Below are 114,945 nucleotides of genomic sequence, written 5' to 3'. Positions count from 1 at the left end.
GGGGACGTGCACCTCGGCGGTGCTGCCCGGCGGGACGGTCACCTTCAGCCGGATGCCTCCGTCGTCGTCCTTCGTCCACTCCGACCGGGCCTCGCCGTACGGGGTCCGGTAGCGGCCCTCGGCGTGGGTCAGGTCGCCGACGACGGACGGGGCGATGAGCAGCTTGCGGAAGCCGGTCGAGCCGGGCGCCTGCCGGATGCCGGCGAGGTTGCTCGTGAACCACGAGTCGATCGAGCCGAGCATGAAGTGGTCCTGCGACTGGCCGCTGCCGCCGTCCCAGCTCTCGCCGAGCGTCGTGTTGCCGTGTACGACCTGGTAGCCGAGGCTCGGGCTGGTCGTCTGCGTCGCGACCTTGTAGATCACGTCGTCGGGCAGCACGCGGAACACGCTGGGCAGCGAGATCTCACCGAGCTGCAGGTGGTACCCGGCCGCCGTGATGCTCCCGACCAGGTGGTCCAGCAGCCGCTGCCGCTGGTCGGACGGGACGGCGCCCATGTCGAGGGCGAGCGCCTCGGCGCCCTGGCCGCCGCCGGCGAACGTGCCGGTGTTCGCGTCGTAGTACTTGTCGGCCAGGGCCTTGGCACCGGCGTCCGCCTTGGACCGGTACGCCGCCGCGTCATCGGTCCTGCCGAGCGCACCGGCGATCTTGGACATGGTGTCCAGGACCCGCCAGTAGCCGTACGTCCCGGAGACGAACTTCGGGAACGTCTTGTCCGGGGTGTACCAGTCGCCGAGGCTGTAGTCGGTCAGCCCGTTGACCGCGCGGGCCTCCAGGTAGGAGGCGTACCTCTGCATCGCGGAGTAGTACGTGGCCATCGTGTCGGCGTCGCCGTAGGTCTGATACAGGTCCCACGGCACGACGACGAACGCGCCGCCCCAGTTCGGGTCGTCGCGGTAGGCGCCGGCGAGCACCGTGTAGTCCGGCACCGTGGACGGGATCAGTCCGGTGTCGGTCTGGGCCTCGGCCATGTCCCGTACGACCTTGCGGAGCTGCGCGGACAGGTCGTAGTTCGCGGCGAGGGAGCCGAAGACGAGGTGGTCCTGCTCCAGCCAGCCGAGCTTCTCCCGGCTCGGGCAGTCGGTGAGGATGCTCTGCATGTTGTTCTCGATCGCCCGCCGGATCAGCGTGTGGATCCCATTGATCACGTCGTTGGACGAGGAGAACGACCCCGCCGAGGCGTTGTCGGCGTGCAGCGCCAGGCCGCGGACGGAGACGGCCGCGCCGTCGGGCACGCCGCGCAGCTCGACGTAGCGGAGCGCGTGGTAGGAGAAGTGCGGGTGCCAGGTCTCCGTGCCGTCGGTCCGGGTCGTGTACTCGTCCCAGATCGGGGCGCCGACGTTGCTGGTCGACTGGTTCGCGCGGCCGTTGGTGAGACTCTCGGACGGGTACATCCGCACGGTCGTCCCGGCGGGCGCCTGGATGGTCAGCTCGGGCCAGCCGGCGATGTTCCGGCCGAGGTCGAAGACCTGGTAGCCGGCGCCGGACCCGACCTTGGTGCCCTGGAGGGTCTCCTGCACGCGCACCGGGTCCTGGAGACGGCCCGTCAACGCGCCGCCGGGGCTCGGCACGGCGATCGCCTGGTTCCAGTCCTGCCGCTCGGCGCCGGGGCGCTCCCAGCCGGTCGGCTCGCGGCGGGCGTCGAAGTCCTCCCCGCCGTACCAGTTGGAGAAGGTCGTGCCGCCGAGCGTGGTCTGCCAGTCGGTGCCGCTGACGACGCGGCGCACGCTGCCGTCGGCGAGGGTGACCTCGAGCTGGGCGATCAGCTCCGGGTCGCTCTGTGTGAGGGCGAACTTGCGGTACCGGTCGACGGTGGAGATGACGTTGGCGGTGCCGTTGCCGAGCTTCATGCTGATCGCGTTGTCGCCGCCGCGCAGCAGCTTCGTGACGTCGTACGTCGCGTACGGCACCTGGTCGGTGACGTCGGTGTTGCCCGGTTCGAGGACGGCGTCGCCGACCTGGCGGCCGTTCAGCGCGGCCTCGTAGACGCCCTCACCGGCGACGTACAGGCGGGCGGAGCGGATGCCGGACGGCAGCGTGAAGTCCTTGGCGAAGATCGGCATCGCCTCGGGAACCGGCGACCGCGGCGGCTCCTGGCCGGTGACGGTCTGCCGCGTCGTGAACGGCCCGCCGGCGTCGTCGCCGGTCGAGACCGAGTAGTCGACGGGCGCGAACGGGACCTTGTCGCCGGCCGCCGGGACGTCGGTGCGCGGGAACAACAGCACCTGATCGAACGTCCTGGCCGACTTCAGGTCGACGGTCAGCGTGATCGGCTTGGCGGAGACGTCGTCGGAGGTGTACGCCGAGCTGGACCAGCCCGCGAGCTCCTGGTTCGTCGTCTCGGTGCCGTCGGTCAGGTACTTCGGCAGGTACTTGTGGTTGACCTGGTTGCCGGTGTCGTTGCTGGTGACCGTCGTGCCGGCGGCCAGGTTGTTCCCGGCCGAGTCGCGGACCTCGAGCTCGGCGAGCTGCAGCCGCCAGGTCTTGTCCGGCAGGTTCTCCACCAGCGGCAGGCCCAGCTTGGTCACGTTGATCCGGACGTACCGGGCGGTCGTCTCGGGCAGCTTCACCGCGATCGGCGTGGGCTGCTTCTCCTTGAACCGCCAGTCCGGATGTGTGATCCACTGACCGGACCAGTCCTTGGCCGAGGTCAGGCCGGTCTCGAACCACGCCGGGTCGCTCCACGACGACGCGCCGCCGTGCGTGATCCACACGCGGACCCGCCAGTACACGCGGGTGCGGCTGCCCAGCGCCCTGCCGGCGTAGTCGACGCGCTGGTCCGCCGAGGCGACCCGGCCGGTGTCCCACAGGTCGGGGTGGTCGAACCCGTCCGGGCTGGTCGCGGCCTGGATCTGGTAGGCCTGCTGGGTGACGTCCCGGCCGGTGTCGTTCAGCTTCCAGGTCAGCGGCGGGGTGGTGTCCTCGATGCCGAGCTGTTCGGACAGGTCGCCGGCGCGCAGGCCGGTGACGGCGGGGCGGGCCGACGCGAGGGCGGGCACGGCCGTGGCCGTGCCGCACGCGGCCACGATCGCGGCGACCGCGGAGATCCGCCGCAGGGGGGTGCTGCTCACGAGGTCCTTCCTTGGGCGTGCAGCGCCGCGACGTCGGCGGCGCTGAGGGCGTGGTTGTAGACGCGGAAGTCGTCCACCTGGCCGTGCAGGTAGGGGTGGCCGGCGTTCTGCGAACGGCCGAGGTAGTTGAACTGGGTGGCGCCGAGCAGCAGCGGGCTCATCACGAGCGCGTCGTTGCGGCCGGTCTCCGCGCCGTCGAAGTACAGGACCGCGCTGCCGTCGGCGATGGTGACGGCGACATGGGTCCAGGTGCCGGCCGGGATCGGGCCGGCGGCGTCCACGTAGTCCTCGGCGGACATCCCGGCGATCTTCATGGCGAAGCGGGCCTTGCCCAGGCCGGTGCGCACGGTGAGGAACAGGTAGGTGTTCTTGTGGAAGCCCAGGTCGAAGACGCGGGCGGAGTTGGCGAGCTCCTCCGGGTTCACCCAGGCGGCGATGGTCAGGGCCTCCAGGCCGCTGATCAGGCCGGGCGGCAGGGCGACGTGGCCGCCCTTGCCGTCCAGGGCGACCGCGCCGTCGCCCGTCCACGTCGCGCCGCCGACGAGGGTGGCGTCCGGCCAGGTCTTCGTGGCGTCCTCGGCCGTCGTGCCGCTCCCCTCGCCGAAGGGGTACCGCGCGGTCAGGCGGGGCTTGGCCGGGCCTGGCGGCACCGCCCAGTACACGGTGTAGCGCTGGTGCTGGATCTCGGAGAACGGGATGAGGGTCACGTCGGAACCGCCCGCCGTCGCGGTGAACGTCAGGTCGTCGCCGCCGGCCCGTACGGACTTCGGGTCGATCGCCGGGATCGTCGACAGCCGCGTGCCGCCGTACCCGCCGGCGAGGACGACCGGGCCGTAGCTGACCGCCTGGACCTGCGGGTTGTCCGGGGCCTTGCGCCAGTCCAGGCCCATCGGCAGCGTGACCTCGACGGTGTCGCCGTCGCGCCAGCGCCGCTCGATGGTGAGGTACGTCCCGGCGTGGGCCGCGCCCGCGTCCCGGCGGTTGATCCGGACCCGGGCGTGGCGCGTCCAGCCCGGGACGCGGATCTTCATGGTGAACCGGCCCTCGCCGCTGACGGTCAGCCGGGTGGTGTCCTCGTCCGGGAAGCGGGTCTCCTGGCGGATGCGCACGCCGCGCTCGGCCCAGGCCAGCTCGGAGGGGATGAACAGGTTGACGTACAGCGTGCGGCCGGTGCGGAAGTAGATGGAGTCGGCGAACTTCGTGTGCGTCTCCATCCCGGTGCCGTGGTCGCAGGAGAAGTTGGTGTAGTCGCTGCTGTAGCTGCCGGGATCGGCGCCCAGCCCGCCCTTCACCTGCCGCTGCGTGCCGGGCCACAGGCCGGTGTAGTAGGTGCAGAACCCGTGCGCGGAGTCGGGGTCCTGCTCGCCGAGCATCTGGTTGTACAGGGTCCACTCGTAGTAGTCCATGTACTCCGGGCGCGGGTCGTGGAAGAACAGCAGCCGCGTCAGCTTGAGCATGTTGTAGCTGTTGCAGTTCTCGCAGGTGTTCTCGCCGAGCTGGGAGACGATCTGGTCCGGCGGGCAGAACAGCTCCGCGTTGCTGTTGCCGCCGATCGCGTAACTGTGGTGCCGGACGACCGTCCGCCAGAAGAAGGTCGCGATGTCGAGGTAGCGGGTGTCGCCCGTGGCCTCGTACTCGCGGACAGCGCCGACGATCTTGGGGATCTGGGTGTTGGCGTGCAGGCCGGCCAGCTGGTCCTGGCCGGCGGCGAGCGGGCCGAACACCGCGTCGTGGTCGAAGCGCTGCGCCGTGCGCAGGTGTGCCGGGTCGCGGGTCAGCAGGTAGAGCTCGGCCAGCACGTCGTTCATGCCGCCGAACTCCACGCGCAGCACGCTCTGCATCTGGTCGTGGGTCAGCTTCGAGGTGCGGGCGTCGGCCCAGGCGGCCATGCCCGTGAGCACGTCGAGGGCCTGCTGGTCGCCGCTGAGCCGGTACTGGTCGAGCAGTCCCGCCATGACCTTGTGCAGGGTGTAGTACGGCGCCCAGGGGCTCCCGCCCGCCTCAAGCTGGTCGAAAACCTTTTCCTCGAAGGCGGACAGATATCCGGTCGTGTAGCCCGCTCCCGGGGCCGCCGTTTGGCACTTGGCCAGCTCGCCGACGAGGTAGCGGGCCTTGGCGGCGTACGCGTCGTCGCCGGTGTTCGCGTGCGCCTGGGCGAGCGCGGACAGCAGGTGCCCGGTGGAGTGCCCACGCAGCTGGACGTTCGGCGCCTCCCAGCCGCCGCACGGCTCGGCCGTCGACGGCAGCCCGACGTTGACCCGGAACATGTGCAGCAGCCGGTCCGCGTCGACGAACTTCAGGTACGCGCAGGTCCGGTCCATGTTGTCGTGGAACCGGCTCGCCAGCAGCGCGACCCCGCTCAGCGGGAAGGGCGCGACGGACGGTGCCGCCGACGCCACGGCGGCGCCGTCGGCGGCCAGCGCCGTACGGGCCGGCGCGGTCAGGCCGACGGCCGCGACCGCGCCGCCCGCGACACCGAGGAATCCGCGCCGGGAGAACGGCGTGCGTATCCCCGTGGCCGCGCTCGCGGGCGCGCCCGTACCTTCGGACCTGCTCACTTGCCCCCCAGCGGCTTGGTCTTGATCGTGTAGTGGCCGGCGGTCAGGCCCTCGAGGTAGACGTAGTCGCCGTCGGCGTGCGCGCCGTACGCCGCGGCGCGGGTGCCGTTCCAGGCGAGGTGCCCGTTGACGAAGATCTGGGTCTTCTTGCCGAGGGCCGGGACGCCGACGCGGCCGGTCGTGCCCTTCGGCGCCGCGAGGTGCGCGCTGAACTCGCCCTTGTGGATGCGCCAGGAGGCGTCCACGGGCCCGTACTCCGTGGTGATCCGGCCCTGGGTGAAGGTCAGGCCGGCCACGTGCGGGACGAAGTGGAACGTACGCCCGCCGGGTGAGTCGGGGGCGACGCCGAGGACGTAGGCGCTGAGCGCCGGGGTCGGGCCGGTCGCCCAGCCGTGCGCGAGGCTGACGTAGTTGCTGCAGAACAGGCAGGACTCGCCCGCCCGGTAGGACTCCCAGAAGGTGCTCTGGGTGCCGTGCGGGTTGTTCAGCATGTAGCCCCACTGGCGGCGGATCAGGTCCACGCCGGCCTGGTCGGCGGCCTGGCCGCCCGCCGCGAAGTGCGCGTTGACCTCGAGCGAGCCGGAGAAGACGCCGGGGTTGCCCTTGTTCTCCGGTGCGGTCGAGCCGACGTCGTTCCAGTTGCCGGTGAGCTGCGCGCTGATCCGCCGGGCCTGGTCCGCGTCCGCGAGGCCGTACCAGACCGCGATGGAGTTGCCGTCCTGCGGGTGGATCGTCTGGTTCGGGTAGTACTTGTACGCCCCGACGCTGTCGTCCCAGAAGTTCTGGTTGATCGCGGTGCGCAGCGCCGCCGCCCTGCTCGCGTACGACGCGGCGAGCGCCGCGTCACCGCGCGCGGTGGCCAGCTCCGACCCGGTGTTCAGCACCCGCCACAGCAGGGCGTTGGCGGTGAAGTTCTCGCCCTTGGTGAGGATGCGCACCGAGTCGCCGGTACCGGTGATGGACAGCAGGCCGTTCGCGTCCAGCTTGGCGAGGCTGTAGTCGACGCCGAGCTTGTAGTTGTCCCAGACGCTCGTCAGCCACGCCGAGTCGCCGGTGTAGCGGTAGTAGTCGTAGCTCGCCGACAGCGTCCACAGGTGGTAGGTGTCGGAGCCGTACTTGTTCATCATCGGCCCGGAGTACGGCAGCTCACCGGTGCTCTTCTGGTGCTGGAAGATCGTGGTGAGCGCGTTGCGCGCCGAGACGGTGTCGTTGAAGGCGGCGTACGCCGTCGGGATCTCGACGCCGAGGTCGCCCGGCCAGACGGTGCGGTCGCGCTTGGCCCCGTCGACGAGGATGGTGTCGCCCACGCCGACGTCGCCGGTGTTGTCCCACAGCGCGGCCGGCGGCTCCCAGGTGCGGCCGGTCTTCGGGTCGATCGTGTTGAGCTGGACGGTGTAGGCGCCCGCGTACCAGATGCGGTTGAGCAGCGGGTCGCTGGAGTAGAAGTAGTTCGCGTACTGCGCGGGGTTCTTCATCGCCGGCGCGGCGGTGAAGTGCACGGACACGCCGTCGAGGTCGACGCTGCCCGCGGAGGACAGGAACAGCGTCAGGTAGCGGAAGCCGCCGCGCTGGTACTGGGCGGGCGTCGTGTAGGTGGTCGGGCCGTTCACGTCGGCGTACAGCACGCCGTCGGTCTTGCGCGGCCCGCCGGTGGAGGCGTCGGAGTCGGGGCCGACGTAGTCGGAGGACTCACTGAACGCCAGGCCGACCTGCTGCGCGCCGTCGGAGCCGGCGAAGTGCAGCGTGGCCAGGCCGCCGACGTCCTTGCCGAAGTCCAGCGTGACGTAGGAGCCGTTGCCGCTGATCCGGGTCGTCTCACCGCTCAGGACGGCGGACGGGTTCGTCACGGTGCCGTTGGTGGTGTAGATCGCCGCGGGCCGTACGGTCCGGGTCTTCGGCGAGAGGTTGTAGGCGTCCCACGGGTGGGCCGCGACCGCCTTGGCGGCGGTGGTCCCGGCGAGGGCCGGCGGGACGGTCAGGGCCGGCACGGCCAGGGCGGCCAGTCCGGCGGCGGTGAGGGCGAGACGGTGACGTCGCTTCCAGGGGCTCATGCGACCTCGAATTCGTGCTGGTGCGGAAAGGCGAATCGGAGACGTGGGAGCCGGGCCGGGCGCGGGGAGACGGAGGATCCCCGCGCCCGGCCCGGGGTCGGAGGTGGGACTAAGCGATCACGGCCTGCGCGTACGGGACCAGGCTGACCGGGCCGATGAGCCCGTACGCCTGGCGGGACGCGACGCCGTAGACGGACGGATCGGACACCCGCAGCCGGTTGTTCAGGGTCGTCGCGACCTCCACCGTGATGGTGTTGGCGCCGGCCCGCAGGTACGGGCCGACGTCGACGACCGGGTTGATCTGGTCGACGGGTGGCACCTCCCTGCCGTTGACCGTGACCCGGCAGGTGTCGAAGACCTGTCCCAGTCGCAGGCACGCGCCGTACGCGCTGGTCCAGGGCCGGGGCAGGTCGACGGTCGTGGTGTAGCGGCCGATGCCCGAGACGTCCGCCAGTTCGGGGATGCTCGGCCACGGTTGCAGCGAGTCGAGGGTCAGCCGGTGGACGACCGTCTCGGTCTCGGTCGCGGACGCGCCGGGCTGCAGGTCCTCGACCTCCAGCCGCCAGCTCGCCGGCGTGATCGGCGCGGGGACGTCCGGGATCTCCGTCCGTACCGTGCGGCCCGTGGACAGGGTGGTCGCGTAGGTGCCGGCCGCGGTCGCGCGGGCCATCAGCCTGCCGTCGGCGAACACGACCTCGGCGGCCTCGGTGCCGGTGGCGTGGGCCCGCCCGGAGGCGTCGCCGAGGCTGCCGGGGCCCGCCAGCGCGACGATCAGCACTTCGCCGGGCTGCAGGGTGACCCGCATGGTGATCGTGTCGCCGTCCTCGGTGTAGAGGGCGACCCGCCGTACCTCCCCGGACCAGGGGTCGAGGAGGTAGGGCACCGCGTTCTTGTGGGTGCGGGTGAAGGACACCTGGTGGTCGATCGCGGCGACCGGCGGCTTGACCGTCTCGGCGTGCTTGCCGTTGCAGAGGTAGTAGTAGTCGACGTCGTCCTTGTCGTCGTACCGGTGGAAGTTGAGCAGCGTCGAGCTCTGCGCATAGGTCACGTCGGGCGTGACGCCGAGGTCGGCGAGCGCCGTGGGGACGTCGGTCGTGGTGGCGACGACCTTGACCTTCGGCTGCTTGAGCAGGTCGGCCACGACCGCCCGCAGCCTGGCGTTCTCGGCGTCGGACCCCAGGCCCGGCACGACCGGCGCGGACCAGTCGCCGAGCAGCACGATCGGCAGGCCTGCCCTGGTGAACTTCAGCAGCTTCTCGGCGACGCCGAGCTGCAGCGTGGAGTCCATGTTGTAGAAGTGGTCGCCCTCGACGAACACGACCTTGTACCGCGGGCCGTCGGGGGCGAGTCGGCCGCCGTGGACGTCGGCGTTCGGCAGGTCCAGCAGCGGCGCGCTGATGAACTGGTGGTTCCAGCCCAGCGTGATGCCGGTCGCGGTGAACCAGGACACGCCGATGCCGGTCTTGGAGTAGCCGGTCTGCCGGAAGACCGCGACGTCGACGCGCGGCGTGCCGGTCTGCAGCACCTGGTGGACGCGGCTCAGATATCCGGAGATGTCCTTGATGTGCCGCCAGGTGGGCTGGCGCGGCCCCCACGACTCGGCGTAGCCGATGCTCCCGCTGTACGGGGTGAAGGCGGCGTAGCCGGGCCACTTCACTCCCGGCGCGGTGGCGTAGGAGAAGCCGTGGATGACGCTGCGGTTCAGCCCGGCCGCGTACGCGCCGCCGGCGGTGAGCAGGAACTTCTTCCACGTCGTGTTGTACGCGCCGCCGGTGTAGGCGCCCATCTCGCCGGACAGGACCTTCCGGCCGGCCATGTCGCGGCCGCCCGCCAGGCTCCGCCAGTCGTCGAGGTTGTGGAACCCGATCGACTCGCCCTCCGGCACGTCGAGGATGGCGGCCGAGGCGATCGCGTCGGTCTGCGCGCCGTACGGCTGGCAGCGGAACTCCAGGCCGACCGAGTGCGCCCAGTCCTGCAGCGCGGTGATGTGGTTCTCGTTGAACAGCTGGGAGACGACGTCCCAGTAGTCGTAGCGGATGCGCCGGGTCGCCGCGGCCTCGTAGGCGTAGAGCTGGTTGCCGTTGTCCTGCGTGATGGCGGGCAGGTAGGGCAGCACCGAGTAGCCCTTGCGCCTCTCGAACTCCCTGGGCAGGTCCGGGGTCCACATCAGCGCCTTGGTCTCGATCTCGATCGAGTCCTCGAACAGCGTGGCGCCCGCCTTCTTGATCAGCTTGCGCACCGACCGGGTGAGGATGTGCTCCTCCCAGTAGTCGGTCACGGCCTTGGTGCCGGCGGCGCTGAAGTGGTCGACGACGTAGGCCGCCGGAACGGTGTGCGGGCCGGACTCGGGCGTCTGCGCCGAGCCGCGCTCCCAGTGACTGATGATCACCCAGGAGCCGTCCGACGGCGCGGTCCAGGAGAGCCGCCCGTCCGTGACCTTCCCGGTGAGGTCCTGGACCGAGGCGAGGTCCAGGCCGGTCTCCTTGCGCGTGGAGTTGGCCGTGTTCACCCGGGCGGCCTGCACGAGGAAGAGCTTCTGGACCTTCGCCGTGGACGCGGCCGCGCGCGCGGGCGGCGGGACCGGTCCGTCGTAGGTCGCGCCGGCCGCGACGGTCGCCGAGCCGTACGCCAGCTCCTTGACCGCCGCGGTGTCGTCCGGCGTGATCGTCGGCACGGCGGCGGGCCAGGACGGGCCGATCGTGAGGTCGATCGTCACGCCGCGCCGCCGCGCCTGGTCGAGCGCCGCCTCGACGGCGGCCACCCACGCCGGGGTGCCCCAGCCGTGCCCGGCCGGGTCGAGCACGGACTTGTCGGAGATGCTGTGGTGGACGGCGGCGATCTCCGCGCCGCCGAAGCCGGCGTCGGCGATCTGGTCGACCTCGCGGCGGATCTCGTCGGGGTCGACGTTGCCGTCCGGCCACCACCAGCGGAACTTCGGCGCGACGGACGCGTCGGGCCGGGCGAACGAACCGGCCGTTCCGGAGCCCGCGGCGCGGGCGGCGGCCTCGCCGAGGGGCGAACCCCAGGCGAGGGCCGCGCCCGCGGCGACGGTGCCGGCCGTCAGGAGGAAGCCGCGGCGGCTGAACCCGTCGGCCGGCATCTCTTTCTTCATCGGTGAATCCTTTGGTGAAGCAGGGGTTGTGCTGAGCTGCCGGTCAGGAGGTGTAACCCTCGAGTTCGATCACCCGGCTGTAGTTGTGGTCATTGGAGTCGTGGACGACGACGCGCAGCGCCGACGCCTGGACGGGGTCGAAGGTCCGCTCGACGGTGCCCGCGGTGTTGCCGCTGACCGTCGCGACCGCGCGCCAGGTGTCTCCCGTGCGCACCTCGATGTCGAAGTCCCGGATCCCGGACTTGGCCGAGGGAGACTTGGCGCTGTTCAGGGTGAGGACGCGGACCCGGCCGAGGGTGATCGGGGCGTTCCACGTCGCGGTCAGCGTGTCGGGGAACCCGCCCGCGGTGTCGTCGTTCCAGCCGCCGACGCCGTTCAGCCAGACCTCCGAGTCGGTGCCTCCGTCGTTCGCCCAGGCGGGGTCGGAGCCGCTGTGGGTGCTGGAGGCCGACATGGTCGCGGCGCGGACGAGGTTCGAGGTGACCGCGACCGGCGCGGACGCGCCGTCGTCACCCGCCTTCAGCGTGACGGTCCCCGACGAGACGCCCGTGTCGGTCTGCTTCAGCGCGACCGGGACCTGGACGGAGCCGTGCGCCGGGACGCGCACCGGGCCGCCGGACACCGACGCCGTGAAGCCGGCCGAGACGGACACGCTCGGGCGGACGGTCACCGCGCGGTCCTCCAGGTTGGTGACCCGGAACCGCGTGGCCGTGGGCTGACCGGGCAGGACGGGGACGTTCACGCCGAACGGCGGCTCGACCGCGAGCTGCTGCCGGTCCTGGGCGACAGAGGAGGCGGTCACGGCGGTGAAGGACCACCGCCCGGAGCCGACCTCGTAGACGCCGTAGCCGTTCTGCGCGCCGACCCACTTCGCGCCGGCGGTGGCGGTCACGTGGTTCCCGCCGAGCAGCGGGACCTCGACGCGCGCCGGGGCGCCCGGCGGCACGGTCACGTCCAGGTGCAGCGTGGTGCCCTCACGGCGCCAGGAGCTGGCGACCTGGCCGCGCGGCGTCTCGTACGTCCCGCTCGCGCCGGTGAGGTCGCCGACCACGGCCGGGCGGATCACCAGGTCGGTGAAGCCGGCGCCGCCGTCGGCCTGCCGGATCCCGGCCAGGCCCGCGTTGAACCACTCGTCGATCGCGCCGAGCATGAAGTGGTCCTGGGAGCCGTAGCCGGTCGGGCCGTCCCAGTACTCCGTGAGCGTGGTCGCGCCGTGCACCACCTGGTAGCCGTAGCTCGGCGCGGTGACCTGCTGGGCGACCTTCAGCAGCACGTCGTCGCGGCCGGCCGCGGACAGCACCCGGAACACCGCGGGCAGGGAGATCTCCCCGACGGTCAGGTGGTAACCCTTGGTCTCGATGGACGTGACGAGGTGGTCGGTGACGGCCTGCCGCTGGTCGGCGGGCACGACGCCCATGTCCAGGGCGAACGCGTCACTGGCCTGGCTGCCCGAGCCGTACATTCCGTCCTTGAGGTACGTCGCGTTGAACGCCGCGGCGATCTTCCCGGCCGCGGTGTCGTAGCGGGAGGGGTCCTCGCCGAGGAGCCGGGCGATCCTGCCGAGGGCGACGGCGTCCCGGTAGTAGCCGTAGCTCGCGGCGATGCCGACCGGCGTGGAGGAGTCCGTGCCGGCCCAGTCGCCGTAGCCGTAGTCGAGCAGGTTTCCGCTGGTCTTCGACGTCAGGTAGTCGAAGTACCGGCCCATCGCCGGGAGGTAGGTCCGCAGCGTGCCGACGTCGCCGTAGGACTGGTAGTGCTGCCAGGCGGACATGATGATCGCGCTGCCCCAGTTCGGGTCGTCGCGGGCCGATCCGCTGAAGACGACGTACTCCGGGGCGATGTCGGGCACGTGCCCGTCGGGCAGCTGGGCCTCGGCGACGTTCCGCAGGAAGTCGCGGTAGTAGGCCTCGACGTCGAAGTCACGCGCGACGGACCCCTGCACCAGGTGGGTCTGCTCGAGCCAGCCGAGCTTCTCCCGGTCCGGGCAGTCGGTGAGGATGCTGAACATGTTGCCGGCGATCGACGCCTGCGTGATCTTGTGAATGTCGTTCAGCAGCAGGTCCGAGCTGTCGAACGTGCCGGCCGTCGCGTTGTCGGCGCGCAGCACGATCGCCTCGGCGTCGCCGGCGGCGGGTGCCGACGGCAGGCCGGTGACCTGGAGGTACCGGAACCCGTGGTAGACGAAGCGCGGGTGCCAGGTCTCCTCGCCGCCGCCCGCGAGGGTGTAGTGGTCCTCCACCGGCGGCTGCCGGTTCCCGCCGGCGATCATCGTCCCCTGGTCGACGAGGCCGTCGTCGCCGAGCCGCTCCCCCGGCTTGATCGTGAGGGTGGTCCCGCGCGGTCCGCTGACGTGCAGCACGGGCCAGCCCGAGACGTTGGCGCCCAGGTCGAAGACGTACGTCCCGGACTCGGGGTGGGTGATCCGGACGGTGTGCTCGCGCCCGACCGGGACGATCGGCGGGGACGTGCGCGCCGCGACGGCGATGCCCGGGTCGGCGGTCTCGGCGGCGGGCTTCCAGCCGGACAGGTCCGCGCCGGGCCGGTCCCAGCCGGCCTGCTCGCGCCGCGCGTCCTCGTCCTCGCCGCCGTACCACTGCGAGAACGTCGTCGGTCCCAGGTCGGTGCGCCAGGACGCGTCGCTGGCGATCCGCTCGGTGGTGCCGTCCTTCAGCGTCACCTCGAGCTGGGCGAGCAGCCGTGGCGCGCCCTGCGCGCCGACGTACTTGGTGTACCGGTCGGCGGTCGGCGCGACGTTGTAGGTGCCGTTGCCGAGGCGTACGCCGATCGCGTTGCCGCCCTTGCGCAGCAGCCCCGTCACGTCGTAGGTGGAGTAGACGACGCGCTTGCGGTAGTCGGTGTTCGGCGGCTCCAGCACCGCGTCGCTGACCGGCCGGCCGTTGATGGTGGCGTCATAGAGGCCGAGCGCGGTGATGTAGAGCCGGGCCGCGCGGACGTCCTTGCCCAGGTCGAACTGCCGGGCGAGGATCGGCAGCGGCGGGAAGTCGGTGTGGTACGCCGGCGGCGGCTCCTGGCCGGTGACCGTCGCGACGGTGCGCAGGTTCGCGTCGTTCCCGGTCTGCACGGTGAAGTCGACGGGGAAGTTCGGGGTCTTCGCGTCGGCGGTCATCGTGTCCGTGCGCGGGTACAGCACGACCTGGTCGAAGTGCCGGGTCTGCCCCAGGTCGAGCTGCAGCCAGATGTCGTGACCGGGGTCCTGGGACTTGTAGGCGTTGCTGGTGTAGCCGAACGGCGCCTGCTCGGTGCTGAGCGACCCGTCGGTCAGGAACTCCGGCTCCCACTTGCCGGGGTAGCTGCGCACGTCCGAGCCCGTGACGGCCGCGCCCTTGGCCAGGTCGACGTCCGGGTTCGCCGAGTCGGCGACGACGATCTCGGCGAGCTGCAGCCGGGACAGCAGCGAACCGCTCTCGACGATCGGCAGCCCCAGCTTCGTCACGTCCAGCCGGACGTACCGGGCGTCCTGCGCGGGCACCTTGACCGTGACCGGCGTGGGCTTGCGGTCGACCCACCGGTCGTCCCCGACCCACTTGGCCGACCAGTCCGTCTTGGCGAGCAGACCCATCTCCCACCAGGCCGGGCGGCTCCACGACGACGCGTGGCCCGCGCCGTCCCAGACGCGCACGCGCCACCAGACCCGCTGGCGCGCCTTCAGCGCCGCACCCTTGTAGACGGCGCTCACGGCCGCGGAGGCGACCTTTCCGGAGTCCCACAGGTCGGGGTGGTCCAGCCGGTCCGGCGCGGAGGCGGCCTGCACCTGGTACGCGGCCTGGGCCTCGTTCCGTCCGGTCGCCGTGGGCTTCCAGCTCAGCGTCGGCGTCGTGTCGTCGACGCCCAGCGCCGTGTCGAGCGCGTCGGTGCGCAGCCCGGCGACGCCGAGCGGCTCGGTGTCCGCGTGCGCGGGCAGGCCCGGTGTCAGGGCCGCCAGGGCCAGCGCGACCGCGGTCGCGCAAGCCGGGATGAACCTCATGTGCACTCCTCGTCTCCTGGCGATGTCAGCGCTCGACGGACGTCTGGAACTTCAGGTCACGCGCGGGCTCAGCGGTGAAACCCGCGCCGCCGTCGGTGCTGATGACGGAGGTACCGCCGGGATAGGGGTTCTGGTCGTTGAACGCGACGCCGTAGCAGCCGGTGGTCGTCGACGAGCCGAGGCGCACGGCGTACTCGGCACCGCGCCGTACCCGGACGCCCGGACGTACGGTCAGATTCCGGGCGGACCAGCCGATCGTGCTCGCCGGCACCGACGCCGACCACACCGTCCTGCCGGTGCCCCGGTCGACGATCTCCATGTCGAGGGGGTCCGACGGTGGGGTCCGCAGCACCCGCCCGGTCTCCGTGCCGTCCTTGAACACGGTCACGGCGAGCGAGGCCAGCCGGCCCGTGCGGCCGGCCGTGAAGCCCTGCTCGCGTCGCGTCGTACCGGCGATGTCGCAGGTGGTGCGGAATCCGGTCACGCCGCTGGTCTGGTCGAGGGCCCGGATGGGCCGCTGGTGGCCGGGGTGGCCCGGGTCGAGGTGGACCTGAGAGTTCGCACAGGTCAGCGGCTGGATGGCGCCGTCCGAGCCGAACGAGAGCGGCTGCCAGTAGTAGTTGGCCAGCGCCTCGTTGGTGTGGAAGTCCCACAGGTCGCTGAAGTAGAGGTACGTCGGCGTGCCGTGCCGGGAGGGCAGCGTCGCGACCTGGGCGGGCTGGCCGCCGCAGGAGTCATCGCTGATCTTGACGCCGCTGGTCGGGACCACCCACTTGGCGAAGTCCCCGGAGAAGTCGTCGGACAGGAGCGTCCGGCCGTCCGTGGAGGTGACCGCGACGTTGTCGAACCGGGCCGACTCCAGGTTGGCGCCGTTCCACTCGCGGAAGCCGACCTTGCCGGTGGCGTACGTCGCGTCGGTGTAGGCGTCCACCTGGACGCCGTCGATCGACGTGGTGAGCGTCGCGCCCGCCGCCGTGACCGCGACGTGGTGCCACTCCCCCGCGACGATCGGCTTGTCCAGCTTCACCACGTGGCTCGCCGTGGTGGCCCCGGCCCGGCGCAGCACGCTCAGCTGTCCGTTCTTCGCCGAGCCGTAACCGGTCAGCAGGAACAGGTAGCCGTGGTCGTCCTGGTTCATCCGCACCGAGAAGCCGGCCTGGGCCGATGTGCCCGAGGTCGTGGGCAGCGGCGCGACGTCGAAGGAGAAGGTGTAGTCGCGCCAGTCCTCGCCCTGCTGGGACAGCCCGTACAGCCCGCCGCTCGCGGTCAGCGCGCCGTCCTCGGCCGTCCACGCGTCCCGACCGTGCCACGGGCCGAGTGGGCTCTTCGCGGTCAGGTAGGAGGTGCCGGTGCCGGTGCAGTACCCGCAGTTCGGGTCCGACATCGTCAGGTAGTACGTGCCGTTCCGCTTGAAGATCGACGGTGCCTCCACGCGGGTGACTCCGGTGATGTCGTACGGCCCGGCCGCGCGCAGATAGTCGGCGGTGAGCTGGATGACCGCGATGTGCCAGCCGGCGTTGCTGCAGGTGAGATAGGCCGTCCCGTCATCGTCGACGAACACGGCGAGGTCGGCGGTGCAGTGCGTCTGGTCCGGCAGGTCGGGGACGGGCTGCTCGGTGAAGGGCCCGGTCGGCGTCCGGCTCGTGTAGACCCGGAACTTGTCGGCGGCGCCCTGGTCGTTGACCCACATGACGTACCTGCGGGTCGCCTTGTCGTAGACGACGTGCGGGCGGAAGCAGTACTGGCACGAGCGGGGAGGCGCGACGAGACCGCGGTCGGTCCAGTGCGCCAGGTCGGGCGACGAGTAGACCTTGAAACCGCAGAACGTGTCGTTGTTCTGCCACTGGTAGCCGCAGTCGTAGGCGGTGCCGTACAGGTAGTAGGTGCCGCCGAAGCGCTCGATCGCTCCGTCGTGCGCGTCCACCGCGTTGCCGTCGGTGTCGAACCGGATCACCTGGTTCCCGGCCGCGTCGAAGTTGACCAGGTTCGTGTCGACCGCGGCCCGGGCGGGCGCCGTGACGACGAGCAGCCCGCCCAGCGCCATGGTCAGCGCCAGTAGGAAGCGGATTCCGCGCATGCCGAAGAAACTCGCCATACCGTCTCCTGTGCGTGAGTCCCCCGACCCGAAAAGAACCGTCAGGCGCCTACGTGGATCAGTTCCACCTCCATGAGGTCCGCGAGGGCGCGCAGGTCGGCGAGCCGGTGGCCGGTGCCGAGGGCCCAGTGGTGGGAGATGCCGGTGGCGCTCCAGGCGTCGGTCCACTCCCCCGGGTCGCAGCCGAAGTCGACGCGCGAGGTGGTGTTGCCGATCTGCAGCAGTGGCCCGGCCACGACCTCGCCCTCGGAGACCACGAACGCGAACCGGCCGTCGCGGCCCTGGCGGAGGCCGAACGCCGTGACGGGGCCGTGCTTGACGTCGAACTCGACGGACACGCCCCAGCCGCGCTTGCCGTGGTAGACGCCGAGGCCGCGCAGCAGCGGCTTCGCGTCGCTGATGGCCAGGTGCGCCGGGCCGTCGTGGCCCATCTCGACGTGGCCGCGCTCGAAGTCCAGCGCCTGGAGCTCGGTGAATGAGCCGCCCGCGCCGAGCCGGTCCATGATGAGCATCGCGAGGGACGTGCGCAGCTCGTACTCGCCGGCGGCCGGGACGCCGCGCGCGGTCAGCAGCGACGCGCCGAGGATCATGCCCGCGCCGAGGCGTTCGTGGACCTCGCCGTCCAGGCCCCGGTGGTAGTAGGCGAGGCTGTCGAGCTCGAAGTCCGCGGCGAGCCGGTCGAGACCGACGGCGACGCGCGCGGCCCACGAGAAGTCCTCGTCGTTGACCGAGTCGGCCAGCTCGAAGATCTCCGCGGCCTCCTTCTTCTTGGCCTCCGCCTCGGCGTCGGTGACCTTCTCGACGCGGACCCGCAGGTCGTCGAACTCCAGGACCTCCATGTGGCCGCCGAAGTTCGCCGGCACAAGGGTCAGGTCGGTGGAGACGTCGAGCATGCCCGGGTACAGGTGGCCCATCAGGCCGTGCCGGCCCCGGCGCAGCGCCGCCCGTACGCCCGCCGCGCGCACCCAACGGCCGATCTTCGCCCAGGCCCGCTCGTCCTCGACGTACCCCGACACCGAGCGGAACGGGATGCCGCAGCGCAGGAACGCGTTGGCCATCTCCGGCAGCGGGCAGGCGCCGCAGTAGGCCAGCCACTGACCCGTGTCGAAGGTCGCATGGTCCATCGACTCGGTCGGCTGCAGGTTGATCAGCAGCACGGGGGCGCCGCTGCGCTGGGCGATCGGCACCAGCATGGTCGCGGTCATGTACGTCGTGAGGAACCCGACGATGAGGTCGCAGTCCGCCGCGCGCAGCTTCTCGGCCGCCGCCGCACCCTCCTGGGCGTCGGAGATGAAGCCCACGTCGACGACGTCGGCGCCGAGTTCGCCCATCCGTTCCGACACGCGCTCGGCGGATCGCCGCAGTTGCGGCAGCAGGTCGGGGAACTGCGGCCAGTAGGCCCCGAGCCCTCCGGCGACCAGCCCGACGCGCACGCGTCCGTTGTTCGCGGTCATCTCATCCCTTCCATCGTGTGTCGTCCGGCAGCGCCGGTGGTCGGCCGGTACCGCACGGCCCGCCGACGTGGCGGGCCGTGCGTCATCCCCGGCTCCGCGCCGGCCTCACGGCTGCACCGTGAGCCCGCTCATCTGCACGTTCGCGGTGACGGAGTCCCAGCTCTTGGTGATGTTGAGTCGCAGGTAGCGGGCGTTCGCCGAGGCGAAGGTCGTCGTTCCGCCCGCCTTCGGGGTGTCGGTGGCACTGGCCACCGTGCGCCAGTTCCGGCCGTCCGAGGACACCTGGACGTCGTAGTCGCGCGGCCCGTAGTTGGACCGGCCACCGACGGTGACGGAGCCGATGTCGATGGCCGCGCCGAAGTCGAGTCCGTACCGCACCGGGTGGTCCGTGGTGGGGCCCTGCCCGGCGGCCCGGCCCCACGACACCCAGAAGGTGCCGGCTGATCCGTCCACCGCGAGGGGGGCCGGATAGCGGTCCTGGCTCGCATCCGCGATCACGCGCGGGAACGGCGCGCCGCCCGGGTTGAGGGCCAGGTCGTCGGAATGCCGCAGGGTCACCGTCGTCGTGGCGGTCAGCCCGGCGTCACTCCGCGCCGTCACGGTCAGGGTGCTCGTTCCGGTCGCGACACCGGAGTCGCGCAGACCTACGGGCACCGTCGCCGAGCCGCCGGCCGGGATCGTGACCCGCTCCTTCTCCGGCTGCGCGGTGATTCCCGATGCGGCCGACGCGCTGAGCGTCACCCCGACCGATTTGCCGGAGCCGTTGCCGACCACCACGGTGGCGCGGTTGTACCCGCCCTTCGCCAGCGGCAGCGACGTCTCCAGCGCCGAGGCGGTCAGCAGGGGCCCGGTGCCGGCGTACGGCGTGAGGGTGAGCGGCCCGAACAGCCCGTAGTCCATCGGCGTCCGCGACGACGCGCCCGTGCTCGGCGCGACGCGGACCGCGTTGAGCAGTGTCGACGCGACCCGAACGGTGATCGTGTTCTGACCCGTGCGCAGGTACTCGCCGACCTCGACATGGCGCAGGTCGGCCTGGTCGAGCGGCGGCAGGTCGTGCCCGTTGACGTTCACGGTCACGGTGTCCACCGGTGTGCCGAGATCGAGACTCGCGCCGCTGACCCCCTTCCACTCGTCGCCCAAGGTCACGTGTGTCGTGTAGGTGCCCGTGCCGGACACGTCCTTCAGGTTCACGGCGTAGCCGTTGTCGGGCGTGATCGCCGACCAGGCCGGCAGCCTGCCGTCCGGTCCGGCCTTGAGCGTGACCGACCCGAGCTTCTTGTGGGCGGTGTCGCCCGGCAGGTCGGAGGCGCCGGGCTCCCAGCTCTCCACCGAGAGCGACCAGTCGCCCAGCGCCACCGGCTTCGGCGTACCGGCCGACGGGCTCGTCGTGTTCGCCCTGCCGGGCCGCCCCGGCGCGCCGTCGAAGGTGCCGTCGTGCCGTGGTGTGACCGCGATGATCTCGGCGTTGTCGCCGTTGAGCCGCACCGGGACGGTGATCTTGCCGTGGCCGGACGTGTAGTTCGTGATCGGGGTGATCTCACCGGTCCAGGTGTTCAGCCGGTACGGCACGCCGTCGCCGGTGAGGGTGAGCGTCTGCGCGGTCGCGGTGTGCGTCTGGTTGTAGAGGTAGTAGTAGTCGGTGGAGCCCGCGTGCCTGCGCACGTCGAGGAGCGCGCCGGAGTCGTCCTGCGGCGCGAGGGCGGGCGTCACCTTCAGGCCCTTCAACGCGGCCGGCACGTCCGCTTCGCTCGCCACCCGCGCGACGCCGCGCTGCTCGACCAGCTGGCCGACCAGGGACTGCAGCCGCGCGTCCTGGGCCGCCGCGTCGTTGGCTCCGGGAACGCTGCTCGGCAGGTCACCGACGATGACGATGGGCAGTCCTCGCTGCGCCAGCTGGAGCAGCTTCTGCGCGGTGTCGACCGGCATGGTCGTCTGGTCGTTCAGCAGCACCGCGTGGTACGCCGAACTGTCGCCGAACAGGGCGCCGTCGCGGTAGGAGGCGTCCTTGCGCCGGAGCTGGGCCGGGCTGAGGTACTCGTAGGTGTACCCGGCCGCCGCCAGCGCCGACGAGCTCGCGATCTGCTTGTTCGAGCCGCTTCCCGTGGTCCCCGTGCCGTTCATGCCGAAGTCCTGCCAGTACACGGCCAGGTCGAAGCGCGGCTTGCCCTGCCTGAGCACGAGCTGCATACGGGCCACGCTGTCGTTGATCGCACGGTAGTCGGCCCAGTTCGGGCCGCCCTTGGCGCCGAACGCCTCGGAGTAGGAGGTGTTGCCGCCGTAGGTCATGCCGGGCCACACCTCCTGTGCGCCGGCGCCCTGCGGGCCCTTGGTCAGATAGGGGAAGCCGTGCCAGACGACCTGGTTCACCCCGCCGGCGAAGCCGCGGTACACGGCCTGCAGGTTCGAGGTGTCCGAACCCGCCCCGGCGGTCGATCCCCAGACCGAGCCGGAGAACGCGCAGCACTCATCCGACACCACGGGCTGCCCGGAGAGGTGCGCTCCCGTGGCGACGACCCGGTAGTCCTGCACGTTGCTGTAGGCGCCGACCGACTGCCCGAACGCGAGGGACTCGCCTTCGGGGACGTCGATGTGCGAGGCGGCGTCGGAGATGTCCACCGGTATGCCGTACGGCTGGATGCGGGTGCCCATGTGGTGCTTGTGGGCCCACGCACGCAGGACGTCGAGCCGGTTCGCGATGTACAGGTCGCTGAGGGTCTGCCGGTAGTCGGTGCGTACGCGGGCGCCGAGGCCGTCACCGAAGTCGAAGAACGGTTTGCTGGTGATGCCCTGGTCGCCCGCGCCGGCCAGCGCGGGGAGAACGTCGACCGGGGAGTATCCGCGCAGCTTCTGCCACTGCGCGACCATGTCGGGCGTCCACTTCTGCGTGGTGCCGAGTTCGAGGGAGTCCTCGAACAGTTCGCTGGTGCCCATCTGGGCGAGCAGCTTCCGCACGTCCGAGGTGAGGATGTTCTTGTCGTAGAAGTCCGTGGTCGCCGTGGCACCGGCCGTGCCGAAGGTGTCCAGGGCGTAGTTGGTGCCGGTGGCGGTGTAGCCGGACAGGGACTGGCCGGTGGGCGCCTGGTAGAAGGCGATCAGCGCGTACGTGCTGTTCGCGTCGCCTGGGACGTCGACCGACAGCTCGCCCTGCGCGTCCACCTTCGAGGTCACGTCGATGACGCTGGACCGGTCGAGCAGCCGCGGGGCGCTGGTGGAACGGTCGCAGTTCGCGTCGGCGCACTTGGCGAGGAGCGCCGCGATGAGGGTCTTCTTGGCCCCCGCGGGCGGCGAGACGTCGAGGTTGGTCGGCAGCGGCCCCGACCTGCTGGTGCCGCCGTGGCGGAACTCGTAGGAGAAGACGATCTGCTGCTGCGCGGCGGCGTCGTTGACGTCGTTGACCGTGGGGACGGTCGCGGGCCAGCGGGGGCCGATCGTGAGGTCGAGGCTGAGCCCGTTCGCCTTGGCCGCCGCCAGCATCGTCCGGGTCTTCTGCGCCCACAGCGGGGTGCCCCAGCCGTACTTCTCCAGGAACGGGGTGGTGTTGTTGCCCGTGCCCTCGACGTTGAACGGGGCGACCTCGGCGCCGCCGCCGCCCACCTTCTTGATCTGACCGAGCTCGTCGGCCAGCTCGCCGTCCTCGGTGTAGGCCAGCGGCTGCCACCAGCGGTACTTGGGCCGGACCGAGGCCGGGGGGTCGGCGAAGGTGGCGCGGGTCAGGGCCGGGACAGCCGCCGCGGACACCGGCGCGCCCGCCGCGGTTCCCGTCGGGGTCACCGCGACGACGACCGCGGACAGGGCGAGGAGGATCGCCGTCGGCGCCCCCGCGAACCGACCGGACGCACGTCTCATGGCAGGAGATCCCTCATGTCGTGGACGCCGTGACGTCCGGTGTTTCCTCATCGATGTCCTTCCTGTCGGTGCGACGGGTTCGCCGATCCGGAAGACGTGGGCCGGTGGTGGTCCGAGTTGGGGCGGCGGGCCCGCGGTGGCCGGTTCCGCGGGCCCGCCGCCGGTCTGTCAGCCGTGGCTGTCGAAGTGCCGACGGTCGTCGATCTCGCTGAGGTCGGTCGCGCGGCGGTCGTCGCGGACGGCGCGTTGGAGGATGGGAAAGGCCTGCGATGAGAGCACGGCCGGGTGCGGCGGCGTGGAACGGAATCCGGGCGGAGGTGGGGAGGCTCAGGGAGTGGTGTGCGGGGCGGCTGGTGGCGGTGCCGCCCCGCACCGGATCCGTCAGCGGAGGAAGGCGGCGGCCACCCCCGCGTCCACGGGCACGTGCAGACCCGTCGTGTGGGTCAGGTCCCCGCCGGTGAGGGCGAAGACGGCGTTCGCGACGTGCTCCGGCAGCACTTCGCGCTTGAGCAGGGTCCGCTGGGCGTAGTACTCGCCGAGCTTCTCCTCCGGCACCCCGTAGACGGCCGCGCGCTTGGCGCCCCAGCCGCCGGCGAAGATGCCGGAGCCGCGCACCACGCCGTCGGGGTTGATCCCGTTGACGCGGACGCCGTGCTCGCCGAGCTCGGCGGCCAGCAGGCGCACCTGGTGCGCCTGGTCGGCCTTTGCCGCGCTGTAGGCGATGTTGTTCGGCCCGGCGAAGATGGAGTTCTTCGAGGCGACGTAGACGATGTCGCCGCCCATGGCCTGCTCGATCATCACGCGGGCGGCCTCGCGCGAGACGAGGAACGAGCCGCGCGCCATGACGTCGTGCTGCAGGTCCCAGTCCGCGACCGTCGTGTCGAGCAGCGGCTTGGACAGCGACAGCCCGGCGTTGTTGACGACCAGGTCGACGCCGCCGAAGGCCAGCACCGCCGCCCGCAGCGCGGCGGCGATCCCCTCCTCGTCGGTGACGTCCACGGCCACCGCGACCGCGACGTCCGAGGCCCGCAGCGCGGAGGCGCCGAGTTCGGCGGCGACCTTCTCAGCCGCGGCGGCGTCCCGGTCGGCGACGACGACGCACGCGCCCTCGGCGGCCAGCCGGTGCGCGGTGGCCGCGCCGATGCCGGAGCCGCCGCCGGTCACGAACGCGACGCGGGTGGCGAGGGGCTTCGGCTTCGGCATGCGCCGGAGCTTGGCCTCCTCCAGCTCCCAGTACTCGATGCGGAACTTCTCCGACTCGGCGATCGGGGCGTAGGTGGACAGCGCCTCGGCGCCGCGCATCACGTTGATCGCGTTGACGTAGAACTCGCCGGCGACCCGGGCGGTCTGCTTGTCCTTGCCGAAGCTGAACATGCCGACGCCGGGGACCAGCACGATCACCGGGTCCGCGCCGCGCATCGCCGGGGAGTCCTCGGTGGCGTACCGCTCGTAGTAGGCGCGGTACTCCTCCCGGTACGCCTCGTGCAGCTCGCGCAGCCGGGCCTTGACGTCCTCCAGCGGAGCGGTCGGCGGCAGGTCGAGGACGAGCGGCCGGACCTTGGTGCGCAGGAAGTGGTCGGGGCAGGAGGTGCCGAGGGCGGCGAGCCGCGGGTGCTCGGCCCGTGCCACGAAGTCCAGGACCTCCGGCGAGTCGGTGTAGTGCCCGACCTGCGGCCGGTCCGTCGAGGCGAGCCCGCGGATCAGCGGGAACAGCGCGGCGGCGCGCTCGTGCCGCTCGGCCTCCGGCAGCGTCCCGTGGATCACCGCGCCGAACGGGTCGGGCCGGCCGTGCTCGGCGATGTACGCCTCGGCGGTGCGGATGATGTCGAGCGAGTTGGCCTGGGCCTCCTCGCTGGTGGCGCCCCAGGCGGTGATGCCGTGGCCGCCGAGGACGCAGCCGATGGCCTGCGGGTTGTCCTTCTTGATCGCCGCGATGTCGAGGCCGAGCTGGAAGCCCGGCCGCCGCCACGGCACCCACACGACCCGGTCGCCGAAGATCCGGCGGGTCAGCTCCTCGCCGTCGGCGGCGGTCGCGATCGCGATCCCGGAGTCCGGGTGCAGGTGGTCGACGTGCGCGGCGTCGACCAGGCCGTGCATGGCCGTGTCGATCGACGGCGCGGCGCCGCCCTTGCCGTGCAGGCAGAAGTCGAACGCGGCGACCATCTCGTCCTCGCGCTCGACGCCCGGGTAGACGTTCACCAGGGCGCGCAGCCGGTCCAGGCGCAGCACCGCCAGGCCCGACTCCTTCAGCGTGCCCAGGTCGCCGCCCGAGCCCTTCACCCACATCAGCTCGACGTCACCGCCGGTCACCGGGTCCGGCTGCACGCCCTTCGCGGACGCGTTGCCGCCCGCGTAGTTCGTGTTGCGCGGGTCGCCGCCCAGCTCGTGGCAGCGTTTCAGCAGGTCGTCGACGATGCCCAACTCAAGCCCCCCAACCGGCCGCCTGGCCGTCCTTGCGTTCGTCGCGGATCTTCTCGAAGTAGCCGGACCGGGCGTAGGCCGCCATCGGGTCCGGGTCCAGGCCCATCTCCTCGCGCAGTTCGGCGAGCAGCGGCCGGACGTCGGTGTTGTAGGCGTCCATGAACACGGCGTTGGCGCCGAGCACGTCGCCGGCCTGCTGCGCCGCGCGCAGCGCCTCGACGTCGACCAGCAGGGCCTTGGCCGTGGCCTCCTGCACGTTCAGCACCGAGCGGATCTGGCCGGGGATCTTCGGCTCGATGTTGTGGCACTGGTCGAGCATGAACGCGATCTCGTCGGTGAATCCGCCGCCCTGGATCACCTCGTGCATGATCCGGAAGAGCTGGAACGGGTCGGCGGCGCCCACCATCAGGTCGTCGTCGGCGTAGAAGCGGGAGTTGAAGTCGAAGCCGCCGAGCTTCCCCTCGCGCAGCAGGAACGCCACGATGAACTCGATGTTCGTGCCGGGCGCGTGGTGCCCGGTGTCGACGACCACCTGGGCCTTCGGGCCGAGCTTGAGGCAGTGCGCGTACGACGTGCCCCAGTCCGGCAGGTCGGTGGTGTAGAAGGCCGGCTCGAACAGCTTGTACTCCAGCAGGAACCGCTGGTCGTCGCCGAGCCGCTCGTACACCGCGGCCAGGGCCTCGGCGAGGCGGTCCTGCCGGGCGCGGATGTCGTCCTGGCCGGGGTAGTTGGTCCCGTCGGAGAACCACAGCTTCAGGTCGCGCGAGCCCGTCTCGTCCATGATGTCGACGCACGCGAGCAGGTGCTTCAGCGCCTTCGCCCGCACCTTCGGGTCCGGGTTGGTGACGCTGCCCAGCATGTAGTCGTCGTCCTGGAAGACGTTCGTGTTGATCGCGCCGACCGTGACGCCGCGCTCACGGGCGTGCTCGGCCAGCGCGCCGTAGTCGTCCACCTTGTCCCAGGGGATGTGCAGCGCGACGGTCGGCGCGACGCCGGTGTGGCGGTGCACCTGCGCCGCGTCGTCGATCTTCTCCTGCGGCGTGCGCGGCACGCCCTGCTGGGCGAACACCTTGAAGCGGGTGCCGGAGTTGCCGTAAGCCCACGACGGCGTCTCGATGCGCTGTGCGCGCAGTGCCGCCTTCACCTGGGTCCTGTCGGTTGTCATTGTTCGTGATCCCCGATCGTCAGTCGAGATGGAAGACTTCGGCGAGCGGCACCATGCCCTCGTCGGGGCGCCCGTCGAGGTCCTCGAAGAACGGCGCCATGTCCGCCTGCCAGCGGGCGTTCACCTCGGTGTTCTCCATGGCCGCGCGCGCCGCGTCGAAGTCGTCGGTCTCGAGGTAGCCGACGAGCAGCCCGTCGTCGCGCAGGAAGAGGCTGTAGTTGCGCCAGCCGGCCGCGCGCAGGGCGGTGAGCATGTCCGGCCACACCGCCTCGTGCCGTTCGCGGTACTCCTCCAGCCGGTCCTGCCTGACCTTCAGCAGGAAACAGACGCGCCGCACGGGGGCTCCTCCCGCGAGGGGCGGGGCCGCGTCCGGCGGCCCCGCCACCGATCGCCTAGAAGTTGTAGTTGTCGATGTTGGACTTGTCGAAGACGGTCGGCGGGCCGAGGATGACCTCGCCGTCCTTGCCGATCGTGCGCTCGCCGAGCTTGCCGGCCTTGAACTTCTCACCCTCCGCGCCGGTGATCTGGCCGGAGGCGAGGGCCGCGGCGGCGTACGACGCGAGGTAGCCCAGGTTCTTCGGGTCCCACAGCTCGAACTTGGCGACCGTGCCGTCCTTGACGAACTTGCGCATCTGGTTCGGCGTGCCGAGGCCGGAGACCGCGACCTTGCCCTTGTACTTCGAGCCGTCGATGTAGCGGGCCGCGGCGGCGATGCCGACCGTGGTCGGGGCGATGATGCCCTTCAGGTCCGGGTACGCCTGCAGCAGACCCTGCGTCTGCTGGAAGGACTTCTGGTCGTCGTCGTCGCCGTAGGCGACCTTGACGAGCTGGATGCCGGAGTACTCCGGCTTCTTCAGCTCGTCCTTCATGAAGCCGATCCAGGTGTTCTGGTTGGTGGCGTTGGCGGTCGCCGACAGGATCGCGATCTTGCCCTTGCCGCCGATCAGCTCGGACATGAGCTTGATCTCGCTACGGCCGATCTCCTCGGAGCTGGCCTGGTTGATGAAGACGTCGCGGCAGTCCTTGGAGGCGTCGGAGTCGTACGACACCACCTTGATCTTGCGGGACATCGCCTGCTTGAGCGGGCCGCAGACGGCGTTCGGGTCGTTGGCCGCGATGAGGATCGAGTCCATCCGCTGCTGGATCAGCGTGTTGATGTAGGAGATCTGCGAGGACGCCGACGCGTCGGACGGGCCGACCTCCTTGGCGGTGCCGCCGAACTCCTTGGCCCCGTCGATGCCCGCGTTGTCGACGATCGTCTCGTACGGGTTGTTCACCTGCTTGGGAAGGAAGGCGAGCTTGAGGCCCTTCTTCAGGGGCGCGTTCGGGTTCGCCTTCGCGCCGCTGGTCGCGGCGCTCTTGGCGTCGTCGCCGGAGGAGTTCTTCGTCGTACCGCCGCAGGCGGCGGCGCCGACGGCGAGGGCGGCGGCGATGGCCACGGCCGCCAGGGGGCGCTTGGACATGGGGGATTCCTTTTCGTCGTTCGCTGGGGAGAAGGAGAGGTACGGGGTGCCGCGGGGCTTCAGGACGAGACGGACGGGGTGGTGCCGCGGTGATGTCGTCGTGTCTCGCGTACGGCGGCCGCGATCCGCGGCGTGAGCACGGAGACGATGAGGAGGAGGCCGGTGACGATCGACTGGATCTCGGTCGCGACGTCACGGAGCATGAGCAGGTTGCGGAGCAGGCCGATGAGCAGCACGCCGGCGACCACGCCGCCGAGCGTGCCCTTGCCGCCGTCGAAGTCGACCCCGCCGAGCAGCACCGAGGCGATGACGGCGAGCTCCAGGCCGAGGCCGTTGTCGGCGCGGGCGCTGCCGTACCGGAGGGTGTAGACCGCGCCGGCGAACGCCGACACGACCCCGGAGACCACGAACAGCAGCAGCTTGATGCGCTTGACCCGGATCCCGGCGAAGAACGCCGCCTCCTCCTGGGCGCCGATCGCGAACAGCGCGCGGCCCAGGCCGGTGGCGTGCAGGACGACCGCGGTCACGATGGCGAGCAGGATGAACAGCGCGAAGGGGTACGGGATCGGGGTGCCCGGCACCGTCTTGGTCGCCATGTCGGCGTAGTTCTGCGGGAACTGCGCGACGGCCTTGGTGCCCAGCACGACGTAGGCGAGCCCCCGGTAGAGGGTCATCGTGCCGATGGTGACGGCCAGCGAGGGCAGTCCGAGCCGGGTCACGAGGAGCCCGTTGATCAGCCCGGCGACCACGCCGACCACCAGGAGGAAGGGGATGATCATTTCGATCGCCCAGCCGGCGTCCCACAGCGCGCCGAACAGGGCGCTGCACAGGCCGAGCACCGACGCGACGGACAGGTCCACCTCCGCGGCCACGACCAGCAGGGTCATCGGCAGCGCGATCAGCGCGATCTCGCTGAGGTCGCCCAGCGCGAAGGACAGGTTGTCGCTCGTGGCGAAATCGGAGGTGCCGAACGCGCCGCCGAGGAACACGACGATCAGCAGGGCCGTGACGATGACGTCCCAGCGGACGAACCGGGTCAGCGGGCGGGGGGCCTCGGCGCGCGGTGGCACGGCGGGGGCCTTCGCGGGGGCTTCAGGCGCCATGGCGGGCGTTCCTCCTTCGCAGCGCGCGGGTGACGCGCAGGCCGAGCAGGCGGTCCACGCTGATCGCGAGGAGCAGCAGCAGACCGGCGATGGCGTCCTGCCAGAAGGAGTTCACCTTCAGCACCACCAGGACGCTGCCGATGGTCGTGAGCAGGAGCGCGCCGAGTGCGGCGCCGTACACGCTGCCGAGGCCGCCGACGATCGCGACGCCGCCGACCACGACGGCGGAGACGACCTTCAGCTCCCAGCCGTGCGCGGCGTCGGCCACGACGGTGCCGAAACGGGCCAGCCACAGCACCCCGGCCAGTCCGGCGAGGACGCCGCTGACGACGTAGGCGGTGAGGACGCGCTTGCGGATCGCGATGCCGGCGAGCCGGGCGGCGTCCGGGTTGGAGCCGATGGCGTAGAACTCCCGGCCCGACGGGTAGGCCCGCAGGTAGTACCCGACCACGACCATCACGACCGCAGTGATGAGCGGCAGGTAGGGGACGCCGAGCACGCTGCCGTTGCCGAGGTCGAGCAGTGACGAGGGCACGTCGGCGGCGTTGATCTGTTGGCCGTGCGCCCAGTAGTAGTCCAGGCCCTGGATGACGTACAGCGTGCCGAGCGTCACCACCAGCGCCGGGACCTTGAAGAAGCTGACCAGCACGCCGTTGACGAGACCGCAGACCGCGCCGATCAGCATGCCGATGACGAGCACCAGCAGGACGTTGCGGTCGTGCCCGGCGACGAACTTCCCGGAGGCGAAGGCCACCAGCCCGACCACCGACCCGACCGACAGGTCGATGTTGCGGGTGACCACGACCATCGTCTGGCCGACGGCCAGCAGCGCCAGGATCGAGGCGTTGAGGAAGATGTCCTTGACGCCCTGCGTCGACAGGAACGATGAGTTCACCGCCGTCGTCACGGCGACGAGGACGATCAGCGCCGCGAGGATGCTCAGCTCCCGCGCGCGCAGGACGGTGTCGACGAACCGGCGCCCGCCGGTGTCGGCGGTGATCGCTGCCATTTACGCGGCCTCCTCTCGGGTCTGGCCGGTCGCGGCGGCCATGACGGTCTCCTCGGTGGCCTCTTCCCGGGGGATCTCGGCGGTGAGCCGGCCTTCGTGCATGACCAGCACCCGGTCGGCCATGCCGAGCACCTCCGGCAGGTCCGAGGAGATCATCAGGACCGCGAGGCCCTCGCCGGCCAGCTCGGACAGCAGCCGGTGCACCTCGGCCTTGGTACCGACGTCGATGCCGCGGGTGGGCTCATCGATGATCAGCACCGAGGGCTCGGTGGACAGCCACTTGGCGAGGACCACCTTCTGCTGGTTGCCGCCGGACAGCACGCCGACGACGTCGCTGAGGCGGGCGTACTTCAGTTGCAGCCGGATCGCCCAGTCGGCCGCCCGGTCGCGTTCGACCTTCCGGGAGATGACCGGGCCACGGCGCAGGGACCGCAGCTGGGTGAGGCCGATGTTGCGCTCGATCGTGCCGTCCATGACGAGACCCTGCTGACGCCGGTCCTCGGGCACCAGGGCGAGCCCGGCCGACATCGCGGTGGTCGGGCTGCCGCCCGCCAGCCGCACCTTGCCGACCTCGACGGTCCCGGCGTCGAAGCGGTCGATGCCGAAGACCGCGCGGGCCACCTCGCTGCGTCCCGCGCCGACCAGGCCGGCCAGCGCGACGATCTCACCGGACCGCACCTCGAAGGACACGTCGGTGAAGACGCCCTCCCGGGTGAGCCGGGAGACCTTCAGCACCGTCTCGCCGATCGTGGTCTCCTGCTTGGGGTACAGCGTGTCGAGCTCCCGGCCGACCATCCGCTGGACGAGGTCGTCGGCGGTGAGCCCGTCGAGGGTCTCGGTGGAGATGTAGCGGCCGTCGCGCAGCGTCGTCACCCGCTGGCACAGCTCGAAGATCTCCTCCAGCCGGTGCGAGATGAACAGCAGCGCGCAGCCCTGGTCCTGAAGGGTGCGGGCGACGGTGAACAGGCGCGCGACCTCGTTGCCGGACAGCGCCGCCGTCGGCTCGTCCATGATGAGGACACGGGCGTCCCGCGAGATCGCCTTGGCGATCTCCACGATCTGCTGGTCCGCGATGGACAGGCCGCGCGCGGGCCGGTCGGGGTCGAGGGCCACGCCCAGCCGGTCGAACAGCTTCGCCGTCTCGGCCCGGAGGGCGCGGCGGTCGATGCGGCGGAACCGGGAACGCGGCTGACGGCCCATGAAGATGTTCTCCGCGACCGACAGGTCGGGGAAGAGTGTGGGCTCCTGGTAGATCACGGCGACGCCGGCCTGCTGTGCGTCGCCGGGACCGTGGAACTCGACGCGGCGGCCGTCCAGCAGCACCTGGCCCTGGTCGGGGCGGTGCACGCCCGCCAGGGTCTTCACGAGAGTGGACTTGCCCGCACCGTTCTCGCCGGCGAGCGCGTGGATCTCTCCGCCCCATAGCTCCAGGGAGACGTCCTGCAGAGCCCGCACCGCACCGAACGCCTTGCTGACGTTCTTCAGGGCGAGGATCGGAGGCGACTCGCTCATGTTTCCTCCGTGTGAACGGAATAAAAACGTTTTAACGGGATTGACCCGGGACGCTAGGTCTGTGAGCCCGGACACGTCAAGGGCCAGTTTTCGGCCGAACCTGGCCTCGAGCGACTGAAACGTAGCCTGACCTGGACTTATCTCGACGAGATAACGACCAAGTCACTGCCAGATCGCGCCAAACGTCTCCACTCAGGCTGTTGACACGTTTTAATACTGGCGTCACAGTGAACGCCATCACATCTGGGAAGAGGTACGGCGTTGGTCACCGTGGGGATCAAGGAGGTCGCGCGGCGCGCGGGCGTGTCGCCGGGCACGGTCTCGAACGTGCTGAACCGGCCGGAACGCGTCGCCGCGACGACGCGGGCCCGGGTCCAGCAGGCCATCCGTGAGCTGGGCTTCGTCCGCAACGGCTCGGCCGCGACGCTGCGGGCCGGGCAGAGCCGGGCCATCGGCCTGGTGGTGCTCGACGTGGGCAACCCCTTCTTCGTCGAGGTCGCGCGGGGCGTCGAGGACGTCGTCAGCGACCGGGACCACGCGGTGATCCTCTGCAACTCCGGCGAGTCTCCCGGGCGGGAGGCGCGCAACCTGCGGGTCCTGGCCGAGCAGCGGGTCCGCGGCGTCCTGATCACGCCGGCCGACGAGGACCTGTCACTCCTGGAGGACCTGCGCGAGCGCGGCGTCGCCGTCGTCCTGGTCGACCACCCCGCGACCGGGGACGTGTGCTCGGTGTCCGTGGACGACGTCGCCGGCGGGGACCTGGCGGTGACCCATCTCCTGGACCGGGGCGCCGAGCGTCTCGCGTACGTCACCGGCCCGCTCGGCATCCGGCAGTGCACGGAGCGGCGCAAGGGCGCCCGGCGGGCGCTGCGCACGGCGGGGCGGCCCGCCCGCGCCCTGGAGGACGTGGTGGTCCCCGAGATGAACGCGAGCGGCGGCGCGCTCGCCGCCGAGAAGCTCCTGTCCGGCGGCCTCCCCGACGCGATCTTCTGCGCGAACGACCTGCTGGCGCTCGGCGTGCTGCGCGCGCTGTCCCAGGCGGGCGTACGGGTGCCGGACGACGTCGCCCTCATCGGCTACGACGACATCGAGTTCTCCTCCGCGGCGGCGGTGCCGCTCAGCTCCATCCGCCAGCCGACCTACCAGCTCGGCAAGATCGCCACCGAGCTCCTGCTCGAGGAGTGCGACGACCCCCGGGGCCACGCACACCAGCAGATCATGTTCCAGCCCGAGCTGGTCGTCCGCGAATCGAGCCGCTGACATGCGCATCGCCCTGTTCGTCACCTGTTTCAACGACACGCTCTACCCCGGAACCGGCAAGGCGGTCGTGACCCTGCTGGAGCGCCTGGGCCACGAGGTCGTCTTCCCCACGGCGCAGACGTGCTGCGGTCAGATGCACTACAACACCGGGTACGACCGGGAGTGCGGTCCGCTCGTCAAGGATTTTGTTAAAACGTTCCAATCGTTCGACGCCGTCGTCGTCCCGTCGGCGTCCTGCGCGGGCATGATCAGGGAGAACCACCCGCGGGTGGCCCGGACGATCGGCGACGAGGGCCTGGCCAAGGAGGCCCGGTGGACCGGGGCGCGGGTCCACGAGCTGTCCGAACTGCTCGTCGACGTGCTCGGCGTGGAGGACGTCGGCGCGTACTTCCCGCACCGCGTCACCTACCACCCGACCTGTCACTCCCTGCGCGCCCTGGGCCTCGGGGACCGGCCGCTGCGCCTGCTGCGGGCCGTGCGCGGCATCGACCTCGTCGAGCTCCCCGACTCGGCGGAGTGCTGTGGCTTCGGCGGCACCTTCGCGCTGAAGAACCCCGACGTGTCGGCCGCGATGGGCGCGGACAAGGTCTCCCGGATCCGGCAGACCGGCGCGGAGGTCGTCTGCGCGGCCGACAACTCCTGTCTCGCCCACATCGGCGGCCTGCTGTCCCGGCTGCGCACGGGCGTTCGGACCCTGCACCTGGCCGAGATCCTGGCGGCCACCGAGTGAACGAGCGGATCGGCGAATCTCCCATGTCCACTCCCCAGCGAACGGCCGGGTCCCGCGGGCGCATGCCGACGTACGTCGGGATGCCCGCCTTCCCGGAGGCCGCGCGCAGCGCCGCACGCGACACGCGGCTGCGCCGGAACCTCGCGCACGCCACCACGACGATCCGCGCCAAGCGCGCCGCCGCCGTGAGCGAACTGGCCGACTGGGCGGAGCTGCGCGAGACGGCCAAGCTCATCAAGGATCACACGATCGAGCACCTCGGCCACTATCTGAGGCTCCTGGAGGAACAGGTGACGGCGCGCGGCGGCACCGTGCACTGGGCCCGGGACGCCGCCGAGGCGAACCGGATCGTCACCGATCTGATCAAGGCCACCGGCGAGACCGACGTCGTGAAGGTCAAGTCGATGGCCACCCAGGAGATCGGCCTGAACGAGGCGCTCGCCGCCGAGGGCATCCACGCGCACGAGACGGACCTGGCCGAGCTCATCGTCCAGCTCGGGAACGACCGTCCCTCGCACATCCTCGTCCCGGCGATCCACCGGGGCCGCGCCGAGATCCGCGAGATCTTCCGCCGGGAGATGCCGGGGGCGCCCGACGACCTGACCGACGAACCCGCCCGGCTGGCCGAGGCCGCCCGTACCCACCTGCGGGAGCGGTTCCTGGCCGCGAAGGTCGCCGTGTCCGGGGTGAACTTCGCGGTCGCCGAGACCGGGTCCCTCGTCGTGGTCGAGTCCGAGGGCAACGGCCGGATGTGCCTGACGCTCCCCGAGACGCTGATCTCGGTGATGGGCATCGAGAAGGTCGTGCCCGCCTGGCGGGACCTGGAGGTGTTCCTCCAGCTGCTGCCGCGCTCGTCGACCGCCGAGCGGATGAACCCCTACACCTCGATCTGGTCGGGCGCGACCGAGGGCCAGACGTTCCACCTGGTCCTGGTCGACAACGGGCGTACGGCGACGCGCGCGGACGAGGTCGGCCGGCAGGCGCTGCGCTGCATCCGCTGCTCGGCCTGCCTCAACGTCTGTCCCGTCTACCAGCGCGCGGGCGGGCACGCGTACGGGTCGCCGTACCCGGGGCCGATCGGCGCGATCCTGTCGCCGCAACTGCGCGGATCCGGTTCGCCGGTCGACGACTCGCTGCCGTACGCCTCGACGCTGTGCGGCGCCTGCTACGAGGTCTGCCCGGTCGCCATCGACATCCCCGAGGTGCTCGTGCACCTGCGGTCCCGCGCCGTGCACGGCCGCGCGGAGAAGGCGGCCATGCGGTTCGCCGCCTGGACGCTGCGCTCCCCCACCCGGCTCGCCTTCGGGCAGCGCCTGGCGGGCACGGCCGGGCGGATTCTCGGCCGCGGGGGCGGCATCCGCCGGCTGCCGGGCCCCCTGACGCGCTGGACCGACACCCGTGACGCGCCCGTCCCCGCGAGGGAGACCTTCCGCGACTGGTGGGAGAAACGATCGTGAACGCCCGCGAGGAGATCCTGCGGCGGCTCGGCGACGCGCCGGCGGACGCCGCCGCGTACGCCGCGCTGCCCCGGCCGTACCTCCGCCGTCATCACGACGGCGACGTGGTGGCCCTGTTCGCCGAGCGCGCCGCCGACTACCGCGCGGAGGTCCGCCGGATCGCCGCCGCGGACCTGCCCGGTGTGCTCGGCGAGCTGCGCGGCCGCTACGTCGCCCCGGACGGCCTGCCCGAGGCGTGGACGGCCGAGGTCGACGTCGTACGGGACGACCCGCCGGTGTCGGTGGCCGAGCTCGACGCCCTGGACGGGGTGATCACCGGCTGCGCGGCCGCCATCGCCGAGACCGGCACCGTCGTGCTCGACCACGGCCCCGGGCAGGGCCGCCGGGCGCTCACGCTCGTCCCGGACCACCATGTCGTCGTGGTCGAGGCCGCGCGGATCGCCGCTGACGTGCCCGAGGCGATCGAGGGCCTCTCCCCCGAGCGGCCGCTGACGTTCATCTCCGGCCCATCGGCGACCAGCGACATCGAGCTGTCCCGTGTCGAGGGCGTGCACGGCCCGCGCCGGCTGACCATCGTGATCACGGACACCCCCCAGGAGCAGAGTCGATGACCGAGCGAAGCGAGGGAATCCGCAAGCACAGCATCTTGGTCATTCGACCGACGAAGGAGGTCTCATGACGCCGCGTTCATTCGCCGCTGTGGACCTGGGCGCCTCCAGCGGGCGCGTGATGGTCGCCCGGGTGGGCGAGGACGAACTGACCCTCCGGGAGGCGCACCGCTTCCCGAACCGCCCCGTTCGCGCCGGCGGCACCCTCTACTGGGACGTGCTCGGCCTGTACGGGCACGTCCTGGACGGGCTGCGGGCCGCCGACGGGGTCGCCTCGATCGGCGTCGACTCCTGGGCCGTCGACTACGGGCTGCTCGACCCCGCCGGGACCCTCCTGGGCAACCCCGTCCACTACCGGGACGACCGCGCCGACGGCGTCATGGACAAGGTGGTCGCCGAGCTGGGCGCGCAGACGCTGTACGACGTCGGCGGGCTGCAGTTCCTGCCGTTCAACACGGTGTACCAGCTGCTGTCGGCACCGGTGCCGGAGGCCGCCCGCACGCTCCTGATGATCCCGGACCTGCTGGCGTACTGGCTGACGGGCGAGGCGGGCGCGGAGATGACCAACGCCTCGACGACCGGGCTGTACGACGTGCGCGCGGGCGACTGGGCGTACTCCCTCATCGAACGCCTCGGGCTGCCGACCGGGATCTTCCCGCCGCTGCGCCGGCCGGGCGACGTCATCGGCACGCTGCGGCCGGACGTCGCGGCCGAGACCGGACTGCCGGACGCGCTGCCCGTCACCGCGGTCGGCTCGCACGACACCGCCTCGGCCGTCCTGGCGGTCCCCGCCGAGCACGACCGCTTCGGCTACGTGTCGTGCGGCACCTGGTCGCTGGCCGGGGTAGAGCTCGACGCGCCGGTGCTGTCGGAGGAGAGCCGGGTCGCCGGGTTCACCAACGAGGTCGGGGTCGGCGGCACGATCCGCTACCTGCGCAACGTCATGGGACTGTGGCTGCTGCAGGAGTCGCTGCGGACGTGGCGGGCCGAGGCCTCGCTGCCCGACCTGCTGGCCGCGGCGGCGGACGCGCCGGCGTTCGCCGCGCTCGTCGACCCGGGCGACCAGGCGTTCCTCCCGCCGGGTGACATGCCCGCGCGGATCGCGGCGTACTGCGCGCGGACCGGGCAGCGGCCGCCGGAGAGCCGGGCGGCGGTCGTCCGCTGCATCCTGGAGAGCCTCGCCCTCGGGCACCGCGCCGCGATCCGGGACGCCGCCCGGCTCTCCGGCAGGTCGGTTGAGGTCGTGCACATCGTCGGCGGCGGGGCGCGCAACGCGCTGCTGTGCCGGCTCACCGCGGACGCCTGCGGCCTGCCGGTCGTCGCCGGGCCCGTGGAGGCGACGGCGATCGGGAACGCTCTGGTGCAGGCCCACGCGCACGGGTCGGCCGTCGAGCCGCGCGAGCTGGTGCGCCGGACGCAGGATCTGACCGTCTACCACCCGCGCGGCGACGACGCCGCCTGGGACCGGGCCGCACGGCGAATCGGCCTTTCCTGATCACGGCCCGGGACCGCCACGGCTTCGGCCCGCTCGTCTTTCCGGACGGCCGGGCGCGCCCGTTCGGCCCGCTCGTACCGCACCATTCGGATCATCGATCCGGCGATGTATCCGCAGGTCGGAGGACTGAGGCGGTAAGTAGATCTTTTTCTGATCATTTGGACTAAAGGCGGTATTTCCGTTTAAGGTCTGCCCATGCGCTTTGCCGCCCCCGTTGCAATTTCTGCGTTTATGATCGTCGGTCTGGCCTCCCCCGCCTCAGCGATCACCAATGGATCTCCCGACGGAGAGGACCATCCGTCGGTCGGTGCCCTGATCGCCAACAGGCCGTACCCCGACGGCACCTGGTCCTACTGCACCGGCACGCTCATCTCGCCGACGGTGTTCCTCACCGCGGCCCACTGCCGGGAGGGCAAGAAGGGCACCGCGCGGGTGGCCTTCTCCAGTCACTACAAGGCCGGGGACGCTGTCTACACCGGCCGGTACATACCGGACGAGCGCTATGACTCCGACGCCGACCGGTACGACATGGCCGTCGTGGTCTTCGACTCGCCGATCGCCGGCATCAAGCCCGCCAGCCTGCCCTCGAAGGACCTGCTGTCCCGGATGCGCGCCGACGGTTCGCTGAAGGACGCCAAGTTCACGCCGGTCGGGTACGGGTCGCTCAACCCGTCCAAGGTGAAGCGCAAGATGAAGTTCGTCTACACCGACACCCGCAGCCGGACGTCGATCTCCTACCAGGGGCTCACCCACCGGTGGCTGAAGCTCCAGCCGGACCGCGGCGACGGCGGGACCTGCTTCGGCGACTCCGGCGGCCCCAACTTCCTCGGCAACACCGACCTCCTGGTGGCCACCACGATCAGCGGGGACGACGACGCCTGCAAGGACACCAACTACGACTACCGCCTGGACTCCTCCCCGGCCCGGGAGTTCCTCGCCAGGTTCGTCAGCCTTCCCTCCTGACCCGGGCGGACGCCCGCTCCCGCGCCACCCCGCCGGCATCGCCGGCCGGGTGGCGCGGCCATACTGCGATCATGACGTCTGCATCATCGGCCCCATCGGGCTGGACCGGCTGGCTGGAGACCCTTTCTGAGGCGGACCGCGCCCGCGCGCTCGCGCTACGCGACCGGTTCGCCGCGCTCGGCGCCGAGTACCCGGAGGAAGAGGCGCGCCTGGAGGTCGGGGAGGACATCCCGCAGCTCGCCCGCTTCCTGCTGCTGCGCCACATCTGGGAGTACGCCATCAACAGCCTCGAGCGGCCCGGAGAGATCGACGGCATCGCCGCCGCCCGCCGCCTGCTCGACGCGGGCGCCGACCGGGCCGACGTCGTCACCCTGGCGCGGCGCGCCGCCTGCGACGCGGCCTTCGCCGTCCTGTACGCGCTCGACGTGCCCAACCACGACCTGGACGACGACTCGCTCCCCGCGTGGTCGCTGCGAGAGACGACGGGTGACACGGAGGAACCCGGCCGCCACATGGACGACCTCCACGCGGAACTGCTGAGCGCGGACCCGTCCGGCAGGCAGGCCGAGGACCTGCTCTTCTGATCGCGGTCAGGGGGCGGTGAAGGTGCAGGGCAGGCGCTTGTAGCCGTTGATGAAGCCGGACAGCAGGCGGTCGGGCTCACCGGCGGCGCGGATGTCCGGGACCCGGGTGAACAACTCCCGGAGCATCACGGTGATCTCCCGACGGGCCAGGTTGGCGCCGAGGCAGAAGTGCGGGCCCGGACCGCCGAACCCGACGTGCGGGTTCGGGCCGCGGGTGATGTCGAAGACGTCCGCGTGCTCGAACACCGCCTCGTCGCGGTTGGCGGAGTTGTAGAACAGCAGCACCTTGTCGCCCGCGCGGTAGGTGTGCCCGTTCATCTCGTGGTCGCGGGTGAGGTTGCGGCGCATGAAGATCACGGGTGTGGAGTAGCGCACGATCTCCTCGACCGCTCCCCCGATCCGGCCCTCGAAGTCCTCGAGGAGCAGCGCCCGCTGGTCGGGGAAGTCGGTGAACAGCTTCAGCGCGTGGCTGAGGGCCGTCCGGGTCGTCTCGTTCCCCGCGACGACGAGCAGCAGGAAGAACGAGCCGAGTTCGCGGACGGTCAGCCGCTCGCCGTCGACGTTGGCGTTGACCAGCGCCGAGACCAGGTCGCCGGTCGGGTTCTCGACGCGCCGGCGGCCCAGGCCGGCCGCGAGCCGGTGCAGGTCGCGGGCCGCCCAGATGATCTTGAACAGCGCGCGGGCCGCGGTGACGCGACCGACCCGTCCGGGCTTGATCCCGGTGTACTCGGGGTCGGAGTTGCCCAGGATGACGTTCGTGCGCTCGATGACCCGGGGGTAGTCCCGTTCGGGGATGCCGAGCATGTCGCAGATGACCTCGACCGGCAGGCGTACGGCGACCTTCGCGACGAAGTCCCCCGGGCCGGTCTCGATCAGCTCGTCGACGATCCGCGCGGCGCGCCGCCGGACGTCCTCCTCGGTCTTGGCGAGCATCTTCGGGGTGAAGGCGCGGGACACGATCCGGCGGATCTTGGCGTGCCGGGGATCGTCCATGTTGATCAGCGAGCCGAAGAACCGCTCCATGTACGCGGGGAAGTCCGGGATGCTGGTCGCGCTCGGCTCACTGCTGAAGATCTCCGGGTGGCGGCTGGCCTCGCTGACGTCCGCGTGCCGCACCAGCGCGTAGAAGCCCTTACCGGGCCGCACGAACGGGACGGGGAGTTCGGGGAAGAATGCCGGATGCTCCCGGGCGCGCAGGTCCGCGAAGGCCGCCTCACGCTCCTCGCCGGGCAGCGCCCAGAACTCCAGTGAGGACAGGCCGATCTCCGATGGGGCCGGACCGGACCGGGTCGTCATGACGCCACCGCCTTCCGCATCGACCCCCATGCTCAGGTAAGTGGTCGGTTACGGTCAAGGGGCGGCGGTGACCGGAGTGGGCCGGTGCAGGTCACCGGCCCGCCCGGAGCGGTTCAGATGTTCTCCGCCGCCGACGGCAGTTTGACCGCGGTGAGCAGGATGGCCGAGTTCTCGATCGCCTCGACGCGGTGCCGGGCCTTCGGCACGAAGATCAGGTCGCCGGTCCGGCCCTCCCAGAAGTCGTCCCCCGCGACGAGCCGGACGCGACCCTGCAGGACCTGGACGGTGCCCTCCTCCGGGCCCACGTGCTCGTCCATCGTCGTGTCGGCCTTGAGCGCGATGAGCGTCTGCCGGAGCACGTGCTCGTGCCCTCCGTAGACCGTGGTGGCACTGCGGCCGGCCGAGTCGCTCAGGGCCCGGTCCAGCTGCTCGCGAGCCCGGGCTTCCAATGACAGTTTCTCCATGTCCTCCATCTACCGCAGCGGCGGCGAATGATTCATCGGCCCGGCGAGCCGTCGCCGGGCTCGCGCAGTCCGTCGAGGTAGAGACCGACGTAGTAGTCGCCCACCGCCCCGGCGTCCAGCGGCCCGTCCGGGTGCCACCACGTGCTCAGCTGGTGCACCGCGCCGAAGAAGAAGTTGACCGCCAGGTCCGCCGGGACGCCGGGCCGGAAGGTCCCCTCCCGCTGTCCCTCCTCCACCAGGGCGCGGAAGCACTCGTGGTAGCGGCGCCGCTCCGCCCGTACGGCCTTCTGCTTCTCGGCCGGCAGCAGGTGCATCGAGCGGAAGAAGACCGTCAGCTCGTCCAGATGCGCGACGCTCGTCTCGATCACGTCGACGGCGGCGGCGCGCAGGCGCTCCTCCGCCGGGCCGGTGCCGCCCGCGAACCGCCGCAGCCGGTCGGTCTGCAGGGCGAGCAACCGGTGGTAGATCTCGTAGAGCAGGTCGTCCTTGGCGGCGAAATAGTGGTACATCGCCCCCTTGGTGACACCGGCGGCCCGGACGATCTCCTGGACGGAGGTGCCCTCGTAGCCGTTCTCGGCGAACAGCCGGGTGGCCACCGCCAGCAGCCGTTCCGGCAGCGGGCGCTCGTCCGCCATCATCTGCCCCGGTAGGCGGCGAGCTCGCGACGGGCGATCGACCGCTTGTGCACCTCGTCGGGACCGTCCGCCAGGTGCAGGGTCCGCACGCCCGCCCACAGCTCGGCGAGCGGGAAGTCCTGCGAGACGCCCGCGCCGCCGTGCGCCTGGATCGCCCGGTCGATCACCCAGTTCGCCATCTCCGGCACCAGCGCCTTGATCGCCGAGATCTCCACCCGGGCGCCCTTGTTGCCGACGGTGTCCATCAGCCACGCGGTCTTCAGGACGAGCAGCCGCGCCTGCTCGATCCGGATGCGCGACTCGGCGATCCAGTCCTGCACGACGCCCTGGTCGGCGATCGGCCCGCCGAAGGCGACCCGCGACACGACCCGCTCGCACATCAGCTCCAGGGCGCGCTCGGCCATGCCGATGGCGCGCATGCAGTGGTGGATGCGGCCGGGCCCGAGCCGCTCCTGCGCGATGCGGAAGCCCTCGCCCTCGCCGAGGAGGATGCCGGCGGCCGGCACCCGTACGTCGTCGAAGGAGATCTCGGCGTGGCCGCCGTGCGTGCCGTCGTCGTAGCCGAAGACGTGCAGTCCCCGCTCGACGGTGACACCGGGCGTGTCCTTCGGCACCAGCACCATGCTCTGCCGGCGGTACGGCGGGGCGTCCGGGTCGGTCACGCCCATCACGATGAAGATCTCGCACTCGGGGCTGAGCGCGCCGGACGTCCACCACTTGCGGCCGTTCAGCACGTACGAGTCGCCGTCCCGCTCGATGCGCAGCCCGATGTTGGTGGCGTCGGAGGAGGCCACGGCCGGTTCGGTCATGCAGAACGCCGAGCGGATCGCGCCGTCCAGCAGCGGCTCGAGCCACCGCTCCTTCTGCTCGGGCGTGCCGAACAGTGCGAGGATCTCCATGTTGCCGGTGTCGGGCGCCGCGCAGTTGAGCGCCACCGGCGCGATCTTCGGCGACCGGCCCATGATCTCGGCGAGCGGGGCGTACTGCAGGTTGCTCAGGCCGGCGCCGTGCGGCTCGTGCGGGAGGAAGAGGTTCCACAGGCCGCGCTTGCGCGCCTCGGCCTTCAGGTCCTCGATCACCGGCGGAGTGGCCCACGTGCCGGCGAGCTCGGCGGCCTGCGCGGCGTAGACGGGCTCGGCCGGATGGACGTGCGAGTCCATGAACTCCAGCAGCCGGTCGCGGTACTCGATGGTGGTCTGGTCGAATGCGAAGTCCATCGCCGTCCCCTCGCGAACGCGGCCTCTGCGGCCGTCGGGTCTGCCCGGCCCGTCAGCATACCGACTGGTCGGTATGACGACCGTAAGCAGGCGTGGCCCGGCGCGTCAACGCCGGGCCCCCGCCGGGTCACTGGTGCAGGCCGTGCCCGGTCTCCTCGTCGCCGCGGTCCACGTCGAGTCCGACGACCGACGCGCACCGGCGGCAGACCCACTCGGCGACGACGGACTCGGCGTCCATGTCACGGGTCCGGTACGGCTTGGAGATCTTTCTGCGGCGCATTCCGTGACCACACGTCGAATGCACCAGAAGCCCACAATTCGGGCAAGGCCAGACGTCGTCCCCGGGACGGTCACAGCCCGGGCATACGGGCCCGTCGTGATCAACAGTGATCGGCTCGAGTTCGGCGCGCCAGGTGCGTTCTAGATCAAGGTATTCGTCGTTCGGCCAGGAATCATCGGCCAGCCAGGCGAGATATTCCTCGTCGCCGGGAGGCAGCACGGCGGTCATCGACTCGGGATAGGCGTTCGGGTCGGGCGCGGCCGCCGCGGACCGACGGCGCCCCCGCACCGCGAGCGTCATGGACAGGAGGACGAGCAGGGGAGTCCAGAGAAAGATGTTCACATTCCCACATCCGCGGAGGCGCTCATGACGGCGGTCACGAGGCGGGGCGGCAGTTCACGGGGGAGCACCGCTGTACCCACGGTGGCGTCCTTTCATGAGTCGCTGTCGAGGGGGCGCAAGCGATCATGCATGCGGGGCATAAAACGGTAGAACAGTACCGAATCGAGCTCGGCCATGGAAATCGATCAAACAATTTCGTCAGTTACCGTCCCGTAGTTCAAATAATGAATCTTCAGAAGAAGGTCCGGACCAGATCCACCACCACCGGACCGTCGGCCGCGGCGTCGTCCACGACCGGGATGAGCGTCCACTTGTCGAACGCCGTGCAGGGGTGGGACAGGCCCAGCCGGACGACGTCGCCCACCGACACGTCCGCGTCCCGGAGGAACGCGTGCTGGTCGTTCAGCCTGCTGACGTGCGCGCCGGGGGCGAGCGGCCCGCGTCCGCGTACGAGTTGCGGCTCCGGCATGCCCTCGTCGTAGGGAAGGTCGCGCTTGCCGGCGTCCAGGAGGGCCAGCCCCGGCTCCGGCCGGGAGACGACCCGCGCCCACCCGTGCATCGCGCTGCGCAGGCGCACGGCGCCCTCCTCCCGGGCGAACGGCGAGACCCCACGGTAGAACCCATCGTCGTGGATGAGGTACGCGCCGGAGCGGAGCATGACCCGCGTACGGGCGTCCGAGGCCGGAGCGAGGACGCGGACGACCACGTCGAACCACGCGCTCCCACCGGCGGTGATCACGGCGTCGCCGGTCTCGTCCGCCGCGTCCAGCAGCCGCCCGTCCCGGAGGCGGTCGTGCAGCTCCCGCAGGTCGCCGAGGTAGGACTCGAGCACGGCGACCGCCTCCGCGACGGAGCCGTGGGCCAGCGCGCCCTCATAGCCGCTGACACCGACGAGCCGGAGGTGCCGCGCCGCCGTGACGGCCTCCGCGACGGCCAGCGCCTCGTCGAGCGTACGGGCGCCGGTTCGGCCGTCCGCGCCGCCCAGCTCCACGCAGACGTCGAGCGGCCGCGACGGCTCGACCGGGCCGCCGCCGAGCGCCTCCTCCATGAGTTCGACGGCGCGGACCGAGTCGACCCAGGAGGTGACGGAGAAGTCCGGGTCGCGGTCGAGCTCGGCGGCGATCCAGCGCAGCCCCGCCGGGTCCAGGACGGTGTTGGCGAGGTGAACGCGCCGCACGCCGAACGCGCGGGCGACCCTGAGCTGTGGGAGGTTGGCGAGGGTGATGGCGCGGGCACCGGCGGCCAGCTGCCGTTCCCACAGGGCCGGGGCCATCGTGGTCTTGCCGTGCGGGGCCAGGTCCACGCCCACCGCCGCGCACCAGCCGGCCATCGTGCGCAGATTGTGCTCCAGCGCGCTCGCGTCGAGCGTGAGCAGCGGGGTGCCGAGGTCCTCCAGCGAGGGCCGCCCCGCCACGAAGCCGGCCACCGTGCTCCCCCACGCCGAGGCGGGAACGGCCTTGAAGCGCCAGTCCAGCCTCTCGGCCGCGAGCTCGGCGACCCGCTCGGCGTCGATCCCGCCCGCGACGGCGCCGGTCTCGGTGTGCTCCAACGTCATCTCCTGTCTCCCGCGCGTACCGCGCTCACCGGCGACCGGCCGCGTCCTCCTCGTGGACACGGCGCGGCTCGGGGCCGGAGACGCCGCGTCCGGCGTCGGGGTGCCGCTCCCTCAGCCGACGACGGCCTGGGCGTCGATCTCGACGAGCATGGCCTCGTTCGGCAGCTCGGCGATGAGCGTGGTCCGGCAGGGCTTGACGCCGTCCTTGACGTGCTCCTCGAGGAACGCGGCGTACTCCTCGTTCATCGGCGCGAAGTCGGCGCGCCTGGTGAGGTAGACGCGGAACATCAGCACGTCCCCGACCGACGCCCCGCCCGCCTCCAGGACGGCGCGGACGTTCTCGAGCGTCCGGCGGGTCTGCGCCTTCACGTCCCCGGCGTGGAGGTACTCCCCCGTCGCCGGGTCCTGCGGGCCCTGGCCGGACACCTGAAGGATCGGCCCCTTGCGCACCCCCTGGGAGAACACCGGCAGCGGAGTGGGAGCCCCCTCGGTACGGATCTCGGTCTTCGCCTCGCTCATGCGGCCTCCTTCGTCGGAGGAGCGACCAGAGGCGCTGTGCTCATGGTTCGCTCGCTTCGCTCGCTCACGCGGCCTCCTTCGACTCCTCGCTCGTCGATGACGCTCGTGCCATTCTCACGCCGTCCCTCGAAGCGCCACCACGGCGGGTCCGGTCGCTGCGGTTTCCTCCGCTCCGCCGAGTATGCAATGGAACGTTCCACCATGGCGATGGTTCAGAAAAATGTCCGCTTCCGGTCGGCGCGCCCGGCACGCGGGGGCGCGCCACCGGCCGGTCCTCGCCCGGTGGGACCGCGCCGGCCGGGCCTCAGCCCGCGGGGACGCGCCGGCCGGCCAGGCGCAGCGCGTGCTCGACGATGGACACGAGGACCAGCTTGGCCGACTCCCGGCGCCGCACGTCGCACAGGATGATCGGCACGTCGGGGTCGACGTCGAGGGCCGCGCGGACCCGGTGCACGTCGTACCGCGGCGCGCCGTCGAAGCGGTTGACGGCCACGACGAACGGCGTGCCGCGCTGCTCGAAGTAGTCGATCGCCGCGAAGCCGTCGGCCAGCCGCCGGGTGTCGACGACGACCACCGCGCCGGCCGCTCCCCGGGCGAGTTCGTCCCACATGAACCAGAACCGGTGCTGGCCCGGGGTCCCGAAGAGGTACAGCGCCACGTTGTTCCGGAAGGTGATGCGACCCCAGTCCATCGCCACCGTCGTGGTCTCCTTGGCCTCGACCTCGGAGGTGTCGTCGACGCCGATCCCCGCGCTGGTGAGGGCCTCCTCGGTGCGCAGCGGCCGGATCTCGCTGACCGTGCCGACCAACGTGGTCTTGCCCGCCCCGAACCCGCCGGCGATGAGGATCTTGATCGCCAGCGGCGAGTCCTGCGCGGGGACGCCGGAGTCAAAGTGTGTATAGCTCATTGAGCACAGTCCTGAGTATCCGTTCGTCGTGCGCGTACGAACGCGTGTCGGGAGGCCGCACGCTGATCAGGCCCCAATATTGAAGATCTCCCAGCAGGACGCGGACGACACCGAGCGGCAACCCCACGTCGGCGGCGAGGTCGGCGACCGTCATCGGCCGCCGGCACAGGCCGAGGAGCCGCAGGTGCTCCGGGTCCAGCCACCGCCGGTCCGCCCTGGCCGGCGCCCGGCCCACGACGACCGCCAGCAGGTCGAGCGTCTCTCCGTACGACCGGGTCCGGCCACGGCTCACCGCGTACGGCCGGACCACCGGGCCGGCCGCGTCGTCGAACCATCGGCGCTTGGACGCGGTCACGGGGGATCACGCTCCCCCCGGTGGTCCGTCCGGACTCGCGGCCGCCGAGCGCGCGGATGTGGCCAGATGGCGGCGGACCCGCTTGACCAGCCGCGCCATCTCGTACGCGATCAAGCCGATGTTCGCGTCGCCCTCGCTCACGACCGCCAGGCACGTGCCGTCGCCGGCCGCGACCACGAACATGAACGCCTTCTCCAGCTCGATCACCGTCTGGCGGATACCCCCGCCCTCGACGCGCTCGCTCACCGTCCGGGCCAGGCTGTACAGCCCGGCCGCCAGCGCGGCGAACCGTTCGGACTCCTCCGGGTCCATCCCCCGTGACGTCCCCATCGGCAGTCCGTCGCCGGTCAGGATCATCGCGTGGCGCACCCGGGCGACCCGCCCGACGAGATCGTCGAGCAACCAGTTCAGCTCACCGGTCGTATCCAGCATCGGCCCCTCACCTTCGCGGCTACTCGTCGAGGTCCGGGGCCTGGCGGCCGCGCTGCCAACCCCGTTGAAGCGATGCCATGAGCGACCGGGTCTCCTCCGGCGGGCGTGTGGTCATCGATTGGTCGGCCGTGGATTCCGGCCCGGTCTGCTCCCTGCGGAGCTGCGGTGCGAGGTTCGCCTGGCGGACGCGCCTCGGCAGTTCGGGGGCGTCCTCGTCGGTCCAGCCCTCGTACGGCGCCTGGATGTCGTCGCCGGCCCAGCCGGAGCCGACCCAGTCGGGGGTGGGCCAGGGGGCAGGCTGGTCGGTGGGCCAGGGGGCGGCCTGGTCGTCCGACCACTGGGCCTCCTCCCACTGGCCGCCGCCGACCGGGGCCGCGATCTCCAGCGGCGCGGTCGGGGACGGCGGAGGCGGGACGGCGGGCGCCTCGACCTCGGCGACGGCACGCCAGGCCGGGTCGATGGGCGCCTCGACCTCGGCGACCGCACGCCAGGCCGGGTCGATGGCGGACTGTTCCGGCAACGCGTCGTCGTAGTCGAACGCCTGGTCGCCGGCCAGCAGGTCCGGCGGAACCAGCACGACCGCCCGCACCCCGCCGTACGGCGAGGCGCCGAGGGTGACGCGTATCCCATGCCGGGTGGCGAGCCTGCCGACGATGAACAGGCCGAGCCGGTCGCTGTCGAGCAGGTCGAACTCCGGGGGGTTCGCCAGCTTCTCATTGGCCTCGGCGAGCTCCTCGTCGTTGAGGCCGATGCCGCGGTCCTCGACCTCGATCGCGTAGCCGTGGGCCACGAGCTCGCCGCGGACCTGCACCTGCGTGGTGGGCGGGGAGAAGGCCGTGGCGTTCTCGATCAGCTCGGCGAGCAGGTGCGTCGTGTCGGCGACGATGGAACCCTCGAGCGCCGTCGGAGTCGCGGACTCGACCACGACGCGCGTGTAGTCCTCCACCTCGGCGACCGCCGCGCGCAGGATGTCCTTGATGCCGACCGGGTTGTGCCAGCCGCGGGCGGGCGCGGCGCCCGACAGGATCGCCACGCCCTCGGCGTGGCGGCGCATGCGGGTGGTGAGATGGTCGAGCGCGAACAGGTCGTCGAGGACGTCCGGGTCGCGGGCCTGCTTCTCCATCGTCTCGAGCATCGCGAGCTGCCGGTGGAGCAACGACTGGTTGCGCCACGCGAGGTTGATGAAGACCTTGTTGATCCCCTTCCGCAGCCGCGCCTCGCCCACGGCGGCCTCGACGGCGGTCCGCTGCAGGGTGCCCAGGGCGTCCGCGACGCGGGAGACCTCTTTGCTGCCGCCGCCCTGCACCGGAGGGCTCTCGGCCTCGACGTCGACCTCCTCGCCGTCGCGCAGCCGCTTGATCACCCGCGGCAGGCGGACCTGGGCGAGGTCGAGGGCGGCCTGCTGCAGGACGGCCATCTCCCGCGCCAGCGTCCGGCCGAACAGGAGGGAGACGACGATCGACAGCGCCAGCGCGACGATCCCGATCCCCGCCGTGAGGGAGAGGAAGAGGATGGATCGGTGCTCGATCGGTTTCGTCTCGCTGGTCAGCGTCGTGCCGGCGTCGATGGTCGCCTGCGACCAGGCGCTCATCAGCGGCTCGATCGTCGCCTGCCAGGAGACGGACTGCGCCGGCAGGCGGGCGCCGGGCCGCGTCGCGATGATCGCGTCCTCCAGCGAGCGGAAGGCGTTGAAGCTCGGCGAGTCGACGATCTTGTCCCACGGAGTGCGCAGGGCGGGTCTCGCCCGCGAACGCGCCGCGTCGAAGAGGTAGCGCTCGTTGTAGGCGCTCTGCGCGAACACGCTGTAGGCCTGAGCGCTGATCCGGTGGCTCCTGGTCGCCAGCGCCGCGGTCACCAGGGCGTCCTCACGCATCACGAACTCGCGCGCCGTGGCGGACTCGACCAGCGCCGTGCCCTGCTGGTAGATCTCCGCGTCGTCGACGACGATCATCGTGCTGAACACCCGGAGCACCGACTCGATCACGGTGCTGTAGTCACCGATCGCGCCGAGGCCGTCCACGGACTGGGCGTCGACCCGGCCGCGCAGGGCGGTGAGCCCGTCGAGCTGCTGCCACAGGTCATCGAGCCGCTGGCGCGTCGTCGGGTTGACGGAGCGCTCGACGTCGCCCGAGAGCGCCGATCTGCGGAACTCCGCCTGCGCGGTGTCCACGGCGGCCCGGCCGTCGGTCACCTCCTGCCGGTCCTGCCGGCCCTTGGTGGACAGCAGGACGGCCGACACCGCGCGCTCCCGCTGCAACGCCGCCTCGAGCTTCGCGCCCGGGATGGTGACCTTGTGGTACGCGGTCGACGCCTTGTACTTGCCGATCGCGTCGCGGGAGGCGAGGAAGGCGGCGAACGCCCAGACCCCGGCCAGGCAGATGATCGGGACGAGGCTCAGCACCAGCAGCCTGGTCCGTAGGGACCACCTGCCGGAACGCTTGGGAGAACGCATTGATGGCCTCGCCGTCTCCGTCAACAATTTTGAAACATCAAGATCTTAGAGGGCTCAAATGGCACCACATGTGCCGCGCGGGTGGCAATAGCCCCCCTGGACCATACGGGTTTCTCTGCTTTGGGACACCACGCCGCCCAGAAGGGGCGCGGCGAATTGTGGCTCGGCGGCAACCTTTGTCCGTTCTCAAGCGACTGGAAGGGCAGATCGCGTCCGCCGAGTCCGCCGCCCGGCTCCCGCCGTGAGCCGCCGGCCGCCCGTCGGCAGGCCGGCTCCGGCGGTGACCGCCGGCGGCGCCGCCTGGCCCGGCGGCCGCGTTCCGCCGCCCGCCCTTCCGCCCCGCCGGGGCGGGCGGCTTCACCGGGCATCGGCCGGATCACCGGACATGACGGCGCTCCGTGAGGAAGACTTCACGCAGCGGCAGGATCGGCCGGGTCCTCCCGGTCGGCACCGTTTCCGTCGACGCCAACAGCCCGCGCCGCTCGCGGGCGCGAGCCTGTCAGGAGACCGTCATGACGCCCCGTCCCCCGTGGTCCACCGGCCGGAACCGCAGTATGCGCGGATCCGTCATCGTCGCCGTCACCGTCTTAGGCGTCGTGCTGCCGGGCGCCTCCTCCGCGCTGGCCGCGCCGGGCGACGGCTACCTCCGGCTCGCGCACCTGTCCCCCGACACTCCCGCCGTCGACGTCTACCTGTACGCCGCGGGGCGGAGCACGCCGCGCCTGGTGCTCAAGCACGTCGGCTACGGCGTGCTCTCGCCGTACCAGCGGCTCGGCGGCGGCGATTACACGGTCGCGATGCGCCCCGCCGACGCGGCCGCGACGAGCCCGCCGGTGCTGTCGGCCCACGTCCACGTACGCCCGCGCGCCGCCTACACCGTCGCGGGCCTCGGCCCGTACAAGAGCCTCACGCTCAGGATCCTGGAGGACGCGCGCACCGCGCCGACCGGCCGCGTGGCGCTCCGCGTCATCCAGGCGTCGCTGCGGCGGCCGGTCCTGACCGTCACCGCCGAAGGCCGCACCCTCGCCGGGGACCTGCGGTTCCCGGAGGTCACCTCCTACCGTTCGCTGCGGGCGGGGGCGACCACGCTCCGCGTCACGGACGGGTCCGGGGCGCCCGTGACGTCACGGGTGACGCTGCGCGCCGGTTCCGTGCACACGCTGTTCGTGCTCGACGGGACGTCGGGACCGCGCCTGCTCGACCTGCGCGACGCCGCGGGGCCCCGCCGGACGCCGCGCGGCCCGGTCGAGGCGGGGCTCGGCGGGCTGGCCGGCCGGGTCGCCCCGCCGCCGTGGGTGGTCTCCGCCCTGCTGATCCCGCTGCCCACCGGACCGGCCGAGGGAGGCCGGGTGGACCGACCCGGCCCGTACGCCGGTGCCGACCGCCCGATCAGGCCCGGCTCGTACGCCGACGGCGAGCGCGGGAGCGGCCCCGGCACGGATGCCGACGGCGAGCGCGGAGGAAGGCCCGGCGCGTACGCCGAGCCGGTGACGCTGCGGATCCCCGAGATCGGCGTACGATCGCCGCTGGACCGCCTGACGACGGACACGCGCGGGCGGCTCCTCCCGCCGCGCGATCCCGCGCACGCCGGATGGTTCGCCGACGGCATCCGGCCCGGCGACACGGGACCGGCCGTGATCGCGGGGCACGTGGACTCCCGTACGGGTCCGGCCGTCTTCACCCGGCTGGCGACCCTGCGGCCGGGCGCCCGGATCCTGGTCACCGACGCGACCGGCCGCGTGGCGGCCTTCACCGTCGATCGCGTGCGGTCCTTCCCCAAGGAGGACTTCCCCGCGGCGGACGTCTACGGGGCGACCCCCGACCCGCAGCTGCGCGTCATCACCTGCGGCGGCGCGTTCGACCCGGTGTCCGGGCACTACCTGCGCGACGTGGTCGTGTACGCGAGCCGCACCCGATGAGCCCTGATGATCCCCGGCCGTCCCCGCAGCGGCTGCGGCCGGGGGCCGCCCGGGGACGACGGACCGATGGTCCCTATCCTCCGGGGCGGGCCGACGGTTATCGTCCTGCCATGCCGGATGGCCGAGGGCGGCTGATCGCCGGGCAGTACCGTCTCCTCGAGGAGATCGGCCGGGGCGGTTTCGCGGTGGTGTGGCGCGCCCGCGACGAACGCCTGCAGCGCGACGTCGCCGCCAAGCGCCTGTTCCTTCCCACGTACTCCACGGCCGAGCAGCGCACCGAACAGCGCCGGCGGACCCTCCAGGAGGCCCGCTCGGCGGCCCGGCTCGACCATCCCGGCGTCGTCACCGTGCATGACGTCGTCGAGGACGGCGACGATCCGTGGATCATCATGGAGTACGTTCACGGGCGGTCTCTGAGTGAGCTGGTGCGCACGTACGGCCCGCTGCCTCCGCAGCGCGTCGCCGACATCGGCCTGCAGTTACTCGACGCCCTGCGCGCCGCGCACCTGGCCGGGGTGCTGCACCGCGACGTCAAGCCCGGCAACGTCCTGCTCGCGGGCCGGCGGGTCGTGCTCGGTGACTTCGGGCTCGCGACCGTCGAGGGCGACCCGGCCCTCACCCAGTCCGACGTCGTCATGGGCGCCCCCGCGTACCTCGCGCCCGAACGCGCCCGTGGCGAACCCGCCGTCGCGGCGTCCGACCTTTGGTCGCTCGGCGCCACGATGTTCTACGCCGTCGAGGGCCGGCGGCCGTTCAACGGCGTGAACCCGAACGCCATGCTGCACTCGATCATCACCGAGGAGCCGGTTCCGGCACCGCACGCCGGCCCGCTCGGCCCGGTCCTGGACGGGCTGCTCCGCAAGGACGTCGGTGAACGCCTCGGAGCCGGCACGACCGCCGTCCTCCTCGCCGCCGTCGCCGACCGGGCCCGGCCGTCCGGACGATCCGCGGGATCGGACGTCCACCGGGCCCGTTCCATGGCGGGGGCGGGAGCCGGGCACGGGCGGCCGGCGGACGCGCCCGGCGACCTGACCCGCCCGGGCCACGCCTCGCCCCGCGCACGAGTGTGGCACGGGCGCCACCGCACCATGCTCATCGCCGCGCCGGTCGCGGCCCTCGCGCTCGCCCTCGTGACCGTTCCGAACCACGACTACTACGCCGCGCGGCAGGCACAGAGGCGGCCCCGCCCGGCGACCGCGGCTCCACGGCTCCTGGCCTCCATGCCCGCGGGCCCGAGTGAGATCTACACGGTGGCCTTCAGCCCGGACGGGCGCACTCTCGCCGCCGGCGGCGCGGACCACGCCGTACGGCTGTGGAACCTCGCCGACCGGCGGCTCACGACGACCCTCACCGGCCACGCGTACGACGTGTTCGCCGCGGCGTTCAGCCCGGACGGCCGGACCCTGGCGACCGCGGGATACGACGGCAAGGTGCTGCTGTGGAGCGGCGACGGGCGTACCCGGATCGCGACGCTGGACACGCACGGCAACGGGGTCAGCGCCCTGTCCTTCAGTCCGGACGGCGCGGTCCTCGCGAGCGCGGGGGACGAGGTGCGCCTGTGGAGCGTCACGGACCACCGCGCCGTCGCCACGTTGCCGGCCCACGGCGAGAGCATGTTCACCGCCGCCTTCGCGCCGCGCGGGGCCATCCTGGCCACCGCGGGCACCTGGGCGATCCGGCTGTGGGACACCGCCCGGCCCGCCCGCTCCGTCATCGTGACCCGGCTGACCTCGCTGATCGTGGGCATGGCGTTCAGCCCGGACGGCCGGACCCTGGCGGCCGGCGGTTACGACGGCCGCGTGCGCCTGTGGGACGTCGCCACCCACCGGCTCGTGGCGGCCCTGCCCGACCTTCCCGGCCGTGTCAACGGCGTGACGTTCAGCCCGGACGGCCGGATCCTGGCCTGCGCCGGGGGCGACACCGTACTGCTGTGGGACGCCCTGGCGCGGCGGCCCGCCACCACGCTCTCGACGCGGACGGGCGTCGTCGACGCCGTCGCCTTCGCCCCCGACGGCAGGACCCTCGCCACGGCCGGCGACGACGCGACCGTCCGCCTCTGGAGCCTCGGCTGAGCGGTCGTGCCGCCCAGAGCCCGCGTACGGGCGGCTCCGGGCGACACTGCCGGGGTCAGTGCGCGGACAAGGACCAGACGGTCGAGGTCCGGTAGGTCTGCCCGGGGCGCAGCACGGTGGACGGGAAGTTCGAATGGTTCGGCGAGTCGGGGAAGTGCTGGGTCTCCAGCGCGAACCCGTCTCCCTGGCGGTACTGCCGGCCGCTCGTGCCGTACAGCGTGCCGTCGAGGAAGTTCCCCGAGTAGAACTGGATGCCGGGCTGGTCGGTGTAGATCTTCAGCACCCGGCCGCTCGTCGGCTCGCCGACCTCGGCGGCGAGCCGGAAGCCCGAGCCGTTCAGCACCCAGTTGTGGTCGTAGCCCTGCCCGTAGGCGAGCTGCTGGAAGCCGTCCCGGATGCGCGCGCCGATCGGCGTGGCCTTGGTGAAGTCCATCGGCGTGCCGGCGACCGGCGCGAGCTGCCCGGTCGGGATGAGGGTGGAGTCGACGGGGGTGTAGCGGTCCGCGTTGAGGCGCAGCCGGTGGTCGTAGATGCCGCCGGACCCCTCCCCCGCGAGGTTGAAGTAGGAGTGGTTGGTCAGGTTGACGATCGTGGCCTTGTCCGTGGTGGCGCGGTAGTCGAGGCGCAGGGAGCTGCCGCTCAGCGTGTACGTCACGGAGGTCTTGAGGGTGCCGGGGTAGTTCATGTCCCCGTCCGGGCTGGTGTAGTCGAGCCGCACCCCGACCGCGTCCTTGGTCGTGACGGGGGTGGCGGTCCAGACCTTCGTGTCGAAGCCCTTCGGACCGCCGTGCAGGGAGTTGCCGTTGTTGTTGAGCGGCAGGTGGTAGGTCGTTCCATCAAGCGTGAAGGTGCCCTTGGCGATGCGGTTGCCGTACCGGCCGATCAGCGCGCCGAAGTACGGCCCCGGGTTGTTCTTGGCGACGTAGTCGTCCAGCTTGGGGAAGCCGAGCACCACGTTGGTGCGATGTCCGTGCCGGTCGGGGGCGTCGAGCCGCTGGACGATGCCGCCGTACGTGATGATCTTGACGCTGATGGCGCTGCTGCTGAGGGTGTAGCGCCACACCTTGGTGCCGTCGGACAGCGTGCCGAACAGGTCCTTGGAGATGGTCGGGCTCGGCGCTGCGGTGGCGTTCGCCGCGGGCAGCATACCGGTCACCAGCGCTGCGAGCGCGGCGACGCCGATCAGGAGGGTCTTCTTGGGGCGGAGGGGCACGAAAGCTCCTTTCTGTGGCCGCGAACGGCCGGGATGCGCATCCGCCGCCCGCCCCCGATCAGGCGGTCTCCGATGTGCGCCATTGCCAGGAAGCCGCGAAGAGGCCGGTGGCCTGCCCGCCACAGACCGTCCACTCTGTTCGATATTTCGAACATTGTCCGAGGTCTGCGGCCAGACGCTAAGTTCCCCCGCGAAAGCTGTCAAGGGACGTCATCGTCGACCTTTGTAAAAGGACTTCGCGCCCGACAATCGACTGTTCGCGAAATATCGCACTAAAAGCGCCCTGTGTCCGATATCGCGGATCCTCGCGCGGAATTCAGGAGAGGTCGGCCGGGGGTGGCGGGGTCCAGCGGGAGATCGGTGAGCGCACGCCGTACTCGGCCTTCAGCTCCTGCGGGATGGCGTAGTGCATGACGCGCCCCCGGGTCAGGGAGGACAGTTCGAGCACCGAGACCAGGCGGCCGAGCCGGTCGGACAGTTGCGCGGCCCAGGGCCCGCGGTCCTCGAAGCGTTCGAGCGCGCCGAGGAGGACCGGGGCGACCCCGATGACGGAGTCCCAGCGCGACCGCGGGACCTGGAGCCAGTCGGCCGTGGTGTCGCCGACCAGGAAGCGGATGAGCGCGGGGACCACCGGGTCCAGGAGCGTGCCGGGGACGACCCCCTCGTACATCTCGATCAACTGCCCGGTGAGGTGCGCCCCTTCGGGGGACGGTCCCATGTGGCGGAGCATGTACCGGTCGGAGAACCGGCGGGCCGCCTCGAGGTCGGGCGGGATGGCCGCCGGATCGCAGCCGAGCACCGCGCCCACCACCCGCCAGGCGTAGTAGTACGCCTCGGCGCCGTCGGGAGTGATGTGGACGCCCATGCGGTGCAGTGCGTCCAGCACCTGGATGCTGAACATCATCAGCCCGCCGAGCATGTCCTCCTGGCAGATCGGGACGGGCTCCGGCCACTTGCCCGCCTCCTTCAGGTGCCGGCGGATGGAGGCGTGCAGCAGCCGGACCTTCTGCGCCGCCGGGAGGAACCGGCCGCCGGCCTCGAACGCGTCCGGTCGCATGAGGTACACGGTGAACTGCCCGGTCTCGGCCATGCGCCGCGACGGGTAGGCCAGCGAGTGCGTCGCGGACAGCAGCTTGGCGATGTGCGGGACGACGTAACACGCCGGCATCGCGGCGAACGACAGGGCGGTCGAGATATGCACGTCGTTGTCGATGAAGAACTGCCGGGCCCGCTCCATGACCGCCCAGTCGACCCACTCCGGCGGGGTCGCCGTCGCCTCCAGGTAGTCACGGGCGGCGTCGGGGACGTCCTCGGGCAGTGCCTGGCCGGAGACGGTGAACCAGCGCATGAGCGTGTTGTACCTGGCCACCTCCGCTCCGGCGAACAGCGCCTCGACGGTCGCGTCGGCCAGTTCGTCGCCCTTGAGGCGCAGGCCGTCCAGGTACTCGTCGGTGTACTCATTCATCAGCGGTCGCCTCGCAGATCAGTCGGGTCAGGGCGGTGGCGGCCTCGGGGGCCAGCCGGGAGCCGCGGAGCGCCGCGCGAGCGGTCTCGGCGCGGTCGTCGATCATCTGCCGGACCTCGGCGGGCGCACCGGACCGCCGCATGATGTCCCGGATCTCGGCGGCGTCGGACGGGGTGACCGGACCGTCGATGAGGTCGCCCAGCCGCCGCCGGTCGGGCCCCGTCGCCCGGGCCAGTGTCAGGGCCAGCAACGCGGTCGGCTTGCGGCCCGTCAGGTCGTCCAGTGCCGACTTGCCGGTCCGCGCGGGGTCGCCGAACACGCCCCACAGGTCGTCACGGAGCTGGAACGCCTCACCGAGCGGACGCGCGTACGCCGCCAGCGCGCGCAGCGTCGCGGGGTCGGCTCCCCCGAGCACGGCGCCGATCTGCAGCGGCCGCTCGACGGTGTACGACCCGGTCTTGAACCGCACGATCGCCAGGGAACGGGCCAGGTCGGGCGCGCCTCCGGTGCGGAGGATCTCCAGGCATTCGCCGGCCACCAGCTCGCGGCCCATCGTGGCCCAGACGGGCAGGGCCCGGGCCAGGAACGTCCGTGGCAGACCCGACGCATGGAAGAGCTGCCCCGCCCACGCCATCAGCAGGTCCCCGATCATGATGGCCAGGCCGTCGCCGAGCCTCTCGTGCGCCGTCACGCGGCCGCGCCGGAGCGGGCTCCGGTCGATGATGTCGTCGTGGACGATCGCCGCGGCGTGCACCAGCTCCAGGGCCGCCGCCGCCCGTACCATCGCGTCGGTGTCCGGCTGACCCGACGCCCGCCACCCCCAGTAGCAGAACGCCGGGCGGATCCGTTTGCCGCCGGCGATCGAGACGCGCATCTGCTCGGCGACGGGCGTGAGCCCTCCGTCGAGCGCGAGCAGCTCCCCGAGCTCGGTCTCGACGAACTCCGTCAGGGCGCGGTCGACCCGGAACCGCAGGTCAGTCATCCGTACCCCGCTCGGCGACCCGGCGGGCCAGCACCTCCATGTGCGACTCGGGCTCCGGGCCGGTGCGCCGGACCGCCAGCTCGCCGCGCGCCCGCAGCTCCTCTCGTACCTCCCCGAGGCCGGGCAGGCGCCGGGCGGCGCCCCGCAGCCCGCCCGTCACCAGGTCGGCCAGCCCGGCCGTCAGGTAGAGGATCTCGTCGTACGGCCCGCCACCGTTCCTCGTCATGACCACTCTCCGCTTCGATGTCGATACATCGAGTGATAGCACCGGAATCGGCGGCATGGACGCTCATGGCCTCATCAGGCCAGCTCCACGGAACGTGAGAGCGGGACGACCGTCCGTTCACCCGGACGGAAGCCCGGCCGGCGGCGCGGGCGGATCATTGACACCGCCGGAGGAGGCTTCCTAGTCTGTCCGGGATTTCGTACGGCGTTCGGGAAGGCGGCCGTGATGGGGCGTGCGGTACCGGCGGTGACTCGTGCCCTCGACATCCTCGAGCTCTTCCTGGACCGGCCCACCCTGTCCGCTCCGGAGATCACCGAACGCCTCGGGCTGCCGCGGACGACGGTCCACGAACTGGTCACCACGCTGACCGAGCGGGCCTACCTCATCCCGACGCCCGGGCAGCCGACCCGCTACCGCCTTGGCATGCGGCTGTTCCAGCTCGGCAGCGTCTTCGCCGACCAGCTCGACCTCGCCCACGAGGCGCGCGAGGCGGCCCAGCTCGTCGCCGCCGAATGCGACGAGACGGTCCATGTCGCGGTCCTCGACGGAACCGACGTCGTGTACATCGCCAAGGCCGACAGCACCCATCCCGTCCGCATGGTCTCCGCCGTGGGGCGGCGCCTGCCGGCGCACTGCACCGGCGTCGGCAAGATGCTGCTGTCCGGCCTGACGCCCGAGGCCCTGGACGCCGCCTACCCGCTCGACGGCGAGCTGACCGCCATGACCGACCACAGCGTCACCTCGCCCGTACGGCTGCGGACGCACCTGGACGACATCCGGCGGCAGGGCCTGTCGTACGACGAGTGCGAGTCGAACGAGGCCGTGTTCTGCGTCGCCGCGCCCGTCTACGACCACACGCCCGTCATGGTCGCCGGGATGAGCATCTCGGTGCCGAGCATCCGCTGGGACGACCGGCGGCGCGAGGAGTTGAGCGCCCTCGTCCGCAAGGGCGCCGCCGTCCTCTCCCAGCGCCTCGGCCACCGCCCCTCCCCCGCCCACTGACCTCAACGCGGTCAGGCGGTGGCCCGCCGGAAGGCGTCGGCGTTGCGGGCACACCAGTCGGCGAAGGTACGGGGCTTACGGCCGAGCAGGCGCTCCACGGTGCCGCTGCGGAATCCGGCGGTGTCGGCGCGCATGAGCGCGAACCCCTCGATGATGGCGTCGGCCAGCGCCGGGGGCGCTCCGTGGGGGAAGCGGGAGGCGACGGCCTCCTGCGGGGTGGCCACCGCCCGGACCTCGATGTCCCGGCCGGCCGCCGCGGCGAGGATCTCGACCTGTTCGGCGACGGTGAACAGCTCGTCCCCGGTGATGACGTACTCCCGGCCCTGGTGGCCGTCACCGGTCAGGGCCAGGGCGGCGACGGCGGCGATGTCGGCCGGGTCGATCGGCGCGTAGCGGCCGGGGCCGATCGGGTCGAGGACGTAGCCGCCCTCCCGGACGGTGGGCAGCCAGTCGAAGGCGTTGGTCATGAAGCCGCCGGGTCGCAGGAACGTGGCCGGGATCCCGGAGGCGCGGATCACCTGCTCGCGTTCGTGGTGCCAGCGGCCCATGGCGGGCATCGGGTCGCCGAGGACGTTGAAGGACGACAGGTGCACGATGTGGCCCACGCCGGCGGCCCGGGCGGCGGCGACGGCGTGGGCGGTGTGGTCGAGGCCGATGCCGGGGGTGAGCAGGAACAGCCGGTCGACGCCGGCGAAGGCGGGCGGCAGCGTCGCCGGGTCGCCCAGGTCCGCGACGACGCGTTCGGCGCGCTCGGGCAGGGCGGCGGCGCGGGCCGGGTCGCGGACCAGGACGCGGAAGCCCACGCCGGCGGCGTCCAGCTCACGGGCGAGCTCGCGGCCGACGTTCCCGGTCGCGCCGGTGACCAGTATCATGAGGACCCCTCAAGTCGTTTACCGGTTAATGAATTCGCGAGAACGCTAACCGGTTAACGATTTACTGTCAATCGGCCCGTGCCGCACCGGCGGACGCCGGGATCCGCGAGAGATCACTGGAGGCCCTGCGATGCCCGAGTTCCTGGACCTGCACGGCAAGACCTCCAAGGCGGTCCGGGCGGTGGCCGAGGCCGCCGTGCGGCGGCACGGCCTGCACCTCGGCCAGGACCACCTGCTCGCGGTGCTGTGGCGGCAGGACGGCCGCACCCCCGGCGAGGTCGCCGCCGCGCTGAACGTCACCACCGCCAACGTGGTCAAGGCGGCCACCCGGATGGCCACCGCCGGCCTGCTCACCCGCCGTCGCGACGACCGGGACAACCGCCTGGTCCGGCTCTGGCTCACCGACGCCGGACGCGCGCTTCAGGAGCCCATCGAGAGGGAACGGCGGTTGATCGAGGAAAGGGTCACCGCCGACCTCACCCCGGACGAACGCCGGCACCTCCTCAGCGCGCTGACCAAGATCCACGACTCCGCGAGCGCCCTGCTGAACCCGCCCGCCGACCGACGCGACCCGGCCGCCCCCTGACCGCAGGGCACCACCGGCCCGGCCCCAGGGCGCGCTCCTCGATCGGATGTCAGCGGCGGGTCTCGATCTTCAAGTCGCCTGCGGTCACATTGCGGATGTGGTCGCTGGCGAGCATGTCGTGCGGGAACCCGAGTCCGATCGCGCTGGCCTCGTCGAGGCGGGCCAGCTGGGAGGCGGTGAAGTCGACCTCCAGGGCGCCCAGATTGTCCTCCAGTTGCGCGGGGGTGCGGGCGCCGATGATCGGTGCCGTCACGCTCGGATTCCGCAGGGTCCAGGCCAGCCCGACCTGGGCGGGCGTGCGGCCCAGCTCCGCGGCGACCTCCTTCACCACATCGGCGATGGCCAGGTTGCGCTCGGTGAGCACGCCCAAGGCGAGGTTGAAGCTCTTGCGGGTGCCGTCGTCGGACGCGACGTTCGCCGCGGTCAGGTCGTCGCGGCCGTACTTGCCGGTGAGCACCCCGCCGGCCAGGGGCGAATACGGAATCACACCCAGCCCCATCTCCCGTGCCATAGGGATCAGGTCACGTTCCCCGCCACGCTCGATCAGGTTGTATTCGATCTGCAGCGCGACCAGCGGCGACCAGCCGCGCAGGTCCGCGATCGCCTGCATGCGCGACACCTGCCAGGCCGGGGCGTTGCAGATCGCCACGTACAAGACCTTGCCCTGGCGCACCAGATCGTCCATGCCGCGCAGGATCTCCTCGACCGGTGTCGTGAAATCCCACACGTGCAGGTAGAGCAGATCGATGTAGTCCGTGTTGAGCTGTCGCAGACTCGCTTCCACCGAAGCGAACAGGCTCTTGCGGTGGCCGCCCCCGGAATTCGGGTCGCCGGGCCGGCGCAGCGTCGTGTACTTCGTTGCCAGCACCAGGCTTTCGCGGTTGTCGCGGGTGAATTCGCCCAGCAGACGCTCGGAGCTGCCATTGGTGTAGGTGTTGGCGGTGTCGATGAAGTTGCCGCCTCGCTCGACGTAGAGGTCGAACAGCTTGCGCGCCTCGTCCTGCTCGGCTCCCCAGCCCCAATCGGTGCCGAAGGTCGCCGCGCCCAGCGCCAGCGGTGAGACCCGCAGCCCGGAGCGGCCCAGCAGCCGGTAGGTATCGAGGGTGAGCGACATCGTGTCCTCCTGTGCTCATGATCCGTTGTCGAGAACAAGACTGTGACCGCCGCGCGCCGGGGTTAAGGGAAAGGGGTTCCTGGGAACGCCGGTCCTACCCTGGCTGTTGGAACGAGCATGATCACCCACACCGTGGAGCCGGCGCGGGAGCTGGCCGCGTTCCTGCGGACCCGGCGCGAACGGCTGGACCCGCGCGATCTCGGTCTGCCATCGCGCCGGCAGGCCCGGCGGACCCCGGGACTGCGCCGCGAAGAGGTCGCCGAACTGGCCGGGGTCAGCGTCGACTACATCGTGCGGCTGGAACAGGGTCGCGGGCTGCGGCCCTCAGCGGACGTGGTGGAGGCGCTGGCCCGGGCGCTGCGCCTTTCCCCCGTCGAACGCGCCTACCTCTACGACCTGGCCCAGCAGCGCCCCCGCGACGCCGGCAGGCCCGCCACCACCGCGGCGCCGCCGCTGGCCCACCTGGTCACCGACCTGTCGCCGCTGCCGGCCATGCTGATGAACCACCGCTACGACATCCTGGCCTGGAACCGCGAAATGACGAGGCTGCTGCTGGATTTCGACACCCTTCCTCCAGCGCAGCGCAATTCGATGTGGCTGTGCCTGCTGCATCCGGAGATACGCGAGTTCTACGTCGACCGGGAACGCGTCGTGCGGGAGGGGGTCGCCCACCTGCGCGCCGCGTGGGCCGCGCATCCGGAGGATCGGGCGTTGACCGACCTCATCGCCGAATTCATCACTCGAGACGAGGAGTTCGCGCGATTGTGGGCCGAGCGGGACATCGAGGTCAACGGCCGCGGACGCAAGGTGATACGGCATCCTGACGCCGGTGCGATCGCGGTGAATTTCGAAGTGCTCATGCCGCTTCAAGATCCGGATCAGCGGTTGCTGATCTTCCGCGCCGCGGACGATGAGAGCCAGTCGGCACTGGATCGGTTGTGCGCATGCTGATGCGAACCGTCCGGCGTTTCCGCTGGATACCATGCCGCGGTGGGCGCAGAACGGGCCAAGAAGGGCCATCATCGGACGAATCCGCAAGGTGATGGCGGCTCGGGCAGCGGGGCCCGGGAGTTGCGGCCCCAGAGGCCGGCGCGCGACCTGCTCGACCGGACGCCCGTGCGGCTTCGCGTCGAAGGTGACCTGCTGGTCGGTTACGGCTTCGGCGGCCAGCGTGTGACCGTCCCACGGTCGTCGGTGAAGGCGCTGGGCCACTACTACCGGCGGCGGTACCGGAGCGGTCCGAGCGAGGGGCTGGTCCTCCTCGACGGCGAGGACCGTATGCTGCTGCGCGCCAAAGGGGCCTGGAGCGCGGACCTGGTCGCCTTCTGCGGCAGGGCGGGACTGCCCCGGCCGCAGCGCCGGGACGGCGCACGCCTGTGGCGGCGGGCGCCGGGCTACCGGCGGCTGCGGACCTCTCCTCGCGGCGCGGGCCTGGCCGCCGCTCTCATCGTCGTCGTCGTGCTCGCGGTGTCGATGCTCTGCGGGATGGCCGGCCTGTCCCTGATCTGGCTGCTGCCGGCGTCGTTCGGCCCCCTTCGTACGGTCGTCGGCGTCGTCGCCCTCCTCGGCGGAGTCGTCGTCGGCGCGGCCCTGGGTGGCCGGGCGGTGGCCCGTGCCACCCAGGTGCTGAAGTGGGCGGCGCGCTCGGTGACGCGGTCAGGCCGGGCGTAGCACGGCGACTCCGCGTGGGTCCAGGCGCACCGAGGTGGTCGGCTCCGCTCCGGTCAGCACGTCGCGCATCGCCGTCGGCAGGGGCACGTCGGCGGGCTCGGCGCCGTGGTTCAGCACGACGTACCACCGGCCGTCCTCGGTGTCCCGCGCGCGGGCCTGGACGCCGTCGGGCAGGCCGGGCAGGACCGGTTCGACACCGGCCGCCTCACGGACGCGGTCGAGGAGGCCGCGCATGGTCGCCGGGTCGGGCCGGGTGGCGAGGTACCACGCGTCGCCGCGGCCGAAGCGGTGCCGGGTGACGGCGGGTTCCCCGGCGAGCGCGCCGCTCGTGAAGCGCTCGACGGCCTCGGCGCCCTCGAGACGGACCTCCTCGGACCACAGGCTCCCCGAGCCCTGGGACAGCCCGACGGAGGCGTCCTCGGCCAGCGGGTGGAACTCCTCGACGGTCAGGCCGAGCATCCGCCGGAACGGCGCCGGGTAGCCGCCCAAGTGGACCCGGTCACAGGGATCCACGATGCCCGAGAAGAACGACATGACGAGCGTGCCGCCCTCCTCGACGTACCGCTCCAGGTTGCGCGCGGCGTCCTCGGAGGTCAGGTAGAGATTCGGCACGGCGACGAGCCGGTACCCGGACAGGTCCGCGTCCGGGCGTACGACGTCGCAGGCGACGCCGGCGTCGTGGAGCGGGCGGTGGCAGGCCCAGGCGGCATCGAGGAGGCGCAGGTCGGAGCTGGGGCGGGCCGGCCCCTCGAGCGCCCACCAGCTCGGCCAGTCCAGCACCATCGCGACGTCGGCCCGCGGCGTCCGTGCGCCGGCCAGGCCGCGGGCGGCGGCCAGCTCCCGGCCCAGCTCGCGCACCTCGTCGAAGATCCGGGTCGCCGGGCCGCCGTGCGGGACCATCGCGGAGTGGAACTTCTCCGCGCCGCCGCGGGACTGCCGCCACTGGAAGAACATGACCGCGTCGGCGCCGTGCGCGACGGCCTGCCAGCTCCACAGCCGCATCGCGCCGCGCGGCTTGGGGGCGTTGCGGGGCCGCCAGTTCACCGCGCCGGGGGCCTGCTCCATCAGCAGCCACGGCTGCCCGTCGCGCAGTGAGCGCATGACGTCGTAGGAGAAGGCGATCTTGGCCTCGGTGCCGGGGTCGAGCGGATCGGGGTAGGCGTCGTACCCGATGACGTCGACGTGCGGGGCCCAGGCCCACTGGTCGACGGGCCGCAACGACGGCGGGAAGTTGGTGGTGACCGGCACGTCCGGCGTGACGCGGTTCAGCACCTCCTTCTCGGCCAGGTAGCAGGCGAGCAGTTCGTCGGAGGTGAACCGCGCGTAGTCCAGCTCCTGCGCGGGGTTGGTGAACGGCGCCGGCGAACGCGGCGGCAGCACCTCGTCGAAGGACCCGTAGCCCTGCGCCCAGAACCGCGTCGACCACGCCTCGTTGAGGCCCTCCACGGAGCCGTACCGGTCCGCGAGCCAGCGCCGGAAGGCCGCCGCCGACACGTCGCAGTGGCAGGGGATGACGTTGCCGTACTCGTTGTTCACGTGCCAGATGGCCAGGGCCGGGTGACCGGCGTAGCGGGCGGCGACCTGCTCGGCCAGGCGTACGGCGTGCTCGCGGTAGACCGGGCTGGACGGGCAGTAGTGCTGCCGTCCGCCCGGCGAGATCGTCGAGCCGTCCGCTCGTACGGTGAGCATCTCGGGGTGGCGCGTGGTGAGCCAGGGCGGCGGCGAGGCCGTCATGGTCGCCAGGCACGCCGCGACGCCACCAGCGGCCAGCCGGTCCAGCACCCGGTCGAGCCAGCCGAAGTCGTACTCCCCCGGCCGCGGCTCGACCGACGCCCAGGAGAAGATGCCGACGCTGACGAGGGAGACGCCGGCCTCCTTCATCAGCCGTACGTCATCGTCCCAGACCTCTTCGGGCCACTGCTCGGGGTTGTAGTCACCGCCGTAGGCGATGCCCACGCGGTCCCGCAGACCGTCGATCCGGTTCATCGGTCGTTCGCGCCTTCCGCGTCGATCCGGTCGAGCGGCAGCCACAGCCGCAGGTCGCGGCGGGCGGTCGCGATCTCCTCGTCCGGGACCGCGCGGGCGAAGACCCGTACGTCCGCGATGGAGCCGTGGAAGCGCTGCGCTCCGTCCAGCCGCTGGCCGACGTCCATGCCGTCGATCGTGAACTGCTTGCCCTCGGTCACCGACCCACCGGGGTCGGCCACCGACGTGGCCTGCCCGTCGACGCTGAGCGTGAGCCGCCCCCCGGTGCGTCGCAGGACGACGTCGTGCCACTGGCCGTCGTTGTACGGCTGCGCGGTGCTCACCATGGCGGTGCCCGAACCGGTCCCGACGGTGCCGATGAGCCGCTTGTTCGCCGGCTCGGCCCGCAGCCAGATCTGTGGCGCGCCGCTGCCGACGCGGTAGGCCCACAGGATCGAGTGCGTGCCGGACGTGTCGCTGTAGCGGATCCGCGCCGACCAGGTGAAGTCGCCGGAGCCGAGGTCCAGGGAGCGGTTCCACGGCACCTGGACGAAGTCGTCCACGCCGTCGAACTCACCGGCCGCGGCCATGCCGCCGCGGACATAACCGTCGTTGTGGTGGCCGGAGCCGTCCGGGGTGGTCGGGCCGGGCTGCGGCGGCTTGGGCAGGCCCGGCGGGGTGCCGTTGGGCGTCGCGAGGTAGGCGGTGTTGAACCGCGCGAACCGGATCTGCTCGTACGGGCCGGCCTGCCCCGCCTCGTACAGCAGGCCGAGCCGGTCGCCGCCGAGGCTCACGAGGTCGGAGTAGGCGGACGGGCCCCAGTTGATGACCTTGCCGACTGATCGGAAGTTGCGCCCGTTGTCGGCCGAGGCGCGCACCGCCATGACCTCGCGGGTCACCGGGTGGTCGGGCACGGACAGGTAGACGCGCCTGCCGACGCTGAGGACCGAGCCCTGGACCTTGGGCGCGGTGAGCTTCGGGAGGGTGCGGAACGGGTGGTCGAAGGTCAGGCCGCCGTCGCTGCTCGTGGCGGTGTTGCGGTTGCCCGGGTCGGTCCCGGTGTTGTCGCGGGCGTTGACGTAGATCCGGCCGTCGGAGAGCTCGGTCGCGCTGAGCTCGCCGGGGCTGACGTCGTTGGTGCGGCGGGTGTCGTCGGCGCCGATCTTCCAGGTGAGGCCGCCGTCGTCGCTGTAGTTGAGGTGGCCGCCCTGCGGCCCGCCCTTCAGCGCGCCGCCGTCGCCCTCGTGGTTGGCCGCGACGATGAGGCGTCCCTTGTGCGGCCCGTGCTGGAGCTGGAGGGCGTGGCCGGGCCCGGTGGCGTACCAGGAGTTCCACTCCGGCCTCACGAGCTCACCGGTGAGGTCGCGGGCCGCGGACCAGGTGGCGCCGTCGTCGTCGCTGGACTGCACGAACGGGTGCCGGATGGTGTCGTCGTTCCCGGGGTTCCAGGTCGTCATGAGGACGATCCGGCCGGTGCGCCGGTCCACCACAGGGGCCGGGTTGCCGCGGGTGTCGCCGTTGCCGGGCAGGACGACCTGGAGGGGACCCCAGGTGCGGCCGCCGTCCGTGGAGCGCTTCAGCACCAGGTCGATGTCGCCTTTGTCACCGCAGCTGTTGACGCGCCCTTCGGCGAAGGCGAGCAGGGTGCCGTCGAGCGCCTGGACGACGGCGGGGATGCGGAAGCAGTAGTAACCGTCGGTGTGCTGGGCGAACAGCACCTGTTCGTCGAACTGTGGCGCCGTCTTGGCCGAGGCGGCGCCGGCGGACGCGAGCGGGAGCGCCGCGGCGAGGAGCGCCACGGCCGCGGTACGGCGGGGGAACCTGAGGTGAGCCACGCTGGCCTCCGTACGGGTCAGATGAGGGCGGCTTCGGACAGGAAGGACTTGACCTGGTCGATCTCGGCGCCGTCGAGCGGCACCTGCGGCAGCGCGGTCGTCGGGTGGGCGATGACGCCGCGCAGGAACAGCGCCGCCTTGAACGCCCCCAGCGCGGAGGAGCTGCGGCCCATGTGCGGGCCGCCGACGTGCACCAGCCCGAAGAGGCGGAACAGCCGCTCCTGCTCCTCGCGCGCGGCGGTCCAATCGCCCCGTGCCGCGGCCTCGTACAGGCGGACGTAGCCGTGCGGATCGACGTTGCCCAGGCCGGGGACGACGCCGTCGGCGCCCATCCACAGCGCGGAGTCGACGGTCAGCTCCGAGCCGGTCAGCACCGCGAAGGACTCCAGACCGCGGTCCCGGCGGCCCAGGATCACCTCCCGCAGCCCGGCGTCGTCGCCGCTGGAGTCCTTGAGCCCGGCGAGCACGCCGTCGGCGGCAAGCTCCAGCAGCACGTTCGCGGTGAGCTTGCTGTGCACGGCCACCGGCAGGTCGTAGGCGTACACCGGGACGTCCGCCACGGCCGCGACCGTCCGGAAGTGCGTGGCGATCTCCGCCGGATGGGTGCGGGCGTAGAAGGGCGCGGTCGCCACCAGGGCGTCGGCGCCGGCCTCGGCCGCCGCCCGCGCGTGGTCGGCGACCCGGGGCGCGGTCATGTCGATGACGCCGGCCAGCACCGGCACCTGCCCCGCGACGTGGCCGACCACGGTGTCCAGCACGGTCCGGCGGTGCCCGTCGGGCAGGAACGCGGCCTCCGACGACGAGCCGAGGACGAACAGCCCGTGCACTCCGCCCTCCAGCAGGTGGTCCACCAGCCGGGTCAGCGAGGCGGTGTCCACCTCCCGCTCCGGGGTCAGCGGGGTGCAGACGGGGGGAATGACGCCGGACAGCGGTGCGGCGTTGTTCATCGATTAACGCTCCTGTGCTTGGGTGATGAGTTCGCGGTCGGTCGCGCCGGCGAGGACGGGGTGGTGGCAACGGAAGAAGCCGCCGGCGTCCTCCTCCGCGTCGGGCATCTCGGCGGCGCAGGTCTCGTCGGCCTTCCAGCACCGGGTGCGGAAGGGGCAACCGGAGGGCGGCCGGGTCGCCGACGGGACCGGGCCGGTCAGCGGGATCGGGTCGATCGGGGACAGCAGGCCCGGCGTGGCGGAGAACAGCGCCCGCGTGTACGGATGCCGGGCCGCGCCCGGCACGGCCTCGGCGGGTGTCTGCTCGACGATCCGGCCGAGGTACATGGTCACGACCCGGTCGCTCATCCGCCGCACGGTCTGGATGTCGTGGGAGACGAAGACCATGGCGAGGCCGAACCGCTCCTTCAGGTCCTGCAGCAGGTTGAGGATCTGCGCGCGGACCGAGACGTCGAGCGCGCTGGTCGGCTCGTCGGCGACCAGCAACCGTGGCCGCAGCGCGAGCGCGCGGGCGATCGCCACCCGCTGCCGCTGCCCGCCGGACAGCTGGGCGGGCAGCCGGTCCGCCGCGCTCGCGGGCAGGCCGACCAGGTCGATGAGCTCGCGGACGCGTTCCTCGCGCTCGTCCGGGGTGCCGACGCGCCGCACGTCCAGCGGGTCCCGCAGGATCCGGCGGACCGGCAGGCGGCGGTTCAGGGCCGTGGAGGGGTCCTGGAAGACCATGCCGATGCTCGACCCGATGGCCTCGCGGCGGGCGGCGCCGGACATCGACCAGACGTCACGTCCCTCGAAGGCGACCGTACCGGCGGTCGGCCGCTGCAGGCCGACCAGCACCCGGGCGAGGGTCGACTTGCCGCAGCCGGACTCGCCGACGACGCCGATCGTCTCACCGGGTCGAACGGTCAGGTCCGCGCCGGTCAGCGCGTACACGCGGTCACGCGTGAACAGGCCGCCGGAGCGTGCCTTGTGCACGACGTGGATGTCGTTCAGCTCGAGAATCGCCTTGGAAGTCTCGGAAGTCATGACCCCTCCGGCGGGTCGGCAGGCGCGGCGGCCGCGCCGGCGGCGGACAGGGAGGCCGATACGTCGGCCGCCGGGTGGTGACAGGCCACCACGTGGAAGCGGCCTCGTCCCTCCAGGAGTGGAGTCTCCGCGTGGCAGACCTCGGTGGCGGCGGGGCACCGGTCGGCGAACCGGCAGCCGGCCGGGAAGTCCGCGGGCGAGGGCACGACACCCGGGATCTGGGTGAGGCGCTCCGCGTTGGACTCCAGCGACAGGACCGAGCCCAGCAGGCCGCGCGCGTAGTGGTGGGCGGGGTTGCCGACGACGGCCGGGGTCGCCCCCTTCTCCACGATCTGCCCGCCGTACATGACGACCACCCGGTCGGTGACGTCGGCGACCAGGGCGAGGTCGTGGGAGACGAGGATGAGCGCGAAGTCCAGCTCCTCGCGCAGCCGCAGCAGCAGCTCGATCACCTGCGCCTGCACGGTCACGTCCAGGGCCGTCGTCGGCTCGTCCGCGATGATCAGTTTCGGATCGCGGGAGAGGGCCATCGCGATGAGCACCCGCTGGCGCTGCCCGCCGGATAGCTCGTGCGGGTACGACGAGAGCGTGCGGGCGGGGTCGAGCCCGACGAGCTCCAGCAGCTCCGCCGGGGTGCGCCGGCCGCCGCGCCGGACGACCTGCTTGAGCTGCGCCCGTACGGTCATCGCCGGGTTCAGCGACGACAGTGCGTCCTGGTAGATCATCGCCATGTCGTGGCCGAGCAGCCGCCGCCGGTCGCCCTTGGACATCGACAGCAGGTCACGGCCGTCGAAGGTGATCTCGCCGCCCACCCGCGCGCCCCGCGGCTCCAGGCCCATGACCGTCAACGCGGTCAGGGACTTGCCACAGCCGGACTCGCCGACCAGGCCGAGCACCTCGCCCGGTCGTACGTCGAAGGAGATGCCGTCCACGATGTCGACGCCGTCGTGGCGGTCGTCGAAGCCGATCCGCAGGTCCTTCACCCGCACGATGGGTTCGCCGTCCCGCAGCGGCCGGGCGCGTTCGGCCAGGCGCCGGGCGGCCTCCATGAGCCCCTTCAGCTCGGTCACCGGGCCGGGCGCCGCGCGCCGCGTGGCGCCGGCCCGGGTCGTCTCCGCCGGTCGCGCGGCCGGCGCGGCCCAGGCGTCGGAGATGCCCTCGGCGAGGATGTTGAGGGCGAGCACCGTGATGAGGATCAGCAGACCGGGGAAGATGGTGGCCCACCACCCACCGGTGAGCACCATGTTCCGGCCGTCGGCGATGACGCTGCCCCACGACGGGTCCGGCGGGCGCACGCCCGCGCCGACGAACGACAGGGACGCCTCGAACACGATCGCGTCGGCCACCATCACCGTGCAGTACACGAGGATCGGCGCGGCGCAGTTGACGGCCACGTGCCGGAGCAGGATGTGCGGGGCGCGGGCGCCGATGACCCGCTCGGCCGCGACGTAGTCCTCGCCGTACTGGGCCAGGACGTTCGCCCGTACGACGCGGGCCACCGACGGCATGTAGAGGAACGCGATGGCCAGGACCAGCACCGGGATGCTGCCGCCGAACACCGCCACCAGCACGGCGGCGAGCGCGATGCCGGGGAAGGCCATGATGACGTCGAGCGTGCGCATGATCGCCTCGTCGACGGACCGCCGCGAGGTCCCGGCGACCGCGCCGATCACGGCACCGGCGACCAGCGCGATGGCGGTCGCGCCGAGCCCGATCACCAGCGACCAGCGCGCGCCGTACAGCAGGCGCGTGAAGATGTCGCGGTTGGCGCTGTCCAGACCCATCCAGTGCGACGCGCTCGGGCCGCCGCCAGTGGCCTCCTGGACGTACGGGGAGTGCGGGGCCAGTACCGGGGCGAGGACCGCGGCGAGGATGATGACGACCACGACGGCCAGGGAGATCCAGGACGTCGGGCCGAGGCGACGGAAGCCGATGCCCGCCCGCGACAGTCGGTTCGCCAGTCCACTGCGCATCAGGCGGCGCTCCTCAGTCGGGGGTTGACCAGCAGGTACAGGACGTCGATGAGGAGGTTGACGACCACGAAGCCGACCGCGATGGTGATCACGACGCCCTGCACGACCGCCGGGTCGCCGTTGCGCACCGCGGTGATCATGAGCTGGCCCATGCCCGGCAGCGCGAAGATCGTCTCGATGACGACCGCGCCGCCGAGCAGGTACCCGACCCGCAGGCCGAGCACGGTCAGCGGGTTGATCAGCGCGTTGCGCAGCACGTTCCGGCCGACCACGACGACCGGTGGCAGGCCGCTGCCGATGGCGGTCCGTACGTAGTCCCTGTCGAGTTCCTCGACCATCGACGTGCGGATGATCCGGGTGAGGTAGGCCGCGATGGGCAGCGACAGGGCGAGCGCCGGCAGCGTCAGCGACCGCAGCCAGCCGCTCACGGAGTCGGCCGGGTTGATGTACCCGCCGGTCGGGAACCAGCCGCGGTCGACCGCCAGGTACTGGATCATCAGCAGCGCCAGCCAGAACGCCGGTGAGGCCACCCCGATCAGCGACACGAGCCGGATGACCTGGTCGGGCCAGCGGTCCCGGAAGATCGCCGCGATGACGCCGAACAGCACCGACAGCACGATCGCGATGACGACGCCGAACAGGGTGAGCTGGAGGGTCAGCGGCAGGGCGGTGGCGATGGAGCTGCGCACCGGCGCCTTGGTGAGCGCGCTGGTCCCCATGTCGCCGCGCAGCAGCTGGCCGACGAACCGCACGTACCGCACGGGCAGCGGGTCGAGCAGGCCGTTGTCCACCTGGAACTGGTGGATCTGCGCCGCGGTCGGGTTGGCTCCCTGGAAGTAGGCGTACTCCGGTTTGTTCTTGGAGAACCGCATGATGAGGAAGACGAACAGGACCACGCCCAGCAGCATGGGTATCAGGATGAGGACGCGGCGCACCAGCATTCTGGCGATCGCTGCCACGGATGCCTCCTGAGGATTCGGATCGGGGTACGGAGGCGGGCGGTCAGAGGCGCTTGGCCTGCAGCAGGTTGACGCCGGGGTACGCCTGCGGGCGGACGCCGGTGAGCTTCTTGGGGTTCCACGCGGTCATCAGCTCGGTGTGCAGGACCGGGTAGAGCACGGCCTGCTCGGCGATGACGTCGAGGTACTGGTGCAGCAGCTCGAGCTTCTTGGCGGAGTCCGACTCCCGGGTCGCGCGGTCCATGAGCGCGAACAGCGCCTTGGCGTCCGAGCTCTTGTCCCACTTGGTGTACTTCATCCAGGTGCCGCCGGACGTGTAGTTGTAACGCAGGATCAGATCGGCGTCGAGGCCGAACTGGTTGGGGTTCGAGGCGGCCGCGACGACCTGGTAGCTCTGCGACTGGTCCATCTTCGTGAACAGCGCGCTGGTGTCCTGCGGCTCGAGCGAGGTCTTGACGCCGATGGCGTTCCAGGAGTTGGCGATCGTCGGCAGGCAGTCGGCGATCCAGCTCACGTTGACCGCCATCAGGTTGACCGACAGGTTCTTCACGCCCGCGGCGGAGAGCAGCGACTTGGCCTTGTCCGGGTTGTAGTCGTAGACCGTCTTGGCCGGGGCGTACGCCGGGTTCTCCTTGTTGAGGAAGCTGCTGGCGGGCGTGCCGTGGCCCTTGAGCGCCACGTCGATCATCTTCTTCGTGTCGATGGCGTAGAGCAGCGCCTGGCGTACCCGCACGTCGTCGAACGGCTTCTGGCCGGTGTTGAACATCAGGAACATGTGGTTCATGCCCTTGCCGCCCTCGACGGTCAGCCCCTGCTTGCGGAGCTGGTCGATGTTGGCGTACGGCACGTTGTCGGCGATCTGCGCCTCCGCGCTGCCACCGGAGATCTTCGCGACCCGGGCCGAGGCGTCCACGATCGACAGCCAGTTCATCTTCTTGATCGCCGGCTTGCGGGGGCCGTTGTAGTCGGCGAACGCCTCGAACATGGTGTTGGACTTCGGGTTGTGCGCGGTCATCTTGTACGGGCCCGAGCCGATCGCCTTGCCGTTCTTGGCGGCGTCCCAGGCGCCCGGCTGACCGAAGACGTGCTTCGGCATGATCTTGGCGATGGTCAGTCGCTGCAGCGCGTCCGGGAAGGGGAACTTGAAGACGAGCTCGACCGTGCTCTCGTCGACCTTGCGGACCTCCTTCAGCCACGTGGTGAAGAAGGAGGACACCAGGGTGGAGGGGTCCTGCACGCGGTCGAAGGTGAACAGCACGTCGTCCACGGTGACCGGCTGCCCGTCATGCCACTTGGCGCCCTGCCGCAGCGTGAACTTCCACGTCGTCGCCGAGGTGTCCGCGGGCAGTGCCGTGGCCAGCGCCGGGTACGGCGCGCGGGTGATCGGGTCGGTGTCGACCAGCCCCTCGTAGATGTGGTTGTTGCCGGCCATGGCGAACGCCGACGCGGTCATGGTCGGGTCCCAGGTCTGGTCGTTGCCGTAGCCGATGACCACGGTGGCGAGGTCCTTGTTGCCACCGGAGCCGGACGAGCCGGTCGAGGCGGGGCCACCGCACGCGGAGACCGTGGTGGAGAGGGCGGCCGCAGCGCTCATTATCCCGCTGTAGCGCAGGAAGTCGCGGCGGTTGAAGGCGGATCGCGGAGCGCTCACGGTGTCTCCCGGTGGTGGGCTCGTCAGGTAGGCACGGAATTTCGGAGGCAAAGGTGGGACGTCCCACGTCCCATCTCTGATAGCGTCGGAGACTAGAAGTCGGTTACGTTTCCCGTCAAGAGCAGATGACCAGGAGATGTCCGTGACATTGCACGACGGCCGCCCCCTCACCGGGCCCGGAAGGCCGACTCCTGCTCGAGGCCGCCGGCTGAGCCGGGCTTTCGAGGTGCAGGAGGCGGTCAAAGAGCTGATCGTCCGACGCGGGCTGGCCGCCGGCGACCCGATGCCGACCGAGTCCGAGCTGATGCAGGAGCTGGACATCGGCCGCAACTCGGTCCGGGAGGCCCTGAAGGCCCTTCAGGCCGTCGGCATCGTCGACATCCGCCACGGCTTCGGCATGTTCGTCGGGCAAATGTCGCTCAACGGCCTGGTCGACGAGCTGGCCTTTCACAGCCGCATCGGGCCGCAGGACGAGCAGAGCCACCTCGCCCACCTCACCGAGATCCGCGAGGTCCTGGAGAACGGCCTGGCCGCGCGCCTGATCGACCGGCACGGCGGCGCGAACCTCGTGGACCTGCTGACCCCCGCCCGCGAGGTGCTCGACCAGATGGACGCCGAGGCGCTCGTCGGCGCGGTCTCACCGGAGACCGACCGGCTCTTCCACGAGCTGCTCTACCGGCCGTTGGGCAATCCGCTGGTCGGCCGGCTCCTCGGCGCCTTCTGGCAGGTCTTCCACCAGCTCAGCGACGAGCTGGGCGCCCCCGACGAGACCCCGGCCTACGTCGCCCGCAAGCACCGCGACATCTATACCGCCGTGGTCGCCGAGGACCGGGCGGCCGTCGAGGCGGCGATGGTCGCGCACTTCGCGGGAATCCGCACCCGGCTCGCCCGCCTGCGCAGCGACTGAAGGAGAGGCGCGGCCTCAGGTGATCGTGAGGTGCGGGCTGGTCCAGTAGACGGCGTCCAGGTACGAGGAAGGCACTGCACCGCACACGGCGCTGGTGAGGTTGAGCGGGGCATGCGAGAACGTGACCTGGCCGGTGGAGTTGTTGTAGCTGCCGGTGATCGTCATGGTGAGGGCGGTCAGCACACAGTCCTTGAGCATCGACGGATCGACGATCGTCAGGCCGCCCGCGGGGATGCCGATCCGGACGCCGGTCGGGCCGGCGATGGCGGTGAGCTGCCACGTGCCGCTGGTGCTGACGGTCGCGGAGCCGCCGTAGACGTCTCCGCAGTTGCCGAAAGTGGGGTTCGGGCTGATCGTCACCGGTCCGTACCCGGACGGCGGTGTTGTGAACTGGATCGTCGAGATCGAGCAGGTGATGCTGAGGACGGCCCCAGGCGTCACTATGGAGATCTTCGCATTCGAGCTGGCCGCGATGACGGTGGTGTTGGCGGGGCTGACGCCGGCCGCGTAGGCGGTGCCGGCCGTCGTGGTGACGAGCGCGCCGGTGGCTACGGCGGTGATCGCGAGCTTGGTCCTGACGGAACTCATCGACTGACACCTTCCCTGTGTCGCTCAGGCTGGGAGCCGGTTGACCGTCCCCGGACGTCGCCGGGGACGGGCTTCCCTTCACGCGTGGTCAGAGACACGGCGCAGAGCCGGCACCCTGGGCACCATGATGCGGCGGGGAACATGGACGCCGATCCGGGAGAAGTCACAGAAAACAACGAGAAGTGTTGTGACGGTGTCCAAATGCCTTCGTCCCAAGCGTCTGTGGACCACCCGCCATCGGCGCGACTCCCTCACGACGGCGGCACCCGGCGCTGCGAACGAGGACTGTACGGACCCGAGGTGAGGGTTTGGTAGCCACGTGCGAGGCAGGTGGCTTTTCGTGTTCATCTAGTGACTCATGGTGGGCAGACCTCTCCTTGCAACACCGTGTCGAGCAAGAGAGGGATCCTATGAAGCTTCTCGTCCGGGCCGGGCTCACCGCGGCGGCAGCGGTCACCGTCGCCTCCGCATCCGCCTCCGCATCCGCCGCCGTCGGGACCGGGAACGCCCGCATGGCGGCCGGTACGCACACGGTCGCGGCAAACCCGAAGACGATCAAGCCGGCCGCGTACAACCAGGCGCGGAGCATCCTGGCCAACGCCGGAAGCCAGACGGCGGCCAAGTCGCACCCCATCCATGGGAAGGACGACGTCGCCGTCGGGTACGGAACCAGCCTGCTGGCCGCGGCGCGCGACGAATTCCGGCAGACCGACGCGGGCCTTCCCGCGAAGGACAAGAGGGCCGACATGTCGATTCCGCACTACAACGCGATCCACTCCGCCGCGAACGCGATGGGCATCGACCGGTGGTGACGCGGTAAGCGCCGACCCGGTCGGCCTTCACTGGAAGTCGGTGGCCGACCGGCCTCGTCGGCCATCGCACTACCGGCCTCGTCCGGCAGGTCCGTGATACGGCTGTGAGAAGGTCGCGACTCAGACGGTCACAGCGGGAATCCGGTGCTCTCCGCCCCCTCGAAGTAGGCCGAGGCCGGATCACCGCCGCGCATCATCGCTGCAACACCTGCTGCTCCGGCTCCCCGGTCGGGAGCCGCCCGTTCTCATTGCGCACATGGACGTCACTGCGGAAACCCCCGCTTCCTCGGGCGGAACCGTGTCGGCTCAGGGGCCCGCTGATAGGCCGGCGTCATGGGCCAGAATGGCGGCTTGGACTCGGTTGGTGCAGCCGACTTTGGTGAGGATGCGGCTGATGTGAGCCTTTGCGGTGCCTGTGCCCATGTGGAGTTGCTGGGCGATCTCCGCGTTCGACAGGCCGGCGGTGACCAGGCGGAGTACGTCGCGTTCGGTGTCGGTGAGCCGCTCGATTCGGCGTTTGGCCGGTTCGGCGTCCGCGGAGTCGGAAAGTAGGTGGCGTTCGATCAGCCGGCGGGTGATCTGGGGCGCCAGGATCGACTCGCCGGTGGCGGCCACGCGTACGGCTCGGATCAGTTCGGTGGGGCCGGTGTCCTTGAGTAGGAAGCCTACGGCGCCGGCTCGGAGGGCTTGGGCGACGTTGTGGTCGTCGCCGAAGGCGGTGAGCATGGCGATATTGGTCTTTGGGGATTCGCGAGCGATGCCCGGAATGGCCGCTAGGCCGCCGCCGGGCATATGGACATCCAGCAGGGCGACGTCGATTTCGTGTTCCCGGCAGGCTTGGACGGCGGAGGGGCCGTCGGGTACCTCGGCCACGACCTCGATGTCGTCGGCGTTGTCCAGGATGAGGTGGATACCGGCTCTCATGAGAGTTTCGTCATCGGCGATCAGGGTCCGGATCACCCGCGTCATTGTAGGGCTCGCATGATGATCACCATGGCCGTGCCGGCAGCGACCGGAACGAGTACCAGCAACCCGAGGCATCCGGCACCCAGGGCTCGGGGCAGCGTGAGCACTTCGTCATCGAGTGGCCTGGGCCGTTCGGGTACATCGCGCCGCACCGCGGGGTCGGGGAGCATGGGGACGGGCGGGCGGAGAGGGAGGTCGGCCGTGACCAGGAATCCGCCCTCGGGCGTGGGACCGGCGGTGAAGGCGCCGTGGAGCAGAGCGATCCGTTCGTCCAGGCCGACCAGTCCCTGGCGGGTGCCGGGGAGCCGTTGGGGCGTGCCCGGTACCGGGCCGTTGATCACGCGTACGCGGACGCGGCCGGCGTCGTTGGTGACTTCGATCCTGGTATGTGCTGTCCGGGCGTGCTTGTGCACATTGGTCAGGCCTTCGCGGACGACGCGGTGAAGGGCGTGGCGCGTCCGCGGGTCCGCGTCGTTGAGGTCCCCGCCGGACCACGCCAGGTCGACGTCGATACCGGCCCGTCGGGACTCGGTCACGAGATCGGCGATATCGGTTCGGGTTCCGCTGCGTTCGCTGGCGGTTTCGGCAGCACCCTCCATGGGGTCACGGAGAACCTCGAGGATCTCACGCAGTTCGGCCATCGCCGTCGCCGCCGTGGTGCGCAGAAGCTCGGCCTGGCCGCTCACCCGAGGGGCCTCTTGGGCGGCGGTGAGTTCCAGCGCTCCGGCGTGCATCGATATCAGGCTGAGCCGGTGTCCGAGCATGTCGTGCATTTCGGTGGCGATGCGTGCGCGTTCCTTCATACGCGCCTTTTCCCCGGTGAGCACCTGCGTCCGCTCCAGGTACTCGTTGCGTTCCCGCAGCAATCGGACCAGCGGACGGCGTCGTCCCATCAGGCTCCCGGCCCACGCCGGTAGCAGGAGGAGAAGTGCGGCGCTCAGCGCGTAACCGGCGAGCGTCTCGCCAAGTCCGTCCGAGGCGGTCGTCTCCGCCACCACGCTGAGGGGAAGGCCGGCACCCACGGTTGCCAGCACCATCGGCCAAAGGCGCCGGGCGGGACTGATGCGCCGTGCCGTCGAGTACGCGATCAGGGGCAGGACCGCCAACGCCCCGATATCGGTGCCGGCGATCACCGGCACCGTGGCCGGCAGCGCTCCGGCCGGCCAGCGCTTGCGGGCGGGAACCAACAGTGCCGCCCAGAACGCGCTCGCCGCGGTGGCGGTCACGTGGCGCGGCGACGGCGGTGACATCCAGAGCGGCAAGAATCCGATGGCGAGCGCCATCAGGAACATCGCCAGTTCGCCGACCACCACATGAGGCGCCGCAGAGCGTACGGCGGCCCGCGCTTGTTCCGCCTCACGGGCGACGGCCATGCGGAGGGAGCGAGCCCGTTCGACCAGCGGAGAAATCTGCGGACACCTCACCTTCGGCCGTGAACATAGCTCATTGAACGCCGATCGGCTCGCTCATCGTGGCCGATCGGCCATAAAGTCCGGATGATCGGCAGATGTCCCGGCACAAGGCGCGTTCCTAGGCTCCATCGTGATGATCAACGAAGGGGACCGCATGATGAACGCATCGAGCACCGGTACCACCGATGCCTCCCGCGAGGTCGTGGAGTCGCTGGCCCGGGCGTATGAGAAAGCCACCCAGACCGGCCAGACCGGCCAGACCGTGGGAACCCAGCATCTGCTCTTCGCGCTGCTCAAGGGCGAATCCGCGGCAGCGGATCTGTTGTCTCGCAGCAACGGCGGGCTGAGGGCGGTCATCTCGGCCAAGGACGACACGGTCTGGCTGAGCGGGGACGATGACAGGAACGACCCGCCGGCCGCGCCCGCGGTCACGGCGCTGTTGCACGAGGCCGAATGGGTGGCTCGCCGGACGGCGAAGCCGCGTGACAAGTCGGCGTCGCCGGAGAGCCAGCCCATGCTGCCCAGCGGAGCGCTGGTCACCGCGCTTGGTCAGATGCTCGTGTCCGCTCACGACCTCGGCGTCACCTGGGCGAACGAGACCCACATGCTCATGGGGCTGCTGCACGATCCCGGTAACCGAGCAAGTGAGGCACTGCTCGAGCGGCGGCTGGATCGGGACGAACTCAGAGCCAGGCTCGCCGTGCATCCGAGCGCGCACCAGAACGGCGAACCGAACATGCGCAGCGTCGACGGGCTGTGCAACCTGGGCATGCTCGACAAACCCGCGGGCAGAGGGTGGGGAGGCCGCATCGGCAGGCTGCTCACCAGCGGTGGCTTCGGGTCGCCTGTCGTGCCCACGGTGCGCATGGAAGCCAAGCGCCAGACCATCCGGCTCGGACATTCCCGCGTGACCACCGCGCATCTGCTACTCGCCATGCTCGTCGTGGACGACCAGCTCACCACCGCCGGCCGCCGGTTCCGCGACGGGGTGGCCCAGGTCAACATGGGTGCTGAGCTGCTGCGTACCCGAGGAGCCACATCATCCGCCGCGTTCAACGCGGTCGCCGACCTGATCCGGCCGGGCGACCGGCCGCAGGCAGGTTCACTCGCCCTGGAAAGCAGCGCCGAGAAGGCGTTGACCCGCGCACGCCTGCTCGCCCATGAGCGCAAGAGCCCGTCCACCGGCACCACGCACCTGCTGGCCGCGGTGCTGGCGGACCCCGACGACCCGTGCCACTCGCTACTGTCCGCCATAGGTGTGGACGTCGAGGAACTTCGCCAGGCACTCGGGTGACCATTCCCGATCCGAAGTCATACCGAAGCGGCGAAGGCTTCAGCGCCGACTCGCGGAGATTCACAAGATCAGCTAGTCATGTGAGACGTTGCGCGACGAATGGCCCCGGAAAGCAGTCAGGGCCCCTCTCACCGAAGTGATCCAGGGCCCTGACCTGCAGCTGAGCTAGCCGCACTGTGTCGGGACGGCGGGATTTGAACCCACGATCTTCTGACCCCCAGTCAGACGCCTTACCAAGCTAGGCCACGTCCCGGTGCCCGCCGCGAGCGAGCGGAACAACTCTAGCGCAGACCGCGACCGCTTCGCGCATCGCGAGCCGCCGTCCGGACGATCACACCTCGACCCACGCCACGGCGGGTCACCCGCCGGGTCAGTCATCCGCCAAGGGTAAAACAATGGCAAAGCGGATGCCTCGCATTCGGGCACCGTTCATCGGCCCACGTCAGGGTGCGTCCCGTAGCCGATCACCGAGGTCGGCGGGACGCGAGGGGCTGACATGGGCCACGGACACCACCACCATCACGATCACCACGATGGGGAGCCAGCCGAGCTTCCGCCGCTGCTGGACACCTCGATCCCGGACAAGGAACTGTCGCCGTCGGAGGTCTCCCGGCGGAACCTGCTGCGCGGCGCGGGCGTCCTCGGGGCCGGCGCGGCCGCCACCGGCGTCCTGGGCTCGCCGGCCGCCGCCGCGGCCACGCCGGCGAAGGCCGCCCAGGTCGTGTCGTCGTCGCACCAGCCGCGGGGCGGCTACCTGTGGCTGGCCGGCGACCACCACATCCACACGCGGTACAGCTCCGACGCCATGTACCGGGTGATCGACCACGTCCGGCACGCGAACGCGTTCGGGCTGGACTGGATGGTCATCACCGACCACGGCAGCGCCCAGCACGCGAAGATCGGCGTGGAGAAGGTCAACCCCGACATCGTCACGGCCCGGTCCCAGATCAAGGACACCCTGGTCTTCCAGGGGCTGGAGTGGAACATCCCGGCCGCCGAGCACGGCACGGTCTTCGTCCACCCGGGCAAGAACGAGGTCGCCGTGCTGAAGGAGTTCGAGAACTCTTTCGACGGCGTGGTCAAGAACGCGACCGCCGGCACGTCCGCCAACGAGGCGCTCGCGATCGCCGGGGTGAACTTCCTGGCCGACGCGGTACGCCGCCGCGAGATCGGTGACGCCCTCTTCCTGGCGAACCACCCCGCCCGCAAGGGCATCGACTCCCCGCACGAGATCCGTGGCTGGCGGGACGCGCAACCGACCATCGCGGTCGGCATGGAGGGCGCGCCGGGTCACCAGGCCGCGGGCCTCCCCAAGCCGAACGGCCCCGGCTCGGCGCGCGGCCTGTACGACAACAGCCCGAGCGCGGACTCCTTCGCCGGCTACCCGCTGGAGAGCTACCGCACCTACGGCGGCTTCGACTGGATGACCGCGACCGTCGGCGGGCTCTGGGACAGCCTGCTCGCCGAGGGCAAGCCCTGGTGGATCACCGCGAACTCCGACTCACACAACGTCTACGCCGACACCGCCACCCGCGGGCCGAACAGCGACTTCAACACCAACGGCTACTACAACGACCCGGTCTACGGCGGCGCCGTCAACCTCACCAACACCGACTTCTGGCCGGGCTACTACAGCCGCACTCACGTTGGCGCCACGTCGTTCTCGTACGCGGCGGTGATGCAGGCGCTGCGGGAGGGCCGCGTCTGGGTCGACCACGGCGGGCTGATCAGCGGCCTGGACGTACGGGTGCGCGTCGCGGGAAGCGGGCAGCGAGGTGTCCCGCTCGGCGGCGTGCTGCACATCCGCGACGGCAGCCGGGTCGAGCTCACGGTCACCGTCGACCTGGCCGGACGGCCGAACTGGGCGCAGTTCGTGCCGACCCTCGCCCGGGTGGACGTCATCCAGGGCGACGTGACCGGCCCGGCGTCGGACAAGGACACCTTCGTCGCGCCGAACACGAAGGTCGTCAAGTCCTACGAGGTCGGCAAGAACACCGGCTCGGTGACGTTCGTCCACTCGCTGGGCGCCGTCGACAGGCCCGTGTACCTGCGGCTGCGCGGCACCGACGGGAACCGCGGCGCGGTCGGCCTGCGCGGCGCCGCCGTCGACCCGCACGGACCGGCGATCGACGCGCTCGGCGACGCCGACCCGTGGAAGGACCTGTGGTTCTACACGAACCCGATCTGGGTGCTCCCCCGGCGATGACGAGCGTCATCATCGTGGGCGCCAGCGACGGATCGCCCACGCTGGCGGCGGCCGAACACCTCCTTCACCGGCTGTTCGAGGAGTTCGGCCGCCCGGCCGGCGCCATCGGCTGCACCCACCTGGTGCGGCGGGGCCGGCCGCACGTCGCGGTCTCCCTCACCGTCGCCGCCGTACCGGAACAGGTCCCGGCCGAACTCGGCCTCGCCTGCGAAGGGCACCGCCGAGGTCCGGCCGAGCTCGCCGAGGCGGCCGCCGAGGCCGCCCGTGAACACGCCGAGCGGTCCGCCGGTCGTGCCGTCGTCTTTCCCGGGGCCGAGACCCTCACCGGATCGCTGAGCGTCCGGGACGTGCTGACCGCCTCGGCCATCGACGAGGTGGTCGTGCTCGGCGGCGGCCGGCCCGATCCGGCGGAGCGCCTCGACACCCGCGGCCACATCCGGCCCGAGTGGCGTGCGGGCCTGCTCACCCTGGCCGCCATGCCCGGCGGGAAGAACGTGCTGGTCCCCTTCGAGGTGGCCGACCCCACACCGTGCTGCGCCGATCACGCGTGACGTTCCGCAGAGATCACAGCTCGACCCAGGCGGACGCCGCCGCAGACCGCGCCATCGCGTCCAGGACCTCGGCGCTCCGTACGGCGTCCTCCAGGGTCGGGCCGTGCGGAACTCCCTCGTCGATGCTCCGCAGGAACGCGGCGGCCTCGATGACCTTGGTGTCGTCGTAGCTCATCGCGATGCCGGCGCCGGGCTGGAATCGCGCGTACTCGCCGTCCCCGGGGCCCGCGGACACGGTCGCCGCGGGCTGGTTCTGGTAGTCCCCGCCCGCGACGACCGTCAGTTCGCCGGCGTGCCGGAAGTCCCAGCCGACCAGCCCCTCGCTCCCCTGCACGACGAAGCCGTAGGTGTTCTGCGCTCCCACCTCGGTGCGCCCCGCCTCGAAGGTGACCCGGACCTCGCCGCGCGTCCGCAGCAGGGCGCAGACGTAGTCCTCGTTCTCCACCGCGCCGGTCGGCTCGCCGGGGGTGTCCACGACCGCGTAGTGGCTGCCGCCGGGCGCCGCGAGGGGGCGCCGGGGCAGGAAGACGGCGGTGTCGGCGACGAGCCGTTCGACGTCGCCGAGGAGGAACCGTACGAGGTCGACGCCATGGGAGCCGAGGTCCCCGAGCGCGCCCGAGCCGCCCTGCGCCCGCAGGAACCGCCAGGTGAGCGCGCCGGCGGGGTGCGCGGCGTAGTCGGTGAGGAAGGTGACGCGAGCGTGGGTGGGCGTTCCGATGGCGCCGCCGGCGATCAGGCGCCGGGCGCGGGCGACGGCGGGCAGGTTCCGGTAGTTGAACCCGACGGTCGCCTGGAGGCCCGCCCGGGCCACGGCCTCGGCCGCCGCGCGGGCGTCGTCGACGGTGAGGCCGACCGGTTTCTCGATCCACAGGTGCTTGCCCGCCCGGGCCGCCGCCACCGCGATCTCCCGGTGGTACGCGTTCGGCGCGGTGACGCTGACCGCCTCGATCTCGGGGTCCTTCAGCAGGGCCGCCCAGTCCGCGTGCACGCGCTCCGGGGCGTACCGGGCGGCGAAGTCCTCGGCCTGGGCCGGGACGGTGTCGGCCACGGCGACCAGGCGCGCCCGGATCTTCAGGTCCGGATAGTGGTGCGGCAGCCGGGCGTACGCGCGGGCGTGCACGTGCCCCATCCACCCGGCGCCGATGACCCCGACGCCCAGTACCCGTTCCCGCAATGTTCCTCCGTACGGTTCAGGAGCCCGGCGGCTCGGGCGGCGCGGCCCGGCCCGACAGCTCGGCGACCTCCTGCTCGAGCTCCTCGGCGACGCGGCCGAGGTCGGCATCGGCCGCTCCTTCGAGCTCGTGGCTGAGCTGTTCGAGTTCCTCGCCGCCGGCCATCAGGGTCGTCAGGCGTTCGCGGGTGATCTCGTCCTTGTCGTACGTGCCGAGCGGGCGCCCCCGGTTCAGCAGCAGGAACCGGTCGCCGACCGGGTACGCGTGGTGCGGGTTGTGGGTGATGAACACGACGCCGAGTCCCCGCGCCTTGGCCCGCATGATGTAGCGGAGCACGACGCCCGCCTGCTTGACGCCGAGCGCGGCGGTGGGCTCGTCGAGGATGAGCACCTTCGCTCCGAAGTAGACGGCGCGGGCGATGGCGACGCACTGGCGTTCGCCGCCCGACAGGGTGCCGATCGGCTGGTCGACGTCGCGCAGGTCGATGCCCATGTTGTGCAGCTCGGTGCGTGTGGTCTCGCGCATGAACCGGATGTCGAGCCGGCTGAGCGGGCCGACGCCCTTGCGGACCTCCGAGCCGAGGAAGAAGTTGCGCCAGACCGGCATCAGCGGGACGACGGCGAGGTCCTGGTACACGGTCGCGATGCCGCGTTCGAGGGCCTCGCGCGGGGACGCGAGGCGTACGGGCTCACCCTCGACCTCGTAGGTGCCGGCGTCGGCCTGGTGCATCCCGGAGATGATCTTGATGAGGGTGGACTTGCCGGCGCCGTTGTCGCCCAGCACGCAGATCACCTCGCCCGCGTCGACCTCCAGCGACACGCCGGTCAGCGCGATGATCGTGCCATACCGCTTCTCGCAGTCGGTGAGCCGCACCAGCGGCGTCCGCGTGGCCGTTCCACTCATCGTGATGCCTCCGTTCGCCGGCGGACCCAGAGGTTGAGGAGGGTGGCGCCGAGCAGCATCGCGCCGAGGAAGAACTTGAACCAGTCGGCATTCCAGCCCGCGTACACGATGCCCTGGGTGGTCATCCCGAAGATGAACGCGCCGGTGGCGGTGCCGATGGCCGAGCCGTACCCGCCGGTGAGCAGGCACCCGCCGATGACCGCCGCGATGATGTACAGGAACTCGTTGCCGACGCCCTCGCCGGACTGGACGGTGGTGAACGAGAACAGCAGGTTCATGCCGGTGAACCAGGCCAGGAACCCGACGGCCATGAACAGGCCGATCTTCACCCGCCGGACCGGGACGCCGACCGCCCGCGCGCTGGACTCCGCTCCCCCGACCGCGAAGATCCAGTTACCGACCCGCGTCCGCAGCAGCACCCAGGTGGCGAGCGCGGTGAACAGCAGCCACCACACCACGCTGATCCGCAGGGACAGGCCGCCGATCCGCCACTCGGCGGCGAAGACCCTCTGCGCCGCCCCGAAGCCGTCCATATCCGAGATGTCGGGGCTGGCGACGTTGCCGGTGATCACCTTGGTGATGGCCAGGTTCAGGCCCTGCAGCATGAGGAACGTCGCCAGCGTCACGAGGAAGCTCGGGATCCCGGTCTTCATGACGAGGTAGCCGTTCAGCGCGCCGACGCCCAGCGCCAGCAGCAGCCCCACCGCGACCCCGGCCCACAGGTTCAGCGTGAGCTGGAAGCTCAGCATCGAGGCGACCAGCGCCGAACTCGTCACGGCCACGCCCGCCGACAGGTCGAACTCCCCGCCGATCATCAGCAGCGCCACCGCGACCGCCGGGATGCCGATCGTCGAGCTGGCGTACAGGATCGTCGCCAGGGCGTCGAGCCCGCGGAACGGCGGGGCCACGGCGAAGAAGAACACGTAGATGACGACCGCGCCGGCCAGCGAGCCGGCCTCGGGCCGCGCCAGCAGCCGGGCGAGCGGCGACCACCGGGTGAGCCGCTCGTCCGGCGCGGACGGCGGGGCCGCCGCGTCCACGGCCTGACTCATCGGAACCTCCAGGGCTGGGGCGCCACCGCTAGCGGGTGCCGCGCGAGGCGTACTGGGCGACCGCGGCGACGTTGGTCTTGTCGACGAAGTACGGGCCGGTCGGCGTCGCCTGGCCGCCGCCGAGGACGTTGCCGTTGGTCTTGTAGAGCCACAGCGAGTCGACCGCGAGGTAGCCCTGCAGGTACGGCTGCTGGTCGACGGCCCACTCGACGGTGCCGTCCTGGACGGCCTTGACCATGGCCGGGTTCATGTCGAACGCCGCGATCTTGGCCGGGCTGCCCGCGTCCTTGACCGACTGCAACGCCGTGAGGGCGAACGGCGCGCCCAGCGCGACGACCCGGTCGATGCTCTTGTCCTGCTTGAGCTTGGCGGCGATGGTGGACCGCACGGATGGCATGTTCGTCCCTTGGACGTAGACCTTGTCGGTCTTGCCGGAGAACGTCTTGGCCAGCCCGCCGCAGCGCGCCTCGAGCGAGACCGAGCCCTGCTCGTGCAGGACGCACAGGACGTGCTTGGCCCCCTCGGTGCTCAGCCGCTTGCCCGCGCTCTCCCCCGCGAGGCTCTCGTCGGAGCCGAAGAACTCCAGCGCGCCGACCTTCTGCCAGGCGTCCACGCCGGCGTTCAGCACGACGACCGGGATCCCGCCGCCGGAGGCCTTCCTGACGGTGCCGGCCATCGCGTCGGGGTGCGAGAGGGTCACCGCGATGCCGTCGACCTTGCTGTCGATGGCGTTCTGCACCAGCGTGGCCTGCTTGTCGCCGTCCGGGTCGTTGGAGTAGACGAGCTGCACGTTGTCCTTGGCCGCGGCGGCCTCGGCGCCCTTGCGGACGATGTCCCAGAACGTGTCGCCGGGCGCCTGGTGCGTGACCATGGCGATCTTCATACGGGGGGTGTTCGCCTTCCCGGCGCCGGTGTCGTTCGCCGACTCCTGTGCCTTCTTGCCGCCGTGGCTGCTGCACGCGGTCAGGGCGAGGGCGAGACCGGCCAGGAGGATGCCGGCCCGTCTACCTGTCTGCAACATCGCGTCTCTCCGTCCTCACTGTGTCGGGCCGAGGTGGGGGCGTTGCGCGGCCTTGGCGGCCTCGTACTCGGCCCGGGCCTTGCGGGTGCTGTCGAGCGCGGAGACCTCGGCCACCGGAACGTCCCACCAGGCGTCCGAGGAGGGCGCGGGCGCCAGCGGGTCGGTCTCGACGTGGACGACGGTCGTGACCTCCGCGTCCCGCGCGCGTTCGAGCGCGGAGCGGAACTCCGCCACGGTCGTCGCGCGCAGCACGTCCGCGCCGAGGCTCGCGGCGTTCGCCGCGAGGTCGACGGGGAGGAGTTCGCCATCGAACAGGCCGGTCTCCGGGTTCCGGTAGCGGTAGCTCGTGCCGAACCGCTGGGACCCCAGCGACTCCGACAGCGCGCCGATGGAGGCGAAGCCGTGGTTCTGGACGAGCACGATCGTGAGCTTGATCCGCTCGGCGACCGCCGTGACGATCTCCTGGGCCATCATCAGGTACGACCCGTCGCCGACGAGGACGAACACCTCCCGGTCGGGGTCGGCCATCTTGATCCCCAGCCCGCCGGCGATCTCATAACCCATGCAGGAGTAGCCGTACTCGACGTGGTACTGGCGCGGGTCCCGGGCCCGCCAGAGCCGGTGCAGGTCGCCGGGCATGCTGCCGGCGGCGTTCACCACGACGTCTCGGGGGCGGGCGATCTCGTTCACCGCGCCGAGGATCTCGGTCTGCGCCGGCAGCGGCCCGTGCCCGAGGTGGTAGGCCCGGTCGACGACCCGCCGCCAGTCCTCGGCGAGCCGCCGCGCCCGGTCGGCGTACGCGGTGTCGACGCGGTGGCCCGCGAGGGCGTCCGTGAGCGCCCGCAGCCCGGCCCGCGCGTCGGCGACCAGGGAGACGGCGGAGTGCTTCGCGGCGTCGAACGACGCGACGTTCAGGTTGACGAACCGTACGTCCGGGTGGGCGAAGACGGTACGGGACGCGGTGGTGAAGTCGCTGTAGCGGGTGCCGACGCCCAGGACGACGTCGGCCTCGCGGGCGAGGGCGTTCGCGGCCGGCGTGCCCGTGGCGCCGACGCCGCCGACCGCGCACGGGTGGTCCCACGGCAGCGAGCCCTTGCCCGCCTGCGTCTCGGCGACCGGGATCCCGGTGGCGTCGGCGAACGCGAGCAGGTCACCGGCGGCGTCGGAGTAGGTCACGCCGCCGCCCGCCACGACCAGCGGCCGTTCGGCCCCGCGCAGTGCTTCGACCGCCCGCTCCAGCTGGGCGGGCTCGGGAACCGGCCGGGGCACGCGCCACACCCGCCGGGCGAACAGCTCCTCCGGCCAGTCGTACGCCTCGGCCTGCACGTCCTGCGGCAGCGCGAGCGTGACCGCGCCGGTCTCGGCCGGGTCGGTGAGCACCCGCATCGCGGCGAGCAGCGCGGCCGGGAGCTGCTCCGGGCGGTTGATCCGGTCCCAGTACCGCGACACCGGCCGGAACGCGTCGTTGACCGACACGTCGCCGGACCGGGGGTCCTCGAGCTGCTGCAGCACCGGGTCGGCGACGCGGGTGGCGAAGACGTCGCCGGGCAGCAGCAGCACCGGGATCCGGTTGACGGTGGCCAGGGCAGCGCCCGTCACCATGTTGGTCGCGCCCGGTCCGATCGAGGACGTGCACGCGAACGTGGCGAGCCGATCGCGCATGCGGGCGTAGCCGACGGCGGCGTGCACCATCGCCTGCTCGTTGCGGGCCATGTGGTATGGCAGCTCGGCCTCGCCCGTATGGTGCGCCTCCAGCAGGGCCTGCCCGAGGCCCGCGACGTTGCCGTGCCCGAAGATCCCGAAGCAGCCCGCGAAGAACCGCCGCTCCACGCCGTCCCGCTCCGACCACTGGGCGGCCAGGAACCGGACGATCGCCTGTCCTACGGTGAGCCTCATCTCTCCCTCTCGATCGTCGACGTGAGGGGAAGCCGGGGGTCGATCTCCTGGCCCTGCCACGTGTCGCGCACCCAGGCGTGGGCGGGGTCGTCGCAGATCCGCCACGCGCGCTCCGGCGAGGGACCGGCCATCACGTTGAGGTAGTACAGGTCGTAGCCGGGCACCGCCATCGACGGGCCGTGCCAGCCGTGCGGGATCAGCACCGTGTCGCCGGTCCGCACCTCTTCGAGCACGTCGATCGGCCGGTCGGCGGTCCCGTACACCCGCTGGTACCCCATCGCGGCCGGCCGAGTCTCCCCCGACCAACCCGCCCCGACCGACTGCGTCTCACCCGACCGACCTGCCCCGGCCGACCTCCCGGCGGCGGCGGCGTCCACCTCGAAGTAGTAGATCTCCTCCAGCACGCTCTCGCCGGGGCGGTCCTCGTCGTGCTTGTGCGGCGGGTAGGACGACCAGTTGCCGCCGGGCGTGATCACCTCGCAGGCGATCAGCTTGTCGGCCTCGAACGCCTCCGGCGTGCAGAAGTTGTTCACCTGCCGCGACGCCTGCCCCGCCCCGCGCAGCTCGACCGGCACGTCCTCGGCCGGGCCGTACCGCGCGGTGAGGCGGTTCTCGCACCGGGCGGCGGGCAGCGCGAACCGGCCGCGCCCGGTCACCGTCACCGTGGCGTCGCGCGGCACGTAGGCGAAGTCGGTGACCCGGGAGAAGACGTCCCGCCGCCCCCGCAGCTCGAACGTCTCGCCGTCGCAGGAGACGCGGCACGACCCGGACAGCGGCAGCACGAGCGTCTCGTACGGGCCGGTGTCGAAGGTGTGCGCGCCGTCGAGTTCGAGGACCCGCAGCGCGGAGTACGTCCAGCCGGCGGCCTCCGGGGTGACCTCCAGGGTGTACGGCCGGGCGCCGGTGCCGCCTGCGGGCAGGTAGTGCTTCATCCCAGGCCCTCCACGGCCGTGTCGACGGTGGGCAGGTGATGCTTCATCCGAGAACCTCCACGGCCGCGTCGACGGCGCCGGCGACGTCGTCGCCGGCTGGGTACAGCAGGCTGCGGCCGACGATCAGGCCCTTCACGGTCGGCAGCCGCAGGGCGCGCGCCCAGCCGGCCAGCGCGGCGTCGAGGTCGTCGGGCACCTCGCCGCCGAGCAGGAGCGCGGGCAGCGTCGAGGCGGCCATCACGCGCTCCATGTCGTCGACGACCGGGACCTTGAGCCAGGTGTACGCCGACGTCGTCCCGAGCCCCGACGCGATCGCGATCGCCCGGGTCACGGCCTCGGGCGTCAGGACGTTGCGCACCCGGCCGTCGGCCCGGTGCGACACGAACGGCTCGACCATCGCCATCAGCCGGCCGGCGGCCAGCTCCGAGACGGCCCGCGCACAGGACTCCAGCGTGCGGACGGTCGCGGGGTCGGCCTCGTCGATGCGCAGCAGCATCTTGCCGCCGTCGAGGCCCTGGTCGGCGATGGCGCGCGCGTCGTACGCCGTGAACCGGTCGTCGATCTCGAACGCCGACCCGGCCAGGCCGCCGCGGTTCATCGAGCCGAGCACGACCTTCTCGTCGAGCACGCCCAGCAGCAGGAGGTCCTCGATGACGTCCGGAGTGCCGAGCACGCCGTCGACGCCGGGACGGCTGAGCGCGAGGCAGAGGCGTTCGAGCAGGTCCCACCGGTCGGCCATGGCCAGCGGCCGGTCGCCCGCGCCGAGGGACCCGCGCGCCGGGTGGTCGGCGGCCACGATCATGAGGCGGCCGTTCGGGCCGAGCGGCGAACCGCGCCGTACGCGCCGCGCCGCCGCCTCGGCGACCGCCTCCGGCCGCGCGGCCCGGATCTCGGTCAGCGCCGCGAGCCGCTCGGTGAACGCTTCGGTGATCACTCGCCGCCCTCCATGAGCCCTTCGACCTCGGCGGTGGTCGGCATCGCGGGCGAGCAGGCGAGGCGGGAGGCGACGATCGCGCCCGCGACGTTCGCGAAGCGTACGGTCCGCTCGACGTCCCAGCCCGCGAGCAGGCCGTGGCACAGCGCCCCGCCGAACGCGTCGCCGGCGCCCAGCCCGTTGACGACCTCCACCTCGACCGGCGGCACCTCGACCACCCTCATCCGTCCCGACGCGGAACGGGTCGCCGCCAGCACGCCCTTCGGCCCGCGCTTGACGATCGCCAGCCGCACGCCGCGGGCCAGTAGCGCCTCGGCGGCCGCGTACGGCTCCCGCTCCCCCACGGCGACCGCGCACTCCTCGGCGTTCCCGACCGCGACGGTCACGTGCTCCAGCGCCTCGCCGATCCGGCCGCCCGCCTCCTCCGGCGACGGCCAGAACATCGGCCGGTAGTCCAGGTCGAGCACGGTGTCCCGCCGCCGGGAGCGGGCGGCCAGCGCGGCGAGCGTCGCCGTACGGCTCGGCTCCTCGCACAGGCCCGTGACGGTGGCCCAGAACACCCTGGCCGCGCGGATCGACGGCAGGTCCAGCTCGTCGGCCTGGATCTGCAGGTCAGGGGCCTTGGGATACCGGTAGAAGTACAGCGGGAAGTCGTCCGGCGGGAAGATCTCACAGAACGCCAGCGGCGTGGGCAGCCCGGGGACGGCCGTGACGAACCGGTCGTCCACGCCGTACTCCCGCAGCGCGGTGTGGACGTACCGGCCGAACGGGTCCGCGCCGGTCCGGGTGATCACCGCGGTGCGGTGGCCGTGCCGCGCCGCCGCGACCGCCACGTTGGTGGGACTGCCGCCGAGGTATTTGCCGAACGTCTCGACGTCCTCCAGACGGACGCCCACCTGCAGGGGGTAGACGTCCACGCTGACCCGGCCCATCGTGATCAGATCGTGCGGACTCACGGAGCGGATCCACCTCCGGCACGCCGGCGTTTCGACGGTGCGCGGTTCGTTCACCGGCGATCCCAGCCTCGGCAGGGATTGAGCGGCTGTCAAGGGTTTGTCCTGACATCAGGAACTATTAGCGTGGAGGGGGACCCAGTCTTCGGAGGGGATTCCGGAGGTACGGCATGGACCGAGCGGCCGTGCACCGCCCGGCGGTCCGGGTGGATCGCACCAGCCCCGTCCCGCTCTACTTCCAGGTGGCGCAGCAGCTCGAGGCGGCCATCCACGACGGCCGGCTGCCCTCGGGGAGCCGCCTGGCGAACGAGATCCAGCTCGCCGACCGCTACGGCCTGTCCCGGCCGACGATCCGGCAGGCGATCCAGCACCTCGTCGACAAGGGTCTCCTCGTCCGCAAGCGCGGCGTCGGCACCCAGGTCGTCCAGGCGCAGGTGCGCCGCTCGGTCGAGCTGACCAGCCTGTACGACGACCTCCTCGCCGCCGGCCGCAGCCCCGCCACCCGCGTGCTGGAGCTCGGTACGCTGCCCGCCGACGAGGCGGTGGCCCGGGAGCTCGACGTGGCGCCCGGCACGGAGGTGGTGCGGCTGCGGCGGCTGCGGCTGACCGGCGAGGAGCCCCTGGCACTGCTCACCAACTACCTCCCGGCCGGCCTCGTCGCCCTGACCGCCGACGGCCTGGCCGCGCACGGCCTGTACGAGATGCTGCGCGCGGCGGGCGTCAACCTGCGCATCGCCCACCAGACGATCGGGGCCCGGGGCGCCACCGCCGCCGAGGCCCGGCTGCTGGCCGAACGCCGGGGCGTCCCGCTGCTGACCATGACCCGGATCGCGTACGACGACAAGGGCCGCCCGGCCGAGTACGGCCGTCACGTCTACCGCGCCGGCCGCTACTCCTTCACCCTCACCCTCGTCGAACGCTGACCGGGACCGGCCGCCCTGTGCCCGCCCGCTCAAGGCGTCCGTGGCGCCGATTAGGAGCAGACTCTGCGCCATGTACGCACGCTCAGAGTTTCCCGAACCGGACCGGATCTTGGGCTGCCTGCTCGGCGGGGCCATCGGCGACGCGCTGGGAGCGCCGATCGAGCGCGCCACCCTGACGGAGATCCACGCCCGGCACGGCGAGGACGGACTGACCGGGTACGACGGCCCCGCGGGAGGCGAGGGCATCGTCACCGGTGACACCCAACTGGCGTTGCTCACCGCCGAAGCGCTCATCCAGGCGTCGGTGCGCGCGCGGACGAGAGGCATCGGCGGGGCCACCGGGGGGCTGCTGCAGTGGAACTACCTGCGCTGGCTGGAGAGCAAGGACGGACGGGCCGCCGGACCCGAACCGCTGGAGGCCGGCGGGCTGGTCCCACTGCGAGGAAGCGGACTGTCCGCACTGCCGGAGATGCGGGCCCGGCGAGGCCCCGGGCGCAGCTGCGTATCGGCGCTGCGCAAGGCCGCCGAGAGGGGTGAGCCGGGCCACCCCCTCGGCACCGTGGAGACGCCGATCAACGACTCCAAGGGCTGCGGCGGCGTGCTGCGCGCAGCGCCGGCGGGACTCGCCTTCTCCTCGCACGCGGCCTTCGGCACCGGATGCGAGGTGGCGGCGCTCACGCATGGTCATCCGAGCGGGTACCTGCCCGCGGGCGTCCTCGCCGCAACCGTCTGGAGCCTCCTGCGTGGCGCCGACCTGCCGAGCGCGCTGGCGACGGCACGGACTGCGCTGGAGACGCACCGCGGCCACGACGAGACCTCGCGGGCCCTCGACGCCGCGACCGCGCTGGCCGAGGCCGGCCCGCCGTCCCCAGAGGGGCTGGAGACGCTCGGTCGTGGCCGGGTCGGTACGCAGGCGCTCGCGATCGCCGTCTGCGCCGCGCTCCCCGCCACCGAACCCGGGTCCGTGCGCCCGGCGCTGCTGTCGGCGATCAACCACTCCGGCGACAGCGACGCCACCGGCGCGCTCTGCGGGTACCTGCTCGGTGCCCTCCACGGCACGCTCGGGCTACCCGGCCACTGGCAGTCCGGCCTCGACCTGCGCCGGGTCGTCATCCAGATCGCTGCGGACGCCGCCCTGGAGTTCGGCCCCAACCCGCCCACCGAGCCCGGCTGGTACGGCGCGCCGATGAGCTGGCTGCTGTGCTACCCCGAGGCCTGACGCGCGGTCACTCGCGGGGCGGCTGGTCACCGGCCGGGAGGAGGGTGCCGAAGACCAGGGCGAAGAAGGAGTCGAAGGCGTCGGCCGAGCGGTCGGCGCGGGCCCTGATGAGGGAGCCCTCCCAGGCGTTGACGATGAAGCCGGCCGTGGCCCGTGGATCGACACCGGTCCTCAGGACACCGGCGTCGCGGGCCTCGGCGAGGACGACGGCGATGGCCTCCGTCCACTGCGCGAGGCCCTGACGCACGGCCTCGCGGATGACCTCGCTGTGATCGGCGATCTCCGCTCCGAGATTGCCGAGAAGGCAGCCGCGTGTGAACTCGTGCCGCACGACGTAATCGCGGATCGCCTCGAAGTGCGCCCGTAGCCGGGCCAGGGGCTCGCCGTGTCCTCCGGCCAGTTCCCGGGCGGGGTGCTCCGCGCCGTACCGCCGCAGCGCCACGACGGCGAGCGCCTCCTTGCTGTCGAAGTGGTTGTAGAACGACCCCTTCGGCACGCCCGCGGCATCGGTGATCACCTTCACGCCGGCCGCGTTGTAGCCCTGGACGTGGAACTGCTCCAGAGCCGCCTCGACGATCTCCTCGCGTACGCCTCGTCTGCCCATCTCCGCCACCTCCGCAGCCAATATGGCCGGTCGTCTTGCACCTGTCAACCGAGGCGGGAGGCGTTTGACAGAACTAAGACGACCGGTCATATTTAGCGCATCGGAGCTCGACCCGGAAGGAGAGATCATGAAGATCGAAGGTTCGGTCGCGGTGGTGACCGGTGGTAATCGGGGGTTCGGCCGGGAGCTGGTCACCCAGCTCATCGAACGTGGGGCCAAGGTCTACGCCGCCGCCCGTCGCCCTGAGACGGTGGACGTGCCCGGCGCCGTGCCGCTGGGGCTGGACATCACCGATCCGGCGTCGGTACGGGATGCGGCCGCCGTGGCGACGGACGCGACGCTGCTGGTCAACAACGCCGGCATCTCGACCGGGACGTCCCTGCTCGACGGCGACCTTCAGGACGTCAGGCGGGAGATGGAGACCCACTACTTCGGCACGCTGGCCGTGACGCGGGCGTTCGCGCCGGTCATCGAGGCCAACGGCGGCGGCGCCGTCCTGAACATCCTGTCCGTACTCTCCTGGTGGCACGCGCCGTCCACCGGCGCGTACTCCGCCGCCAAGGCCGCCGAGTGGGCGATGACCAACGCGGTGCGCCAGGAGCTGCACCCCAAGGGCATCCACGTCGCGGGACTGCACGTCGGTTACATGGACACCGACATGACCTCCCGTATCACGGCTGCGAAGTCCGATCCGGCGGTGATCGCCAAGGTCGCGCTGGACGGGCTCGCCGAGGACGCCGCGGAGATCATCGCCGACGAGGTGAGCCGGAACGTCAAGCAGAACCTGGCCGCGCCCATCGTGGCCTGAGGCGGCTTCGGGACGCCCTGCGCCGGTTGACCCGGCGGCACTCCCCCGCGATCATGCCGACTTCGGATATCGGCGGTACGTCTGGAGGAGCCATGACCGTTCATGTGTGCTCGTTGAAGTTCGACGCCGACCGCGACGGTGGCCCGCAGTCCGTCCCGGCCGGCGACTCGTACCACGTCGTCCGCTTCCCGTACGGAGCGGCCGAGTCGTACGACGCCGACAACATGCACGCGCTGACGCGGAACGGCGCCGACCATCCCTTCCCGTCCGATGCGGCAAGCGGGCTGATCTGGCCGGCGCATGAGGCGTGGGGCCGTCTCTACGCGATGATCCAGTGGGAGACCGCGTCGGGCGGCGCGGCGACGGAGTTCCGCGACCAGTTCGTCCGCGACCCCCTCGGAACGGCGGACACCACCTGCACGGAGCACCGGCCGTCCTCGCCCGGGATGCAGTGCTTCGCGAAGACCTGGGCGATCTTCGTGCATCCGGACGTGCCGCTCGGACTGCGCGTCGCCCACAACGCCGACCGGCCGCTGGACCTCGTGATCGCCGAGTTCAAGCTGGAGTACGACGCCTGACGGAGCCGGAAAGGGCGCTCCCGACGGTCAAGACATGATCAAGGAATCGCCAAGACGGCAAAGTGCGCTATAACTGCCGAGCGTCATCGCATCGGCCCGCCGTTTCCTCCTGACCCCGCTGCGGCCGAGCCTCTCCCCCCAACCGCAGAGACTCGAATTGCACACCAATAGAAGAATCGTCCTCACCGTGTCGGCCTGCACGGTCGTCGCGATCGGCTGCGGCCTCGCATTCCGGAGCGGAGGCCACTCGTCGGCGACGGCGGTGGCTCAGAACGTGTCGGCCGGTGGCACCCGGGAGACCGCGTCCTACTGGACGGCCGCGCGAATGAAGGCGGCCACTCCGCTGGACCGGCGAAAGCCGTCGCAGGCGCCGTTCCAGACCAGCACCGCGATTCCGCGCGCGGCGACGTTCACCGGGATTCCCACGGTGGGCAGGCTGTTCTCGCACAGTAAAACGGGCGACCACTACTGCACCGCGAGTGTCGTCTACAGCACGAAGCACAACCTCGCGCTCACCGCCGCGCATTGCATCTACAGTTACAACTCGAGCACCAAGACCGGCTACTACCGGGACAAAGTCGCCTTCGTCCCACAGTACGACGCGGGCAAGGCGCCCTACGGCGTCTGGGCCGCCAAGTCCCTCCTCGTGCACAGCGGTTGGAAGGCACGCGCCGATCCGGACCTCGATTTCGGGTTCGTGACCCTCGCCAAGGACCCGGCGAGCGGAAAGAACGTCGCGGACCTCACCGGGTCGAACCGCCTGACCCCGAACACGGCGCTTCCCGAGACCGTGCACGTCGTCGGGTACCCGGCGAGCGGAACGTCGTCGAACGACCGGGCGGTTCAGTGCGACACGACGGCGATCCACCGCTTCACGTACCAACTCGCCTTCGACTGCGACGGATTCACCGGCGGCACGAGCGGCAGCCCCTGGCTCTGGAAGTACGACCCGGTGAAACGGCAGGGAAAGGTCATCGGCGTCCTCGGCGGGTACCACTTGGGCGGGGACTCATCCCGGCGGTCGTACTCGTCGCTGCTGGACAAGGACATCGCCGGCCTGCGCGACCAGGCGGAGCGGACAGGCTGAAGCCGACCGCTCCGCGCGGCCACGGCCCCTCGCGCCGCCGGTTCGTGGGCCGGCGGCGCGGAGGCCGCGTACGACGTCAACGGGTGAACTCGTACGGCCCGATGTCGACGCCATGGCCGACGGGGCGGGCAGCTGTTACAAGCGCCCGCGACTCCGCCGGAATCTTCCGCCGAGGTCCGTGCACCACACCTGTTGCACCCGCTATCGTCGTTCCCGACCGCTTCTGAGCTGCGTGAACTCGAACCGCACGCTCGCGGCACCCCGGAGAATCGCCGGCGACGTCCGCTCCGGGGAGTTCACCGCCCACGAGGTCAACACCCACGATGTTAACTACGCGCGGTACCGCCAGGAGTGCTTGGGCGAGGGCATCGACCCCCACATCGCGGTCGAGGTCGAGGCCATCACCCCGGTCTGCTGCGCAGCCGGCTCGACGACGCGATCGAGGCCCGGGTCGACGACGTCCGCCAGTGGAACATCCAGTCCCGCCCCGAAGAAGCCGAGCGGGACCTGTTGCGCTCGCTGCGAGGAGCGGTAAAGCAGATTCAACGTGCCGGGGACGAGCAAGCCCCGGCACGAGGCGGCCGCACTGCTCCGGACATCCTGGCCGCGATCGTGCGCCTGAGCAGGTGACCCAACCCGGGTCAGCCTCCCGCCGGGTGCTCTGTATGGCCATCCTCGCGTGCGCGGACAGAACCAGCATCCGGGCCGTGGCCGATCTGGGAGCCGACGAAATGCTCGCCTCGCCCGGCGGCACTGGCCGCCCCTGCACGGCGGTTCGGAGGGCGATGGGCTGCTGGTGCGTATCGGCGGCGGCTGGCCTGGACCATCTGACCTCTGACCGGGGAGTCTGAACAGGCGTTGGCCGCAGTACGCCGGGAGGCCGGTTCACGGTCGTGGCTGGTGGTCCTCGCGTTTGGCGGGTGGGAAGTGGTCGTTGATCCACGCGGGCAGGTCGAAGGGTTTGGCCCAGCCGTGTACCCAGTGGTGGAACAGGGGCCGGGGGTCGGCGGGGTCCGGGAAGGCGGCGAAGCGCTTGACCTGGGTGTATCCGGCTTGGAAGGTGTGGCCGAGCGGGTCGAGGTGGAGCCTGTGGTCGATGAAGCCGATGGTGCGCAGGTAGGCGGTGAATTCGTGGGGTCCGGCGAGGAACTGGCCGGGGTCCCGGTGATGGATCGTGCTGGCCAGCCAGTCCAGGAACCCGCGGTGGATGGGGTTGGCGGGGGCGGCGCCTTGGAATTCGCTGGAGACGATGTCGTCGTCTTCGGAGACGATTCCGCTCCAGTGAAAACGGGCGGCGGCCTGGAGGTGGTCGGCCAGGCGGTCGGGGTGGACGACGCGCAGATCCCAGTCGAACCACCAGCCTCCGTGCTGGTCCAGCAGAATGCTGCGGACCAGGTCGGACAGGTCGCCGACGTTGCGGCAGCGCCGCAACAGGTCCGGCAGGAACTGGTCGGTGCCGTCAGCGAGGGCAGGTGGGCGGGTGGCGTCGTGGATCAGGGCAGGCAGGTCGTCGAGGGTGAGGAGTCGGTAGGTGTAGCCGTGGGCGGCGGCGAAGTCCTGGACGCTGGTCATGCAGTCGCGGCAGAGCGGGGGGATCGCGTCGAGGCGGTGGGCGAACTGGAAGATGCGGCGGGGGGTGGTCGTGCTGGCTTCCGAGAGAAGGTCGCGCCGCGCGTGCCCAACACCACGGCTCCCCGCCCATCCTGTGCCGCGGTGACGGTGCGGGCGAGGGTGCCCGGCGGCCGGATCGCGAACCGTGTCCGGGCCAGGTGCTTGGGGCGCGGCGACCGATGCTGAGGCCCGCCGGAGTGGTTGGGCTTGAGTGGGTGCCTGGGACCGGCCGGTGAGTTCGGTGAGCTCGTTTTCGAGGTCGGTGATGCGGCGGTGCAGGGCCTGGATGGCGACCATGGCGACGCCGTTGGCGTCGACGCAGGGGATGGCGGTGTCGGTGTCTGCGAGGCCGAAGGTGGCGTACCAATCTTGGGCCATGGGTCCCAGATGGCGGACGTGGCCGGGTTCCCACTTGTAGCGCCAGGTGCTGATGGGCAGGCTCGCGACCTTATCGAGGATGTCGTAGCCGTTCACCGGCTCGCCGGCCACGGCCGTTTCCGGGTTCGCGGTGCCGAGGACGGGCGTCGGTGGGTGAGGCGGCGTGACCGCTGGTGGGGCCACCCGGACCACCGGGCCGCCCCACCAGACCCGCCTCAGGCGAGGTGGCCTCATCGGTCCCAGCGCACCGGAGTGATGTCGGCCTTGATGCGACGGTCGCTTGGTGCCGAAGTGGTCAGGCACATGAGGTGGATTCCCGTGGATGATCCGGCGACGTTGGCGCTGGCACCGGCGTCGACGTCGACGGGAAGCCCGGGATTGGGGACCGTGGCGTTGACGTTGGCGTGCAGGCCCTTGGATCGTCCGGCTGCCTCCGCGCGGGTGCCGGCCTGCGCGGAGTCGCGGCGGGCGATGCCGCCGAGGGAACTGATCAAAGGCACGGCAGCGGCGGCGGCCCCGACCGCCGCGAAGCGGCGCAGAGCGTGCCGGCGGGACAGAGTGTTATCCGGTTCGCTCAGCGGGACGTCGAGCAGGCCGCTGGTGTGCAGTTCGGCCAGGGCGAGCCGGATGAGGTCGGAGTCGGCCGTCGGGTGGGTCTGGGCGACGGCCGCGGTGAGGTCGGTGAGACTGCGGGTGCCGTCGGCCAGGCGGAACACCGCGGCGCACACCGGGCTCAGGACGTGTCCCTGGTCGGTGGCCTCGTCGTAGACGGCCAGACGGCCGTCACCGGTCTCCTTGACGCGCAGCCCGTCATAGCGGGCCAGGGGGGCGTTCACCACGGGTGAGAATTCCTTTCATCGTTGCCGGGGGTCGTGATCGGGTGTGGTCACACGGCGAACTGGTCGCGGAGGTCTTCGGCAACCAGATCGAGTTGGCCTTCCTGGGCGGCGATGACCGGGACGATGCGGTAACAGCCAGGCTCATCCCACCGGGCCAGATACTGGTCCAGGGCGATGTTGCGCTGGATCCAGGCGGACATGCCCTCGACGGTGTCGGGGAGCCTGCCGAGGAGGCGGGTGAAGACGCTGCGGTGGTAGGCGATGGCGTGGGTGGTGGTGACGCCGGTGATCGCCTCCAAGTGGTCGCATCCGTCGACGCGCGGGAAGGTCCGGCCCCAGTCGGCACCGCCGAGGTAGAACAGTGACCACGGCCGCGACTGGATTTCGGCCAGGGCACGGCGCAGCACCCAGGTCGCGCCGTTGAGGAAGACCGCGTCGTCTTCCAGCACCAGAACCGATTCCAGACCATCGGTATGGGCCTGCTGGATCGCCTGCCGGTGCGACAGCGCGCAGCCGATGTGGTGGTTGCCCGGCGTGGGGGTGGCCGGTTGGCGATGGACCCGTTCTGGGGGGATGCCCAAGGCGGCCAGACGTATTTGCATGCGTTCCCAGCGATCCGGGCGATCGTCGAGGTTGACGCAGGTGATGGCGTCGAAGGCGGTGAACGGGTTCCGCGCCTCGGCCTGGTAGGCGGCCAGACCCTCCTCGACCGCCGCCTCCCCCAGGATGCCGGTGAAATGGTCGATGGCCTCGTCGGCGGGCAGGCCGAGTTCGTCGAAGCCGATCAGGTAGTTACGCAGCCGCCGATACCAGGTCTGGGTGGCGGCGACCGGCCGGGGAGCGTCGAAACGGTGAGTCCACCGCAGCGCGGGCAGGCACACCACGCCATGGCCGGCGCGGCGGAACTTTTCCTGCAGGTAGCCTTCCTCGCCCCCGTGACCGGCGAAGGCAGGATTCAGGCCGGGCCACGCCTTGGTACGGCAAGCGAAGACACCCAGCCCCTGCATGCCGATCTCGAACGCCGGCGCGGAAGCGTCGATGCCGCGCGGGTCGGTGCCCCATACGCCGTACATCCCCTGCCGCCATTCCGGTTCCCAATGGGTCGATACCGTGCGCCGATCCTCCGACACGAGCGGCCCTTGGATCAGATCGCCGCCGTCGGGGTGGTCGGCGATGTAGTCCAGTAGCGCTGCCAGCGCTCCGGGATGGAGCTGTACGTGGGAGTCCATGCACAACACCCAGTCCGAGACGGCTTCGCGGAACACCCGATCACGGGCCGCGGTGCCGACACGCCGGTCGTAGGGGACGTACCGCAGTTGCGGGATCGCCTGCTCCAGCCGCTTCAACGCCCACGCGTGCGGCCCGGAGGGGTGGTTGTCGACCACCACGATGCTGACCCTGTCCATCACCTCGGCGTGATAGAGCAACAGGCTCATCACCGAGAAGTACACCCCGTCGTAGTCGTCATAGGTCGCCATACCGACCGTGAGCGTGCACGGCTCCCCGGCCGGCCCCGCCGCCGGACGCTGCCGATACCGATCACCGGGTGCGGCCGCCAACTCCCGCAGAGCGGCCAGCGCCGCATCGTCCATCGAACTTCCTGCCGTACCGAGCAGATCGTCTACCACACAGTCACCCCAGCCACACCGATCCCGGCAACGCCGGTACTTCCAGCGACCACCCACATACTGCCTGTAGTCCGGGCATCTCACACAGCCACCAATGCATTATGTCCACAATCGGTCACATCCTGTAAGAAGCCACGTAGGCCCTGCAGCGGACCGGCCCAGGAACCGGCCGCCGTAGCTGGCGGTATCCGCGCAGTTGCAAAGGCCTCCACCTTCGCGTACAGGAGCCTCTGCTCACGATTCACTAGCGCCCGACGACGCTGGCGCGACGGGACGTGCACCACAGGTGTTGCATCAGCTAGGGTCTCCACGATCGCTCTTGAGCTGCGGAACCTTCAACCGCACACTCGCGGTGCCCTAGAGAATCGCCGGCGACGGGGTCCCGGCGGGCGGTGACGCCGGGGGCGAGTCCGTGCCGGAGGAGGAGTCCTGGCCGGACGACGGATCCGTGCCGGACTGCGTGCCGGATGGCGGCTCGGTGCCCGGTATGGGCGTTGCGGGCTGCGACGGCGGCTCGGCCTTCGGCCGCGTCACCGTCGACGAGCCCGTCATCGCCTGGTGGAACGCCCGACCCTGGGCGGTGACCTGGCCGGTGCCCGTGACCAGGCCGAATCCCCCGTGGTCGGTGGCGGTGTAGATCATCGCTCCGGCCGGCGCGGGGCGGAGGCCGCGCAGCCGGTCGATCGCCTTGGTCGTCCACGACGCGAGATAGTCGGCGTTCCCCGCCGTGTAGACGGGGCCGGCGGCGCTGGAGTCGGCGTTCCACTCGGTGATGAAGTACGGCAGTTGCTTACCGATCTTCCCTTGGACGGTCATCTCGACATCGGTGACGTGCGTCTGCCAGTTGGCGAGATGGCCCTCGCAGGTCTGTTTCCAGCCGGAGTCCCCGGCGGTGCCGCAGACGTACTCGTGCCAGGACAGGAAGTCCGGCTCGGGCATCGCACCGGCGACGAAGGCGCCGATGTAATTCACGTAGTCGTGGTCGACCCGCCAGGAGGCCGGCCCGACATAGCGGTACTCGGCGTTCGGATAGTGCTTCTTCAAGGCCGGCACGACCGTGTTCCAGGCCGCCGTGTAGTCGGCGGCCGGTACGTCGGTGCCGGGCAGATCCGGCTCGTTGCCGAACTCCAGGTAGGCGGTGCCGTCGCCGAAGACCTGGTGGATCAGGTCGAGCAGGTGCAGGTCGGTCTTCTCGACGTCGTCGGCGGTCCGGCCGGAGCCGAGCCCACGGATGATCAGCATCGGTGTGGCGCCGATGTCCCGTACCGCCTGCATCGCGGAGAGCAGCTGATCGTCGCTGACCGGAGCTCCGTTCGTCTTGAAGCGATCGCGCAGTGGCACCCGTACGATCGGCACGCCCCAGGAGCGGAACAGAGCGCGGGTCGCCGGCCGGGTGAGCATCGCGTCGTCGGGGCCGTAGAACGACATGTTGACGCCGAAGATCGGTTCGGCGGTGGTCGGCGTCGACTCACCGCGCCCGGGGACTGTCCGAACATGAAGGTGCCTCCTCATCGGGGGGAACAGGCCGCCGCTCGGCGGGGACACCCACATGCTCGGGTGGAGGAGAAGACCAGGACAGAGCCTCCGATTGATCTTTCGTTTGTTGGTTTGTTCGCCAGGTCGTCACGTGGAAGACCAGTCGCCATATCTGGTTTCGGGTGTCCAAAAAAGCTACTTTTCGGTCATGGCTGATCTTGCGGGCAAGACCGCGTTGGTGACGGGCGCGAGCAGGGGTATCGGCCGGGCGATCGCCCTGCGCCTGGGACGGGACGGCGCCCGGGTGGCGGTCCACTACGGCAATAACGAGGCGGCGGCCAAAGAGGTCGTCGCGGAGATCGGGGAGGACCGCGCCTTCGCCGTACGCTCCGAGCTGAGCGCCCCGGACGCGGCGGAGGTCCTGCTGGGCCGCGTCGAGGAGGAGTTCGACGGCCTGGACATCCTGGTGAACAACGCGGCGACGGTGTCGTACAGCGGTCTGGAGGGCACGACGCCGGAGGAGTTCGACCGGGTCGTGGCAGTGAACGTCCGTGCGCCGTTCTTCATCATCCAGCGGGCCCTGCCGCTGCTGCGCGAGGGCAGCCGGATCATCAACATCTCCTCCATGGCGACCCGCGTCGCGATGCCGAGGTTCGTCACGTACGCGCTGACCAAGGGCGCCGTGGACGTCCTCGGCCGCACTCTCGCCGCCGAACTCGGTGCACGCGGCATCACGGTGAACACCGTGGCCCCGGGCGTCGTGGAGACGGACAGCACGGCCGCCGTGCTGGCGGCACCGGGCCGGAAGGAAGCGGCTGCGGCCCGCTCGGCCTTCGGCCGCCTCGGTCGGCCGGAGGACATCGCGGACATCGTCGCCCTCATTGCCTCGGACGACGCCCGCTGGGTCACCGCCGGCTGGATCGACGCCACCGGCGGTTCGAACCTCTGAGCGATCCTCATAGATACAAGCTTGCATCTATGTTGGTACGCTCTTTCGCATGGCCGATCCCGCGAAGCGTCCGTCCGCTGCGCACACCGCGTACACGGTGACCAAGGAGCTGATCCTGTCCGGTGAGCTACCGGGCGGCAGCCTCATCAGCGAGGGGGAGATCGCCGAGCGGGTGTCCGTGAGCAGGACCCCGGTACGGGAGGCCTTCCTGCGGCTGGAGTCGGAGGAACTGCTGGCGCTTCATCCCAAGCGCGGCGCGGTGGTCGTGCCGGTGCCGCCGGGAGAGGCGGCGGACGTGCTGGAGCTGCGCTTGGCGCTCGAGCGGTCCGCGGCCGAGCGCATCGCGCGGACCGGCCTACCGGACGAGCATCACGAGAAGATGCGGGACCTGCTGGCGCGTCAGCGCGCTCTCGCCGAGGTGGCGGACGTCGACGGATTCGCCGACGCGGACGAATCGTTTCACCGGTGCATCGTCGAAGCGTCCGGAAACCGGCTGGCCGGCCGTTTCTACGCCACTCTGGGGGACCGTCAGCGGCGGATGAGCATCTTCGCGCTGCGCCCGCGGCCGGAGCGGCTGTCCCTGCTCGCCGACGAGCATGAGGCCCTGCTGGAGCTCCTCCGTGCCGGCGACAGCACGGCCTTCGCCTCGGCCCTGCTCGGTCATCTCACCGCGACGCACGGCCGGCCGCACCCGGCCGTCCGCGACGACGGCTGAAACCCCCGACGGTCACGCGCCCTCCGTACCCATCACCCAGTACGCGAAAGTCTGTCTTTCCCATGCTCGAGACCCGGCAAGCCGCCCGGCCGTCCGCCACCGCGCGCCGACCGAACTCCTGGCGGATCGTCGCCGCGGCGATGTTCGTCTGTGGCTGGGGCGGCAACCAGTTCACCCCGCTCCTGCTGATGTACCGCCGGCTGGGCGGCTACTCCGCGCTCAGCGTCGACGCCTTCCTCGGCGCGTACGTCGTCGGGCTCGTGCCGGGGCTCCTGCTGGCCGGGCCGGTCTCGGACCGGCGCGGGCGACGCCCCGTGCTCGTGGCCGGCACCGTCGCCTCGGCCGTCGCGAGCCTGGTGCTCTCTTTCGGCGGCCAGAGCGCCTGGGCCATCTACGCGGGCCGGCTGATCACCGGCGTCGCGGTCGGCATCGCCATGGCGGTGGGCAGCAGTTGGGTGAAGGAGCTGTCGACCGAGGCGGACACCGGACTGGCCGCACGCCGCGCCGCACTGTGCCAGACGGCGGGATTCGGACTCGGCGCGGGCGTCGCGGGCGTGGTCGCCCAGTGGGGTCCGTGGCCCATGGTGACCCCGTACGCCGCCCATATTCTCCTCACCGTGGCGATCCCCGCGCTGCTCCTGCGGGTGCCGGAGACCCGGCCGCCGCTCCCGGACGCAACGGGTTCGGTCCGGGGGCTTCTCACGGGGTTGGTGGCCGACCTCCGCGTCCCCGCTCCCGCCCGCAGGCGGTTCCGGCTGGTGGTGCTGCCGATGGCACCGTGGGTGTTCGGCGCGGCCGGACTGGCGTACGCGGTCATGCCGCAGCTCGTCGGCTCGCGCGTGGGGCACTGGGGACTCGCGTACGCGACCGGGCTCACCGTGCTGACCCTGGGCATGGGCGCGGCCGCGCAGCCCGTGGCCAAGAGACTGCAGGGCGGAGCGAGGAACCGCACCGGGCGGGCGCCCGTGGCGGCGATGACGGTGATGGTCCTCGGCGCGACGTTGTGCGCGGCGAACGCGGTGCTGCTCTCGCCCTGGCTCGCAGCCGTCACCGCGGCGATCCTGGGCGCCGGCTACGGCATCGCGGTGGTCTCCGGACTGCTGGACATCCAGCGCATGGCCGGCGCGGACGACCTGGCCGGCCTGACGGGCGTCTACTACACGCTCGCCTACGCGGGCTTCCTGCTCCCGACCGTCCTGGCCACCCTGTCGGCCTGGCTCTCCTACGCGGTCATGCTGGCCGCGGTGGCCGCCGCGGCCCTGATCTGCCTCGTCCTCGTCGTCACCGGCACCCGCGTCACGGCACCACCGCCCCCGACGTAAAGCTGAGCGTCCCGCCGGCGCTGTTCAAAACCCATTACTTCGGAAGGAGCTGGGCGTGTTTCGGCGCCTATTCAAAATCGTGGCGAGCGAAAACGACGAATCCGTTTTTTCCTGATCTGCTCTGACCAACTCCGACGATCGGCCGCATGTGGTCATTGTGCGTGGTTGCCGCCATGAGCGGTGCGGGTCCTTCAGCACCGCCTAGTGTTGCCTGCATGCCTCTGACTCGACGCAGTGTCTTGTTCGGTTCGGCCGCCTTTGCGTTCGGCCTGGCGACAACCTCATGCGGCCGTGCCGCTTCCCCCGGTACGCATACCGGCTCTCCCGGCAAGAGTCTCGGCTCTCCCAGCACAAACCCCAGCGCGCCCATCGATGAAGAGGTCGTCGGCGCCCTACGGGGCCTGGCGAAGGAAGCCGGGCGGGAGACCTTTCAATCGGTGGAGGTATCCACCGACCCGCGGTTCGACAGGACGCTGAACGCCGACCTTCTGATGGCCGATGGCAGCGTGCAGACATTCACCTACAGCCACAGCTGGAAGAAGGGTGACTACGACGCGAAATCCGAGTTCACGTCACCGGCGTCGGCCCGTATCGACGAACTGCCACTGGAACACCTGCAGGCCTATCTCAATGTCATGCGAGGGGAGGCTCACGACATCACCTTCAAAGTCGACTACGTCGGGAGAGTCCAGGTGACGGCACTCGTGAACACGGACGAGGTGGGACTAAAGCTGGACGGGACAGGGACCGTTCCCCATTGTGATCCCGACAAGGTGGCCGGAGTCAAGTCGGCCGTCGCCGAGATGGTTGCCGTCTACGGCCGCGGTGCGGAACGGATCGGTTCCTTCAACGGTTTCGTCCATATGGACGCCAATGTCGCCGGCTGCCACGCACCGGTGCGCGTCGTCCGGCGCCAGAAGGCGGCGGCGCAAGCCGACATCGTCCAGGACAAGTTGTTCAGCCGGAGCGAACTGTTCGATCCGCGCGGCTTCGATCCGACGATGGCCGTCACCCGCAAGGCGACCATCGCCAAGGAGGCCGGTGTCAAGGGAGAGGTCTGGGACTGGGAGTACCGGCGACCGCCGAAGGGCGGCGAGCCACTGGTCTCGTACGGCATCGGACCGAAGGGCTCGAGCACCCGGGTCTGGCTCGACGAGAAAGGGAAGATCACCGCGATAGTCGCCGGGGAATGCAAGAGCGACAGTGGTTGGTGCCCGGAATGAATCGAAACCATCATTGACGCTGCCAGCGACGTACCAGGCCCGACGAATCGGTCATCGCCCCGTCAACGTCGGCGGCAACGGGACCACAACGGCGGCAGAGTCACCGCGAAGCCGAACGCGGGCGAAGGGTGGTTCCCATAGCCGAGAACCACCCCGCACGCGGACGGCCTGGCCGGCGTCTATCACACGCTCGCCTACGCGGGCTCCCTGCTCCCGACCGTGCCCGGCCTGGCTCTCCTATCCGGTCATGTAAGCGTCTTGTCAGCGTCGCACGCGGTATCGCAAATGGGTTGCACGCCTGCCCTGAATCACCACCGGGTCGTCAAAGCGGTGCGGTGCATTGGTGAGGCCGGCGAAGTAAGGGATGCCCGCGCCGAGCAGTACCGGTACGAGGCTGACGACGACCTCGTCCACCAGCTCCAGGTCGAGGGCCTGCCGCGCGATGTCCGCGCTCGCGATACTGACGTCCTTCTCTCCCGCGATCTCCTTGGCACGGGCGATGCCCTCTGCGACGCCGCCGACGAACGTCGTACGCGGCCGTTCGCCGGCGTCTCGGGGCGCATTGTGGGTCACGACGACGACCGGTGCGCCGATCGGATGGCTGTCGTCCCAACCGTTGGTCAGGTCGAACAGCCGACGGCCGCAGATCAGCGCACCCACGCCGGCGAGAACGTCACGCAGCATCCGCGCGCTGTCGGCGTCGACCTGGAACGACCAGCGCTCGTCGGCACTGGGCACGGTGACGTCGCCAGCGCCGTACCAGCCGAACAGCTCACCGGTCCCGTCCTTCGGATCGGCGATATATCCGTCCAGCGACATCGTCATGTGCGAGTAGACGGCCATGTTGCCCCTCTCGTGGTGCTGCTCTCCCGGATGAACGATCTGATGACCGTTCAACGCTTCCAGAGATCAGGACTCATCTGTGATCACATGATCGAGACCGCAGCTCACCCCTCCATACTCAGGCGGTCAAGGGCTCTATGAGCTCGTCGCGGCGGGACCAGGGGCGGCTTTCGATGTCATATGCGGACAGTGCCTCCATGACATCACGCGGGACCCACTCGATCGGCATAAGCGACCTGCGCCAGCTCCTGACCCTGTACAAGGTCGACGCGGACACCCGCGACCGCCTCATCGACCTCGGCCGCAACGCCCGCAAGCGCGGCGGCTGGTGGTCCTCCTATCGCGACGTCCTCCCCGGGACTCTGTAGTAGGAAGTCTCGGACTGAAGTTCGACGCCCAGGCCGCAGCAGGGACGTTCCTCGGGGGACTCGCAGCGGCGAGCGGTCACATGGCTGTCGCCGGGGCTTCGATAGGCGTCACAGTTGTTCCCTACCTAGCAGGAAAGTACAAGGGTTACCGAGAAGCGCGTCGAACTTCGCCGGTGGCGTACCTACTCGCGGTTGATCGGAAACTCGGCGACTGATCCGGGCCCTACGGAACTGAAGAGCGGCCGAGCAGTCCCCCTACGAACAAACGGCCATTCCTGACCTAGTGAAGTACAAGGCTAGGGTCATCTCAAGACGCAATTTTCACGCGCCACTGCACGCCCCGGCGACAGCGACTGGAGGCTTGCGCAGCCCGGCGGTCCCCGCTGTCGCTCCAGGCTCAGCACGCGCGGTCACGCGGCTTCGGCGGCGCCTACTCGGTGTGGGCCCGCGCAGGCCGCCATGACGCCGGTGGCCGGGTCCAGGGTGATGCTGTCGAAGGCGTGGACTTCCGGCTGGCGAACACCACGTACTACTTCCAAACCGGTACGCACACGCTGGGCACCGACCCGTACGCCCAGATCATGCCCGGTAACGGTTCGACGTTCCTCGGCGCGCCCGGCGCGGTGCTGGACGGGCAGAAGCTGAACCACTACGCGTTCACGCAGCAGGCGACCGGCGTCACGATCCGGTACCTGACGATCACCGGTTTCACCGCACCGCACGATCAGGGCGTGGTCAACCACGACTCCGGCGACGGCTGGGTCGTGGAACACAACACGATCCGCGACAACACCGGCGCGGGCCTGATGGCCGGCGCCAAGAACGAGATCCGCGGTAACTGTCTGAAGGACAACGGCCAGTACGGCCTGAACGCCTACAAGACCGGCAACACCATCGCCGACCTGGTCGTGGACGGCAACGAGTTCACCGGCAACAACACCGACGACTGGGAGCACCAGCAACCCGGGTGTGGATGCACCGGCGGGATGAAGTTCTGGGCGGTGAACAGCGCCGACGTGACCGGCAACTGGATCCACGGCAACCATGGGCCAGGGATATGGGCCGACACCAACGACAACGACTTTCTCATCGAGGGCAACCTCATCGAGGGCAATGACTCGCATGCGATCTTCTACGAGATCAGCTACAACGTGGTGATCCGGAACAACACCCTGCGTGACAACGCCTGGCCCGCCGGTTCCGAAAAGGCGGCGAAGGGCGACCCGTTCCCGGTCGGCGCGATCTACCTGTCCGAGGCCGACGGTGAGCCGCGCCTGCCCGCACGCACCGGCAAGATCGAGGTCACCGGCAACCTGCTGGACAACAATTGGGGCGGAATCACCGCCTGGGCGAACGCCGACCGCTTCTGCAACAGCCCGGCCTCGACGACCGGCGACTGCACGTCGATCGTCGGTCCGAGCAACACCTCACAGTGCTCCGCGCCCGCCATCGCCGGCGAACCGCTCTACACCGACTGCCGATGGTGGACGAAGAACGTCGACGTCCACCACAACACCTTCGACTTCGACCCCGCCGAGGTGAACGGCGGCTGTCCGACGCGGTACTGCGGGCACATGGGCCTACTGTCCAACTGGGCACGTACCCGGACTGGTCTCCGTACAAGGGCGACGTGATCCAGAAGTCGATCGTCCACGAGTCGAACAATTCCTGGCACGACAACACCTACACGGGGCCGTGGCAGTTCAAGGTCACCGACATGGGCAATCTGATCTCGCCCGCGCTATGGGTCGCGCCGCAGTACGGACAGGACGCCGGCAGCACCTTCGACGGCGTGAAGCCCACTCCGCCCGCCATCGTCGAGCAGGACTTCGAGTCCAGCTCGGTCTCTCCGTACGCTCCGTGGTACAGCGCGAGTGTCACGCACCAGACCGGTGACGCGCACGGCGGCTCGGGTTCGCTGCGGATGACGACCGATCAGGCGTCCGGCAGCGCGATCCAGCTCGACAACTACCCCGGCTACACGGGGGTGGTCGCCGGCACGAGCTACCGGGCGTCGCTGTGGTATAAGGAGGCCGTGGCGACCATGCCGGCCGTCACGTGGAACGTGCGCTGGCGCGATGAGTCCGGCACCGTGCTGCGTACCGACCCGGTGACCCTGGCCCGGGAGACCACCTGGACCGAGGCGGCCGGCACGTTCACCGCGCCGGCGGGCGCCACCCGCGTCGACTGGACCTTTACGTGGAACGCGGGCCAAACCGGGCCCGCGTTCCAGATCGACGACCTGGCACTGCGTCCGGCACCGTAGGTGTCGCGGCCGAGTCGCGAGTCAAAGGGCTCGCATATCCACTGAAGTAGAACCTCGGAGCCCGGATCATGAAGATGGGTGTCATGTGGGCGAAGAGGCGGCGGAACCGGGCGGCGCGGATCGTGACAGGAAGCGGTTTCGCGCCGGCCGACCGTGGAGTGGTGGAGAAGAGCCGGCGTCGTACCATTCCGCGAAGGATCAAGGGCGTGCCTCAGAAGGTCACGGTGATCTTTCCGGCCAGGCCGCCTTGGCGGAAGCGTTCGTGTGCGGCCTGGATCTCGTGGAGGCCGAAGGTGGAGTGCACACGCGGCCGCAGTGAGCCGTGGTCGACGAGCTTGGTGAGCTCGTTCAGTCCCGCGCCGTCCTCCCGCACCTGGTTGACGGTGGTGCGGACACCGCGTGCGGACAGGTCGGGGACCGGGCCGGCCTGGGTGGCGATCGACGCGTACCGGCCACCGTCGGCCACCGCGTCGGTCACGAAGGCCCCGAAGGTGTCGAAGACCGCGTCATAGCCGCGGTCTTCGAGAGTGCGGTGGTCAGTGGTGACGAGGCCGGCGCCGTGGTCGCGGGCGAAGGCGGCCTGCGCGTCCTTGGAGACCACGGCGTCGACTTCGACGCCTCGTGCCCGGGCGATCTGCAGGGCCAATCCTCCGACCGCACCCGCGGCGCCGGCGATCAGCAGCCGCTCTCCGGCGGCCACCGCGAGCCAGTCCAGCGTCTGCCAGGCCGTCAGACCGGGAAGTGGCAGGGTGGCGGCCTCGATCAGGCTGACCGCCTGCGGCGCGACGGCTACCGCCTGCGCCGGAAGCGCGACCAGGTCGGCCCAGGTACCCCGGGCGGAGCCGAGTTGATGCGACATCGCGATGACGCGTTCCCCGGCGCGCAGGCCGCTGCTGCCGCCGTCGACCACGATGCCGGCCAGGTCCCAGCCGAGCGTCATCGGCAGCGGTGGTGTTCCCTCCCCGATGGCTCCCTCCCGCGTCTTGTCGTCAACGGGATTGATGCTGGTCGCAACGGTCCGGATCAATACCTCCCCAGATCCCGGTTCAGGCTCGGGAACCTCGACGAGAGTGAGAACGTCGGGTGTGCCGAACCGGTCGATCTGTATGGCGCGCACGAAGAGCCCTTCAAACGACTGCTGCTGGCCCACGCTGCAACGCTTGCGATGATCACCAGATTCCCCCCGCCGAAGGCCGCCGGCTCGGCAGGCCGGCTCGCGACCTCACAGGTCACGATGACACCCGCCGGGCTTCGGCGGTCATACGGCCTCGGCGGCGCCCACCCGGCGCACTGGCACACAGGCGACCAGCGACACGGACGGCGACCCGGAGGACGATGTTCGGGGCGACGTAGACGCAGGCCCGCCCCGGCAGGCGCGGTATGACGGCCGGCGGTCGGGGATGGTGTCGGAGGAAGGGAGCGGGTGGACCATGCTTCGGTACGCGGTGATCGGCGGCGGGATCGTGGGAGCGGCCCTGGCGGACCGGCTGGCCGGGGAGGGGGCTTCGGTGACCCTCCTGGAGCAGGACCGGCCCGGCCGGGCGACCAGCAGGTGGAGCTTCGCCTGGCTCAACGCCGCCGCCAAGACTCCGGAGGCCTACCACCGGCTCAACGCCGACGGCATGCGCGCCTGGGCGCGGCTGGCCGCGGAACTGGACGGCGCCGCCTGGCACCGGCCGGTCGGAAACCTGCAGGTCGCCGACGCCGCGCGACGGGAGCAGGTCGAGGCCACGGTGGCCCGGGCGCACGCGTGGGGGTACGCGGCGCGCCTGGTCGGCCGGGACGAGGTGGCCGGGATCGAGCCTGCCCTGCGCCTGCCGGACGCACCGGCGCGGGACCTGTCTTTCGCCTGGTTCCCTGAGGAGGGCTACCTGCTGACCGAGCCGCTGGTGGAGCGGCTGGCGGCGCGAGCCCGCCGGCACGGGGCCCGGGTGCGCACCGCCGTGCGGGTCACCGGTATCGAGCGCTCCGGCGGGCGGGTCACGGCGGTGCGCACCACCGCGGGTGAACGGGTCCCCGCCGACGTCGTCGTCTGCTGTGCCGGGCGCTGGACCTCGCGGGTCGCCGCGATGGCGGGGGTCCGCGTCCCGCTGGTCGATCCGGAGCCGCCGGGTTCGACCGCGCCGGGGTTCGTGGTGCGGGTCGGCCCGGTCGAGCACCCGCCGACGCGGGTCCTGCACACGCCCCGCGTACACCTGCGCCCGCACGGCCCGGACACGGTGCACCTGGAGGCCGGGGACGTCACGGCGGACCTGCACACGCCCGACGCCGTTCAGCGGGAGCTGGCGGACACCCTCCTGGACCGGGCCCGGCTCGTCGCGCCGAGCCTTCGCGAGGCGCGCGTCCAGGAGTACCGGGTGTGCGTGCGGCCGATGCCGGCCGACGGGATGCCGGTGGTGGGGGTGGCCGGAGCCGCCCCCGGCCTGTATGTCGTGGTGACGCACAGCGGCGTCACCCTCGCCGCACGCCTCGCCGAACTCGCGGCCCGGGAGCTGCTGGAGGAAGTTCGGCTGCCGGAGCTGGAGCCCTACCGGAACGAGCGCTTCGCCGAGCAGGCCGGCTGAGCATCGCGGTCAGTGGCCGCGGGCGATCCACTCCTCCAGGTGCGGGGACTCCGCGCCGATCGTGGTGTCGTCGCCGTGACCGGTGTTGACGACCGTCTCCGGCGGCAGGGCCAGCAGACGGTCGCGGATCGAGTCGATGATGGTCGGGAAGTCGGAGAACGACCGGCCGGTCGCGCCCGGCCCGCCCTGGAACAGGGTATCGCCGGAGAACACCGCGCCCAGGGCCGGGGCGTGCAGGCAGACCGCGCCGGGGCTGTGGCCCGGCGTGTGCAGGACGGTCAGCTCGACGTCGGCGACCCGGATCGTCTCCCCGTCCGCCAGGTCCGCGTCGGGCGCGCGGTCGGGATGGGTGAGATCCCAGAGCGGCCGGTCGGCCGGGTGCAGCAGGATCGGTGCTCCGGTGCGGGCGGCCAGGGCCGGGGCCGCGTCGACGTGGTCGTCGTGGGCGTGGGTGCAGACGATGGCGACCAGGCGGCGGTCGCCGACCGCCTCGGCGATCGCGTCGGCGTCGTGCGCCGCGTCGATGACCAGGGCCTCGGCGTCGTCGCCGATGATCCAGACGTTGTTGTCGACGTCCCATGTGCCGCCGTCGAGCGAGAAGGTGCCCGAGGTGACGAGGTGGTCGAGGCGTGCGGTGGTCACAGCGTCACCACCGAACGCAGGGCGTCGCCCCGCCCCATGCGCTCGAAGGCGCCCTCGACGTCGTCCAGCGGGATCGTCTCGGAGACGAAGGCGTCCAGGTCGAGCCGGCCCTGGAGGTACAGGTCGATCAGCATCGGGAAGTCCCGCGAGGGCAGGCAGTCGCCGTACCAGGAGGACTTGAGCGCGCCGCCGCGCCCGAACACGTCCAGGAGCGGCAGCTCGAGCCGCATCTCGGGCGTCGGGACGCCGACGAGGACGACCGTGCCGGCCAGGTCGCGCGCGTAGAAGGCCTGCTCGTACGTCTCCGGTCGGCCGACGGCGTCGATGACGACGTCGGCGCCGAAGCCGCCGGTCAGGTCGCGGATGGCCTCGACGGCGTCCGCGTCGCGGGAGTTGACGGTGTGCGTGGCCCCGAGCTTCTTGGCCTGGTCGAGCTTCCGGTCGTCCAGGTCCACAGCGATGATCTTCGCGGCGCCGGCCAGCCGGGCGCCCGCGACGGCCGCGTTCCCCACGCCGCCACAGCCGATCACGGCGACCGAGTCGCCGCGGCCCACTCCCCCGGTGTTGATCGCGGCGCCGAGACCCGCCATCACGCCACAGCCGAGCAGCCCCGCCGCGGCCGGTGCGGCGGCCGGGTCGACCTTCGTGCACTGGCCCGCGGCGACCAGGGTCTTGTCGGCGAACGCGCCGATGCCCAGGGCGGGTGAGAGCTCGGTACCGTCGGTCAGGGTCATCTTCTGCGCGGCGTTGTGCGTGTTGAAGCAGTACCACGGGCGGCCGCGCAGGCAGGCCCGGCACTGGCCGCAGACCGCCCGCCAGTTGAGGATGACGAAGTCGCCGGGCGCGACATCGGCGACGCCCGCGCCGACCGACTCCACGATGCCCGCGGCCTCGTGGCCGAGCAGGAACGGGAACTCGTCGTTGATCCCGCCCTCGCGGTAGTGCAGGTCCGTGTGGCAGACCCCGCAGGCCTGCACCTTCACGACCGCCTCACCGGGGCCCGGGTCGGGCACGAGGATCGTCGTCATCTCCACCGGTGCGCCTTTGGCCCGGGCGATGACTCCGCGTACTTCCTGTGCCATGCGTGGGTGTCCTTCCGGTACGGGGCCTGGTGCGGCCCGGTCGGCCTCGGGGGGCTGTGCGCCGATCGTACGCGCGACCGCCCCTCTTCCGGGCAGAGGGTTCCACCGGCCGGAACCCGTTGATCCGGGTGTCTGGTGATTTCAGGGGTAATGGAGTGGCATGACCCATCACCAGCGACACGGCAGCGACGAGGATCTCGTCGAGGAGCAGGGCGTCAACGCGGACCCGGCCACCGACGAGGAGACCGACACGGCACCTGACCACGACACTCCCGGCAAGGCCGCACCGCCCGAGCCCGTCGACCTGCTCGCCGCGGAACCGGACCGCCGGGTCGGCCTCCCGGAGCAGCGGCCCGGCTATCCGGGTCAGCAGCGATCGGTCGAGACGAGCTGACCGCCGGCCGTCACGGGCCGAAGATCGCCTCGGCGGTCTCGGTACGCAGTCCCTCCACGGTGTCGGCCTGACGGCGAGCGCGGGCGAGGAGCCCGTCGAGCTCCTCGGCGCTCAGCCGGTCATCGTGCTCGGCGACCGCCCGGAGCGTACGCCATCCCGAGGCCTTGCCCTCGATGCCGAGCCGCATGACCTCCAGCTCCAGCAGGTCGCTCAGCGGCGACCGGCTGGTCAGGTGCCCATTCGGCTTCAACCGCCCGATCTTCTCGGCGATCCAGCCCGCGCAGACCTTGTACTGCTGCGCCGACACGCCGAGGGTGCGCATGATCCGCAACAGCGCCGCGCGGTCCTCGGCGATCTCCTCGGCGAGTTGCCGGAACAACGCCCCGCTCTTCTTTCCCTTGTGCGTCCCGGCGCCCCGGCGTGCGAGCTCGACACCGGCGGTCGCGCCGGCCAGGTGATCGTTGAGATAGATGCCCAGAAGGTCCATGCCGGGTCTTGTGCCACGTGAACGGCCGTTTCATGCGTCCGCCGCCCAGGGCGCGCCACCGCATGAGACGTCGCGGGCCGCCCCTGCGGGCACCGGCGACGCTCACCCGGCGACACGGAGCGGTGACGCAGCAGGATTGAGCGGCGCTCGGTGGGTAAGGAGGGGGTCACTCATCGGCACGGACACGAAGAGGAAGAGCGCATGGCCGACGTCGTCGAACTCATCACGCAGGACCACCGCACGTTGGAGGAGCTGTTCGACGAGCTGCAGAAGGACACCGAGCGCCGCCCCGAGCTGCTCGACAAAGTGGCGGCACTGCTGACCGCGCACTCGCGCGCCGAGGAGGAGCGGGTCTATCCGGTGGTGGCGAAGGACGCCGGGGAACGGGATGAGGCGGAGCACGGGACCGAGGAGCACCACGAGGCCGAGGACATGCTCGAGCGACTCCGCGCGATGCCTCCGGAGGGGAGAGAGTTCGAGGAGAAGCTCAAGGAGTTCATCGACGCGGTCAAGCACCATGTCGAGGAGGAGGAGAGCGACATCCTCCCCGCGCTCCGCGAGGCGGTCTCCGCCGAGCGCCTCCAGGAACTCGGCGCCGCCTTCGCCGAGCGTCGCCGGGAGGAGCTGACCGGCGGCTCCGGCTCCGGCTCCGGCTCCGGCTCCGGGGAGCAGACTAAGGACGAGGTGTACGAGGAGGCCCGCGAGCTCGATGTGCACGGCCGCTCGACGATGAACAAGGACGAGCTGGTCAAGGCGGTCGACGAGAAGCGCTAGGCCACGCGCACAGCGATCACGGAGTCACCGGGAGCCGCCTACGGGAGGAACTCCGGACATAATCGCAGGTCAGCGGCTATTAAGGATTTTCTGCGCTGAAATCGGGTACATGGCTAGTCCCGACACAACGGCGCTGACTGTCGGTCAACCCGTCAGTTGAGAGCGTCGTCCCCGTTCCCGGCCAGCCGTGAGGTGGAATCTCGATGCGACATCTGTCCACGGTCGATCTCGAGGTGGAGCAGGTCTCCGGAGTGACCATCGTCCATTTCCCGCAAGAGGTCGACGCGGTCAACGCCGCGGCGATCCGGGAGCGCGTACTCCGGCTCCTCAACAGCGGGGTGACGGAGATGCTCCTGGACCTGACCGGCACGAGGTTCCTCGACTCGGCGGGCGTCCACATCATCGTGCGGGCCCACGGCCGCAGCACCGCCCTGCGCGTTCCCCTGTCCGCCGCGATCCCGGAGGAGGGCACCGTACGGCGGGTCTTCGAGCTGACGGGGCTGTCGCGGCTCGTTCCGACCACCACCGGCCGGCCCCGGCCGGGACCGGCGGCGTCCCGGTCGTGCTCGACCGCCGGGGCCCGCGGACGCGGCCGTAAGCCGCGACGGTGACCCGGCCGCCGGTCCCGGCCGGGGCGGGCCGGCCGGTGGTGGTCGGAACGAGCCGCGACAGCCCCGTCAGCTCGAAGACCCGCCGT

General features: G+C 71.1%; 95 protein-coding genes and 1 tRNA gene (1 of these 96 only partly in view). 34 read left to right on the top strand and 62 right to left on the bottom strand.

The annotated features are described in order from the left end of the window. The 15 genes from AB0L00_RS27290 to AB0L00_RS27220 all read right to left on the bottom strand — a co-directional run. On the bottom strand, nt 1–3,069 hold the 5' portion of the coding sequence (locus AB0L00_RS27290) for a family 78 glycoside hydrolase catalytic domain (protein WP_364439801.1). Its footprint begins 57 nt before the window's first position; the window shows 3,069 of its 3,126 coding nt (coding positions 1–3,069); the start codon lies at nt 3,067–3,069; its stop codon lies off the left edge, out of view. Further along, complete coding sequence (locus AB0L00_RS27285) at nt 3,066–5,627, bottom strand: beta-L-arabinofuranosidase domain-containing protein (RefSeq protein ID WP_364439798.1); 2,562 nt, start codon at nt 5,625–5,627, stop codon at nt 3,066–3,068. The genes AB0L00_RS27290 and AB0L00_RS27285 overlap by 4 nt, the downstream gene beginning before the upstream one ends. Then, complete coding sequence (locus AB0L00_RS27280; protein WP_364439795.1) at nt 5,624–7,678, bottom strand: alpha-L-rhamnosidase C-terminal domain-containing protein; 2,055 nt, start codon at nt 7,676–7,678, stop codon at nt 5,624–5,626. Before AB0L00_RS27280 ends, AB0L00_RS27285 begins: the two co-directional genes overlap by 4 nt. Nucleotides 7,679–7,787: 109 nt before the next feature. Continuing rightward, entirely contained in the window at nt 7,788–10,790 is a 3,003-nt protein-coding gene (locus AB0L00_RS27275; RefSeq protein ID WP_364439792.1) for a glycosyl hydrolase, read from the bottom strand. Between the two features lie 43 nt (nt 10,791–10,833). Beyond that, the gene (locus AB0L00_RS27270; protein ID WP_364439789.1) at nt 10,834–14,775 is read right to left on the bottom strand and encodes a family 78 glycoside hydrolase catalytic domain; all 3,942 of its coding nucleotides are present in this window, start codon (nt 14,773–14,775) and stop codon (nt 10,834–10,836) included. 25 nt (nt 14,776–14,800) lie between these two features. Further along, complete coding sequence (locus AB0L00_RS27265; protein ID WP_364439786.1) at nt 14,801–16,870, bottom strand: family 43 glycosylhydrolase; 2,070 nt, start codon at nt 16,868–16,870, stop codon at nt 14,801–14,803. A 41-nt stretch (nt 16,871–16,911) separates the two neighbouring features. Continuing rightward, nucleotides 16,912–18,324: an L-fucose/L-arabinose isomerase family protein gene (locus AB0L00_RS27260; RefSeq protein ID WP_364439783.1), complete on the bottom strand. Its 1,413-nt coding sequence runs from the start codon at nt 18,322–18,324 to the stop codon at nt 16,912–16,914. A 105-nt stretch (nt 18,325–18,429) separates the two neighbouring features. After that, nucleotides 18,430–22,170 carry a glycosyl hydrolase gene (locus AB0L00_RS27255; protein ID WP_364439780.1) on the bottom strand — a complete coding sequence of 1,247 codons (3,741 nt, stop codon included), beginning with the start codon at nt 22,168–22,170 and terminating at the stop codon, nt 18,430–18,432. Between the two features lie 381 nt (nt 22,171–22,551). Then, complete coding sequence (locus AB0L00_RS27250; protein ID WP_364439778.1) at nt 22,552–24,591, bottom strand: bifunctional aldolase/short-chain dehydrogenase; 2,040 nt, start codon at nt 24,589–24,591, stop codon at nt 22,552–22,554. Between the two features lies 1 nt (nt 24,592). Further along, the gene (gene rhaI / locus AB0L00_RS27245; RefSeq protein WP_364439775.1) at nt 24,593–25,756 is read right to left on the bottom strand and encodes an L-rhamnose isomerase; all 1,164 of its coding nucleotides are present in this window, start codon (nt 25,754–25,756) and stop codon (nt 24,593–24,595) included. A 19-nt stretch (nt 25,757–25,775) separates the two neighbouring features. Next, nucleotides 25,776–26,093: an L-rhamnose mutarotase gene (locus tag AB0L00_RS27240; RefSeq protein ID WP_364439772.1), complete on the bottom strand. Its 318-nt coding sequence runs from the start codon at nt 26,091–26,093 to the stop codon at nt 25,776–25,778. Nucleotides 26,094–26,148: 55 nt separating this feature from the next. After that, a complete protein-coding gene (gene rhaS, locus AB0L00_RS27235) occupies nt 26,149–27,219 on the bottom strand; it encodes a rhamnose ABC transporter substrate-binding protein (RefSeq protein WP_364439770.1) in 1,071 nt (356 codons plus the stop codon). 59 nt (nt 27,220–27,278) lie between these two features. Then, the gene (locus tag AB0L00_RS27230; protein ID WP_364439768.1) at nt 27,279–28,322 is read right to left on the bottom strand and encodes an ABC transporter permease; all 1,044 of its coding nucleotides are present in this window, start codon (nt 28,320–28,322) and stop codon (nt 27,279–27,281) included. After that, the gene (locus AB0L00_RS27225; RefSeq protein WP_364439765.1) at nt 28,312–29,331 is read right to left on the bottom strand and encodes an ABC transporter permease; all 1,020 of its coding nucleotides are present in this window, start codon (nt 29,329–29,331) and stop codon (nt 28,312–28,314) included. Before AB0L00_RS27225 ends, AB0L00_RS27230 begins: the two co-directional genes overlap by 11 nt. After that, nucleotides 29,332–30,843 carry a sugar ABC transporter ATP-binding protein gene (locus tag AB0L00_RS27220; RefSeq protein WP_364439763.1) on the bottom strand — a complete coding sequence of 504 codons (1,512 nt, stop codon included), beginning with the start codon at nt 30,841–30,843 and terminating at the stop codon, nt 29,332–29,334. It lies immediately after the preceding gene. 261 nt (nt 30,844–31,104) lie between these two features. On the opposite strand from AB0L00_RS27220, the gene AB0L00_RS27215 reads away from it, so the two are divergent. From AB0L00_RS27215 to AB0L00_RS27185, 7 genes are all read left to right on the top strand, one after another. Next, the gene (locus tag AB0L00_RS27215) at nt 31,105–32,103 is read left to right on the top strand and encodes a substrate-binding domain-containing protein (protein ID WP_364439760.1); all 999 of its coding nucleotides are present in this window, start codon (nt 31,105–31,107) and stop codon (nt 32,101–32,103) included. A 1-nt stretch (nt 32,104) separates the two neighbouring features. Beyond that, on the top strand, nt 32,105–32,833 hold the full coding sequence (locus AB0L00_RS27210; protein WP_364439758.1) for a (Fe-S)-binding protein: 729 nt from the start codon (nt 32,105–32,107) through the stop codon (nt 32,831–32,833). A 62-nt stretch (nt 32,834–32,895) separates the two neighbouring features. Further along, the gene (locus tag AB0L00_RS27205) at nt 32,896–34,290 is read left to right on the top strand and encodes a lactate utilization protein B (RefSeq protein ID WP_364439755.1); all 1,395 of its coding nucleotides are present in this window, start codon (nt 32,896–32,898) and stop codon (nt 34,288–34,290) included. Continuing rightward, the gene (locus AB0L00_RS27200) at nt 34,272–34,901 is read left to right on the top strand and encodes an LUD domain-containing protein (RefSeq protein ID WP_364439752.1); all 630 of its coding nucleotides are present in this window, start codon (nt 34,272–34,274) and stop codon (nt 34,899–34,901) included. The genes AB0L00_RS27205 and AB0L00_RS27200 overlap by 19 nt, the downstream gene beginning before the upstream one ends. A 64-nt stretch (nt 34,902–34,965) precedes the next feature. Next, the gene (locus AB0L00_RS27195; protein ID WP_364439749.1) at nt 34,966–36,393 is read left to right on the top strand and encodes a rhamnulokinase family protein; all 1,428 of its coding nucleotides are present in this window, start codon (nt 34,966–34,968) and stop codon (nt 36,391–36,393) included. Between the two features lie 231 nt (nt 36,394–36,624). Then, nucleotides 36,625–37,356 (top strand): trypsin-like serine protease, encoded by a 732-nt coding sequence (locus tag AB0L00_RS27190; protein ID WP_364439746.1) that lies wholly within the window; start codon nt 36,625–36,627, stop codon nt 37,354–37,356. A gap of 71 nt (nt 37,357–37,427) precedes the next feature. Next, the gene (locus AB0L00_RS27185) at nt 37,428–37,940 is read left to right on the top strand and encodes a hypothetical protein (protein ID WP_364439743.1); all 513 of its coding nucleotides are present in this window, start codon (nt 37,428–37,430) and stop codon (nt 37,938–37,940) included. A gap of 6 nt (nt 37,941–37,946) precedes the next feature. On the opposite strand, the gene AB0L00_RS27180 is transcribed toward AB0L00_RS27185, so the two are convergent. The 11 genes from AB0L00_RS27180 to AB0L00_RS27130 form a co-directional block, all read right to left on the bottom strand. Beyond that, complete coding sequence (locus AB0L00_RS27180) at nt 37,947–39,236, bottom strand: cytochrome P450 (RefSeq protein WP_364439740.1); 1,290 nt, start codon at nt 39,234–39,236, stop codon at nt 37,947–37,949. 113 nt (nt 39,237–39,349) lie between these two features. Further along, nucleotides 39,350–39,700, bottom strand: coding sequence for a cupin domain-containing protein (locus tag AB0L00_RS27175; protein ID WP_364439737.1), 351 nt, complete (start codon nt 39,698–39,700; stop codon nt 39,350–39,352). Between the two features lie 32 nt (nt 39,701–39,732). After that, nucleotides 39,733–40,335 (bottom strand): TetR/AcrR family transcriptional regulator, encoded by a 603-nt coding sequence (locus tag AB0L00_RS27170; RefSeq protein ID WP_364439734.1) that lies wholly within the window; start codon nt 40,333–40,335, stop codon nt 39,733–39,735. Further along, nucleotides 40,335–41,552 (bottom strand): acyl-CoA dehydrogenase family protein, encoded by a 1,218-nt coding sequence (locus AB0L00_RS27165; RefSeq protein WP_364439731.1) that lies wholly within the window; start codon nt 41,550–41,552, stop codon nt 40,335–40,337. Before AB0L00_RS27165 ends, AB0L00_RS27170 begins: the two co-directional genes overlap by 1 nt. A gap of 127 nt (nt 41,553–41,679) precedes the next feature. Next, nucleotides 41,680–42,174: a hypothetical protein gene (locus AB0L00_RS27160; RefSeq protein ID WP_364439728.1), complete on the bottom strand. Its 495-nt coding sequence runs from the start codon at nt 42,172–42,174 to the stop codon at nt 41,680–41,682. A gap of 232 nt (nt 42,175–42,406) precedes the next feature. After that, nucleotides 42,407–43,729: an alanine racemase gene (locus tag AB0L00_RS27155; protein ID WP_364439725.1), complete on the bottom strand. Its 1,323-nt coding sequence runs from the start codon at nt 43,727–43,729 to the stop codon at nt 42,407–42,409. 111 nt (nt 43,730–43,840) lie between these two features. Next, nucleotides 43,841–44,248, bottom strand: coding sequence for a RidA family protein (locus AB0L00_RS27150; RefSeq protein WP_364439722.1), 408 nt, complete (start codon nt 44,246–44,248; stop codon nt 43,841–43,843). A 304-nt stretch (nt 44,249–44,552) separates the two neighbouring features. Continuing rightward, complete coding sequence (locus AB0L00_RS27145) at nt 44,553–45,155, bottom strand: ATP/GTP-binding protein (protein ID WP_364439719.1); 603 nt, start codon at nt 45,153–45,155, stop codon at nt 44,553–44,555. Next, on the bottom strand, nt 45,136–45,510 hold the full coding sequence (locus AB0L00_RS27140) for a DUF742 domain-containing protein (RefSeq protein WP_364439716.1): 375 nt from the start codon (nt 45,508–45,510) through the stop codon (nt 45,136–45,138). Before AB0L00_RS27140 ends, AB0L00_RS27145 begins: the two co-directional genes overlap by 20 nt. A 6-nt stretch (nt 45,511–45,516) precedes the next feature. After that, entirely contained in the window at nt 45,517–45,942 is a 426-nt protein-coding gene (locus AB0L00_RS27135; protein WP_345363529.1) for a roadblock/LC7 domain-containing protein, read from the bottom strand. Between the two features lie 19 nt (nt 45,943–45,961). Then, nucleotides 45,962–48,394 carry a nitrate- and nitrite sensing domain-containing protein gene (locus AB0L00_RS27130; protein ID WP_364439713.1) on the bottom strand — a complete coding sequence of 811 codons (2,433 nt, stop codon included), beginning with the start codon at nt 48,392–48,394 and terminating at the stop codon, nt 45,962–45,964. A 512-nt stretch (nt 48,395–48,906) separates the two neighbouring features. Between AB0L00_RS27130 and AB0L00_RS27125 the strand changes: the two genes are divergently transcribed. Together AB0L00_RS27125 and AB0L00_RS27120 are read left to right on the top strand one after the other, a co-directional pair. Beyond that, the gene (locus tag AB0L00_RS27125) at nt 48,907–50,313 is read left to right on the top strand and encodes a class F sortase (RefSeq protein ID WP_364439710.1); all 1,407 of its coding nucleotides are present in this window, start codon (nt 48,907–48,909) and stop codon (nt 50,311–50,313) included. Nucleotides 50,314–50,423: 110 nt separating this feature from the next. Then, nucleotides 50,424–52,385, top strand: a complete 1,962-nt coding sequence (locus tag AB0L00_RS27120) for a serine/threonine-protein kinase (protein WP_364439707.1) — start codon at nt 50,424–50,426, stop codon at nt 52,383–52,385. A 55-nt stretch (nt 52,386–52,440) separates the two neighbouring features. Here AB0L00_RS27120 and AB0L00_RS27115 read toward each other — a convergent pair whose 3' ends face one another. The 4 genes from AB0L00_RS27115 to AB0L00_RS27100 all read right to left on the bottom strand — a co-directional run bounded on the left by AB0L00_RS27115 (nt 52,441) and on the right by AB0L00_RS27100 (nt 56,271). After that, entirely contained in the window at nt 52,441–53,598 is a 1,158-nt protein-coding gene (locus AB0L00_RS27115; RefSeq protein ID WP_364439704.1) for an aldose epimerase family protein, read from the bottom strand. Between the two features lie 316 nt (nt 53,599–53,914). Continuing rightward, nucleotides 53,915–55,063: an oxygenase MpaB family protein gene (locus AB0L00_RS27110; RefSeq protein ID WP_364439701.1), complete on the bottom strand. Its 1,149-nt coding sequence runs from the start codon at nt 55,061–55,063 to the stop codon at nt 53,915–53,917. Then, nucleotides 55,056–56,045 carry a polyprenyl synthetase family protein gene (locus AB0L00_RS27105; protein ID WP_364439698.1) on the bottom strand — a complete coding sequence of 330 codons (990 nt, stop codon included), beginning with the start codon at nt 56,043–56,045 and terminating at the stop codon, nt 55,056–55,058. The genes AB0L00_RS27110 and AB0L00_RS27105 overlap by 8 nt, the downstream gene beginning before the upstream one ends. Next, nucleotides 56,038–56,271: a hypothetical protein gene (locus AB0L00_RS27100; protein ID WP_364439696.1), complete on the bottom strand. Its 234-nt coding sequence runs from the start codon at nt 56,269–56,271 to the stop codon at nt 56,038–56,040. The genes AB0L00_RS27105 and AB0L00_RS27100 overlap by 8 nt, the downstream gene beginning before the upstream one ends. A gap of 225 nt (nt 56,272–56,496) precedes the next feature. Between AB0L00_RS27100 and AB0L00_RS27095 the strand changes: the two genes are divergently transcribed. Then, the gene (locus AB0L00_RS27095; RefSeq protein WP_364439693.1) at nt 56,497–57,273 is read left to right on the top strand and encodes an IclR family transcriptional regulator; all 777 of its coding nucleotides are present in this window, start codon (nt 56,497–56,499) and stop codon (nt 57,271–57,273) included. Nucleotides 57,274–57,284: 11 nt separating this feature from the next. Here AB0L00_RS27095 and AB0L00_RS27090 read toward each other — a convergent pair whose 3' ends face one another. Continuing rightward, the gene (locus AB0L00_RS27090; protein ID WP_364439690.1) at nt 57,285–58,145 is read right to left on the bottom strand and encodes an NAD(P)H-binding protein; all 861 of its coding nucleotides are present in this window, start codon (nt 58,143–58,145) and stop codon (nt 57,285–57,287) included. A gap of 130 nt (nt 58,146–58,275) precedes the next feature. Between AB0L00_RS27090 and AB0L00_RS27085 the strand changes: the two genes are divergently transcribed. Next, nucleotides 58,276–58,731 carry a MarR family winged helix-turn-helix transcriptional regulator gene (locus AB0L00_RS27085; RefSeq protein ID WP_364439687.1) on the top strand — a complete coding sequence of 152 codons (456 nt, stop codon included), beginning with the start codon at nt 58,276–58,278 and terminating at the stop codon, nt 58,729–58,731. 49 nt (nt 58,732–58,780) lie between these two features. Here AB0L00_RS27085 and AB0L00_RS27080 read toward each other — a convergent pair whose 3' ends face one another. Further along, entirely contained in the window at nt 58,781–59,845 is a 1,065-nt protein-coding gene (locus AB0L00_RS27080; RefSeq protein WP_364439684.1) for an aldo/keto reductase, read from the bottom strand. 132 nt (nt 59,846–59,977) lie between these two features. Between AB0L00_RS27080 and AB0L00_RS27075 the strand changes: the two genes are divergently transcribed. Beyond that, nucleotides 59,978–60,796 (top strand): helix-turn-helix transcriptional regulator, encoded by an 819-nt coding sequence (locus AB0L00_RS27075; RefSeq protein ID WP_364439681.1) that lies wholly within the window; start codon nt 59,978–59,980, stop codon nt 60,794–60,796. A 39-nt stretch (nt 60,797–60,835) separates the two neighbouring features. After that, nucleotides 60,836–61,516, top strand: coding sequence for a hypothetical protein (locus AB0L00_RS27070; RefSeq protein ID WP_364439678.1), 681 nt, complete (start codon nt 60,836–60,838; stop codon nt 61,514–61,516). On the opposite strand, the gene AB0L00_RS27065 is transcribed toward AB0L00_RS27070, so the two are convergent. The 7 genes from AB0L00_RS27065 to AB0L00_RS27035 are packed head-to-tail and all read right to left on the bottom strand — an operon-like array spanning nt 61,502 to nt 71,869. Next, nucleotides 61,502–63,502 (bottom strand): beta-galactosidase, encoded by a 2,001-nt coding sequence (locus AB0L00_RS27065; RefSeq protein ID WP_364439675.1) that lies wholly within the window; start codon nt 63,500–63,502, stop codon nt 61,502–61,504. The genes AB0L00_RS27070 and AB0L00_RS27065 overlap by 15 nt on opposite strands. Further along, nucleotides 63,499–65,316, bottom strand: a complete 1,818-nt coding sequence (locus AB0L00_RS27060; protein ID WP_364439672.1) for a sialidase family protein — start codon at nt 65,314–65,316, stop codon at nt 63,499–63,501. The genes AB0L00_RS27065 and AB0L00_RS27060 overlap by 4 nt, the downstream gene beginning before the upstream one ends. 17 nt (nt 65,317–65,333) lie before the next feature. Further along, a complete protein-coding gene (locus AB0L00_RS27055) occupies nt 65,334–66,263 on the bottom strand; it encodes a dihydrodipicolinate synthase family protein (RefSeq protein ID WP_364439669.1) in 930 nt (309 codons plus the stop codon). Between the two features lie 3 nt (nt 66,264–66,266). Further along, nucleotides 66,267–67,286 (bottom strand): ABC transporter ATP-binding protein, encoded by a 1,020-nt coding sequence (locus tag AB0L00_RS27050; protein ID WP_364439666.1) that lies wholly within the window; start codon nt 67,284–67,286, stop codon nt 66,267–66,269. Then, nucleotides 67,283–69,259, bottom strand: coding sequence for a dipeptide/oligopeptide/nickel ABC transporter permease/ATP-binding protein (locus AB0L00_RS27045; protein ID WP_364439663.1), 1,977 nt, complete (start codon nt 69,257–69,259; stop codon nt 67,283–67,285). The genes AB0L00_RS27050 and AB0L00_RS27045 overlap by 4 nt, the downstream gene beginning before the upstream one ends. Beyond that, nucleotides 69,259–70,218, bottom strand: a complete 960-nt coding sequence (locus AB0L00_RS27040; RefSeq protein ID WP_364439660.1) for an ABC transporter permease — start codon at nt 70,216–70,218, stop codon at nt 69,259–69,261. The genes AB0L00_RS27045 and AB0L00_RS27040 overlap by 1 nt, the downstream gene beginning before the upstream one ends. A gap of 43 nt (nt 70,219–70,261) precedes the next feature. Next, nucleotides 70,262–71,869 carry an ABC transporter substrate-binding protein gene (locus AB0L00_RS27035; RefSeq protein WP_364439657.1) on the bottom strand — a complete coding sequence of 536 codons (1,608 nt, stop codon included), beginning with the start codon at nt 71,867–71,869 and terminating at the stop codon, nt 70,262–70,264. Between the two features lie 142 nt (nt 71,870–72,011). On the opposite strand from AB0L00_RS27035, the gene AB0L00_RS27030 reads away from it, so the two are divergent. Next, nucleotides 72,012–72,776, top strand: a complete 765-nt coding sequence (locus tag AB0L00_RS27030; protein ID WP_364439654.1) for a GntR family transcriptional regulator — start codon at nt 72,012–72,014, stop codon at nt 72,774–72,776. 15 nt (nt 72,777–72,791) lie between these two features. On the opposite strand, the gene AB0L00_RS27025 is transcribed toward AB0L00_RS27030, so the two are convergent. After that, on the bottom strand, nt 72,792–73,364 hold the full coding sequence (locus AB0L00_RS27025) for a hypothetical protein (RefSeq protein WP_364439651.1): 573 nt from the start codon (nt 73,362–73,364) through the stop codon (nt 72,792–72,794). A gap of 410 nt (nt 73,365–73,774) precedes the next feature. On the opposite strand from AB0L00_RS27025, the gene AB0L00_RS27020 reads away from it, so the two are divergent. Next, the gene (locus tag AB0L00_RS27020; RefSeq protein WP_364439649.1) at nt 73,775–74,176 is read left to right on the top strand and encodes a hypothetical protein; all 402 of its coding nucleotides are present in this window, start codon (nt 73,775–73,777) and stop codon (nt 74,174–74,176) included. A gap of 306 nt (nt 74,177–74,482) precedes the next feature. Here the strand turns inward: AB0L00_RS27020 and AB0L00_RS27015 are convergent, their stop codons facing one another. Then, nucleotides 74,483–75,145, bottom strand: coding sequence for a response regulator transcription factor (locus AB0L00_RS27015; protein ID WP_364439646.1), 663 nt, complete (start codon nt 75,143–75,145; stop codon nt 74,483–74,485). Beyond that, nucleotides 75,142–76,452 carry a histidine kinase gene (locus AB0L00_RS27010; RefSeq protein ID WP_364439643.1) on the bottom strand — a complete coding sequence of 437 codons (1,311 nt, stop codon included), beginning with the start codon at nt 76,450–76,452 and terminating at the stop codon, nt 75,142–75,144. The genes AB0L00_RS27015 and AB0L00_RS27010 overlap by 4 nt, the downstream gene beginning before the upstream one ends. Nucleotides 76,453–76,687: 235 nt before the next feature. Between AB0L00_RS27010 and AB0L00_RS27005 the strand changes: the two genes are divergently transcribed. After that, entirely contained in the window at nt 76,688–77,848 is a 1,161-nt protein-coding gene (locus AB0L00_RS27005; RefSeq protein WP_364439641.1) for a Clp protease N-terminal domain-containing protein, read from the top strand. 179 nt (nt 77,849–78,027) lie between these two features. On the opposite strand, the gene AB0L00_RS27000 is transcribed toward AB0L00_RS27005, so the two are convergent. After that, a tRNA-Pro gene (locus AB0L00_RS27000) sits at nt 78,028–78,101 on the bottom strand. 243 nt (nt 78,102–78,344) lie between these two features. Between AB0L00_RS27000 and AB0L00_RS26995 the strand changes: the two genes are divergently transcribed. Both AB0L00_RS26995 and AB0L00_RS26990 read left to right on the top strand, forming a co-directional pair. Beyond that, nucleotides 78,345–80,054 carry a PHP domain-containing protein gene (locus AB0L00_RS26995; RefSeq protein ID WP_364439638.1) on the top strand — a complete coding sequence of 570 codons (1,710 nt, stop codon included), beginning with the start codon at nt 78,345–78,347 and terminating at the stop codon, nt 80,052–80,054. Then, nucleotides 80,051–80,605, top strand: coding sequence for a hypothetical protein (locus AB0L00_RS26990; RefSeq protein WP_364439635.1), 555 nt, complete (start codon nt 80,051–80,053; stop codon nt 80,603–80,605). The genes AB0L00_RS26995 and AB0L00_RS26990 overlap by 4 nt, the downstream gene beginning before the upstream one ends. A 13-nt stretch (nt 80,606–80,618) precedes the next feature. Here the strand turns inward: AB0L00_RS26990 and AB0L00_RS26985 are convergent, their stop codons facing one another. Genes AB0L00_RS26985 through iolC form a run of 8 tightly spaced genes read right to left on the bottom strand, consistent with a single transcriptional unit; the run spans nt 80,619 to nt 89,471 of the window. Continuing rightward, nucleotides 80,619–81,779 carry a Gfo/Idh/MocA family oxidoreductase gene (locus AB0L00_RS26985; protein WP_364439632.1) on the bottom strand — a complete coding sequence of 387 codons (1,161 nt, stop codon included), beginning with the start codon at nt 81,777–81,779 and terminating at the stop codon, nt 80,619–80,621. A 16-nt stretch (nt 81,780–81,795) separates the two neighbouring features. After that, nucleotides 81,796–82,680 (bottom strand): ATP-binding cassette domain-containing protein, encoded by an 885-nt coding sequence (locus AB0L00_RS26980; protein ID WP_364439629.1) that lies wholly within the window; start codon nt 82,678–82,680, stop codon nt 81,796–81,798. After that, a complete protein-coding gene (locus tag AB0L00_RS26975; protein WP_364439626.1) occupies nt 82,677–83,732 on the bottom strand; it encodes an ABC transporter permease in 1,056 nt (351 codons plus the stop codon). The genes AB0L00_RS26980 and AB0L00_RS26975 overlap by 4 nt, the downstream gene beginning before the upstream one ends. 28 nt (nt 83,733–83,760) lie before the next feature. Continuing rightward, on the bottom strand, nt 83,761–84,753 hold the full coding sequence (locus AB0L00_RS26970) for a sugar ABC transporter substrate-binding protein (protein ID WP_364439623.1): 993 nt from the start codon (nt 84,751–84,753) through the stop codon (nt 83,761–83,763). A gap of 15 nt (nt 84,754–84,768) precedes the next feature. Then, nucleotides 84,769–86,649 (bottom strand): 3D-(3,5/4)-trihydroxycyclohexane-1,2-dione acylhydrolase (decyclizing), encoded by a 1,881-nt coding sequence (gene iolD, locus AB0L00_RS26965; protein ID WP_364439620.1) that lies wholly within the window; start codon nt 86,647–86,649, stop codon nt 84,769–84,771. Further along, complete coding sequence (locus tag AB0L00_RS26960; protein WP_364439617.1) at nt 86,646–87,581, bottom strand: 5-deoxy-glucuronate isomerase; 936 nt, start codon at nt 87,579–87,581, stop codon at nt 86,646–86,648. Before AB0L00_RS26960 ends, iolD begins: the two co-directional genes overlap by 4 nt. A gap of 43 nt (nt 87,582–87,624) precedes the next feature. Beyond that, a complete protein-coding gene (locus tag AB0L00_RS26955) occupies nt 87,625–88,515 on the bottom strand; it encodes an aldolase (RefSeq protein WP_364439614.1) in 891 nt (296 codons plus the stop codon). Continuing rightward, nucleotides 88,512–89,471: a 5-dehydro-2-deoxygluconokinase gene (gene iolC, locus AB0L00_RS26950; protein WP_364439612.1), complete on the bottom strand. Its 960-nt coding sequence runs from the start codon at nt 89,469–89,471 to the stop codon at nt 88,512–88,514. The genes AB0L00_RS26955 and iolC overlap by 4 nt, the downstream gene beginning before the upstream one ends. A gap of 167 nt (nt 89,472–89,638) precedes the next feature. Between iolC and AB0L00_RS26945 the strand changes: the two genes are divergently transcribed. Together AB0L00_RS26945 and AB0L00_RS26940 are read left to right on the top strand one after the other, a co-directional pair. After that, a complete protein-coding gene (locus AB0L00_RS26945; RefSeq protein WP_364439609.1) occupies nt 89,639–90,391 on the top strand; it encodes a GntR family transcriptional regulator in 753 nt (250 codons plus the stop codon). 70 nt (nt 90,392–90,461) lie between these two features. Beyond that, nucleotides 90,462–91,610, top strand: coding sequence for an ADP-ribosylglycohydrolase family protein (locus tag AB0L00_RS26940; protein ID WP_364439606.1), 1,149 nt, complete (start codon nt 90,462–90,464; stop codon nt 91,608–91,610). Between the two features lie 7 nt (nt 91,611–91,617). Here AB0L00_RS26940 and AB0L00_RS26935 read toward each other — a convergent pair whose 3' ends face one another. Beyond that, on the bottom strand, nt 91,618–92,214 hold the full coding sequence (locus tag AB0L00_RS26935; RefSeq protein ID WP_364439603.1) for a TetR family transcriptional regulator C-terminal domain-containing protein: 597 nt from the start codon (nt 92,212–92,214) through the stop codon (nt 91,618–91,620). A gap of 127 nt (nt 92,215–92,341) precedes the next feature. Here AB0L00_RS26935 and AB0L00_RS26930 point away from each other — a divergent pair, with 127 nt between their 5' ends. The 3 genes from AB0L00_RS26930 (at nt 92,342) to AB0L00_RS26920 (ending at nt 94,687) form a co-directional block, all read left to right on the top strand. Continuing rightward, nucleotides 92,342–93,022, top strand: a complete 681-nt coding sequence (locus tag AB0L00_RS26930; RefSeq protein WP_364439600.1) for an SDR family oxidoreductase — start codon at nt 92,342–92,344, stop codon at nt 93,020–93,022. A 92-nt stretch (nt 93,023–93,114) separates the two neighbouring features. Next, nucleotides 93,115–93,600, top strand: a complete 486-nt coding sequence (locus tag AB0L00_RS26925; protein WP_345363601.1) for a hypothetical protein — start codon at nt 93,115–93,117, stop codon at nt 93,598–93,600. A 187-nt stretch (nt 93,601–93,787) separates the two neighbouring features. Continuing rightward, the gene (locus AB0L00_RS26920) at nt 93,788–94,687 is read left to right on the top strand and encodes a trypsin-like peptidase domain-containing protein (RefSeq protein WP_364439598.1); all 900 of its coding nucleotides are present in this window, start codon (nt 93,788–93,790) and stop codon (nt 94,685–94,687) included. A 330-nt stretch (nt 94,688–95,017) separates the two neighbouring features. Here the strand turns inward: AB0L00_RS26920 and AB0L00_RS26915 are convergent, their stop codons facing one another. The 5 genes from AB0L00_RS26915 to AB0L00_RS26895 form a co-directional block, all read right to left on the bottom strand. Then, nucleotides 95,018–95,233: a hypothetical protein gene (locus AB0L00_RS26915; protein WP_364439595.1), complete on the bottom strand. Its 216-nt coding sequence runs from the start codon at nt 95,231–95,233 to the stop codon at nt 95,018–95,020. 339 nt (nt 95,234–95,572) lie between these two features. Then, nucleotides 95,573–96,787 carry a tail fiber domain-containing protein gene (locus AB0L00_RS26910; RefSeq protein WP_364439593.1) on the bottom strand — a complete coding sequence of 405 codons (1,215 nt, stop codon included), beginning with the start codon at nt 96,785–96,787 and terminating at the stop codon, nt 95,573–95,575. Between the two features lie 119 nt (nt 96,788–96,906). Beyond that, nucleotides 96,907–97,515, bottom strand: coding sequence for a hypothetical protein (locus AB0L00_RS26905; protein ID WP_364439590.1), 609 nt, complete (start codon nt 97,513–97,515; stop codon nt 96,907–96,909). Nucleotides 97,516–97,562: 47 nt separating this feature from the next. Next, the gene (locus tag AB0L00_RS26900; protein ID WP_364439587.1) at nt 97,563–99,107 is read right to left on the bottom strand and encodes a glycosyltransferase; all 1,545 of its coding nucleotides are present in this window, start codon (nt 99,105–99,107) and stop codon (nt 97,563–97,565) included. 393 nt (nt 99,108–99,500) lie between these two features. Then, entirely contained in the window at nt 99,501–100,655 is a 1,155-nt protein-coding gene (locus AB0L00_RS26895; RefSeq protein ID WP_364439584.1) for a hypothetical protein, read from the bottom strand. Nucleotides 100,656–100,827: 172 nt separating this feature from the next. Between AB0L00_RS26895 and AB0L00_RS26890 the strand changes: the two genes are divergently transcribed. The 4 genes from AB0L00_RS26890 to AB0L00_RS26875 all read left to right on the top strand — a co-directional run bounded on the left by AB0L00_RS26890 (nt 100,828) and on the right by AB0L00_RS26875 (nt 104,828). Next, nucleotides 100,828–101,568 carry an SDR family oxidoreductase gene (locus AB0L00_RS26890; protein ID WP_364439581.1) on the top strand — a complete coding sequence of 247 codons (741 nt, stop codon included), beginning with the start codon at nt 100,828–100,830 and terminating at the stop codon, nt 101,566–101,568. A gap of 49 nt (nt 101,569–101,617) precedes the next feature. Further along, nucleotides 101,618–102,283: a GntR family transcriptional regulator gene (locus AB0L00_RS26885; RefSeq protein WP_364439578.1), complete on the top strand. Its 666-nt coding sequence runs from the start codon at nt 101,618–101,620 to the stop codon at nt 102,281–102,283. Between the two features lie 62 nt (nt 102,284–102,345). Then, a complete protein-coding gene (locus tag AB0L00_RS26880; RefSeq protein ID WP_364439575.1) occupies nt 102,346–103,605 on the top strand; it encodes an MFS transporter in 1,260 nt (419 codons plus the stop codon). 215 nt (nt 103,606–103,820) lie between these two features. Next, nucleotides 103,821–104,828: a hypothetical protein gene (locus AB0L00_RS26875; RefSeq protein WP_364439572.1), complete on the top strand. Its 1,008-nt coding sequence runs from the start codon at nt 103,821–103,823 to the stop codon at nt 104,826–104,828. A 261-nt stretch (nt 104,829–105,089) separates the two neighbouring features. Here the strand turns inward: AB0L00_RS26875 and AB0L00_RS26870 are convergent, their stop codons facing one another. After that, nucleotides 105,090–105,671 (bottom strand): dihydrofolate reductase family protein, encoded by a 582-nt coding sequence (locus AB0L00_RS26870; protein WP_364439569.1) that lies wholly within the window; start codon nt 105,669–105,671, stop codon nt 105,090–105,092. Nucleotides 105,672–105,868: 197 nt separating this feature from the next. On the opposite strand from AB0L00_RS26870, the gene AB0L00_RS26865 reads away from it, so the two are divergent. The 3 genes from AB0L00_RS26865 to AB0L00_RS26855 all read left to right on the top strand — a co-directional run bounded on the left by AB0L00_RS26865 (nt 105,869) and on the right by AB0L00_RS26855 (nt 108,305). Continuing rightward, complete coding sequence (locus AB0L00_RS26865) at nt 105,869–106,039, top strand: hypothetical protein (RefSeq protein ID WP_364439566.1); 171 nt, start codon at nt 105,869–105,871, stop codon at nt 106,037–106,039. Nucleotides 106,040–106,539: 500 nt separating this feature from the next. Then, complete coding sequence (locus tag AB0L00_RS26860) at nt 106,540–107,673, top strand: right-handed parallel beta-helix repeat-containing protein (protein WP_364439563.1); 1,134 nt, start codon at nt 106,540–106,542, stop codon at nt 107,671–107,673. After that, entirely contained in the window at nt 107,670–108,305 is a 636-nt protein-coding gene (locus tag AB0L00_RS26855; protein WP_364439560.1) for a carbohydrate binding domain-containing protein, read from the top strand. The genes AB0L00_RS26860 and AB0L00_RS26855 overlap by 4 nt, the downstream gene beginning before the upstream one ends. 211 nt (nt 108,306–108,516) lie before the next feature. Here the strand turns inward: AB0L00_RS26855 and AB0L00_RS26850 are convergent, their stop codons facing one another. Continuing rightward, nucleotides 108,517–109,332 (bottom strand): NADP-dependent oxidoreductase, encoded by an 816-nt coding sequence (locus AB0L00_RS26850; protein WP_364439558.1) that lies wholly within the window; start codon nt 109,330–109,332, stop codon nt 108,517–108,519. A gap of 403 nt (nt 109,333–109,735) precedes the next feature. Between AB0L00_RS26850 and AB0L00_RS26845 the strand changes: the two genes are divergently transcribed. Continuing rightward, complete coding sequence (locus tag AB0L00_RS26845) at nt 109,736–110,869, top strand: FAD-dependent oxidoreductase (RefSeq protein WP_364439555.1); 1,134 nt, start codon at nt 109,736–109,738, stop codon at nt 110,867–110,869. Nucleotides 110,870–110,878: 9 nt separating this feature from the next. Here AB0L00_RS26845 and AB0L00_RS26840 read toward each other — a convergent pair whose 3' ends face one another. After that, nucleotides 110,879–111,511 carry an MBL fold metallo-hydrolase gene (locus AB0L00_RS26840; protein WP_364439552.1) on the bottom strand — a complete coding sequence of 211 codons (633 nt, stop codon included), beginning with the start codon at nt 111,509–111,511 and terminating at the stop codon, nt 110,879–110,881. Then, a complete protein-coding gene (locus AB0L00_RS26835) occupies nt 111,508–112,593 on the bottom strand; it encodes an S-(hydroxymethyl)mycothiol dehydrogenase (RefSeq protein ID WP_364439549.1) in 1,086 nt (361 codons plus the stop codon). Before AB0L00_RS26835 ends, AB0L00_RS26840 begins: the two co-directional genes overlap by 4 nt. Nucleotides 112,594–112,753: 160 nt before the next feature. On the opposite strand from AB0L00_RS26835, the gene AB0L00_RS26830 reads away from it, so the two are divergent. Next, complete coding sequence (locus AB0L00_RS26830; RefSeq protein WP_364439546.1) at nt 112,754–112,987, top strand: hypothetical protein; 234 nt, start codon at nt 112,754–112,756, stop codon at nt 112,985–112,987. A 10-nt stretch (nt 112,988–112,997) separates the two neighbouring features. Here AB0L00_RS26830 and AB0L00_RS26825 read toward each other — a convergent pair whose 3' ends face one another. Continuing rightward, a complete protein-coding gene (locus tag AB0L00_RS26825) occupies nt 112,998–113,474 on the bottom strand; it encodes a hypothetical protein (protein ID WP_364439544.1) in 477 nt (158 codons plus the stop codon). A 201-nt stretch (nt 113,475–113,675) separates the two neighbouring features. Between AB0L00_RS26825 and AB0L00_RS26820 the strand changes: the two genes are divergently transcribed. Together AB0L00_RS26820 and AB0L00_RS26815 are read left to right on the top strand one after the other, a co-directional pair. Continuing rightward, complete coding sequence (locus tag AB0L00_RS26820; RefSeq protein ID WP_364439541.1) at nt 113,676–114,248, top strand: hemerythrin domain-containing protein; 573 nt, start codon at nt 113,676–113,678, stop codon at nt 114,246–114,248. 203 nt (nt 114,249–114,451) lie between these two features. Further along, the gene (locus AB0L00_RS26815; RefSeq protein ID WP_364439538.1) at nt 114,452–114,859 is read left to right on the top strand and encodes an STAS domain-containing protein; all 408 of its coding nucleotides are present in this window, start codon (nt 114,452–114,454) and stop codon (nt 114,857–114,859) included. Nucleotides 114,860–114,945: the final 86 nt, after the last annotated feature.

This window comes from Actinoallomurus sp. NPDC052308 (genome assembly GCF_040679195.1).
Lineage (GTDB): Bacteria > Actinomycetota > Actinomycetes > Streptosporangiales > Streptosporangiaceae > Actinoallomurus > Actinoallomurus liliacearum.
Note: the sequence above shows the minus strand (reverse complement) of the source record. Positions and strands in the feature narration are given on the sequence as shown.

What these genes read in the sequence shown, in the direction of transcription:
- AB0L00_RS26825 (WP_364439544.1), bottom strand. Translation starts at nt 113,474, where the DNA reads ATGGACCTTCTGGGCATCTATCTCAACGATCACCTGGCCGGCGCGACC.
- AB0L00_RS27265 (WP_364439786.1), bottom strand. Translation starts at nt 16,870, where the DNA reads ATGGCGAGTTTCTTCGGCATGCGCGGAATCCGCTTCCTACTGGCGCTG.
- AB0L00_RS27190 (WP_364439746.1), top strand. Translation starts at nt 36,625, where the DNA reads ATGATCGTCGGTCTGGCCTCCCCCGCCTCAGCGATCACCAATGGATCT.
- AB0L00_RS26990 (WP_364439635.1), top strand. Translation starts at nt 80,051, where the DNA reads ATGACGAGCGTCATCATCGTGGGCGCCAGCGACGGATCGCCCACGCTG.
- AB0L00_RS26945 (WP_364439609.1), top strand. Translation starts at nt 89,639, where the DNA reads ATGGACCGAGCGGCCGTGCACCGCCCGGCGGTCCGGGTGGATCGCACC.
- AB0L00_RS26880 (WP_364439575.1), top strand. Translation starts at nt 102,346, where the DNA reads ATGCTCGAGACCCGGCAAGCCGCCCGGCCGTCCGCCACCGCGCGCCGA.
- AB0L00_RS27230 (WP_364439768.1), bottom strand. Translation starts at nt 28,322, where the DNA reads ATGGCGCCTGAAGCCCCCGCGAAGGCCCCCGCCGTGCCACCGCGCGCC.
- AB0L00_RS27095 (WP_364439693.1), top strand. Translation starts at nt 56,497, where the DNA reads ATGGGGCGTGCGGTACCGGCGGTGACTCGTGCCCTCGACATCCTCGAG.
- AB0L00_RS26870 (WP_364439569.1), bottom strand. Translation starts at nt 105,671, where the DNA reads ATGGCCGTCTACTCGCACATGACGATGTCGCTGGACGGATATATCGCC.
- AB0L00_RS27055 (WP_364439669.1), bottom strand. Translation starts at nt 66,263, where the DNA reads ATGAACAACGCCGCACCGCTGTCCGGCGTCATTCCCCCCGTCTGCACC.
- AB0L00_RS27175 (WP_364439737.1), bottom strand. Translation starts at nt 39,700, where the DNA reads ATGGAGAAACTGTCATTGGAAGCCCGGGCTCGCGAGCAGCTGGACCGG.
- AB0L00_RS27125 (WP_364439710.1), top strand. Translation starts at nt 48,907, where the DNA reads ATGACGCCCCGTCCCCCGTGGTCCACCGGCCGGAACCGCAGTATGCGC.
- AB0L00_RS27260 (WP_364439783.1), bottom strand. Translation starts at nt 18,324, where the DNA reads ATGACCGCGAACAACGGACGCGTGCGCGTCGGGCTGGTCGCCGGAGGG.
- AB0L00_RS26835 (WP_364439549.1), bottom strand. Translation starts at nt 112,593, where the DNA reads ATGGCACAGGAAGTACGCGGAGTCATCGCCCGGGCCAAAGGCGCACCG.
- AB0L00_RS27100 (WP_364439696.1), bottom strand. Translation starts at nt 56,271, where the DNA reads ATGACGAGGAACGGTGGCGGGCCGTACGACGAGATCCTCTACCTGACG.
- AB0L00_RS26925 (WP_345363601.1), top strand. Translation starts at nt 93,115, where the DNA reads ATGACCGTTCATGTGTGCTCGTTGAAGTTCGACGCCGACCGCGACGGT.
- AB0L00_RS27020 (WP_364439649.1), top strand. Translation starts at nt 73,775, where the DNA reads ATGAAGCTTCTCGTCCGGGCCGGGCTCACCGCGGCGGCAGCGGTCACC.
- AB0L00_RS27065 (WP_364439675.1), bottom strand. Translation starts at nt 63,502, where the DNA reads ATGAACCGGATCGACGGTCTGCGGGACCGCGTGGGCATCGCCTACGGC.
- AB0L00_RS26970 (WP_364439623.1), bottom strand. Translation starts at nt 84,753, where the DNA reads ATGTTGCAGACAGGTAGACGGGCCGGCATCCTCCTGGCCGGTCTCGCC.
- AB0L00_RS26930 (WP_364439600.1), top strand. Translation starts at nt 92,342, where the DNA reads ATGAAGATCGAAGGTTCGGTCGCGGTGGTGACCGGTGGTAATCGGGGG.
- AB0L00_RS27255 (WP_364439780.1), bottom strand. Translation starts at nt 22,170, where the DNA reads ATGAGACGTGCGTCCGGTCGGTTCGCGGGGGCGCCGACGGCGATCCTC.
- AB0L00_RS26980 (WP_364439629.1), bottom strand. Translation starts at nt 82,680, where the DNA reads ATGAGTGGAACGGCCACGCGGACGCCGCTGGTGCGGCTCACCGACTGC.
- AB0L00_RS27135 (WP_345363529.1), bottom strand. Translation starts at nt 45,942, where the DNA reads ATGCTGGATACGACCGGTGAGCTGAACTGGTTGCTCGACGATCTCGTC.
- AB0L00_RS27120 (WP_364439707.1), top strand. Translation starts at nt 50,424, where the DNA reads ATGCCGGATGGCCGAGGGCGGCTGATCGCCGGGCAGTACCGTCTCCTC.
- AB0L00_RS27280 (WP_364439795.1), bottom strand. Translation starts at nt 7,678, where the DNA reads ATGAGCCCCTGGAAGCGACGTCACCGTCTCGCCCTCACCGCCGCCGGA.
- AB0L00_RS26960 (WP_364439617.1), bottom strand. Translation starts at nt 87,581, where the DNA reads ATGAAGCACTACCTGCCCGCAGGCGGCACCGGCGCCCGGCCGTACACC.
- AB0L00_RS27025 (WP_364439651.1), bottom strand. Translation starts at nt 73,364, where the DNA reads ATGAGTTCCGTCAGGACCAAGCTCGCGATCACCGCCGTAGCCACCGGC.
- AB0L00_RS27050 (WP_364439666.1), bottom strand. Translation starts at nt 67,286, where the DNA reads ATGACTTCCGAGACTTCCAAGGCGATTCTCGAGCTGAACGACATCCAC.
- AB0L00_RS27090 (WP_364439690.1), bottom strand. Translation starts at nt 58,145, where the DNA reads ATGATACTGGTCACCGGCGCGACCGGGAACGTCGGCCGCGAGCTCGCC.
- AB0L00_RS26895 (WP_364439584.1), bottom strand. Translation starts at nt 100,655, where the DNA reads ATGAGGAGGCACCTTCATGTTCGGACAGTCCCCGGGCGCGGTGAGTCG.
- AB0L00_RS27205 (WP_364439755.1), top strand. Translation starts at nt 32,896, where the DNA reads ATGCCGACGTACGTCGGGATGCCCGCCTTCCCGGAGGCCGCGCGCAGC.
- AB0L00_RS27275 (WP_364439792.1), bottom strand. Translation starts at nt 10,790, where the DNA reads ATGAAGAAAGAGATGCCGGCCGACGGGTTCAGCCGCCGCGGCTTCCTC.
- AB0L00_RS26940 (WP_364439606.1), top strand. Translation starts at nt 90,462, where the DNA reads ATGTACGCACGCTCAGAGTTTCCCGAACCGGACCGGATCTTGGGCTGC.
- AB0L00_RS26900 (WP_364439587.1), bottom strand. Translation starts at nt 99,107, where the DNA reads ATGGACGATGCGGCGCTGGCCGCTCTGCGGGAGTTGGCGGCCGCACCC.
- AB0L00_RS27180 (WP_364439740.1), bottom strand. Translation starts at nt 39,236, where the DNA reads ATGACGACCCGGTCCGGTCCGGCCCCATCGGAGATCGGCCTGTCCTCA.
- AB0L00_RS26935 (WP_364439603.1), bottom strand. Translation starts at nt 92,214, where the DNA reads ATGGGCAGACGAGGCGTACGCGAGGAGATCGTCGAGGCGGCTCTGGAG.
- AB0L00_RS27015 (WP_364439646.1), bottom strand. Translation starts at nt 75,145, where the DNA reads ATGACGCGGGTGATCCGGACCCTGATCGCCGATGACGAAACTCTCATG.
- AB0L00_RS27105 (WP_364439698.1), bottom strand. Translation starts at nt 56,045, where the DNA reads ATGACTGACCTGCGGTTCCGGGTCGACCGCGCCCTGACGGAGTTCGTC.
- AB0L00_RS27270 (WP_364439789.1), bottom strand. Translation starts at nt 14,775, where the DNA reads ATGAGGTTCATCCCGGCTTGCGCGACCGCGGTCGCGCTGGCCCTGGCG.
- AB0L00_RS27130 (WP_364439713.1), bottom strand. Translation starts at nt 48,394, where the DNA reads ATGCGTTCTCCCAAGCGTTCCGGCAGGTGGTCCCTACGGACCAGGCTG.
- AB0L00_RS27145 (WP_364439719.1), bottom strand. Translation starts at nt 45,155, where the DNA reads ATGAGCTATACACACTTTGACTCCGGCGTCCCCGCGCAGGACTCGCCG.
- AB0L00_RS26865 (WP_364439566.1), top strand. Translation starts at nt 105,869, where the DNA reads ATGACATCACGCGGGACCCACTCGATCGGCATAAGCGACCTGCGCCAG.
- rhaS (WP_364439770.1), bottom strand. Translation starts at nt 27,219, where the DNA reads ATGTCCAAGCGCCCCCTGGCGGCCGTGGCCATCGCCGCCGCCCTCGCC.
- AB0L00_RS26830 (WP_364439546.1), top strand. Translation starts at nt 112,754, where the DNA reads ATGACCCATCACCAGCGACACGGCAGCGACGAGGATCTCGTCGAGGAG.
- AB0L00_RS26875 (WP_364439572.1), top strand. Translation starts at nt 103,821, where the DNA reads ATGCCTCTGACTCGACGCAGTGTCTTGTTCGGTTCGGCCGCCTTTGCG.
- AB0L00_RS26845 (WP_364439555.1), top strand. Translation starts at nt 109,736, where the DNA reads ATGCTTCGGTACGCGGTGATCGGCGGCGGGATCGTGGGAGCGGCCCTG.
- AB0L00_RS26995 (WP_364439638.1), top strand. Translation starts at nt 78,345, where the DNA reads ATGGGCCACGGACACCACCACCATCACGATCACCACGATGGGGAGCCA.
- AB0L00_RS27225 (WP_364439765.1), bottom strand. Translation starts at nt 29,331, where the DNA reads ATGGCAGCGATCACCGCCGACACCGGCGGGCGCCGGTTCGTCGACACC.
- AB0L00_RS27220 (WP_364439763.1), bottom strand. Translation starts at nt 30,843, where the DNA reads ATGAGCGAGTCGCCTCCGATCCTCGCCCTGAAGAACGTCAGCAAGGCG.
- AB0L00_RS27185 (WP_364439743.1), top strand. Translation starts at nt 37,428, where the DNA reads ATGACGTCTGCATCATCGGCCCCATCGGGCTGGACCGGCTGGCTGGAG.
- AB0L00_RS27210 (WP_364439758.1), top strand. Translation starts at nt 32,105, where the DNA reads ATGCGCATCGCCCTGTTCGTCACCTGTTTCAACGACACGCTCTACCCC.
- AB0L00_RS27170 (WP_364439734.1), bottom strand. Translation starts at nt 40,335, where the DNA reads ATGGCGGACGAGCGCCCGCTGCCGGAACGGCTGCTGGCGGTGGCCACC.
- rhaI (WP_364439775.1), bottom strand. Translation starts at nt 25,756, where the DNA reads ATGACAACCGACAGGACCCAGGTGAAGGCGGCACTGCGCGCACAGCGC.
- AB0L00_RS27080 (WP_364439684.1), bottom strand. Translation starts at nt 59,845, where the DNA reads ATGTCGCTCACCCTCGATACCTACCGGCTGCTGGGCCGCTCCGGGCTG.
- AB0L00_RS27165 (WP_364439731.1), bottom strand. Translation starts at nt 41,552, where the DNA reads ATGGACTTCGCATTCGACCAGACCACCATCGAGTACCGCGACCGGCTG.
- AB0L00_RS26890 (WP_364439581.1), top strand. Translation starts at nt 100,828, where the DNA reads ATGGCTGATCTTGCGGGCAAGACCGCGTTGGTGACGGGCGCGAGCAGG.
- AB0L00_RS27150 (WP_364439722.1), bottom strand. Translation starts at nt 44,248, where the DNA reads ATGAGCGAGGCGAAGACCGAGATCCGTACCGAGGGGGCTCCCACTCCG.
- AB0L00_RS26815 (WP_364439538.1), top strand. Translation starts at nt 114,452, where the DNA reads ATGCGACATCTGTCCACGGTCGATCTCGAGGTGGAGCAGGTCTCCGGA.
- AB0L00_RS26820 (WP_364439541.1), top strand. Translation starts at nt 113,676, where the DNA reads ATGGCCGACGTCGTCGAACTCATCACGCAGGACCACCGCACGTTGGAG.
- iolD (WP_364439620.1), bottom strand. Translation starts at nt 86,649, where the DNA reads ATGAGGCTCACCGTAGGACAGGCGATCGTCCGGTTCCTGGCCGCCCAG.
- AB0L00_RS27110 (WP_364439701.1), bottom strand. Translation starts at nt 55,063, where the DNA reads ATGAATGAGTACACCGACGAGTACCTGGACGGCCTGCGCCTCAAGGGC.
- AB0L00_RS27005 (WP_364439641.1), top strand. Translation starts at nt 76,688, where the DNA reads ATGATCAACGAAGGGGACCGCATGATGAACGCATCGAGCACCGGTACC.
- AB0L00_RS27045 (WP_364439663.1), bottom strand. Translation starts at nt 69,259, where the DNA reads ATGCGCAGTGGACTGGCGAACCGACTGTCGCGGGCGGGCATCGGCTTC.
- AB0L00_RS27085 (WP_364439687.1), top strand. Translation starts at nt 58,276, where the DNA reads ATGCCCGAGTTCCTGGACCTGCACGGCAAGACCTCCAAGGCGGTCCGG.
- AB0L00_RS27155 (WP_364439725.1), bottom strand. Translation starts at nt 43,729, where the DNA reads ATGACGTTGGAGCACACCGAGACCGGCGCCGTCGCGGGCGGGATCGAC.
- AB0L00_RS26975 (WP_364439626.1), bottom strand. Translation starts at nt 83,732, where the DNA reads ATGAGTCAGGCCGTGGACGCGGCGGCCCCGCCGTCCGCGCCGGACGAG.
- AB0L00_RS27195 (WP_364439749.1), top strand. Translation starts at nt 34,966, where the DNA reads ATGACGCCGCGTTCATTCGCCGCTGTGGACCTGGGCGCCTCCAGCGGG.
- AB0L00_RS26885 (WP_364439578.1), top strand. Translation starts at nt 101,618, where the DNA reads ATGGCCGATCCCGCGAAGCGTCCGTCCGCTGCGCACACCGCGTACACG.